This is a genomic window from Pseudomonas rhizoryzae (assembly GCF_005250615.1).
GTDB classification, from domain to species: Bacteria; Pseudomonadota; Gammaproteobacteria; order Pseudomonadales; family Pseudomonadaceae; genus Chryseomonas; species Chryseomonas rhizoryzae.
Window position 1 is genome coordinate 230,687 of sequence record NZ_SULM01000007.1, and the last position, 110,996, is coordinate 341,682.

Below are 110,996 nucleotides of genomic sequence, written 5' to 3' on the forward strand. Positions count from 1 at the left end.
TGGCCATGGGGCTTGAGGTGTGCCCCACTGGCCTCGGCTTCGGCCTCGCCGACGTCCTGCAGGATGCGTCGGCAGCGTTCGAGGTAGCGTTCACCTGCCTCGGTCAGCGCCAGCCGCCGTGTGGTGCGGTGCAGCAGGCGGGTCTGCAGATGGCTTTCCAGCTCGGCGAGCAGGCGCGACACCTGGGCAGTGGACAGGTCGAGGGTATGGGCAGCAGCCGTGAGACTGCCCAGATCCACCACCCGGACGAAGATGCGCATGCCTTGGAAAATATCCATTATTGCCTTTTTCGCAATGGAGTTTCGTCAAGCCGTCACTTTATTGAAAAAGTTGGACGCCCGATAGTGGTGCAGTGAGCTGCTGTGGATTCGACGTGCTGACCGCGCGAATCCTTCCCTCCGGCAGTGGCTCCTTGGATAGCTCCTTGCGGCCTCCTGGCAGATGTCTTCAGCGAAGACCTCCGCCAGGAGGTCGTTTTTTTTGCCTGCGCCTCAGCCCTCACGCCCTGGCTCGCGGATGCGATAGCTGGCGATGTACAGCGCCGGCAGGAACAACAGGGTGAGCAGCGTCGCCGCGACGATACCGCCGATCATGGCGTAGGCCATGGGTCCCCAGAACACCTCGCGGGCGATGGGGATCATGCCGAGGCTCGCCGCCGCGGCGGTCAGCAGGATCGGCCGACGCCGGTGCCGGGTGGCTTCCACCACGGCGTCCCAGGGCGCGCGACCGGCCTGTTCGAAGGCATCGATCTGGGTCACCAGGATCACCGAGTTGCGGATGATGATGCCGATCAGCGCCAGCACCCCGAGGATGGCGACAAAGCCCAGTGGCTGGCCGAAGGGGATCAGCCCCAGCACCACCCCGATCAGCCCGAGGGGCGCCACGCTCGCCACCAGGAACAGCTTGCGGATGCTGTGCAGCTGGATCATCAGGAAGGTGGCCATGAGGAACAGCATCAGCGGCACCACCGCGGCGATGGGGCCCTGGGCCTTGCTGCTTTCTTCCACCGTGCCCCCTACCGCCACGTGATAGCGCGGCGGCAGCTTGGCGACGAAGGCATCGACGTCCGGCTGTAGCTGCTTGACCAGGTCCGGCGCCAGGATGTCTCCGAGAATCGAAGCCTTGAGCGTGATGGTGGGCAAGCGATCACGGCGCCACACCAGCGGCTGCTCCAGGGCGTAGTCGATGCGGGCGAAAGCCTTGAGCGGCACGGCGACGCCCTGGGGCGTCATGATCTGCAGATTTTCCAGGGTCTCCACCGAGCGCCGCTCGGCCTCGCTGGCGCGCGCCACCACGTTGACCAGATAGATGTCGTCGCGCACCTGGGTCACCGGGGTGCCGGTCACCACGCCATTGAGGATCTGCGCCACGTCCTGGGAGGAGAAGCCCAGTTGCCGTGCCTTGTCCTGGTTGACCTCCACCTTGAGCATCCGCGCCGGCTCGTTCCAGTCGTAGAGGAAGTCGCCCAGTTGCGGACTCTTGCCCAGCACGCTGGCCAGCGCCAGGGCCTGGCGGCGTACCTCGGCGACGTCCGGGCCGCTGATGCGGTACTGGATCGGCCGACCCACCGGCGGGCCCATCTCCAGCGGCTGGACGTAGCCGGACAGCCCAACGAAGTCCTGGCGCAGCCGCTGCTTGAGCTTGGGCAGCAGGCGGTTGCGCGCCTCCAGGTCCTTGGCCACCAGGATCACCTGGCCATAGAAGGGATTCTCCAATTGCTGGTCCAGCGGCAGGTAGAAGCGCACCGCGCCCTGGCCGACATAGGAACTCCAGTGGGCCACGTCCGGGTCATTGGCGAGGGTCTGCTCGAATCTGTCCATCTGCGCGCGGGTGGCGTCGAGGGAGGCGTTCTGCGGCAGGTTGAAATCGATCAGCAACTCGGGCCGATCCGAGGACGGGAAGAACTGGTTCTGCACGAACTTCATGGCGAACAGCGCCGCGGCGAACAGCAGCACCGTGAGCAGGATGGTCAGCCAGCGATGGCGCATGGCGCCCAGCAGCAGGCCATCGGACCAACGCGCCAGGCGGCCGGGCTGGTCGTGATCCTTTTTCTTCACCTGCTTGGGCAGGATGTGCACGCCGATCACCGGCGAAAAGAACACCGCGACGATCCAGGACAGCAACAGGGCCACCGCGATCACCGCGAACAGAGTGAAGGTGTACTGGCCAGCGCTGCTGGAGTTGAGACCGATGGGCACGAAGCCGGCCACCGTCACCAGGGTGCCGGTGAGCATGGGAAAGGCGGTAGATTCGTAGGCGAAGGTCGCCGAGCGGTGCAGCGACTCGCCCTCCTCGCGCTTGGTCACCATCATCTCCACGGTGATCATGGCGTCGTCCACCAGCAGGCCCAGGGCGATGATCAGCGCGCCCAGGGAGATCCGCTGCATGGTGATGCCGCTGTACTCCATGAAGACGAACACCAGCGCCAGGGTCAGCGGAATCGACAGCGCCACCACCAGCCCGGCACGCACGCCGAGGCTGATGAAGCTCACCACCAGCACGATAATGACCGCCTCGAACAGCGCCCGGGTAAAGCCGCCCACGGCCTTCTCCACCACCTGCGCCTGGTTGGAGACCACGTGCACGCCGATACCCACCGGCAGGTCGGCGGTCAATTCCTGCATCTTCTCGGTGAGCGCCGCGCCGAAGGTCTGGATGTTGCCGCCACTGCTCATGGCGATGGCCAGGCCAATGGCCGGCTGGCCGTTGTAGCGGAACAACGAACTGGGCGGATCGGCATAGCCGCTGCGGATGTCGGCGAGATCGGTGAGGCGGTAGAAGCGGTCGTCGATGCGCAGGTTGACCGCGGCGAGGTCGGCGGTGGAGCGGAATTCGCCGCTGGTTCTCACGCTGATGCGCTCGGCCCCGGACTCGATGGTGCCCGAGGGGGTCACCGCGTTCTGCTGCTGCAGGCTCTGCATCACCTGGCGCTGGTCGATGCCCAGGGCAGCGAGCTTGCGGGTGGAGAAGTCCAGGTAGATGACCTGGTTCTCCGCGCCGAGCACCTGCACCTTGCCGATGCCCGGCACGCTGCGGATCTCGCGGCGCACCTGCTCTACCTGGTCGCGCAGCTGGCGCATGCTGAAGCCGTCGCCGGTGAAGGCATAGATGCTGCCGAAGACGTCGCCGAATTCGTCGTTGAAGGCCGGGCCCTGGATACCCTGGGGGAATTCGCCCTGGATGTCCGCGATCTTCTTGCGTACCTGGTACCAGATGTCGGGAATCGCCTTGGCCGGCGTGGTGTCGCGCAGATAGACGAACACCGTGGATTGCCCCGGCCGGGTGAAGCTCTTGGTGTAGTCGAGGGAATCCAGCTCTTCGAGTTTCTTCTCCACCCGCTCGGTGACCTGGCGCAGGGTTTCCTCGGTGGTCGCCCCCGGCCAGCGGGTCTGGATGACCATGGTCTTGATGGCGAAGGACGGATCTTCCTCACGCCCCAGCTTCATGTAGGAGAAGACGCCCATCAGCAGGGCAACGAACATCAGGTACCAGACGAAGGATTGGTGGCGCAGCGCCCAGTCCGACAGGTTGAAGCCCTTCATGGCCGCGCGCCCTCGCTATCCTTCACCTGCTGCCCTTCCTCGATACTGTTGACGCCGGCGACCACCACCCGCTCGCCGGCCTGCAGACCACTGCCGATCCACGCCTGGCCGTCGGCCTCGCGCAGGACCTGGACCGGGCGCTGGCGGACGCGGGCCTGTTGGCCCTGACCCTCCACTACCCAGACCGACGTCTGCTCGCCCTGGCGGCGTAAGGCCTGGACCGGCAGCGCCAAGCCCTCGGCGGCGGGCAGTTCCAGCTCGCCCTGTACCAGGGTGCCGATGCGCAGGGCGTCCGGCGGATCGAGCAGGGTCAGACGCACGCGCCGGGTGCGGGTGGTGGCATCGGCCTGGGGTTCGATCTCGCGGACCTTGCCCACCACCGCCACCTCCGGATCCAGCGCCATGCGGACGGTCATCTGGCGCTCCGGCGCCAGTTGGCCGATGGCCTGGGCCGGCAGATCCAGCACCGCTTCGCGGATGTCCGGCCGGGCCACCCGGACCACCGGCTGGCCGGCGGACACCACCTGGCCGACCTCGGCCTGCCAGGCGGTGATCACCCCGTCGAAATCGCTGTAGAGCTCGGCATAGTCGCGCTGATCGCGGGCCTGGCGCTCGGCGCTCAACGCCTGCTCGCGCGAGGCTTCCAGCGTATGCAACCGGGTCAGGGCCTGATCCAGCTGGGAGCGCGAACCGACGCCCTGATCGAAGAGTTGCTGCTGGCGCCGCGCATCGGCCTTGGCATCACGCCATTGGGCCTCGGCATCGGCGGTCTGGCCCTCGCGGCTGCGCAGGGCGTTGTCCTGGTCGGTGGGGTCCAGCGCGGCCAGCAATTGGCCCCGGCGTACGGTTGCACCCACGTCGAGCGGACGGCGGGTCATGCGCCCACCGACGCGAAAGGCCAGCACGCTTTCGTAGCGCGCCTGGATGCTGCCGGCGAAGACTTCCCGCTGCGGCGCTGGCGCCTTCAGGGTCAGGGTCGCCACGGGCCGCACCGGTGGCGGCGGGGCCTCGTCGTCGGAGCAGCCACCGAGCGCCAGCAGCAGCGAGAGCGTCAGCAAGCGCTTCATGGGCGCACCTCGGCGAAGGTCGAGCGCTCGGCGACTTCGACACGCTGCCCGGGACTCAGGGACTGCCCCCCGGCGATCACGATACGGTCGCCGGCCTTGAGGCCATCGCTGACGATGATGCTGTCGCGGGTGTAACGCTCGATGTGCAAGGGTTGCAGACTCACCCGTCCATCGTCGTCCAGACGCCACACCGCCGGCTGGTCGGTGGTGCCGTTCAGCGCCGTCCAGGGCAAGGCGAAGCCCTGCGCCGCCGTACTCGGCACCTGGGCGTTGACCACCGCGCCCAGCGTCATGGCGGGTGGTGGCTGATCGAGTTGCACCTTGATGCGTACCGTGCCGGTCGCCGCCACCGTCGGGGCGATCTCGCGCAGGGTGCCCTGGGTGGTCACCGTAGGTTGCCCCTGCAGGGCAACGGGCAGGGTCTGGCCGAGTTTCAATTCGCGGGACAGGGATTCGTAGAGTTCGAAGACCGCATCCCGCTCGCCGCTCACCGCCAGGTCGAAGATCGCCGCACCGGCCTGCACCACCTGCCCCGCCTCGGCATGGCGAGCGGTCAGCACCCCGGCGGCACTGGCGCGCAATTCGGCGTAACCCAGTTGCTTGCGCGCATCGTCGCGCTGGGCCACGGCGGCCTGCAGGGCGCTACGGGCGCCGTCGAGCGTCGCCTGGGCCTGATCGTACTGGCTGCGACTGGTATAGCCCTTGGGCAACAGCGCGGCCTGGCGCTCGAAGTCCACCCGCGCCAGCCGCGTGCGGGCTTCCTGGGCGTCCACCTGGGCCTGGGCGGCCGCCAGGTTATTACGCAGATCCTGGGGGTCCAGTCGCGCCAGCACCTGGCCTTCGCGCACCCGGTTGCCGACGTCCGCCAAGCGCTCGCTGATCTTGCCGCTCACCCGGAAACCGAGGGGCGTCTGGACCCGCGCCTGGATATCGCCGGTGAAGGCGATGGGTTGGGTATCGCTCACGGGACTCACCTGGGTCACCACCACCCGTGCCAGTTCCTGGGCAGGCGGCTGCTCCTGCGAGCAGCCCGTTGACAGGGCGACCAACCCCCACAGGGCGATGACCGGACTGCAGGTGACGAAGCGGGAAGCCCTCATGATTGTCCTTATCGGTGGAAGAGGAGCGCTCGCGAACTGACCACACCTGATGCAGAGGGTTCGCCTGGGCAATTGTCAGACGCATGGCCGAACTTGGGAAGCGCCGCGGCCGATTCCGCTACGCAATCGCCCCCGCGTCGCTCAATCTGCCGACAAATGTTCACAAATACCCTGGAACCCCGCATTCCAGGCGACAGTCAACTAAGACGTGCACTACAGAGCTATGTGTCTGTAGCTGAGGCCCGCCGCCGAGCGGAGCGGGCCAGAAACGAATTCACGGGTTCCTAGCCAAGAGGCCGATATTCATGAAAAAGCTGCTGATTACCTCTACCGCTGTTGTAATGCTGTCTATGGCCACGGGTGTCTTCGCGGCCGACACCTCCAAGAGCGACACCGCCGTCAGCGGTTCGGCCACTGCGCCGGTGCCGGGCAAGACCACCGTCGAGGGTGGTGCGGATGGTGGCGCCAAGGTGCCCTTCAAGAGCGACAAGCCCAACAAGGTCGACGCGCGCAATCAGAACAACATGCAGTAACGGCCTGCCCCAGGCAGGCGGTAACAAAAAGCCCCGGCATGCCGGGGCTTTTTGCTGTCTGGCGGCCAGGCCGCAGACAAAACAAACCCCGCCGGAGCGGGGTTCGTGGAAGCTGTGTAGCCGCCGGGCTTAGCGCCAGAAAGGCTTGTGCATTTCCTGGTAACGCTGGGCCTCGGTGATGCCGGCGTCGGCCAGCATGCGGGTGTCGAGACGAGCCAGTTCGTTACGGCTGGCAATGCGACGCTGCCAGGTGGCCAGCGTGGAGAGCACGCGCAGAACGAAGGGGACGCGGGTGCTGGGTTCGGCTTGGTACAGCGAGGAACTGAAGGTGCGTTCCATGGTGGCTTTCCTTCCCGCTTATGACGGGTACTGGTCATCGAATGGCGCCATTGTCTCGCCAGGCGAGTGCTACCACCAGTAACAGTCCAGGGAAAGGTTCGCGGGTCACTCAGCACACAATTGCAACTGTACTGCTGCAATATGGGTCATTCTGTAACGCCAAGCACCATTGCAGTGCATTTTTCGGTTACCAGAGGGAACAGACGAGGGAATTTGGCCTGTACAGTTCCGCCAAAGCCCTGCAAACAGAGGTGCTGTTCTACCTCTTACCGCGCTTGCTGTCCAGCAAAACGCCCACTTTTGCCCCACGAGAGGGCGACCCCGGCACAGTCATTGCCGGGATCGCCTAGGCATCAACGCACAGCCGCCGCCAGCGCGGGAGCCTGGGGCTGACGCCGCCCCACCCAGGTGCCGACCGCCACGACCGCCAGGGCCAGCAGCCCCGTGGCGAGGATCTCGAAGCGGTGGGCTTCGCTGAACAGCATCACGGTGAGGGCAGCGACGATGAACAGGATCACCGCCCAGGTCAGCCAGGGGAACAGCCACATGCGGAATTCCAACTGTTCACCCCGGGCGATCAGCTTGCGTCTCAGCCGCAGCTGGGTCACCGCGATCACCAGATAGACCAGCAGGGCCACGGCGCCGGAGGTGGACAGCAGGAAGCTGAACACCGCCTCGGGCATGGTGTAGTTGGCGATGGTGGTGAGGAAACCCACGGCGGTACTGGCCAGCACGGCAGCGCGTGGTACACCGGCGCTGGAGGCACGGCCCAGCTTGGCCGGGGCATCGCCACGGCGGGCCAGGGAATAGAGCATCCGCGAGGCGGTGTAGAGCGCCGAGTTGAGGCAGCTGGCCACGGCGACCAGTACCACGCAGTCGACGACCAGCTTGGCGTGGGGAATCGACAGCACCTCCAGCGCGCGCTGGTAGGAACCGACGATCGGCAGCTGGGCATCGTTCCAGGGCACCATGGACACCACCAGGAAGATGGACACCAGGTAGAACAGCGCGATCCGCCAGATCACCGAGTTGGTGGCCTTGCTGATCTGCCGCGACGGGTCCTTGGACTCGGCCGCGGCGATGGTGACGATCTCGGTGCCCATGAAGCTGAACATGGTGGTCAGCAAGGCACCCATGACCGCGCCGAAGCCGTTAGGCATGAAGCCACCGGTGTGGGCCATGAGATTGCTCAGGCCACTGACTTCGCGACCCGGCAGCGCACCGACCAGGGCGGCCGCGCCCAGGGCGATGAAGGCGACGATGGCGATCACCTTGAGCAGGGCGAACCAGAATTCGAACTCGCCGTACTTGGCGACGCTGAACAGGTTGGTCACGGTCAGGATGCCGGTGATCACCAGGGCGAATTGCCAGGTGGCGACGGCCGGGAACCAGGCATTGAGGATGGCGGCGGCGGCTACCGCCTCAAGAGGGATCACCAGCACCCAGAACCACCAGTACAGCCAACCGATGGTGAAGCCGGCCCAGCGACCGATGCCCTGCTGGGCATAGGAAGAAAAGGAGCCGGTATCCGGCGAGGCGACGGCCATCTCACCCAGCATGCGCATGACCAGCACCACCAGGGTACCGGCCAGGGCGTAGGCCAGCAGCACGGCAGGACCGGCCGCGGCGATGGCATGCCCGGAGCCGACGAACAGACCGGCACCGATCACGCCGGCGATGGACAACATGGTCACATGGCGCGGTTTGAGCGCCGGGGAAAGGTTGCATTCTACGTTGGACATAAGGTGTTACCTGACAACGGAAAGCCTCCCAAGTGCAACATGCGCGCCAGTCCTGCTGAAATCGGCACAACACGAACTCAAATGGTGCAAGAAGTCGCGGAAAAGGGCGAAAACACAGCACTTATTTTCCATATCGCACTAAACATTTGACTAATAAGTACATTTTTTATCGACGCAGCCAGACCCCAATCCTGCTTCATTAGGTATCACTTGGTGCAACTTGCACCAACATGACGCACCAATAGGTGAAACCTTAGGTAACCCAAGGGCCTGTCGCGCGCTTGGCGGCTTGGCTGGCAGTGACCAACCGGGCTAGTGACTGGACAGCAGCTGCCCTGGGTGTCCCCGCGCGCCAGGGTGCTCCCCTGCGCCGCCTCGGTAAGCGCTCTGGCATGGGTCTTAGTCGCGAGGTCGGGAACTTGGCGTGATACCAGGCCTCTGCACCTCTGCGACAAAATGTAACCGGCGCCCGGAGATGTTGGTAATATTCCAACATATTAGCTAGCTAACCATAAGCCCTGCGGTTCCACGTCGGGCCCCTGATGAGACCCCGAGCATGTCCGCAGACGACTCTGTCCCGGCCCGTCGCGACTTCCTGCGCAAGTCCCTGAGCCTGATTCCCATGGTGGCCTTGGCCGGCAGTACCGCGCCGAGCCTGGCCCTCGCCGCCCCGACGCCGGTGGACAAGCCCGGCAGCAGCCCGCGCGCGGATCACTACCAGCCGGTGTTCTTCACCGCCGAGGAATGGGCCTTCGTGCAGGCGGCGGTGGCCCGGCTGATTCCGGCGGACGAGCTGGGGCCGGGGGCGCTGGAAGCCGGCGCCCCTGAGTTCATCGACCGCCAGATGCAGACCGCCTATGCCCGCGGTGGCCTCTGGTACATGCAGGGCCCCTTCGCCGCCGACGCCGCGCCGGAAATGGGCTACCAGAGTCGGCTTGTGCCTCAGGACCTCTATCGCCTGGGCATCGCCGCGGTGGATCGCTGGACGGCTCAGCAACACGGCAAGCCCTTCGCCGAGCTCGCACCCACCCAGCAGGACGAGGCGCTCAAGGCCCTGGAAAGCGGTGACGCCCCGCTGGACGGCGTGCCGGCCAAGCTGTTCTTCGCCCAACTGCTGCAGAACACCAAGGAAGGCTTCTATTGCGATCCGCTGCATGGCGGCAACAAGGAACTGGTCGGCTGGAAACTGGTGAATTTCCCCGGTGCCCGCGCCGACTTCATGGACTGGGTGGAGCGCGACGAACGCTATCCACTGCCGCCAGTATCCATTCGCGGGGAGCGCGGCTGATGGCCAAGGTATTGCCCAGCAAGAACGTGGTGATCGTCGGCTTCGGCTGGACCGGCGCCATCATGGCCAAGGAACTGACCGAGGCCGGGCTGGACGTGGTGGCCCTGGAGCGCGGCAGCTATCGGGACACCTATCCCGACGGCTCCTATCCCCAGGTGATCGACGAACTCACCTACAGCATCCGCAAGAAGCTGTTCGTCGATGTGTCCAAGGAAACCGTCACCATCCGCCACAGCGTGAATGACGTCGCCCTGCCCAACCGGCAGCTCGGCGTCTTCCTGCCCGGCGATGGCGTCGGCGGCGCCGGCCTGCACTGGTCCGGCGTGCACTTCCGCGTCGACCCGGTGGAACTGCGCCTGCGCAGCCACTACGAGGAACGTTACGGCAAGAAATTCATTCCCGAGGGCATGACCATCCAGGACTTCGGCGTCAGCTACGCCGAGCTGGAGCCCTATTTCGACTTCGCCGAGAAGGTGTTCGGCACCTCGGGCACCGCTTGGAGCATCAAAGGCCAGGTGGTGGGCGACGGCAAGGGCGGCAACCCCTATGCCGCCGATCGCTCCAGCGACTTCCCGCTGCCGGCGCAAAAGAACACCGTCTCGGCGCAACTGTTCGAACAGGCCGCGCGGGAGGTGGGCTATCACCCCTACAACCTGCCCTCGGCCAATACCTCGGGGCCCTACACCAACCCCTACGGCTGCCAGATGGGCCCGTGCAACTTCTGCGGCTATTGCAGCGGCTACGTCTGCTACATGTATTCCAAGGCCTCGCCGAATCTGAACATCCTGCCGGCGCTCAAGCAGGAGCCGCGCTTCGAGCTGCGCAGCCAGGCCCATGTGCTGAAGGTGAACCTGGACAGCACCGGCAAGAAGGCCACCGGGGTGACCTACCTGGACGCCCAGGGCCAGGAGCTGGAACAGCCGGCCGATATCGTCATCCTCGCCGCCTTCCAGTTCAACAACGTGCGCCTGATGCTGCTGTCGGGCATCGGCCAGCCCTATGATCCCAAGACCGGCGAGGGCGTGGTCGGGCGCAACTTCGCCTACCAGAACATGGCCACCATCAAGGCCTTTTTCCGCAAGGATCAGCACCACACCAATCCCTTCATCGGCGCCGGCGGCAATGGCGTGGCGGTGGACGATTTCAACGCCGACAACTTCGACCACGGCCCCCACGGCTTCGTCGGCGGCTCGCCCATGTGGGTCAACCAGGCCGGTACCCGACCCATCGCCGGGGCGGCCAATCCGCCCGGCACGCCGCAGTGGGGCAGCGCCTGGAAGAAGGCCCAGGCCGGCTACTACAACCACCAGCTGTCGATGGACGCCCATGGCGCGCACCAGTCCTATCGCGACAACTACCTGGACCTGGACCCCACCTATCGCGACGCCTACGGCCAGCCGCTGCTGCGCATGACCTTCGACTGGAAGGACAACGACATCCGCATGACCCGCTTCATGGCGGCCAAGATGAAGAAGATCGCCGAGGCCATGAGTCCCGAGCACATCAGCGTCGCGGTCAAGGATTTCGGTGGCCACTTCAACACCGCCAGCTACCAGACCACCCACCTGAACGGTGGCGCCATCATGGGCACCGATCCCAAGACCAGCGCGGTGAATCGCTACCTGCAGAGCTGGGACGTGCACAACGTCTTCGTGCCGGGTGCCTCGGCCTTTCCCCAGGGCCTGGGCTACAACCCCACCGGCCTGGTGGCGGCCCTGACCTACTGGTCGGCGCGGGCCATCCGCGAGCAATACCTGAAGAACCCCGGCCCCCTGGTGCAGGCATGAGAGGCGCGCCCATGATCCTCCGTACCCTCGCGACCCTGCTGCTGGGCGCCGGCCTGACCCTGGGCGTCCAGGCCGCCGAAGACAATGACCCGGCATTGATCAAGAAAGGCGAGTACCTGGCGCGCGCCGGTGACTGCGTGGCCTGCCACACGGCGCCGGGCGGCCAGCCCTTCGCTGGCGGCCTGCCCATGCAGACGCCCATCGGCACCCTCTATTCCACCAACATCACCCCGGATCGGCAGACCGGCATCGGCGACTACAGCTTCGCCGACTTCGACGCCGCCATCCGCCAGGGCATCGCCAAGGAGGGCCATACCCTCTACCCGGCCATGCCCTACCCCTCCTACGCCCGGGTCAGCGAGGGCGACATGCACGCCCTGTACGCCTACTTCATGCACGGCGTGACCCCGGTGGCCCAGGCCAATCGCGACAGCGACATCCCCTGGCCGCTGTCCATGCGCTGGCCACTGGCGATCTGGCGCCAGCTGTTCGCCCCTGAGGTGGTGCAATTCCAGCCGGCCCCGGACCAGGACCCGGTGGTGGCGCGTGGCGCCTACCTGGTGGAAGGCCTGGGCCATTGCGGCGCCTGCCACACCCCGCGCGCCCTGACCATGCAGGAAAAGGCGCTCTCCCCCGCCGATGGCGCGGATTTCCTGGCCGGCAGCGCGCCGCTGGAAGGCTGGATCGCCAAGAACCTGCGCGGCGACCAGCGCGACGGCCTGGGCCGCTGGGACGAGGAGCAACTGGTGCAATTCTTCAAGACCGGTCGCTCCGCCGACAGCGCCGTGTTCGGCGGCATGACCGAGGTGGTGCAACACAGCCTGCAATACCTGAGCGACGCCGATCTGCACGCCATCGCCCGCTATCTCAAGACCTTGCCACCCAAGGACCCGCACGATGCGCCCTTCCAGCCGGATGGCCGCGCCGCTGCCGCCCTCTGGCGCGGCGACGACAGCGCCCGCGGTGCCCAGGTCTATGTCGACAACTGCGCCGCCTGCCACCGCACCGACGGCCAGGGCTACGACCGGGTGTTCCCGGCCCTGGCCGGCAATCCGGTGCTGCGCACGGCCGATGCCAGCTCGCTGATCAATATAGTGCTCAAGGGCGGCACCCTGCCCGGCCTGCACACCGCGCCCTCGATGATCGTCATGCCACCCTTCGGCTGGCGCCTGGACGACGCCCAGGTGGCCGACGTGGTCAGCTTCATCCGCGCCAGCTGGGGCAACGACGCCCCGCCGGTCAGCGCCGCCGATGTGGCCAAGTGGCGCACCGACGACAACCGCACCACGTCCGGTGACGACCTGGGCCAGGCCTTCGGTCATCGGCAACCCGCGCCCGCGACCGCCGGTGGCGATACCCCTGCCGAGGCGCACTGAACCAATGCCCGGTCCTCTATAGGGTCGGGCCGCGGGGCGCCGATACCACCGCACGCTCGGCAGGGGCTTTTTCCAACACCTGACGAGCGGTAGCGGCTGGCGCGGCCCATCCCGATCGATTCTGGCGCACACCCCAGGCCTCCCTCAAGCCGCGCCCTAGGCGCCTAGCCTTCCCCTACCTGATCCGTCAGACAAGACGGCTCCAGCACCCAAGCGCCCGACACCGCCCGAGCGCTCACTGCGCACCTGTCCGTTTCACGCTATGCATTGGGCTTTTGACGCGAGTCCGCCGGACTTTCCCGGTGCTACTTTTCGGGAAACCCGGCCGACTCGAGCTCTCCGCTCGCAGCCGTAGCCCATAACGATGATCGCTGCATCCCTTGCCATCCTGCCCTCACTTCGTCTTGCCCTGACAGGATTGCACCCGATGACCACCAAGCCGCTCATCGCGACCTCGACCCCCGTCCTCTCTTCCACCTCGCGCTGGTTCCAGCTGTGCGCCGGCGTTATCTGCATGATGGCCATCTCCAGCCCGCAGTACGTCTGGACGCTGTTCACCGGCCCGCTGAGCGCCAAGCTCGGTTCCGGGCTGGCCTCGTTGCAGGTCACCTTCTCGCTGCTGATCGTCTTGCAGACCTTCTTCTCGCCGGTCCAGGGCTTCCTGGTGGACCGCTTCGGCATTCGCAAGCTGATCGCCTGTGGCTGCGCCCTCAGCGGCCTGAGCTGGATCCTGGCCAGTCGCGCCGACAGCCTCGCCAGTCTCTACCTGACCTACGGCGTGCTCGGTGGCCTCGGCACCGGCATCGTCTACGTCGGCGTCGTCGGGCTGATGGTGCGCTGGTTTCCCGATCGTCGCGGCCTCGCCGCCGGCGCCGTGGCGGCCGGCTATGGCATGGGCGCCATGGTCACTACCTTTCCCATCGCCAACAGCCTGAAGAGCCTGGGGCTGGAGACCACCCTGGTCACCTTCGGCGTGGTGCTGGGCATCGTCGGCCTGCTCGCCGCCCAGTTCCTGCGCCAGCCGCCGGCGCCGGCCAAAGCCCTGGCAACCGAGGTCGGCACGGCCCCGGACATCGCGCCCAAGGCCATGCTCAAGACGCCGCTGTTCTGGCTGATGTTCCTGATGTTCACCCTGATGTCCACCTCCGGCCTGATGGTCACCTCGCAGATGGCCAGCTTCGCCAAGGATTTCGGCATGACCGAGGTGATGGTGTTCGGCATGGCCGCCCTGCCGCTGGCCATGACCATCGACCGCGTCTGCAACGGCCTGACCCGCCCGCTGTTCGGCTGGATCTCCGATCGCTGGGGCCGCGAGAACACCATGGCCTTCGCCTTCTGCTTCGAAGGCATCGCCATGACACTCTGGCTGCTGACCAGCGACAACCCGGTGCTCTTCGTGCTGCTGTCGGGTGTCGTCTTCCTCGGCTGGGGCGAGATCTTCTCGCTGTTCCCCTCGACCCTCACCGACACCTTCGGCACCCGCCACGCCACCACCAACTATGGTTTCCTGTACATGGCCCAGGGTATCGGCTCGATCTTCGGCGGACCGGTCGCGGCGCTGCTGCACCAATCCAGCGGCAGCTGGCTGCCGGTATTCGCCACCGCCATCGCCTTCGATCTCATCACCGCCGCCCTGGCCCTGCTGGTGCTCAAGCGCCTGCGCCAGCGCTGGCTGGCCCGTCACGCCCGCTAACGAGGAAGCCCCATGCTCAACACCACCGTCGCCGCTCGCGGCATCGCCGTCGCCCCCCACAGCCTGGCGGCGCAGTCCGCCCTGGCGGTCCTGCGCGAAGGCGGCAATGCCGTGGAGGCCATGGTCGCCGCCGCAGCCAGTATCGCCGTGGTCTACCCGCACATGAACGGCCTGGGCGGTGATGGCTTCTGGCTGATCGTGCCGCCCGAGGGCGAGCCCATCGCCCTGGATGCCAGCGGCCCGGCCGGCAGTGGCGCGACCCTGGCCGCCTATGCCGACCTGAGCGCCATCCCCACCCGCGGTCCGCGCGCCGCGCTCACCGTGGCCGGGACCGTGGGCGGCTGGCAGGCGGCCCTGGAGGTGGCCGCGGAATTCGGCGGGCGCCTGCCGTTGCCGCGCCTGCTGGCCGATGCCATCCACTACGCCGAGGCCGGCATCCCGGTGACCGGCTCCCAGCACCTGGCGACCCTGGCCAAGCGCGCCGAACTGGAAGCCCTCCCCGGCTTCGCCGCGACCTTCCTGCCCGACGGCGCCGTCCCCGCCGAAGGCGCCCTGTTCACCCAGCCGCGCCTGGCGGCCACCCTGCGCCAGCTGGCGGAGCGCGGCCTCGATGACTTCTATCGCGGCGACCTGGCCGCCCGCATCGCCGCCGACCTGGCCGCGCTGGGCGCCCCGGTCACCGCCGCCGACCTGGCGGCCTACCGCGCCAGGCGGGTCACGCCGCTGCACCTCGCCCATAGCGCGGGCAGCGTCTACAACCTCGCCCCGCCATCCCAGGGCCTGGTCTCCCAATTGATCCTCGGCCTCGCCGATCACGCCGGCCTCGGCAGCTGCACGGCCGATGGCAGCGCCCACGTCCACACCCTGGTGGAAGCCACCAAGCTGGCGTTCAAGGTGCGCGACGAGCACATCACCGACCCGGCGCACATGACCCTCGATGCCCAGGCCTGCCTGGAGCCCTCCTGGCTCGCCGACCTGGCCGGCCAGATCGATCCGCAGCGGGCCCGCCCCTCGGGCCGTGGCAAGGGGCCGGGCGACACCATCTGGATGGGTGTGATCGACGGCAACGGCTTGGCGGTGTCCTTTATCCAGAGCATCTACCATGAGTTCGGCAGTGGCGTGGTGCTGCCGGACAGCGGCCTCAACTGGCAGAACCGCGGCGCCTCCTTCAGCCTGGACCCCGCGCACATCCTGGCCCTGGCGCCGGGCAAGCAGCCGTTCCATACCCTCAACCCGGCCGCCGCCCGCCTGGCCGATGGCCGCACCCTGGTCTACGGCACCATGGGCGGCGACGGCCAGCCCCAGACCCAGGCGGCGGTGTTCAGCCGCTATGCGGTGTTCGGCCAGCGCCTGCAGGAAGCGATCACCGCGCCACGCTGGCTGCTGGGCCGCACCTGGGGCGAGAGCAGCGACAACCTCAAGCTGGAGAGTCGCTTCCCCGCCACGGTGATCGAGGAATTGCGCGCCCTCGGCCACGAGGTGGAGTTGCTGCCGCCCTTCAGCGAGACCATGGGCCACGCGGGCGCGGCGGTCCGCCATGCCAACGGGCTATTCGAAGGGGCCTTCGATCCGCGCAGCAACGGGGCGGCGGCGGGCTACTAGCTCAACGCCTCAACCAAGCCGGATCGACCGCGGCGAACACCTCATCCAGCCACTCCACCCAGGCCCGCACCCGCGGCGAGGTCTGGCTGGCCAGGGGATAGACCGCCGCCAGTGGTAGGCCCGGTGGGCGCTGGTCGGGCAGCACCTCGCACAATCGCCCCGCAGCCAGGTCCGCCGCCACGTGATAGAGCGGCGCCTGGATCAGGCCCAGGCCGGCCAGGGCGGCGCCGACATAGACATCGGCGCCACTGAGCGCCAGCCGGCCCGGCACTTCCGGGCAGAGCACGTCGCCTTCCTGCACGAATTCGAAGGGGAGCCGCCGACCGCTGCGCTGGGAGCGATAGTGCAACCCTTGGTGCTCGGCCAGGTCCGCGAGGGTCGTCGGCTGGCCATGCCGCTCGAGATAAGCCGGGCTGGCACAGGTCACCTGCACCAGCTCGCCCAACGGCTGGGCGGCCAGGCCGTCGTCGAGCAGTGGTCCGCTGCGCAGCACGCAATCGATACCCTCGCCGATCACGTCCACCGGGCGGTCGTCGGCGCTGATCACCAACTCCAGCTCGGGATAACGCTGGCAGAAATCCGGCAGCGCCGGGATCACCAGCGCCCGTCCCAGAGAGCCGGGCAGATCGACGCGCAGTCGGCCACGGGGTTGCCGACGGCGCTGGCTGAACGCCCCTTCGATATCGTCCAGCTCGGCCAACCAGCGTAGGCAACGCTCGTAGTAGGCCGCGCCATCCAGGGTCGGGCTGACCCGGCGGGTGGTGCGGTGCAGTAGCGTCACCCCCAAGTGGGCTTCCAGCTGTTGCACCAGCAGGGTCGCCATCGCCGGTGACAGGCCCAGATCGGCCGCTGCCCGGGTAAAGGAGCGGCGTTCGACGATACGCACGAAGCCACGCATGGCTGCCAGTCGGTCCAAGATTATTCACCCAGGTTGAATACTGTCTGCCCAGATAAAACCTTTGTTCATTCTCACTCAACACCTAGCCTGATCGGGTCATCTATCGAGAGGAAAAGGCCATGCTGCAACGACGAATGGGCCTTAACGGCCCCCTGGTATCCGCCCTGGGCCTGGGCTGCATGGGTATGAGCGAGTTCTATGGGGCGACGGACGAGACCGAAGCCCTCGCCACCCTGGACCTCGCTCTGGAGGGGGGCGTGACCCTGCTGGATACCGCCGACGCCTATGGTCCGCACCGTAACGAAGAACTGCTCGGCCGAGCCCTGCGTGGGCGCCGCGAACAGGTGTTCCTGGCGACCAAGTTCGGCCTGGTGCGCAGCGCCGACCCCACCAGCCGTGGCGTGAACGGCCGCCCCGACTATGTGCGCCAGGCGGTGGAAGGCAGTCTGCGCCGGCTGGCGGTCGACCATCTCGATCTCTATTACCAGCACCGCGTTGATCCCGAGGTTCCCATCGAGGACACCGTGGGCGCCATGGCCGACCTGATCCAGGCCGGCAAGGTGCGCTACCTGGGGCTGAGCGAGGCGTCCAGCGAGACCCTCACCCGCGCCTACCGGGTCCATCCCATCGCCGCCCTGCAGAGTGAATTCTCGCTATGGTCCCGCGATCCGCTGGAGCACGGCATCCTCGCCACCTGCCGCGAGCTGGGTGTAGCCCTGGTGGCCTACAGCCCACTGGGCCGGGGCTTTCTCACCGGTGCCCTGAAATCGCCGGAGGATTTCGCCGCGGATGACTATCGCCGGCTGAGCCCCCGCTTCCAGGGCGAGAACTTCCAGCGCAACCTGGAGCTGGTGGAACGGGTACGGGCCCTGGCCGAGGCCAAGGGCGTGACGCCTGGCCAGGTGGCGCTGGCTTGGGTCCTGGCCCAGGGTGAGGACATCATCCCCATCCCGGGCACCCGGCGCCGGCACTATCTGCTGGAGAATCTCGGTGCGCTCGAGGTGCGGTTGAGCGTCGGCGAAAAGGCCGAGCTGGATAGCCTTTTCACCGCGGACGCCGTGGCCGGGACGCGTTATCCCACGGCCTGGATGCAGTTGGTCGAGCGCTAGACACCACCAAGCCCGTCGCCGACCGACGGGCTTGCGCTCTTGGCATCGATCCTGCTAGCTTGATCGGGTTAGTACCAAGCTGACCCCAATCGCTGGGCGCCTTTCCGCTCTCAACAAGCCGCGTGAAATCAGCGTCATCCGGATCGCTCCGATCCCTCGATTGCTCAGGATCTGCCGCCGCGGCCTCTGAATCTCGTGCCCGGCCGGTTGCCTGCCTTCCCAAGTACTTACCTGCATGCCTGGGCATTTCGCCCACACGCTGCCTTCCTCCAGCCAGAGATTCAGCCGTCGGCCGTCATGGGCACGAGGTTGCTGGAGTTATTTCACCGCGCCGACTGAGCGTGGATCCCAAGGATAGACGTATGAACATTCAAAACCAGGCCATCGCGGCCATGCAACATCTCCAAGCGGCCTTCGCGCCGTTCCACTGCATCACCACCCCGGCATCGCGCAAGGGCGGCTTCAGCTTCACCGTGGTCGACGAGCGCGGCGTGGCCTGTCGCAGCGAGCGCCTCTACCCCGAGCAGTACAGCGCTGCCGACGGGCTGGAGCGAGTCATCGCCCGTACCCGGCGCGCCCTGGCGGCCTGAGACGCGCTACGAGTGCCGGACGCATCACGGATTCCGTGATGCCCATGCCGGAAACCTCCATCTGCGGTATGTTTGGCACAGCTTCGCGTAGGCGTGAGCCAAACAATGAATCCCAAGATGGAGGTCGCATGTCGCAAGTCGTATTCATCCGCCATGGCCAGTCGGCGTGGAACCTGGAAAACCGCTTCAGTGGCTGGGCGGATGTGGATCTGACCGAACAGGGGATCCGCGAGGCCCACGAGGGCGGCCAGGCGCTCAAGGACGCCGGCTTCCTCTTCGACGTGGCCCATGTCTCGGTGCTCAAGCGCGCCGTCCGTACCCTGTGGCACGTCCAGGAAGGCATGGACCAGATGTGGCTGCCGGTGGTGAGCGACTGGCGCCTCAACGAGCGTCACTATGGCGGCCTGACCGGACTGAACAAGTCCGAGACCGCGGCCAAGTACGGCGAGGAGCAGGTGCTGGTGTGGCGCCGCAGCTACGACGTGCCGCCGCCCGAGCAGAGCGTCGAAGAGCAGAAGGCGCTGGCCGCCGATCCGCGCTATGCCGGTCTGTCGCTGGATCAGGTGCCGCGCACCGAATGCCTGAAGGACTGCGTCGAGCGCGTCCTGCCCTATTGGAACGAAGTCCTGGCCCCGGCCATCCGCAGTGGCCAGCGCGTGCTGGTGGTCGCCCACGGCAACTCCATGCGCGCCCTGATCAAGTACCTGGACAACATCTCCGACAGCGACATCGTCAGCCTCAACATCCCCAACGGCGTGCCGCTGGTGTATGAATTCGACGATAACCTCAAGCCCACCAAGCACTACTACCTGGCCGACCCGGACGAGGTCGCCGCCAAGATGGCGGCGGTGGCCAACCAGGGCAAGGCCAAGTAAGGCAGCTTGCGTCCGTCCTCTGGTGGGACCTTGCCAGGTTTTCCACAGGGAGGACGAGGCGTGAGCGGTGGATAAGGCTGAAGCCGTTATCCACCCTACCAGCGCCGATCGCGCCAGGAGTCGCCGTAGGTTGGGCTGAGCGCAGCGAAGCCCAACAGGTCTCGCCTCAGGGTGCTGGCCATGTGGGCTTCGACGATGAAGCCGTCTCAGCCCAACCTACGATCTAGCGCTTCACCACCCGCGCCTTTCCCAGCACGCCCTCTTCTTCCGCTTGGGCCGCCTGGATTTCCTCGTCGCCTTCCACCCCGCCGTCGCCTGGGGTCTTCTCGCCCTTTTCCTTGCCGTCTTCGCTGTGGTGTTCGATCACCGCATTGATCTCCGCGCCGAACAGCAGCACCGCCGAGGAAATGTAGAAATACAGCAGCAGCACGATGATGGCGCCGATGCTGCCGTAGGTGGCGTTGTAGTTGGCGAAGTTCTGCACGTAGTAGCCGAAGCCCAGGGACGCCAGGATCCAGACCACCACGGCCAGCGCCGAGCCGGGGGTGATGAAGCGGAAGGTCTGCTTCACGTCCGGGGTGACGTAGTAGAGCGCGGCCACGGCGATCATCAGGATGAACACCGCCAGCGGCCAGCGGATCAGCGCCCAGAGGGTCACCATGTAGTCTTCCAGCCCGACGTAGGCGGCCAGCCAGTTCATCACCTGGGGACCGAGCACCATCAAGGCCGCGGCGCTGAGCAGCAGGCCGGCAAGGCCTATGGTGTGCAGCACCGACAGGGGAATGCGCTTCCAGGCGGGGCGGCTCTCCACCACGTCGTAGGCGCTGTTCATGGCGGTCATCAGCGAACGGAAGCCGCCGGAGGCGGACCAGAGCGCGACGATGATACTGAAGGACAGCAGGCCGCCCTTCTGCGTCTGCAACTGGTCGATGATGGGGTTGACGGTGTCCAGCGCGGTGACCGGCAGCAGGTAGGCGGCCTGTTGGCGGAGGAAGGTGAAGAAGTCCGGCAGGTGCAGGAAGCCGATCAGGGCGATGAGGAACAACAGGAAGGGAAACAGCGAGAACAGCATCTGGTAGGCCAGCGCCGCCGCATAGGTGGGCATGTCGTCGGCGACGAATTCCTGGACGGCACGCTTGATGAGGGTGAACGGCGAGACGCCGCGCAGGCTGAAGGCGAACAAGGACATAGCGGCTCCTGACGAACGTTCCTCGAGAGGGATTCCTGGAGGCGGTCTGAAGATGCCTGCGCCCAGCGGCTTTTCAGACCAGCCCTACCTTCAGAGTAGCGTTGGCCGGGTTGGTTGCGCCAAGGCCTCAGAAGCCCGACCCGGAGGCATCCCGGCAGGCGGCGATCTCGGCGGCGTTGGGCGCTCGAATCTCTTCTATGCCGCGGCTTTCATCGAAGTGGATGTAGCCAGCGGCGGCGAAGTCACGCAACCAGCCATCCATGGGCCAGAGTCCCCAGCGCGCCTGGAAACGCCGGGCATTCGCCAGGATGCTGGCGAAGTGATTGAGCGGCGGATGGTAGGTGGGGTGGTATTGGTGGAAGGCCCGAGCATCGGCCTGAAACACGGATACCCCCGCCTCCCGGGCACGAAAGGCGAAGTCGGTGTCCTCGCCACCATAGCCGCAATAGCCCTCGTCGAAGCCGCCGATACGCTGAAAGGTGGCGCGGCGGCAGGCGAAGTTCAGCGACCAGAACAGCGGATGGGGCACCTCGGCGCCGGGCGGACGATCCCGGTGCAGGGGATGAACGACGCCCGTGGCCAACAGCTCATCTGGCGTCCACTCGCCTTCGGCGACGCCGGCCGGCAGGTAGTGGACGAAGCCCTGATGCAGGGCCTCAGGGCGAGCGGCCAGTGCCTGGCGATAGCTGTCGAGTAAGGCAGGCGCGGGGATACAGTCCACGTCGAGAAACACCAGTTCCTCACCTGGCGCGGCCGCCACGGCGGCATTGCGCGCCGCGGCCAGGGGCAGGATGCCGTCGCCCGTGACGCCGAGCACCTGGATGGGAAAGCGCGCGCTGTGCAGCGCACGCGGTGCCTCGTTCATCTGCACCACCACCAGGGCGGTGGGTGGCGTCGGGGCCAGCTCCAGGCCGCGAATGAGGTTGGCCAACTGCCGCTCGCGACCATGAACCAAGGTCAACACGATCATGCTAGCACCTCCCGGGCGACCGCCTGGATGCAGGCGGCGGCGCGGCGCGCGCCTCCGCCGTCGCTCACCTGGGTCCAACGCTCCGGATCAAGCTGGCGCGCCTTGGTCAGCAGCCCCGGCCAATCGTCGTCGGCGGGCCAGGCTTCGCAGGTGATCGCCAGGCCCTGGGCGGCCAGCAGGCGACCGGTGGACAGTTGCTCGTCGAAGGGTCGGGCGTCGGGCAGGCAGACGAAGCGGCAGCGCAGATCCGCCAGTTCGGCCACCAGGCTGTCGCCGGCGGAACCGACCACTATTTCGGACCTGACCAGCCAGGGCGCCGGGTCGGCGACGCTGCCGGCGAAGGTCAGGTTGGCCGGGGCTGGCGTGGCGTCGTCCGCGATCGGGCCCAGCACCGTCCACCGCCAGTCGGGACAGGCCCGGGCAGCGGCGGCCAGGCGCGCGCGGCTGAAGGCAGTACCGCCATGGCCGGCGATGACCGTGATCGTCCAGGGCTCAGGCTGAGGCGTGATCGGCTGCCCGGCATAGCGTGACAGGCTGCCGGCATAGCAGGTCTTGGCGCGCCAGGCGGCCGGTGTGCCAGGTTCTTCGAGGAGTTCTGGATAGGGTGCCAGCAGGCGGCTGGCGGCGGCATAGGCCAGTTCATGGGCAGCATCGAAACGACTGCCACGCTGGCGCAGGTAGATCGTCGGCACGCCGCAGAGTCTGGCCAGCAGGGCTACTTCCACCGAGACGTCCACCACCAGCAGGCAGGGCCAGGCGCGGCGGAACCAGTCCACCAGCAACCCCATACGCTCGCGTAGGCCGTCTACCCCCAACGGTGCATAGTGCAGGCAGGCGAAGGCCTCACCTTCGACACCGGGCGCCACATCGGCCGGCAGCGGGCAGAGTTCGACATGGGGCAGGTCCACGGACGCGGGCAAGCGACTGCCGAACAGGGTCAGAGGACGGTCGCAGGCCGCGGCGATGGCCAGGGCGCGGGTCACGTGGCCGGCGCCGTGGTGGTGGGCGTAGTAACCGATGTTCAGCTCAGCCATGGGCGGTCTAGCCACGGGCCACCCGGCCGGCGGCGACGTCGGCGAGCAGGCGCTCGTAGCGATCGATCATCAGCTGTTGGCTCCACTGGGCCTCGGCGCGTGCCCGGCAGGCCTCGCGGGACAGCGACAGGGCCTCGCGCAGGGCCACCGCCAGGGCGGGGACGTCGCCGGGTGGGGCCAGGGCGCCGGTTTCGGCGGTGAGCAGTTCGGGTAAGGCGCCGCGGGCGAAGGCCGCCACCGGCGTGCCACAGGCCAGGGCTTCGGCGACGATCAGGCCGAAGGGTTCATCCCAACAGGGCGTGACCAGGCAGGCCCGCGCCTGGGCCACCTCGGCCGCCAGGGCGGTACGGCCCAGGTGGCCGAGATAGACGGCCTGCTCGCCCAGCCGCGGCTCGATCTCCTGGCGGAAATAACGCTCATCGGTGGCCTGACCGGCCAGCCGCAGGGGGACGCCCGCTTCCCGCGCGGCATCCAGCGCCAGATGCGGGCCCTTGTCCGGCACCAGGCGGCCAAACCAGAGGGCATGGTCGCCGATCGGCGTATCGCGCGGGCGCCAGGCGTCGAGGTCGATGCCATTGGGAATCACGTGACAGGCCGGCGCCAGGTGCGCCCAGTTGTCGGCATTGGCCTGGGACACGGTGCAGTAATGGCCCCCACCGCGCCGATGCAACTCGCCGATGGCGTTGGTCAGCTCGAAGAACGGCGGGGTGTGCAGCACGGTGAGCATGGGCGTGCGGATCAGCCCGGACATGGTCACCGGCACGTAATGCAGGGAGTTGTTGAAGATGACGTCGAATTCGTAGCCATCGATCCGCTGCAGGCAGTCGAGATAGCCGTGGTGCTCGTCGAGGTACTCGGAGCTGAGCACGTTGCGCTTGCGCCGACAGCCATCGGCGCCGTAGTTGCCATCGTCGAGGATGGGCACCACGTTAAGCTCGGGCGCCGAGGCCGAGCTGGCGAACAGCGTCACCTCATGGCCGCGCTCACGCAACTGTAGAGTGATGTCGTAGGTGAAGGCTTCGAGGCCGCCAGCGAAAGGCTGGCGAACCGGATGTTTCACGTGGGTGAGAATGCCAATGCGCATGGAACCGTCCGCCCGCTGTTGCCCTGTCATCCCACCGTCCTCATGCCTAGCCGCTGGTTGATAGGAGTCTCACGGATGGGAATTGGTTGTGCGCTTCGTCGCCAAAGGCAGGTGGCGGGCAAACCTTCGAACCGACCAAGAGGTCACGACTCCTGGATCGGTCAATCTGGCAGACGACGGAGGTGCCCATGCGTTACGAACTGCACTACTGGCCCAGCATCCAGGGTCGCGGCGAATTCGTCCGGCTGGCGCTCGAAGAGGCTGGCGCGGACTATCTCGATGTCGGCAACGCCCCGGAGGGCGAGGGTCTAGGCGTACCAGCCATGGCGGCCTACCTGGAAGGCCAGACGACTCGCCGCCCACCCTTCGCCCCGCCCTTTCTCAAGGCAGGCGACGAGGTCATCTCCCATGTCGCCAACATCCTGCAGTTCCTCGGACCGCGGCTGGATCTGGTCCCCGCCGACGAAGAAGCGCAGTTCTGGGTGCATGGCCTGCAACTGACCATCACCGATCTCACCGCCGAAGCCCACGACGTCCATCACCCGGTGGCGATCTCTCTGACCTACGAAGAGCAGCAGGCAGAGGCACGACGCCGTGCCAAGGCCTTCGCCGGAGAGCGCATCCGCACCTACCTGAGCTATTTCGAGCGCGTGCTCGGCTACAACCCGGCGGGCGATACCTGGCTGGTGGGCGACCGCCGCTCCTATGTCGACCTGTCGCTGTTCCAGGTGGTGGCCGGCTTGACCTACGCCTTTCCCAACGCCATGCGACGCTTGGCCCCGGAGATTCCCCGGGTACTGGCCGTGGCCGAACGGGTGGCAACCCTGCCCAATATCGCCGCTTACCTCAGTTCACCCCGGCGCCTGCCGTTCAGCGAGAAGGGGATCTTCCGTCACTATCCGGAGCTGGATCCGGCCTGACCGGCAAAAGAAAAGGCCGCCCTGGGGCGGCCTTTTCCGTAAAACCTTGGCTTAGGCGCGATCGACGGTGTTCTTGATCGCTTCTTTGCCTTTACCGACGTTCTTTTGCAGTTTGCCTTCGGCTTCCTGGGCACGACCCTCGCCTTTCATGCGCGAATTGTCGGTGGCTTCGCCGATGCCTTGCTTGACCTTGCCGGCCACTTCTTTGGCGGTACCCTTGATTTTGTCGCTGGTGCTGCTCATATCAAGTCTCCTTCGATTCGCACAGGCAGTGTGCTTGTAAAATCCGACTCCTGCTCTAGCGTCGCGGTTTCGACCATTCGTCGCAGAGCGCAGCGGCAAGAGATGTCAAGGTGTGTTTGGGTACCGGCTCCCGGAGCCTTTAGACTTTCCGCCTTTCTTCGTGAGCGACCGCATCAGGCGCCGCTTCCCGCGGGAACGTTGCGCAGGGTCGTCTCTCCAATTGCCACACCCTCACAGGAGAATCCTGATGTCGCTGAGCCCATTCGATAACCTGCCGGGCGTCACCGCCCAGCCCGACGCCGCCACCCGAGAGTTCGTCTTCAACCACACCATGCTGCGGGTCAAGAACCTGGAGACCTCGCTGGACTTCTATACCCGCGTGCTGGGTTTCACCGTGGTCGACCACAAGGACTTCCCGGATGCCAAGTTCAGCCTGACCTTCCTCGCCCTGGTCGACCGTGACCAGATACCGACCGATCCGACAGCCCGCCAGCACTGGCGCAGGTCCACCCCGGGCATCCTCGAGCTGACTCACAACCACGGCACCGAGAATGACGCCTCGTTCAGCTACCACAACGGCAACAGCGATCCGCGCGGCTTCGGCCACACCTGCGTGGCGGTGCCGGACATCCGCGCCGCTTGCGAGCGCTTCGAGCAACTGGGCGTGGCCTTCCAGAAGCGCCTGACCGACGGCAGCATGAAGGAAATCGCCTTCATCAAGGACCCGGACGGCTACTGGGTCGAGGTCATCCAGTTCACCCCGCTGTCCTGATCCCTCCGGGCCCGGCGTCGCCGGGCCCCGCCTCCCCGCAAGACATCAGACAACTTCTCAGCGCTTAACCTATACCGACCAGCTCCTTGCTATCGACGACAGCCGCTGCCTTTGGCGTACTGCCGCCAAAAAGCTATACAAAAAGGCGTACTGCCCCCCCCTGCCGTATGCCGTCATAAGGAAGCTGGCAATGCCTAAAACAACAAGAATCCGTACCGGGATGTATAGTGTGCTCAGCGTATTCGTCGCCTGCCTTTTGCTGGCGTGTGTCTATGGCTGGATCAGCGCTCGCACCAGTGCCCAACAGCTTCGTGAGCTGGATAGTCTGACCATGGGGCAGCTCGACAAGGTCAACAACGCCGCCACCTGGATCAGCCGGGCGAGCGCCAATTCCCACACCGCCATGCTCGACCGGGTCAACGGCGATGCGGCCAAGGCGGAGAAAGGCACCGCGCTGTCGCTGGAGCGCCTGGGCATCGCCCGCACCCTGATCACCGAGATGCTGGCGAGCGCCCACGAGCCCAAGTTGCGCGGCCAGATCGAAGCCATGCTCAAGGCCTTCGATGCCTACAAGGTCATCGTCGAAGGCCAGATCAAGGCCTGTCGTGCCGGTGACCTGGCGGGCTACATCCGCATCAGCGATGGCGCCAAGGATGCCAGCACCGCCTTCGCCGATACGCGCAAGGTCTTCACCGACGAGATCAACGCCCGTATCGACGCGACCCTCGCCGCGTCCGAAAGCCGGGTGCTGCAGGCAGAATTCGGCACCCTGGTGCTGATGGGCCTGACCCTGCTGCTGGCCCTGCTCGCCGGCTGGTTCATCGCCCGCCGGGTGCTGGCGCCCCTGTACCAGGCCGGCGAGCACTTCGCCGCCATGAGCGAGGGCGATCTGACCCAGCGCATCGAGGTCCGTAGCCACGACGAGATCGGCCAACTGTTCGCCGGCCTCGCCACCTTGCAGACCCGTCAGCGCGATACCCTGGCCCAGCTCAACCGCACCGCCGAACAACTCGATAGCGCCGCCCAGGAACTGGGACAGGTCACCGCCCAGAGCAACCGCACCCTCAACCAGCAACAGCAGGAACTGGAGCAGGCGGTGACGGCGGTGACCGAGATGACCACCGCCGTGGAAGAGGTGGCGCGCAACGCCGCCTCTACCTCGGATACCGCCCGCGAATCGGATCTGTTGGCCAATGGCAGCCGCAGCCAGGTGGCCCAGGTGCTCAGCGAGCTGCACAACATGCAGACCACGGTCCACGAAGGGGAAGCCGTCATCGCCAGCCTGGCGCAACAGGCCTCCCAGATCGGCAAGGTGCTGGACGTGATCCGCGCGGTATCCGAGCAGACCAACCTGCTGGCACTCAACGCCGCCATCGAGGCCGCGCGGGCCGGCGACGCCGGACGCGGCTTCGCCGTGGTGGCCGACGAGGTGCGCAGCCTGGCCCAGCGTACCCGCGAGTCGACCCTGGAAATCGAGAAGATGATCGGCAATATCCAGACCGGTACCGATTCGGCGGTGGCGGCCATCCAGCGCAGCAACGCCCTGGCCAGCACCACCCTGACGACCACCGAGCGCACCGGCCAGAGCCTCGAACGCATCTTCGTCGCCATCAGTGACATCAACGAGCGCAATCTGGTGATCGCCAGTGCCGCCGAGGAACAGGCGCAGGTGGCCCGCGAGGTGGATCGCAACCTGATCAACATTCGCGAGCTGGCCGGCGTCTCCAAGCAGGGTGCCGATCAGATCGAGGTCTCCAGTCGCCAACTGGCCGGACTGACTCGTGAGATTCACAGCCTGGCGGCGCGCTTCCGGGTCTGACGGGCGTCGCCAGCTGCGACCTTTTATCACGCTGCGCTTTACGCACCTTTGCGCTTTCTTGACATGACGCTGGGCCTCCGCTGGGCGACAATTCCTCCTGCGGAGCCCTGTGGCTCCCGACTCCTTCCCGAGCTTGAGAGAACCGTCATGCCGACCACTCTGCGTCCCGGCGCCGGCAAGGCGCTGTCCCTGTTGCTTTCCGCGGTGCTCACGCCGTTCGGCCTGCTCTTGGCGCTGACCGCGGTGCTGCAACTGCTGTCCCCCAACTGAAGCCGTGATCCGGCGGCGGCGCTCCAAGCGCCGCCGCCGCGACTTACAGCTGGAAGCGCGTCACCAACCCATTGAGATCGATGGCCAGCCGCGACAATTCGGCGCTGGCGGCATTGGACTGCTCGGCACCTGCCGCGGTCTGGATCGACAGTTCGCGGATGTTCACCAGGTTGCGATCCACCTCGCGGGCCACCTGGGCCTGTTCTTCGGCGGCGCTGGCGATCACCAGGTTGCGTTCGTTGATGCCGCCGATGGCGCCATGGATACGTTCCAGGGCGCTACCGGCGCCACGTGCCACCTCCAGGGTGGCCTGGGCGCGCTCGGTGCTGCTGCGCATCGCCGCCACGGCCTGACCGGTGCCCTGCTGGATGGTGCCGATGGACGTCTCGATCTCGCGGGTCGATTCCTGGGTGCGGTGCGCCAAGGCCCTTACCTCGTCCGCCACCACGGCGAAGCCACGACCGGCCTCACCGGCGCGGGCGGCTTCGATGGCGGCATTGAGCGCCAGCAGGTTGGTCTGCTCGGCCACGCTGCGGATCACGTCCAACACCTTGCCGATATCGTTGACCTGCAGCGCTAGATCACCCACCAAGGTGGCGCCCTGCTGGACGTCATCGCTCATGGTGGCGATGGCGCCCACGGTTTCCTGCACCAGATCGCGGCCGTCACGGGCCACGCCGGCAGATTCCTGGGAGGCCTGAGAGGTGTTGACGGCATTGCGCGCCACCTCCTCCACCGCCGATGACATCTGATTCACCGCCGTGGCGGCCTGTTCGATCTCGGCGTTCTGGCGCTGCAGGCCGCGGCTCGATTCCTCGGTCACGGCATTGAGTTCTTCCGCCGCCGAGGCGAGCTGGGTAGCGGAGCCGAGGATGCCCTGCAAGGTATGGCGCAACTGGCCCTGCATGGTCTTCATGGCCTGCAGCAGGCGCGCGGCCTCGTCGCGGCCTTCGCTGTGGATCTCTTCGGTGAGGTCGCCGGTGGCGATCACTTCGGCCGCCCGCACGGCACGGGCAATGGGCTGGGTGATGCTGCGGATCAGCAGCCAGGCGAAGACCACGGTCAGCACCGCGGTGGCGGCCAGCAACAGCACCAGCCACTGGATGGCGTGGCGATAGTCCGTGGCCGCCAGGGCGTTGGCGGCGGCGGTCTGCTGGTCGACCAGCTCGGTGAGCTGCTTGAGCACGGCGTTGACCGCATCGGAGTTGGCCAGCAGGTCTTCGTTGAGCAACTGCCGCAAGGGCTCCAACTGATTGGCCGCGGAAAACGCCAGCATGCGCTGCTGCAGGCCGTCGTACTGGGCGATCAGTTGCCCGTAGCGGCCGTAGGCGGTGCGTTCCTCGCTCGACTGGATCAAGGCCTCATAACGCTGCTGGGCGGCGCGCATCTGGCCGTTGCGCTGCTGGAACAGTGCCTGGGTCTTGGCGATGATGTCGGGTTCGCGATTGAGCAACAGCCGATAGGAGAGCACCCGCAGACGCAGGGTCAGGGCGGTCAGTTCGTCGAGCGCGGCGACGCGGGGCATGGCGCGGTCTTCGATGGCGAGACCCGAGGCGCGGATGTCGTTCATCTTGACCAGGGCGGTGCCGCCGAGCAGCAACAACAACAGGCCGATGAAAGCGAAGCCGAGTGTGGCACGGCGGGCGATGGAAAGGTTACGAAGGAACATGGGGTGTTTCCGTTAAGCCAGGAAAGCTTCCCTATCGACCAAGAACGACCAATCCTGAGGCCGGATATCGGACTGCCGTCGCGCCAGCCCGCGCCAGGTGATGCAGCAAAAGCGACCAACCCCTGTCCTATAGGGCATCGGCACTATTGAAAGCGTGGCGAAAGGTCTAACCTGCGGCACTGTGCCACAGCTCACTGCACATGCCGGCAGCTCGGCCATCTCCGCCAGCAGCACGGTGTTCACATTTTCGTACATCCACTGCAAGCCACTGATCGCCAAGGAAATCTATTCGGGTATCGCGCTTCACGTTTTTTTCACGGTGAAAGGCGTGAATCAGCGGCGAACTGCCAGGTTCGTGCTGATAAAAGGGCTAAATGCTTTGATCGTGTCGCGATAATGGCGGGATGATCTCAGTATAAGTTTGAAATATCTTCCGCGTTGCCGGTCACGAGAGATTCTTCCAGCGTGGATTAAGGTTGTGATCACCAAGCTGGAAAACGGGGCGTGAGGATGCCGCCCGACGCCGCGATGGAGTGCCCGATAACCAAGCCACCTGAGCCCGACGAGGGCCGGGGCGTATCGAAGCGATGCCTGGGGGCGTCTAGCCACTAACCAGCGCTTGCCGCTGCCATTGCGTATTTGAGAAGAGGTCAGAACTGATGAGCGATAACACGGACACCACTTTCGGCGCGCCCGACGAGGCGCTCCTGCAGTTGGTCGATGGTTTCAAGCGTTTCCGCCAAGAGGTCTTTCCCGAGCAGGAAGCGCTGTTCAAGAAACTCGCCAGTGCGCAATCCCCCAAGGCCATGTTCATCACCTGCGCCGACTCGCGCATCGTGCCCGAGCTGATCACCCAGAGCTCGCCGGGCGATTTGTTCGTGACCCGTAACGTCGGCAATGTGGTGCCGCCCTACGGCCAGATGAACGGTGGCGTCTCCACCGCCATCGAATACGCGGTGGTGGCCCTGGGCGTGAAGCACATCATCATCTGCGGCCATTCCGACTGCGGCGCCATGAAGGCGGTACTCAATCCCGATCCGCTGGAAAAGATGCCCACCGTAAAGGTCTGGCTGCGCCATGCCGAGGTCGCCCGCACCGTGGTCGAGGACCACAGCCACTGCGATTGCGGCCACGGCGGCACTCTGGGCTTCCTGACCGAAGAGAACGTGGTTGCCCAATTGGTCCACCTGCGTACCCATCCGTCGGTGGCCTCGCGCCTGGCCAGCGGCCAGTTGCAGATCCACGGCTGGGTCTATTCCATCGAGACCAGCGAGATCAAGGCCTACGATGCCCAGCAGGAACGCTTCCTGCCGCTGGACGGCGAGAACATGCCGGTCGCCACTCCGCGCCCGCGCCTGCAACAGGCTTGATCCGGCGCCTCTGCCCGGTGCAGCGCTGCTGCCCGGGCGGCGGCCCAAACGGCAGGTCTTCGGCTTGCCGACATAACTAAAGCGCACCGCGCAGGGCGCCTCCGCTTGGGGCTCCACGGGGCTCGCCCATCGACCTGATAACTGCCTGAAACCGCAGGGTGTCATATGACGTGATATGACACCAAGTTCTGTATGAAAAGTCGCCGAGCGATGGTCAGGCGAGGCGAAAAGCGCTGAGGAAGCGGAGTTTACGAAGGGTAAATGAGCATTCCGAAGCGTTTTTCAACGAAGCATCACCGAGCGCAGGCACTTTTCGTACAGAACCTAGGCACCGTTTTATCCCGAGTCGCTGGAGGACTAGGACCATGCTTGCCAAACAACAGACCCCGGGGCGCAGCCTGTCGCGCGATGCCCTGGCCTCACTCGTGGTGTTTCTGGTCGCCTTGCCGCTGTGCATGGGGATCGCCATCGCCTCCGGCATGCCGCCGGCGAAAGGCATCATCACCGGCATCATCGGCGGCCTGGTGGTGGGCTTTCTCGCCGGCTCGCCGCTGCAGGTCAGCGGTCCGGCCGCCGGCCTGGTGGTGCTGGTATTCGATCTGATCAACCGCCATGGTATCGAGGCCCTGGGGCCGGTACTGCTGCTTGCCGGCCTCTTGCAGCTCATCGCCGGCTTCACCCGGCTGGGCGCCTGGTTCCGCGTTACCTCGCCGGCAGTGGTGTACGGCATGCTGGCCGGTATCGGCATCCTCATCGTGCTCTCGCAGTTGCATGTGATGCTCGATGCCAAGCCCGCGGCCTCGGGGCTGTCCAACCTGCTGGCCTTCCCCGGTGCCGCCATTGCCGCCGCTAGTGAAGGGAACGCCAGCGGCAGCGGCGCCCAGGCGGCGCTGATCGGCCTGCTGACCATCGCCAGCATGTGGCTGTGGGAGAAATTCCGCCCGCAGACGCTACGCTTCCTGCCCGGCGCCCTGATCGGCGTGACCCTGGCGACCCTGGCCAGTCTCTGGCTGGCGCTGGACATCCGCCGCGTGGAGGTCCCCAACAACCTGGCCGATGCCATCGACTGGGTGACCTTCGCCGACCTCGGCATGCTGGCCAATGCCGAGCTGGTGGTGGCCGCCCTGGCCCTGGCCTTCATCGCCAGCGCCGAGACCCTGCTCTCCGCCGCCGCGGTGGACCGCATGCACAATGGTCCGCGTTCGCACTTCGACCGCGAGCTGGGTGCCCAGGGCGTGGGTAACCTGCTGTGCGGTGCGGTCGGGGCACTGCCGATGACCGGCGTCATCGTGCGTAGCTCGGCCAACGTCCAGGCCGGCGCCACCAGCCGCGCCTCCACCATCTTCCATGGCCTCTGGCTGCTGGCCTTCGTCGCGGCCCTGCCCTTCGTGCTCAAGTTGGTACCGGTGGCGAGTCTGGCGGGCGTGCTGGTCTTCACCGGCGTCAAGCTGGCCGATCCCAAGTCGCTGTCCGGCCTCAAGCGCTATGGCCGGTCTCCCATGATCATCTATGCGCTGACCGCGCTGATGATCGTCGCCACCGATCTACTGACCGGCGTGCTGGTGGGCTTCGGACTGTCCATCGCCTTCCTCGCCGTCAAGGCGGCGCAACTCAAAATCAGCCTCAACTACCGCGAAGACGATCCGCAGCAGGCCGAACTGCGCCTGGTGGGCGCTGCCACCTTCCTGCGCGTACCGCAGTTGACCAAGGTACTGGAGCAGGTCAAGCCGGGCACCACCCTGCACGTGCCGCTGGATCGCGTGTCCTACATCGATCATGCCTGCATGGAATTGCTGGAGGACTGGGGTCGCACCCAGGCCAGCAATGGCATGCGGCTGGTGATCGAACCCAAGGCGCTGGAGCGACGCCTGGAAGGCCAGGCGCCCGCGAGCCAGCCGGTGATGCCGGTCCAGGCTCCCGCCTGACCCGCGCCGCGGCCGGAGTCCAGGCTCCGGTCGCGCTCTAGCTCAGGCCTCGGCCCGCGTCCGTTGCGCTGATCGACAAGGTCTGGTTGCGCTGAAACGCCGTGCGGGCCTTCGCAGGCAGCGACATGGCGTCGCAGCCGACCCCAGGTCTGCGCGCTTTCTCGTCCTCTTGCGGCCCCGCCTTCGCCTGACGAGAAGGATAGGTCGGACTATCGCGCACCGCGCCTGCAGCTCGCTCCATCCAGGCCACCACGTCGGAAGTCATTCACAGCAGCTAGCTAGAGCCTTTCGCGAACCCCGCTGGAAACCCGGCTTCCGCCAAACGGTGGACAGTTCGTCCACAAAGGGCGGTTAAAATGATGCGCAGTTGGCGAAGTCGGGGTCAGTCATCCTACCTACGGCTAATAGTCTGCTAATTAACTTTCGCTCGTGCGTACTTTGCCTTATAACGGCATCTGGTTCGACTTTTGTCGCACCAACGCTCTTTGTGTCGGGCCGCCCTCTAACGCGAGGGAATCGTTTTGCCAGGAAAGCCATGCGAGGCCCGCACCGCTAAAAATGACTCCACGAGAGGTAGCTATGCGCAAGCCTGAATTGGCGAATGTAATCGCTGAAAAAGTCGGACTTCCTAAGGAACAGGCCAACGCCGTGCTCAACACGCTGTTGGACGAGATCGCGAATGCGCTGCACCGCAAGGACAGCGTGACGTTGGTCGGCTTTGGTACCTTCCTGCCGCGTCACCGCGGTGCCCGCATGGGGAAGAACCCCCAGACCGGCGAACCGGTCAAGATCCGTGCGAGCAACACGGTGGCGTTCAAGCCCGGCAAGGCACTGAAGGACAGCATCGAAGGCTGAGTATCAGCTGGCAAGGATGGCCGCTGCAGTCAAAAGGCATCGCTCGTGCGATGCCTTTTTTTATTGCCACCTATTTATCGAAAGTAGGCAGTCGGCGATCAGCCGATCTCGATCATCTCGAAGTCGCCCTTGCCCACACCGCAATCCGGGCATAGCCAATCCTCGGGCACATCTTCCCAGCGCGTCCCCGGGGCAATGCCGTCATCGGGCCAGCCCAGGGCTTCATCGTAGATATAGCCGCACACGATGCACTGCCATTTCCGCATTGCTTATCTCTCTCACCAGCTTCAGGTAAGGCGCACGCTACGCGAAAGCCTGCCAAAGGCCAACCGCACCGGAGCCCGGCGTGACAGCCGTCGCGCCCTGCACCGAGCGCCTCGCCAGCGATCCTGATCCGCCGTCTTCAGGTAAGCTTGGGCCGATGAATGCCTCCTCCTCGCCCATGCCCTGGGCCACCTATTTCGCCGTGCTGGGCAGCGTCATCAGTGTGGGACTGGCCATCGGTCTGTCGATGCCGCTGGTCTCGCTACGCCTGGAAAGCTGGGGCTACGGCAGTTTCGCCATTGGCGTCATGGCCGCCTCTCCCGCGCTCGGTATCCTGACCGGTGCCAGTCTGGCCGGGCGCCTGGCCACCTGGATCGGTACGCCGCGGCTGATGCGGCTGTGCCTGGTGGGTGGCGCCGGCTCGCTGATCCTGCTGTCGCTGCTGCCCAGCTATCCGCTGTGGTTGCTTCTGCGCCTGGCCCTGGGCGCCATCCTCACCCTGATCTTCGTGCTCGGTGAAAGCTGGATGAACCAGATCATCACCGATCGGTGGCGCGGGCGCCTGGTGGCCCTCTACGGTAGCGCCTACGCTCTCAGCCAACTGGCCGGGCCACTGCTCCTGGGCGCGCTCGGCACCGAGAGCGATCAGGGCTTCTGGCTAGGCGCCCTGCTCATGCTCGGCGGTGCGCTCCTGCTACTGGGCCGCCAGGGTGCTCCAGCGGCCGGTGGCCATACCGCGGCCTGGCGTGCCTTGCTGGACTTTTGCCGCAGTGCCCCAGCCATCGCCTGGGCGGTGGCGCTGTTCGCCTGCTTCGAGTCGATGATCCTCACCCTCATGCCGGTCTATGCCCTCAACGAGGGCTTCGACCAGCAGTTGGCGCTGTACATGGTCAGCGCCGTGGTGGTGGGTGACGCCCTGCTGCAGCTGCCCCTGGGCCTGCTCGCCGACCGTCTCTCGCGCCAGGGCCTGTTCCTCGGCTGCACCCTGGGGCTGCTGGCGGTCAGTCTGGCCCTGCCGCCGTTGCTCCATACCCTGGGCGTCTGGCCGCTGCTGGTGCTGTTCGGCGCCACCGCCGGCGGTCTCTTCACCCTGGGCCTGATCCTGGTGGGCGAGCGCTACCGTGACGCCGAACTGGTCCGCGCCAACGCCTGCATCGCCCAACTCTGGGGCCTCGGCTGCCTGGTCGGCCCACTGGTCACCGGCGCCGCCAGCCAATGGCTCACCGGCCATGCCCTGCCGCTGCTGATGGCGGCGGGAGCGGCGGTATTGCTGGTGATCGTCGGGCGTCGGGGGAGCCTGCCAGCCGCGGCGGGCTGACGGAATTTTCAATCTGCTGACGCTGCCCTGACGACCTCGTCTGTTAACCTGTTCACAGTCAGGATAGGCGCAGAGGGAAATGGACGATCCTTAAATCCCCCTTCCTTTCCCGCTTGTCCCCGGACGAATCGTCACGCCGGAACCTCGGATTCCGGCGCTCTGCCTGGCTCTCATAAGGAAATGCTCATGCCGTACAAAGGATGGGGGATCACGGGCCTTGCCCTGGTGCTGGCAGGTCTGAGCGGCTGCCAGACCCCGAATGCCGACAACTATGCGTCCAATGTCTACACCGTGAATCAGGTGAATGCCCGGCAGTTGGCGAGAACGGTCAACATCCTGGCCATCTTGCCGGCGAAGATCGAAGTCAACGACACCAGCTCCCAGCAAAACACGCAACTGATCGGCGCCCTGCTAGGGGTGGTGACGGGTGCCGTGCTGGGTAACAGCCTGGGCGGTGCGGGTGGCGGGATGCTGGGCGGTATAGGGGGCGGAGCACTCGGCGCAGCCGGCGGTTCGGTGCTGCCCCACACCCGCCTGGTCGATGGCGTCTCCATCACCTATGCCGACGCGGGCGAGACCTTCAACTCGGCCCAGGTCGGCGCGCCCTGCCAGTTCGCGCCGGGCGCGGCGATCATGGTGGCTTCATCGCCCACGGAAACGCGGATCCAGCCCAATGCCACCTGTCCTGTCGCCAGGTAGGAGTAAGACATGCGTGTATTCCTCTTGATCACGGGCCTGCTGCTGGGGACTACCGCCGCAGCCGCCGACTTGCAGAGCCAGATCAATGCCGTGCAGCAAGCCGAGCTGGGCCAGCAAGCCGAACGCCGCGCCGAGTGGGAATACCGGATGCGCGAGCAGCAGGCTGCCTGGCAGTGGGAGTACGACCACTGGCTGGCCGAAAAGCGGCGCATTGAAGCCGCACGCGCCGCCCGTGAAGCCGAGCGCCGCGCCGACAAGCGCCGCGACCAAGTCTACGAAGACGAGCTGCGCCGCCTGGAGATCGAGGAGCGCAAGCTTCGCCTCACCCAGCTCAAGGCCCGCACCGACCGCAGCGGCGAGTTCATCGATCAGGAGCTGCACGGCGAAGCGGCGCGCACCGATGAGATCCAGTCCAGGGCTGACGCCAACCGTAATCTGTCCGAAGGTGGCAAGGCGCTGATGCAGAGCGAAGGTGTCGCGCGGGAGAAAGAGGCGAGTAGCTGGTTCAAATGAACCTGCCACGCCTTCTCGCCATGAAAAACGCCGGCCACTGGGCCGGCGTTTTTCATTCACGCGTAGAGATCAGAACGCCGGCACCACGGCGCCCTGGTACTTCTCTTCGATGAATTGCTTCACCGCCGGAGTGTTCAGCGCCTTGGCCAGCTTCTGCACGGCGTCGCTGTCCTTGTTGTCCGGACGGGCGACCAGGATGTTGGCGTAGGGCGATTCCTTGCCTTCCAGCAGCAGGGCGTCCTGGGTCGGATTGAGCTTGGCTTCCAGGGCGTAGTTGGTGTTGATCAGCGCCAGGTCGACCTGATTGAGCACGCGCGGCAGGGTCGCGGCTTCCAGTTCCTTGAATTTCAGGTGCTTGGGATTCTCGGCGATGTCCTTGGGCGTGGCGAGGATGTTGGCGCTGTCCTTGAGCTTGATCAGGCCAGCCTTTTCCAACAGCAGCAGGGCACGGCCGCCGTTGGTGGCATCGCTGGGAATGGCCACGACCGCACCGTCGCGTAGCTCGTCGAGTTTCTTGATCTTCTGCGAATAGATGCCGAAGGGCTCGACGTGCACCTGGGCGACGGTCACCAGGTCGGTACCGCGGCTCTTGTTGAATTCGTCCAGGTAGGGCTGGTGCTGGAAGAAGTTGGCGTCCAGGCGCTTCTGGGCCACCTGCAGGTTGGGCTGCACGTAGTCGGTGAAGACCTTGATCTGCAGGTCCACCCCTTCCTTGGCCAGCTGGGGTTTGACGAATTCGAGGATCTCGGCGTGGGGCACCGGGGTGGCGGCGACCGTCAGGGTCTCGGCGGCGTGGGCGGTCAGGCTGGCGGCCAGCAGGGCAGCGGTGGCGAGCAATTTCTTCATGGCAGTTTCCTAAGACGGGGTGGAACCGTCGGCGCCTCTGCGGACGCCGGCGGCGGGTGGAGCTAAGGCGTAGAAGCTGTTCACGGTCTCGCGAGCTAGAGACAAACAAGGCGAAAAGGCCTGAGGAAGCGGAGTTTACGAGTGGTAAATGAGCATTCCGAAGGCATTTTCAACGCCGTTTGGCCGACGCGCAGCAGATCGTGAACAGATTCTTAGAAGGCGGGAACGACGGCGCCCTGGTACTTCTGCTCGATGAATTGCTTCACCTCAGGCGTAGTCAGAGCCTTGGCCAGCTTCTGGATGGCCGGGTCGTTGGCCTTGTCGGCACGGGTATACAGCAGGTTGGCGTAGGGCGACTCGCCGCTCTCGATGAACAGGGCGTCCTTGGTCGGATTGAGCTTGGCTTCCAAGGCGTAGTTGGCGTTGATCAGCGCCAGGTCGACCTGGTTCAGCACGCGCGGCAGGGTCGCGGCTTCCAGTTCCTTGAACTTCAGGTGCTTGGGATTCGCGACGATGTCACGCGGGGTGGCAGTGACATTGCTCGGGTCCTTGAGGGTGATCAGGCCCTGCTTGGCGAGCAGCAGCAGCGCCCGACCGGAGTTGCTCGGGTCGTTGGGGATGGCCACGATAGCGCCGTCCTTGAGGTCCTTGATGTCCTTGATCTTCTGCGAATAGGCACCGAAAGGCTCGACGTGCACCGCCACCACCGGCACCTGGTCGCTGCTCGGATTGCTCTTCTGGTAGCTGGCGTAATAGGGCTTGGTCTGGAAGTAGTTGGCATCCACCTGCTTTTGATCGGTCTGGCGATCGGGCTGGATGTAGTCGGTGAAGACCTTGATCTTCAGGTCTACCCCTTCCTTGGCCAGTTGCGGCTTGATGAATTCCAGGATCTCCGCGTGGGGAACCGGATTGACCGCGACGGTCAGGGTCTCGGCCTGGGCAGCGGTGGCGATACCGAGGCCGAAGGCCAGGGACAGCAGGGTACGTTTCAGCGACATCTGGATTTTCCTTATGCAAACCTTCGGGTGGGATCAGCGACGACTGAAATGGGCGACGAGTCTATCGCCGACCATCTGCAGCACCTGGACCAGCACCAGCAGCAAGAGCACCGTGACCACCATGACGTCGGTCTGGAAGCGCTGGTAGCCGAAACGAATGGCCAGGTCGCCCAGGCCGCCGCCGCCGATCACTCCGGCCATGGCGGTGTAGGACACCAGGGCGATGGCGGTGACGGTGGTGGCCGCGATCAGCCCGGGCAGGGCCTCGGGCAACAGGGTGCGGGTGACGATCTGCCAGAGGCTGGCGCCCATGGCCTGGGTGGCCTCGATGATGCCGCGGTCGACCTCGCGCAAGGCGGTCTCCACCAGCCGGGCGAAGAAGGGCGCGGCGCCCACCACCAGCGGCGGGATGGCGCCTTCGACGCCCAGGGAGGTGCCGATCAGCCAGACCGTGACGGGAATCATCAGGATCAACAGGATAATGAAGGGCACCGAGCGCAGCACATTGACCACGAAGGAGAGGATGCCGTAGACCAGCGGCTGCTCCAGCAGTTGGCGGCGGCTGGTGAGGAACAGCAGCACGCCCAGCGGCAAGCCGAGGATGAGGGTGAAGAGCATCGACCAGCCGAGCATGGACAGGGTGTCCAGTGTGGCCTGGCCGATCTCGGCCCAGTCGATGTTGGTGAAGAGTTCGTCCATCAGCGCAGGACCTCCACGGTGACGTCGGCGGCGTGGAAGCGGGCCAGGGCGGCGTCCAGGTCACCGCCCACCAGGGCGATGGTGAGCTGGCCGTAGGGCTCCTCCCGGATGCGGTCGATACGGCCGCCGAGAATGCTGTAGTCCACACCGGTCTCCCGGGCGACGTGGCCCAACAGCGGTGCATAGGTGGCCTGGCCGCGGAAGGTCAGGCGCAGGATGCGGCCTTCGACATGAGCATAGGCGTCGGCCAGGTCGCTCTCGTCCTGGTGCTCGGCCTCGAAGACGAAGCGGCGGGTGGTGGGGTGCTGCGGATGCAGGAAGACATCGGCGACGGTGCCCTGCTCCACCACGGCGCCGCCATCGAGCACGGCGACGCGATCGCAGACGCGGCGGATCACGTCCATCTCGTGGGTGATCAGCACGATGGTCAGGCCCAGCTCACGATTGAGTTCGGCGAGCAGTTGCAGCACCTGGGCAGTGGTCTGGGGATCGAGAGCACTGGTGGCCTCGTCGCAGAGCAGGATCTTCGGCTCGGTGGCCAGGGCGCGGGCGATGCCGACGCGCTGCTTCTGGCCGCCGGAGAGTTGCGCCGGGTACTTGCGCGCCTGGTCGGACAGCCCGACCCGCGCCAGCAATTCCTCGACGCGCTGGGCGATCTGCGCCCGCGAACGCCCGCCGGCCAGTTCCAGCGGCAGGGCCACGTTGGCCGCCACGGTCTTGGACGAGAGCAGGTTGAAGTGCTGGAAGATCATGCCGATGCGGCGGCGAAAATCACGCAACTCGGTCGCGCCCAGGGTGGTGACCTCGGCGCCGTCGACCAGCAGGCGGCCGCCACTGGGGGCTTCTAGCCGGTTGATCAGGCGCAGCAGGGTGCTCTTGCCGGCGCCGGAGTGGCCGATCAGGCCGAAGATCTCGCCGGCTTCGATCCTCAGGTCGACCGGCTGGAGCGCCGCGACCTCGCGACCGCGCGTGCGGTACGTCTTGTGGACAGCATGGAATTCGATCAATTAGAGAACCTTGTGGGTATCGTCAGACAACAGGAGGGTGATCCCGGCGCGCAGTTTAACGTGCGCGCTTATATCTGCTTAGCACTTGTTATCGGATGTTAAGCCGATAAAGGCATATGGCCAGTGCCGGAGCGAAGCCGACGTTCAAGGCACAGCCCGTCGCTTCGCATTAGCCAGACGGAACACCGGCGCGCGCCGGCGAGTCACTACAGGACTGCCTGAATTCGCCCCACATTCCGTAGGGGACGCAAAGAGCGCCCTCGAGGCGCCTGATGAGGACTTTCCATGGCTACGCCCCCCAAGAGTGAACTCGCCGGTACCGACACCCTGGATCGCCAGAACACCTCGAAGAAAATCGAGCAACTGGAACAATTCCGCTCTGATGCCACCGGCCAGGCACTGCGCACCAATCACGGCGTGAAGATTTCCGACAACCAGAACTCCCTGCGCGCCGGCACCCGCGGCCCTTCCCTGCTCGAAGACTTCATCATGCGGGAGAAGATCACCCACTTCGACCACGAACGTATTCCGGAGCGGATCGTCCACGCCCGCGGCACCGGCGCCTACGGCTACTTCCAGCCCTATAAGGACTGGTCCGACCTGACCAAGGCCGCCCTCTTCCGCGATCCCAACCACCAGACTCCGGTGTTCGTGCGTTTCTCCACCGTGCAGGGTCCGCGCGGCTCCGGCGATACCGTGCGCGACGTGCGTGGCTTCGCCATCAAGTTCTACACCGAGGAAGGCAACTGGGACATGGTCGGCAACAACATGCCGGTCTTCTTCATCCAGGACGCCATCAAGTTCCCCGACTTCGTCCATGCGGTGAAGCCCGAGCCGCACAACGAGATCCCCACCGGCGGCAGCGCCCACGACACCTTCTGGGACTTCGTCTCCCTGGTGCCCGAGTCGGCGCACATGGTGCTCTGGACCATGACCGACCGCGCCATCCCGGTTAACCTGCGCAGCATGCAGGGCTTCGGCATCCACACCTTCCGTATGATCAACACCGCCGGCAAGGGCGTCTTCGTCAAGATCCACCTAAAGCCCGCGGGTGGCGTGCGCTCCCTGGTGTGGGACGAAGCCCAGAAGCTGGCCGGCAAGGACACCGATGCCCACCGTCGCGACCTCTGGGAAGCCATCGAGGCCGGCGACTATCCCGAGTGGGAATTCGGCGTGCAGATCATTCCCGAGGAAGACGAGCACAAGTTCGACTGGGACATCCTCGACGCCACCAAGATCATCCCCGAGGAACTGGTGCCCATCACCCCGCTGGGCAAGCTGGTGCTCAATCGCAATCCGGATAACTACTTCGCCGAGACCGAGCAGGTAGCCTTCTGCCCCGGCCATGTCGTCCCCGGTATCGACTTCAGCAACGACCCGCTGCTGCAGGGCCGGCTGTTCTCCTACACCGACACCCAGATCAGCCGTCTCGGTGGACCGAACTTCCACGAACTGCCGGTCAACCGTCCGGTGGTGCCGAACCATAACGGCCAGCGCGACGCCAAGTACCGCATGACCATCGACAAGGGTCGCGCCTCCTACGAGCCTAACTCCATCGATGGCGGCTGGCCCAAGGAAACCCCGCCGGCGCCCCAGGACGGAGGCTTCGAGAGCTACTACGAGCGCATCGACGGCTACAAGGTACGCGAGCGCAGCGAGTCCTTTGGCGACCACTTCTCCCAGGCCACGCTGTTCTACAACAGCCTGTCGGAGGCCGAGCAAGCCCACGTCGCCGATGCCTACAGCTTCGAGCTGGGCAAGGTCGAGCGGATGTGGATCCGTGAGCGCCAGGTCAACGAGATCCTCGCCAACATCGATCTGGAGTTGGCGCAGAAGGTGGCCAAGAAGATCGGTGTGACCCCGCCCACCGCCCCCACCGTACAACCGCGCAAGATCTCCATCGACAAGTCGCCGGCGCTGAGCCAGCTGAACCTGCTGTCCGGCAACATCAAGGGCTTCAAGGTGGCGGTACTGGTGGGTGACGGCGTCATCGCCAGCGAGGTGGACGCCATCAAGCAGGCGCTCAAGGCCGAAGGTGCTCACGTCAAGGTGCTCGGCCCCACCGCCGGCCCGGTCAAGGCCGCCGACGGTAGCGAAGTCGCCGTGGACGGCTCGGCCGAGGGCATGCCTTCGGTGGCGCTGGATGCGGTCTATGTGCCGGGCGGCGCCGAGAGCGTCAAGGCCATGCTCGACGACGGCGTGATCAAGCACTACCTGCTGGAAGCCTACAAGCACCTCAAGGCCATCGCCCTCACTGGCGAAGCCGAGCAGTTGCTCAAGGCAGTCTACCTGGACACCGACGAGGCGCTACTCACCGGCAGCGACTTCAAGGCGGTGCAGCAGGACTTCTTCGCCGCCATCGCCAAGCACCGTTGCTGGGCGCGGATGCCGAAGATCAAGTCCATCCCGGCCTGATCCAAGCAGGCATGAAAAAGCCGACCGTTGCGAGACGGTCGGCTTTTTTCGTTTAGAGCAGGATCGGAGCCGTAGGTTGGGTTGAGACGGCTCCACCGTCGAAGCCCAACAAGACGGAGCTGACCGCGTGCACTGTTGTTGGGCTTCGCTGCGCTCAACCCAACCTACGATTCCTGTGCCGGGATCAACCCAGCACCAACACCCCGTCCATTTCCACCTGCGAGCCTTTCGGCAGCGCGGCCACGCCAATGGCGGCGCGGGCGGGATAGGGCTGCTGGAAGTAGCGGCCCATGATCTCGTTGACGGTGGCGAAGTGCGCCAGGTCGATCAGGAAGATGTTCAGCTTGACGATATCGGCCAGCGAACCACCGGCGGCTTCGGCGACGGATTTCAGGTTCTCGAACACCTGCACCACCTGGGCTTCGAAGCCGTCCACCAGCTCCATGCTGGTCGGATTGAGCGGGATCTGCCCGGAGAGATAGACGGTGTCACCGACCTTGATCGCCTGGGAATAGGTGCCAATGGCGGCCGGCGCCTTGTCGGTGTGGATCACTTGCTTGCTCATGAATCACTCCTGTGCGGGAAAGGCCCGATTCTGCAAGCCGGTGGTGACCCACTGCAACCTCAGAACCTGTTCACGATCTCGCGAGCTAGAGACAAACAAGGCGCAACGACCAACGGGAGTAACAGCCAAAGGCTGGCCCGAAGGGTGAGCGCCAGCGAATCAAAGGCCTGAGGAAGCGGATCGGACCCGCGCTCGGGTTTACGATTGGTAAATGAGCAGTCCGACCGGGCTGGCGATCCAGAGCTTTTCAACGCCGTTTGGCCGACGCACAGCAGATCGTGAGGAGGTTCTCAGCTGCGAACCCGAGTGATACCCGCCACGCCCTTGAGCGTCCGCAGCTTCTTGATCACCCGCGCCAGGTGGACCCGGTCGCGTACGCTGACCACCAGCTGGACCACGCTGACCCGGCCATCGCGCTCGTTCATGCCGATCTTCTCGACGTTGGCGTCCACCGCGGTGACATTGTTAGCCAGCATGGCGATGAGACCGCGCTGGTGCTCCAGCTGGACGCGCAACTCGACGCTGAATTCGCCGGTGACGTCCTTGGCCCAGTTGAGCACGATGCACTTTTCGCTGTTGTGCCGGAATTCGGCGATGTTCCGGCAATTTTCCAGGTGGATGACCATGCCCTTGCCCGCCGAGAGGTGGCCGACGATGGGATCGCCTGGAATCGGCGTGCAGCACTTGGCGTAGCTGATCACCAGGCCTTCGGTGCCACGGATCGCCAGCGGGCCCTGGGGCGTGGTGCTGGCCTGGGGTTCCAGCGGCTCTTCCTGCTCGCTGCCGGACACCAGGCGCCGAGCCACCACATAGGCCATGCGATTGCCCAGGCCGATCTCTTCGAGCAGGTCTTCCAGCACCACGCCCTTGTACTCGCCGAGCACCGAGAGGATGCGCATCGGCGAGATCTTGGAGAGCTGGGTGCCGAAGCCGGACAGCGCCTTGTTCAGCAGGCGCTCGCCGAGGCTGATGGACTCGGAGCGGCGCTGCTGCTTGAGCGCGTGACGGATGTTGGTGCGCGCCTTGCCGGTGACCACGAAGTTGAGCCAGGCCGGATTGGGCCGGGCGCCGGGTGCGGTGACGATCTCCACCGTCTCGCCGCTGCCCAGCGGCTGTGACAGCGGCGCCAGGCGGCGATTGATGCGGCAGGCGATGCAGCTGTTGCCGACGTCGGTATGCACCGCGTAGGCGAAGTCCACGGCCGTGGAGCCCTTGGGCAGCTCCATGATACGGCCCTTGGGGGTGAAGATGTAGACCTCGTCGGGGAAGAGGTCGATCTTCACGTTCTCGATGAATTCCAGGGAGTTGCCCGCGCGTTGCTGCAACTCGAGGATGCCCTTCACCCACTGGCGCGCCCGCAGGTGGCTAGCGCGCGGCTCGTCGCCACCGGCCTTGTACAGGCCATGGGCGGCGATGCCGTTGTTGGCCATCTCTTCCATCTCGCGGGTGCGGATCTGGATCTCGATGGGCACGCCGTGCATGCCGAACAGGGTGGTATGCAGCGACTGGTAGCCGTTGGCCTTGGGGATGGCGATGTAATCCTTGAAGCGCCCCGGAAACGGCTTGTAGAGATTGTGCACCGCGCCGAGCACCCGGTAGCAGGTGTCGACCTTATCGACGATGATGCGGAAGCCGTAGACGTCCATGATCTCGTTGAACGACTTCCGCTTGCCGCGCATCTTCTGGTAGATGCTGTGCAGGTGTTTCTCGCGGCCGACCACCTCGCCGTCGAGGCCGTCGCGGGCCAGGCAATTGGCCAGGGATTCCTGGATCTTGCCGAGGATCTCGCGGCGATTGCCACGGGCCGTCTTGACCGCCCTCTGGATGCGCTCGGCGCGCATCGGGTGCATGGCGCGGAAACCCAGGTCCTCAAATTCCACGTAGAAATCGTGCATGCCCAGGCGATTGGCGATGGGCGCGTAGATTTCCAGGGTTTCCTTGGCGATGCGCCGGCTCTTGTCCGGCGGCATGGCGTCCAGGGTGCGCATGTTGTGCAGCCGGTCGGCCAGCTTGACCAGGATGACGCGGATGTCCTTGGACATCGCCATGGTCATCTTCTGGAAGTTCTCCGCCTGGGCCTCGGCCTTGGTTTCGAACTTCATCTGGGTCAGCTTGCTGACCCCGTCCACCAGCTCCGCCACCGTCTCGCCGAACTGGCCGGCGAGGGCTTCCTTGGCGATGCCGGTGTCCTCGATCACGTCGTGCAGCATGGCCGCCATCAGGCTCTGATGGTCCATGTGCATGTCGGCGAGGATGTTGGCCACCGCCAACGGATGGGTGACGTAGGGCTCGCCGCTGCGGCGGCGTTGCCCGTCGTGAGCCTGCTCGGCGTAGTAGTAGGCCCGCCGCACCAGATTGACCTGGTCGGGGGTCAGGTAGTCCGCCAGACGCTCGGCCAGGAGGTCGATGCCGGTCGGGCGGACGTCGCTCTGCGCAGGCTCGGCGGCCATGGCTTAGAGAGCCTCGCCGTCCGCTTCGTCGTTGACTTCGAAGGCGGCGAACAGGGGCTCTTCCTCGACGATGTCTTCCTGACGGATGACTTCCTCGTCGACCAGGCCTTCAGCGATTTCACGCAGGGCGACGACGGTGGGCTTGTCGTTGTCCCACGGTACCTTGGGCTCTTTGCCGCCGGTGGCCAGCTGACGCGAGCGCTTGGTGGCGAGCATGACCAGCTCGAATCGGTTGTCTACGTTATCCAGGCAGTCTTCGACAGTAACGCGGGCCATGGTCTTCCTCGTGGCGATGATGATCCCGGGAACGGGGGACCCGATAGTATAAAAATTCGCCAGTGGCAAGGGAAGGGGCGGTGGTCAGCTACTGGGGCCGTCCAGCGTCTATCCAGTGCTGAGTCTGGCTGATCGTCAGCCGATAGCGGGCGCAGTTGTGCACGCCCAGGGTGCGCAGCTCCTCGACCAGCATTTGCCGAAAGATTACGGCATCGGCCTGCGCTAGCTGCACGGCGGCCACAGCCTGCTCGAGCGAGCGACGCTCACGCACCACCATCCCCACCACATCGCCAAGTGCGCTGCGCAGCCGCAAGCGCACAGGGTCAGGAATGCCCACGGCCGCCAGTTGCACGCCATACTTGGTGATCGAGCGCCGATAGACGCTTTCGAACAATTCGACCGCCAAGGCGACGTTGCGGTGTTCATAAACATCCATCATCGCGTAGGCGTAGTCCTGCGCCTCGATATCCAGGAAGGAGAGGGGCGCGCAGTTGTAGAGCATCAGCGGAATGTTTGCGGCGAGCCGACTGGTCCGCTTGTTGCCATCTTCGAAGGGTTGCAGGTAAGCCAGGTTTACCCAGAGAAAAAAGGCGGCCTCAACGGGGTTGTTGATCTGTCGCGCCTTGCCGAGGATGAGTTCGAACATCTCCCGCAGTTGGGTAGGCACGTGGCAGGGGTAGTAGGTGGTCCCCGAGATACTGACGATCTTGTGCCGGATGACTCCCAGGCCAGCGCTGTCCGTCAGCAGATCCTGCATCAGCAGCGCATGCAGATTGTGGATCACGCCAGAGGTCAGACCGTACTCGGGCACTGCATCGATCAGGAATTCGATGGCCGCCTTGTGGTTGAGCAGCATCACCGCATCCAGATCCCCGTCTGCCGTACCCTTCCTGAACAACGCCTCGGTCGCGAGCAGGGAGAAGGGGTTGCCCTCAAGACGCGATGAAGACCAGGACAGGTCGATCAACAACGGCTCGAGGACGCGCCGGGCATAGGTACCCGCTGGTTGTTGCCCCTTCATGCCGCCTTCGGCGGCCAGGGCGTGCGCGAGCGTTTCTGGGAGCAGAAAGCTTTGATTCGGGACATAGTCGACCACGAAGTCGGCTTGATAGGTTACCGGTTGACGGCTCGCCAGCGGCTGCAGGAGCTGGCTTTTCAACGCCTGCGCTGCCGACAGTACCGAAGGTGGTGCCTCAGCAGCAGGATCGACGTGCGCTTCCAAATTCAGCCTGTAGCGCGTACCCCGGCGCTGTCCTGCCCGTAGCACGTCACCTGATCGAACCAGAGCATCCAGGTGTCGCTTCACGGTCGCCAAGCTTGTCGTACCAAGGCGTAGGGCCAACTCGGTGGAACTCATCCAGGGACGCTCGGTATCCACCCGTTCGCATAGTACCTGGAGAAGCTCCTCTTTCACTGCCATTGCGCGATTTCCGTCGACCCTTGGCCTTTTTTAAGCTCATTGGAGCTCATTGGAGCTCATTGGAGCTCATTGGAGCTCATTGGAGCTCATTGGAGCTCATTGGACAAGGTTTGGCCAACGTTCACGAAATCCGAAATATCGGTGGTGTCGACGGATAACTAACTCCGCAGGTGCCCATCCACGATCAGCCTGGGCACCTGCCGTCTCCAGGCTTAGACCCCTGCCTTCTTCTTCAATCGCCAGGCGTGCAGCAGCGGCTCGGTGTAGCCGCTGGGCTGCTCGCGGCCCTTGAAGATGAGGTCGCGGGCGGCGCGGTAGGCGTAGGACGTGTCGAAGTGACCGGCCATGGGCTCGTAGAGCGCATCGCCGGCGTTCTGGCCGTCCACTACCTTGGCCATGCGCTGCAGCGTCTCGTCCACCTGCTCGGCGCTGACAACGCCGTGGTGCAGCCAGTTGGCGATGTGTTGGCTGGAGATGCGCAGGGTGGCGCGGTCCTCCATCAAGCCGACGTCATGGATGTCGGGCACCTTGGAGCAGCCCACGCCCTGGTCGACCCAGCGCACCACGTAGCCGAGGATGCCCTGGCAGTTGTTGTCCAGCTCCTGCTGGATGGCCTCGGCGGACCAGTCCGGCGACTCGGCCACCGGCACGCTGAGCAGCCCGGCGAGCAATTCGCCGCGGGCGGCGTCGACATCGCTGCGTTCCAGTTCCTGCTGCACCTGCTGGACGTTGACCTGGTGGTAATGCAGGGCGTGCAGCACGGCGGCGGTGGGCGACGGTACCCAGGCGGTGTTGGCGCCGGCCTTGGGATGGCCGATCTTCTGCTCCAGCATGGCGGCCATCAGATCGGGCATGGCCCACATGCCCTTGCCGATCTGCGCCTTGCCGCGCAGGCCACAAGCCAGGCCCACCAGCACGTTATTGCGCTCGTAGGCGGTGATCCACTTGGAGGTCTTCATGTCGCCCTTGCGCAGCATGGGCCCGGCCAGCATGGCGGTGTGCATCTCGTCGCCGGTGCGATCGAGGAAGCCGGTGTTGATGAAGGCCACCCGCGCGGCGGCGGCGGCGATGCAGGCCTTGAGATTGACGCTGGTGCGGCGCTCCTCGTCCATGATGCCCAGCTTGACGGTGTTGGCCGGCAACCCCAGCAGGGCCTCGACGCGGTCGAACAGCTGAACGGCGAAGGCCACCTCGGCCGGACCGTGCATCTTGGGTTTGACGATGTACACCGAGCCGCTGCGGGAATTGCCCTGGCGCTTGAGGTCGTGCATCGCGATGGTCACGGTGACCACGGCGTCGAGGATGCCTTCGGGGATCTCGCGGCCGTCGTCCAGCAGCACCGCCGGGTTGGTCATCAGGTGGCCGACATTGCGGATGAACAGCAGCGAGCGACCGTGCAGGGTCAGCGGCTGGCCATTGGCGCCCTGGTATTCGCGGTCGGGGTTCAGCCGACGGGTAAAGGTCTCGCCGCCCTTGCTGACCTCCTCGGCCAGATCGCCCTTCATTAGGCCCAGCCAGTTGCGATAGGCCAGCACCTTGTCGGCGGCATCCACTGCGGCGATGGAGTCTTCCAGGTCCATGATGGTGCTGACCGCGGCTTCCATCAGCAGATCCTTGACCCCGGCGGCGTCGGTCTTGCCGATGCTGCTGTCGCGGTCGATCTGGATCTCCAGGTGCAGGCCGTTGTGGCGCAGCAGCACGGCCGAGGGTGCGGCGGCATCGCCCTGATAGCCGACGAAGGCGGCCGGATCGGCCAATTCGCTGGTGCCGCTCTTGAGGTCCACCACCAGACGGCCGTCCTGAATACGGTAGGCGGTGGCGTCCCGGTGCGAACCGCTGGCCAGGGGCGCCACGCCATCCAGCACCTGGCGGGCGAAGGCCACCACCTTGGCGCCGCGGGCGGGGTTGTAGCCCTTGCCGCGCTCGGCGCCGTCGGTCTCGGGCAGGGCATCAGTGCCATAGAGGGCATCGTACAGCGAACCCCAGCGGGCATTGGCGGCGTTCAGGGCGTAGCGGGCGTTGAGCACCGGCACCACCAGCTGCGGACCGGCCTGCTCGGCGATCTCGCGGTCGACGCCGGAGGTCGAGGCCTGTACCTGGCCGGGAACCGGCTGCAGATAGCCGATGCTTTCCAGGAAGCCCTGGTAGGCGGCCAGGTCGGTGACCGGGCCGGGATGGGCGCTGTACCAGTTGTCCAGCTCCACCTGCAGACGATCACGCTCGGCCAGCAGCTCGCGATTGCGCGGCGCCAGCTCGTGCACCAGTTGGTCCACGCCCGACCAGAAGGCGGCGGTGTCGAGACCGGTGCCGGGCAGCACTTCCTCGTCGATGAAGCGCTGCAGCTCGGTGGCCACCTGCAGGCGGCCCAGGGTAGTACGGTCGGTCATGATGGCTTTCCTTGATATGAAGCGGTGAATTCAGTTGAGGGCGGCGATAGCGGCTTTCGCGACCTGGGCATCTTCCGGGGCCTTGACGCCCGAGACGCCGACGGCGCCCACCACCTGGCCGTCCACCAGGATGGGCACCCCGCCTTCGAGCATGCCCTGCATCAGCGGCGCGCTGAGAAAGGCAGTGCGGCCGTTGTTGATCATCTCTTCCAGCACCTTGGACTCCTTGCGCGCCAGGGCGGCGCTACGGGCCTTCTCCGGGGCGATGTAGGCGCTGTTGGGCGCGGCGCCGTCGAGGCGCAGCAGGGCCAGCGGATGACCGCCGTCGTCGGCCACGGCGATGCACACGGCCCAGCCCTGGCGCTCGGCTTCGGCGCGGCCGGCGGCCAGCAGGGTGTCGATCTCGGCGAGGGTGAGCACGGCTTTGGTCTTCATGGGGCCTCCAGGGTCAGGCGGGGGTCGGGGCGGCCAGGGCCGCGTCGAGGATTTCGATCCAGTGGCGCACCGGGGTGCGCCCGGCGCCGTCGAGATGGCTCTGGCAGCCGATGTTGGCGGTGGCGATCACCTCCGGCCGGCCGCTCTCCAGGGCTTCGAGCTTGGCGTCGCGCAGCCGGCGCGACAAGTCCGGCTGGGTCAGCGAATAGGTGCCGGCCGAGCCGCAGCAGAGGTGGCCGTCCGGTACCGGCGCCAGGGGGAAGCCAAGGCGCTGCAGCACGCTCTCCACAGCGCCACCCAGGCGCTGGGCGTGCTGCAGGGTGCAGGGGCAATGGAAGGCCAGCCGCGGGGTGTTGGCCAGACGCAATTCTTCCAGCGGCAGCTCGCGCAGCACCTCCACCAGGTCGCGGGTGCGCGCCGAGACTTCCCGCGCCTTGGCGGCATAGGCCGGATCGTCCTTGAGCAGGCTGGCGTATTCCTTGACGAAGGCGCCGCAGCCGCTGGCGGTCTGGATGATGGCCTCGGCACCGGCCTGCAGCGCCGGCCACCAGGCGTCGATGTTACGCCGGGCGCGGTCGAGACCGGCCTCCTGGGCGTTGAGGTGGTAGTCCACCGCGCCACAGCAGCCGGCGCGGGGCGCGGCTTCCAGGCTGATGCCGAGGCGATCCAGCACCCGTGCGGTGGCGGCATTGGTATTGGGCGACAGCCCCGGCTGCACGCAGCCTTCGAGGATCAGCATGCGCCGGGCATGGCGCGGCGCGGGTCGTACGCCGGCGGCGGCGATGCGCGCCGGCAACTTGGCCTGGACGCTGGCCGGCAGCAGCGGCTTCAGCACCTGGCCACTTTTCAGCAGCGCGCCGAACAGCCGCGGCTGCGGCAGCACCTGGCGCAGGCCGGCGCGCAGTAGGCGCTGGCCCAGCGGCCGCGGCACCCGGCGCTCTACCTCGGCGCGGCCGACATCGAGCAATTCGTGGTAGGACACGCCCGAGGGACAGGTGGTCTCGCAATTGCGGCAGGTCAGGCAGCGGTCGAGGTGCTCGCGGGTCTTTTCGCTGACCTCGCCGCCTTCGAGCATGCCCTTGATCAGGTAGATACGGCCACGCGGACCGTCCAGCTCGTCGCCGAGCAATTGGTAGGTCGGACAGGTGGCATTGCAGAAGCCGCAGTGCACGCAGCTGCGCAGCACCCGCTCGGCATCGGCGGCGCGGGGCAGTTCGCGGGCGGCGGGACTCAGATTGGTTTGCATGACGTCTTCCCCTTACAGCCCGGCGTACAGCCGACCTGGATTGAAGATCCCCTGGGGGTCCAGGCGCGCCTTGAGGCGGCGGTGATAGTCCAGCAGCGCGGCCGGCAGCGGATGCTGGGCCTCGCGCTCGGCATCGGGCGTGTAGCAGAGCGCATGGCCACCGGCCCGCTCGGCGATCTCACGCACGACCGTGGCCGGGGCATCGCTCTTGAGCCAGTACTGGGCGCCGCCCCAATCCAGCAGGCGGGTGCCGGGCAGGTCGAGCAAAGGGGTGTTGACCGGCACCGACAGGCGCCACAGCGGTGCTGGGCCCTGGAAGAAGGCCAGGCGCTGCTCGTTGAGATCGTCCCAGAAGGCATCGGCCAAGGTTTCACCGCCCAGGCGATCAGTGGCCGAGCGCACCGACCCCTCGCCGCCTTCCAGGCGCAGGTGCAGGTGCTGGCCGTCATGGCAGGCGGCGGAAATCGGCAGGGCTTCGCGGCCCCAGACGGCGAGGCGCTGCAGGGCACGCTCGGCGTCCAGCTCCAGACTCAGGCTCTGGGTGCAACGCGGCTTGGGCAGCACCTTGAAGGACACCTCGGTGATCACCCCCAGGCAACCCTGGCTACCGGCCAGCAGCCGGGAGACATCGTAGCCGGCGACGTTCTTCATCACCTCGCCGCCGAATCTCAGGTGTTCGCCGGTGCCGGTGATCAACCGGGTGCCCAGCACGAAATCGCGCAGGCTGCCGGACCAGGGCCGCCGCGGCCCGGAAAGACCACAGGCCAGGGTGCCGCCGACGGTGGCGCCCTCCCCTAGCCGCGGCGGTTCGCAGGGCAGCATCTGGCCGTGTTCGGCCAGGGCGGCGTTGAGTTCGGCCAGCGGCGTACCGGTACGCACCGTGGCCACCAGTTCGGTGGGATCGTAGTGCACCAGGCCGCGATGGCCGCTGACGTCCAGCGCTTCGCCATCGACCTTACGGCCCAGATGGGCCTTGGTGTCACCACCCCGGATGCGTAGCGGCTGGCGACGGACCAGGGCCTCGCGGACCTGGTCGAGGAGCAATTCCAAGCTATCCATCAGAAACGCTCCAGTTCGGGGTGGGGCAACTGGCCGTGGTGCACGTGCAAGCCGCCGAATTCGGCGCAGCGGTGCAGGGTCGGCACGTTCTTGCCGGGGTTGAGCAGGCCGGGGGCGTCGAAGGCCGCCTTCACCGCATGGAAGAAGGTCAGCTCGCCCGGCTGGAACTGGGTGCACATGGCATTGATCTTCTCGCGGCCCACACCGTGTTCGCCGGTGATGGTGCCGCCCACCGCCACGCAGAGGTCGAGGATGCGCCCACCCAGGGCCTCGGCCTGTTCCAGCTCGCCGGGCCGATTGGCATCGAAGAGAATCAGCGGGTGCAGGTTGCCGTCGCCGGCGTGGAAGACGTTGCCCACCGCCAGGCCGAATTCCGCCGACAGCGCCTCGATGCCGCGCAGGACCTCGGGCAGGGCGCGACGTGGGATGGTGCCGTCCATGCAGTAGTAGTCGGGCGACAACCGCCCCACGGCGGGAAAGGCGTTCTTGCGCCCGGCCCAGAATTTCTGCCGCTCGGCCTCGTCGCGGGCCAGGCGGATCTCGGTGGCGCCGGCCGCGGCCAGCAGGGCGCTGACCCGCTCGATGTCGGCGGCCACGTCGGCCTCCACCCCGTCCAGTTCGCAGAGCAGGATGGCGGCGGCATCCACCGGGTAGCCGGCGTGGATGAAGTCCTCGGCGGCGCGCAAAGTCAGGTTGTCCATCATCTCCAGGCCACCGGGGATGATGCCGGCGGCGATGATGTCCGCCACCGCCGCGCCGGCGCGCTCGATGTCGGCGAAGCTGGCCATGACTACCCGGGCGCAGGGCGGCTTGGGCAGGAGTTTGACGGTCACCTCCACCACCACCCCGAGCAGGCCCTCGGAACCGGTGAACAGCGCCAGCAGGTCGAAGCCGGGGCTATCCAGCGCCGCGCTGCCCAGGGTCAGGCGCTCGCCTTCCAGGGTGACGATCTCCACCGCCAGCACGTTGTGCACGGTCAGACCGTATTTCAGGCAGTGCACGCCGCCGGCGTTCTCGGCCACGTTGCCACCGATGGAGCAGGCGATCTGCGACGAGGGGTCGGGGGCGTAATAGAGGTCGTGGGGCGCGGCGGCCTGGGAGATGGCCAGATTGCGCACTCCGGGCTGCACCCGGGCGCGGCGGCCGTCGGGGTCCACCTCGAGAATGCGGTTGAAGCGCGCCATCACCAGCAGTACGCCCTGCTCCAGCGGCAGGGCGCCACCGGACAGCCCGGTACCGGCGCCGCGCGCTACGAGGGGCACCTTGAGTTCGTGGCAGAGGCGCAGGGTCGCCTGGACCTGCTCCACCGTCTCCGGCAGGACCACCAGCAAGGGGGTGGTGCGGTAGGCCGCCAGGCCGTCGCATTCGTAGGGTTTGAGGTCTTCCCTGTCGTGCAGCAGACAGTGCTCGGGTAGCTCGGCGCGCAAGCGCTGCAGCAGTTGCGCCTTGTCCGGGCGGGGCAAGGCGCCGTCGAGACGTTCATCGTAGACCAGGCTCATCAGGTAACCGCCATTGTTGTTGTTCTGGCTGAAGAGACCTCGTTGTACCCCGAGACTTGCCGGCGCGTCCATGGCCCAGACCACTGGTCATACCAGTTTTTGCAGCCTCTTCGACCAAAGGACCAGGCCGTTTCAGCAGGCTTGACGCCGCCTGCAGCCGATGGCTCACTAGCGTGAACCCTCGTGGTCATACCAGCAGGAAACCAGCATGTCCGCGCCCGTCGCCCGCCTCCCCGTCGCCGAGAACGTCAGCCAGCAGATCGAACGCCTGGTGGTGGACGGGGTGCTCAAGGTCGGCCAGCCGCTGCCCTCCGAACGCCGCCTGTGCGACAAACTCGGCGTCTCCCGCACCGCCCTACGCGAGGGCCTGGGCCTGCTGCGCGCCCGCGGCATCATCGAAACGCGCCACGGCCAGGGCAGCTTCGTCGCCCGGCTGGCGGCGCCGGCGGCGGAGAATCCGCTGCTGCACCTGTTCAGCAGCCAGCCACGCACCCTCTATGACCTGCTGGAGGTGCGCGCCCTGCTGGAAGGCGAAGCGGCGCGCCTGGCCGCGCTGCGCGCCACCACCGCCGACCTGGTGCTGATCGGCCGGCGCTATGAGGAGCTCTGCGCCGCCGCCCAGGACCTCGCCACTCTGTCCGCCGAAGCCCACGCCCGCCTCGACCACGCCTTCCACCTGGCGATCAGCGAGGCCTCGCACAACCCGGTGCTGGTGCACACCCTGCAATCACTCAACGAGCTCTTGCTGGGTTCGGTGTTCGCCTGCATCGCCAACCTCTATCACCGCCCGCCGCAGCGCCAGGAGATCGATGCCCAGCACGCCCGCCTCTATGCGGCGGTGAGCCAGCGCCTGCCCGACGAGGCCCATGCCGCCGCGCGCGAGCACATCCACAGCGTGAGAGACAGCCTGCGCGAGATCGAGCAGGAAGAGCAGCGCCTGGTGCGGGCGACCATGCGTCTGGAGGGTTGGACCTGATCGCCGCCCGGAGCCCCTGCCAGAGGGCCTGCCACATCCCAGGTACGACCACCCGACCATCCGTCGGGCGCAATATCTTGCAACTGCCCTGCCCCGCCCCCATGCTTAGGCGACCTTTTTCCAGCTCTCGGCCCTAATGGACCCTTCCACTAGTCTTTCCTCGACGTTGTTCGCCGATCTCGGCCTCGTGTTCTTCGCTTTTTTCCTCGTGCTGCTCAACGGCTTCTTCGTTGCCGCCGAGTTCGCCATGGTCAAACTGCGCGCCACCCGCGTGGAGGCCATCGCCAAGAAGCACGGCTGGCGCGGGCGCATCCTCAAGAAGGTGCACCACCAGCTGGACGCCTACCTCTCCGCCTGCCAGCTCGGCATCACCCTGGCCTCCCTGGGCCTGGGCTGGGTCGGTGAGCCGGCCTTCGCCGAGCTGCTGCAGCCGTTGCTGGCCGCCGCCGGGGTCGAAAGCGCCGAGGTGATCCACGGCATCGCCTTCTTCACCGCCTTCTTCATCATCTCCTACCTGCACATCGTGGTCGGCGAGCTGGCGCCCAAGTCCTGGGCCATCCGCAAGCCCGACCTGCTGTCGCTGTGGACGGCGGTGCCGCTGTATCTCTTCTACTGGCTGATGTACCCGGCCATCTGGCTGCTCAACGCCAGCGCCAACGGCATCCTGCGCATCGCCGGCCAGGGCGAGCCGGGCGCGCACCACGAGCATCACTACAGCCGCGACGAACTCAAGCTGATCCTGCACTCCAACCGTGCCACCGACCCGGACAGCCGGGTGTTGGCCTCGGCCGTGGAACTCGGCGAGCTGGAGGTGGTGGACTGGGCCAACTCCCGTGAAGACCTCATCTACCTGGACAGCAAGGCCAGCCTGGACGAGATCCTCACCCAGATTCGCCGCTCCAAGTACAGCCGCTACCCGGTCTACGACGAAGAGAGCGAGACCTTCACCGGGGTGCTGCACATCAAGGATCTGCTTCTGGCCATCGCCGGCCTGGACAGCGAAGCCGCCTCCTTCGACCTCGACGATCTGGTGCATCCGCTGGAGCGGGTGACCAAGCACATGCCGCTATCCGAGCTGCTGGAGCAATTCCGCCGCGGCGGGGCGCACTTCGTGCTGGTGGAGGAAGCCGACCACAAGGTCATCGGCTTCCTGACCATGGAGGACGTGCTCGAGGTGCTGGTGGGCGATATCCAGGACGAACACCGCAAGACCGAGCGTGGCGTGGTCGCCTACCAGCCGGGCAAGCTGCTGGTGCGCGGCGATACCCCGCTGTTCAAGGTCGAGCGGCTACTCGGCATCGACCTGGACCACGTCGAGGCCGAGACCCTCGCTGGCCTGATCTACGACAGCCTGAAGCGCGTCCCCGAAGAGGAGACGGTGCTGGAAGCCGAGGGCCTGCGCATCATCGTCAAGAAGATGAAGGGCCCCAAGATCGTGCTGGCCAAGGTCATCAAGCTGGACCCCCAGGACAAGCGCCGACGCCAGCCGGAGCAACGCTGACGGCGCCGGGCATGCAGTGCTTAAGCCTGTTCAAAGTCTTGCGAGCTAGAGCCAAGCAAGGCGAAAACGCCTGAGGAAGCGGAGTTTACATAAGGTAAATGAGCATTCCGAAGGTGTTTTCAACGCCGTTTGGCCGACGCGCAGCAGACTTTGAGCAGGCTTTCAGCGCCGGCTGCTCCACAGCTCGGGCAAACCATCGCTCAGGCAGACGCGATTGCGCCCGCTGCGCTTGGCCGTGTAGAGCGCCCGGTCGGCATCCTCCAGCAAGCCCAGGCCGTGATCGAGATTGCTCGGCACGGCTACCGCGACGCCGATACTGACCGAGGGACGCAGCACCCCGTACTCGCTGCGCAACTCCACCGCCGCCACATCCTGCCGAATACGCTCCGCCACCCCGTAAGCCGACAACGGATCGCTACCCGGCAAGGCGATGACGAATTCTTCGCCGCCATGACGCGCCGCCGCCTCCCCCGCCCGCTGGGTATGCTGGCGCAGCACCTCGGCCACGCATCTCAGGCATTCGTCGCCCAGGGTATGGCCATGGGTGTCGTTGACCGCCTTGAAGTGGTCGATGTCCACCAGCAGTACCGCCAGCGGCGCCTCAGAGCGGATGGCCCGGCGAATCTCCTGCTGGAAGACCCGTTCGAAATGCCGGCGATTGCTGAGTCCGGTCAGCGGGTCGGTCTGGCTTTGGTGCAGCAGCTCCCGGTTCAGGCGCTCCAGGGCGGCCTTGGCCTGTTGCAACTCCACGGTGCGCAGGGCCACCCGCAACTCCAACTCGACGAACGAAGCCTCGCGCTCGCGCGCCAGCGCCGCGGAGGCTTCCAGCGCCTGGCGCTGCGCCTCGATCCGCTCGCGGCGTTGCAGGCTGAGCCCCTCGGTGAGTCCCAGCGAGAGCATCACGAAGCCCAGGGCGAAGCCGATCAGTTGGCCGTGGTGCGCCATGCCTGCCGCCGCCAGTACTCCGGTCAGCGCCAGCAATTGCGCCAGGCTACCCAGCAACAGCAATCCCCAGGCGGCGCTGAACCACAGCGCCATGCGGCTGCCGCGTAGCGCCAGGTGCGTGGTGCTGCCGAGCAGGATCAGGCAACTCAGCGCCATCATGCCGAGCAAGCCCTGGAAGCTCAGCAGACTCGGCCAGCCCAGGGCGATGACCAGGCCCAGCGACCAGTAACCGATCAGCAGGCGGTTACCGATATCGATCCAGCGTTCGCTGCGATAGAGACTCAGCAGATAACGGACGAACAGGCCGGCGCTCAGGAAGCACAGGGCGGCAAAGGCCAGATGGGCGCGCAGGGCGAAGGCCGGGCTATCCGGCCAGAGCAGCCAGGCGCCGTAGCCGGTGGTCACCGCCTGGTAGCCGATGACACTGAGCAGATAGAGGGCATACCAGCCAAAGCCCGAGCGGCGCCCGAAGCTCCACAGCGTGAGGGTCAGCAGCAGGATGGTGAACAGGCAGCCGAAGAAGCCACCGATCAGCCAGGCATCCCGCTGCGCCTCGGTCAGGTAGGCGGCGGGCGTCACCAGGCGCAGCGGCAGCACGAAGGTTTCCCGCGAATCCAACCGCAGGTAGACCTCCTCCACGGCGCCAGCGGTGGGCGCCAGGGCGAACATCGCCTGGCGCCCTGGCAGCGCGCGCTCGCCGGCCGGCAGGGCGAGGCCGCTCTGCTGCGGCGCGCTCCAGAGACCGGCGGCGCTGCGGGTACGCAACTCGAGACGATCCAGTACCGGCCAACTGGGAATCAACCACCAGGCCCGGTCATCGCGATTCTGCACGCGAAAGCGCAGCCAGAGTCCTTGACGGCCATCGTAGAGCAGGGTTTCGAGCAGCCCGGGCGTATGCCAGCCCTGCGCCGAGTCGCTCGGCCGGGCGGCCGCTTCGGCGAAGCTCAGGCTGGCCGGGGCCTTGAGGATCTCCAGCACGGCGCGTGGATCGTACGAGCGCGACGGATCGTCGAGCATCAGTACCTGGGCGCCACAGGGGCTGGCGACGAGCAGGGCCAACCACAAGAGACCGCTGCGCCCGCAGGCACAGAGGACGGCTAAGAATCCATTCATGGGCATCGTCCACAGCTGATACGGCGGGAAAACAGCGGGTGATACAGCAGGGGCCAGGGCCAGAAAAAACAGGTGATAGCATAACGCCACCCACCTCATTGCTGGCAATGAATTTCTGACCAGAACGACGCTTTCAGTCCCAGATTAGAGCCTGAGCGGATAAAAGGACAAAAATTATCCGCAAGAAGACCTAGCGGTCGCCCAATGCCATATTGGGTAGCGCCGCCAAAGGTCGGACGAAACGGAAGGGAATGGAGACCAAGTCGCCACCTTCATGGGCCTGCACCACGAAGTGCAGGTGCGGTCCGGTGCTGCGCCCGGTATTGCCCGATTCCGCCAGCAGCGTACCCACCTCGACCCGCTCACCGGTGCGTACCTTGACCGAACCCCGGCGCAGGTGCAGATAGGCGCTCTGGCTGCCGTCCTCGTGGGCGATGCGCACGAAGTTGCCGGACGGATTGGGACCATGACCGAATTGCCCGTTCTCCACATCGATTACCGTGCCGGCGCGGGCAGCGGCAATGGGCGTGCCCTCGGGCATGGCGATGTCCACCGCATAGCGCCCCTTGGGCGTGTTGTGGCTGAAATCGCCGCCGGCGCCTTGGGTCACGTAGTAGACGCCCTGGCGCCAGGGCCAGGCATAACCGTAGCCGATGCCGCCACCCGCCGCGCCCAGCGCGGTTTCAGCCCCCGCCGGCAAGGTCCCGACCGGGAGCTGCGGGCTGTAGCTGAACGCCTGGTCGAAGTGCATGGGAAAGCCCTGCTGCCGCTTGCGGATCACCGCCAGCTGCACCGTGGAACGCGGCTCCACCACCTGGCGGATCGGCCGCTCGGCGCCGGCCACGTTGACGGTTCGCTGCAGGCGCAGCTCCACGCGCACCGGGACATCGAAATCGTTGCGTACCTCGAAGATGCGGCCTTCACTGGCCGTGCGCACCTTGAGCTTGACCTGCCCTTTGCGGGCAGTGCTCTTGGCGGCCTTGGTGAGGGTAGCGCTCTCGGCGGCCTGGGTGGCGACGGGCGCAGCCAGGGCGAGGGTCAGGCAGGTGATCAGGGCGGTCAGGTGTCGGTCCATGGCATAGGGCCACCATGATGGGCAAGGACCGAACCTAACAAAGCCCCGGCTGGGCGGCGATGAGCAAAGCGCGGCTTTGTGAAGCCGCTGGCAAAGCATCGTCCCGAATAAAAAAGCGTGGTACTAAATCCCTGTGCCACGCTGCCACCGATCGGACGGTAGTTCAAATGCAATACCGGCTCTGCAGGCTTGGCAGCCAAGCGGCAGAGGTCTATGCGACACTCTTGCGAGAGACAGGTCTGCGACGTGCGCGAAGCCGTTCTCTCGAGCGTACGCGATGCTCCGGCCATAGTGCTGCAGGTTAGGCCCTTGCGCCTCGTCGATGCCCAACCGAAACGGACAGCCGTTATGCAGGAACAGACAATCGACCGGTACCGCAACCCGGTAGCGGGTCCGCCCGCCGCGTCAGCGTCCACCCCGCTGGTGTCCGCGCTCAATACCTTCGCCCATGGCCAGGTCTGGCCGCCGCATGCCCACGCTCAGGCGCACCTGATGTACACCGTCAACGGCGTGCTGGAGGTCATCACCCAGGAAGGCGCCTGGTTCGTCCCGCCCAAGCAGGCGATCTGGATTCCGCCGGGGGTCGAGCATCAGGGGCGCGCCAACGGTGAAGCCACCTTGCAGGTGGTGATGATCGAACTGCCACGCGGCCTGCCGTCACCGCAGTCGGCCACCCGCATGGTGCTCATCTCGCCGCTGCTGCGTGAATTGCTGCGCTGCCTGCGCCGGGGCAACCATGCCTATGGCGAGGCGGAGCTGGGCAGCCATGTCCGCGCCCTGATGCTCGCGGAGCTGGTCTTCCACGAGGAGAGCGCGCTGCACCTGCCGGCGCTGGCCGACCGTCGACTGCGCACCATCCAGACCAGCTTGCATGCCGATCCCGCCGACGACACGGCCCTGGCGACCTGGGCGCAGCAATTGCACCTCTGCTCGCGCAGCCTGGCCCGGCTGTTTCTCAAGGAAACCGGCACCAGCTTCTCCACCTGGCGCCAGCACACCCGGCTGATGCTGGCGCTGCCACGCCTGGCCGCCGGCGAGCCGGTGATGCGGGTGGCCCTGGATCTGGGCTACGCCTCGCCCTCGGCCTTCACCCGGATGTTCCGCCGGGTGCTGGGGGTGTCACCCAGCGAGTACCTCGACGCCCAGGGCTGAGGCCAGGCGCTCAGGGTCCGCCGACGGCGAAGTTGGGCAGGCTGTCCACCGCCTGGGCGAAGCGGAAGGGAATGGATTCGACGGCCTCGCCGGTATTGCGCTGGACCACGAAGTGCAGGTGCGGACCGGTGCTGCGTCCGGTGTTGCCCGAGGCGGCCAGGGCCTGGCCGGTACGGACCCACTGGCCTTCGCTGACCTTGATCGAGCCGCGTTGCAGGTGCAGGTAGACGCTCATGGTGCCGTCGTCGTGGAGGATGCGCACGAAGTTGCCGGAGGGGTGATTGCCGCGCCCATCCTGGTCGTTTTCCACCTCCACCACCTGGCCGCTGCGGGAGACCACGATGGGCGTGCCCTCGGGCATGGCGATGTCCACCGCGTAGCGGCTCTTGGGCGTGTTGTGGCTGAAGCCGCCGTTCGCGCCCTGGCTGACGCTGAAGGGCCCGCCCAGCCAGGGCAGCGGATAGGCGAAACCGGACGCGAAGACCGGCGTGGCACTGCCCATCAGGGTGGTGAGCTGGGGCGTATAGCGCTGCGGCTGGCTCGGATCGGGCGCGATCAGGGTGGCCAGGCGCGTCAGGCTGCGCGCCGGTAGCACCTTGCGGATGGGCGCAGCGCCCACGCCGCTGACGTTCTGCAAGGCGGAGAGCCGCAGGGTGACGGTCACCGGCAGGAAGCTGTCGTTGCGTACCTCCAGCACCGTGCCGCCGGCATAGTGCCGCGGCTGCAGCTTGACCCGCTGGTCCAGCCGCTCGATGGGATCGTCGCTGAAGGTCATCACCTTGGCGCCCTTGCGCGCCTTGTCGGTGTAGGTGACCACGCCATTGGCATCGACGTACTTGTAGATGGGCGCCGCCCCGACGGGACCCGCCAGGGCGAGCGAAAGGACCAGCAGGTGACGAGCGAAGGGCATGGGCAGGGCGTCAGAAATCCGCGGTGGGGCGGATCCAAGCAGGCGGCGTGCCAGTCCCCTCATGGCCGTGCCCTAGGCGCCTGGCACGTAGTGCCGCTGGGCGGTGCCCTTGGCGATCAGCCGCGACAGGTAGTCGAGCTTGGCCGGGTCGCGGTCGATGAAGCGGAAATTGACCTGCAGCCATTCGCTCGCCGGGGTGGGCTCCACCGCCGTGAGCGAATGCAGATAGCCATTGAGACGGGCCACCTCGCTGCCCGCCTCGCCCTGCTCCAGATCGAGCACGGCGGTTTCCAGCACCTGGGGCAAGGGATCGCCCCGGCGCACCACCAGCAGCGCTTCCTTGATGCTGATGGCCTTGATCAGGCAGGCCATGCTGGCCTCGGGCAGGCGCAGCTGGCCCTGGCCGAAGTTGGCGGCGGACTTGCCCCGCGCCGTGGTGGGCGGTGGCGCCGAGCCGGTCAGCAGCGCGGCACTGGAGGCGGCCGCGGGTGCCGGAGCCGCCGCTGGCGTCGGCTGGACCACGTCGCTGCGGTTACCGGTGAGGGCGCCGAGGGAATCGTTGGCGAAGCCGGTCGCCGGACGCGGCTGGGCGTTGGCCTGCAATTCGGCCAGTTTGCCGGTGCGTTGCAGGGCCTTCTTCACCTTGGCGGCGAGCTGCTCGTTGGAGAACGGCTTGCCCATGTAGTCGGACACCCCGGCCTGGATGGCCTGGACGACGTTTTCCTTGTCGCCCCGGCTGGTGACCATGATGAAGGGCACGCCCTGGTGGTCTGGCTGGGAGCGAAACCAGCTCAGCAATTCCAGACCGGTCATGCCGGGCATTTCCCAGTCGCAGAGGACGAGGTCGAAGCGCTGCTTGCCGAGCAACGTCTGGGCGCGCCGGCCATCGGCCGCCTCGTCCACCGTCAGCCCGGGAAACAGGTTGCGCAGGCCCTTCTTGATCAAATCGCGGATGAAGGGCGCATCGTCCACTACCAGTACGTTCAGCTTGCTCATCGGTCACTCCATGCCAAGTCTTGCAGCATAGCAGGAGGCCCCGGGACACCACCCGGGGAGTGACCGGATGGATCATTCGCGCGACCGATTGACCTCTTCGGCCATGCGCTTCAGGCCCAGATGGCGGACATCGGTGCCCTGGACCAGGTAGATGACCAGCTCGGCGATGTTGCGCGCGTGGTCGCCGACCCGCTCCAGGGAGCGCAGCACCCAGATGATGCTCAGCACCCGGGAGATGGAGCGCGGGTCTTCCATCATGTAGGTGGCCAGCTCGCGCAGGGCGGACTTGTACTCGCGATCGATCAGCTTGTCGTACTGGGCCACCGACAGGGCCAGCTCGGCATCGAAGCGGGCGAAGGCATCCAGCGCCTGGTGCACCATCTTGCGCACCTGCTCGCCGATGTGGCGCACCTCGACGTAGCCGCGCGGGGCCTCGCCGTCCTCGGTCAGCTCGATGGCGCGGCGGGCGATCTTGGAGGCTTCGTCGCCGATGCGCTCGAGGTCGATCACCGACTTGGAGATGCTGATGATCAGGCGCAGGTCGGAGGCCGCCGGCTGGCGGCGGGCGAGGATGCGCAGGCATTCCTCGTCGATGCCGCGCTCCATGACGTCGATCTGGTCGTCGATGGCGCGTACCTGGCGGGCCAGGCCGGCATCGGCGTCGATCACCGCGCGCACGGCGTCGCTGACCTGCTTTTCCACCAGACCGCCCATGGCCAGCAGGTGACTGCGGACCTCCTCCAGTTCGACGTTGTATTGCTGGGAGATGTGCTGCGTGTGACCGTCTTTGTTGATCATGCTGTCAGTCCTGCCTGAGAGGATCGAGTCGCCGGGTGGGGCACCGGCCTGCCTGGAGCTAGCCGTAACGGCCGGTGATGTAGTCTTCGGTCTGCCGCTTCGCCGGGTTGGTGAAGAGGGTATCGGTATCGCCATGCTCGACGAGTTGGCCCAGGTACATGAAGGCGGTGTAGTCGGAGACCCGCGCCGCCTGCTGCATGTTGTGGGTGACGATAACGATGGTGTAGCGCTGTTTCAGTTCGTGGATCAGCTCTTCCACCTTGAGGGTGGAGATGGGGTCCAGCGCCGAGCAGGGTTCATCGAGCAAGAGCACATCGGGCTGCACGGCGATGGTGCGGGCGATCACCAGGCGCTGCTGCTGGCCGCCCGACAGGCCCAGGGCCGATTCGTGCAGGCGGTCCTTGACCTCGTCCCACAGCGCCGCGGCCTGCAGTGCCCATTCCACCGCCTCGTCGAGCACCCGCTTCTGCTTGATGCCCTGGATGCGCAGGCCGTAGACCACGTTTTCGTAGATGCTCTTGGGAAAGGGATTGGGCTTCTGGAACACCATGCCCACCCGCCGGCGCAATTCGGCGATCTCGGTGCCACGGGCGTAGATGTTCTGGCCGTCGAGCAGGATCTCGCCGTCGATGCGGCAGTCTTCCACCAGGTCGTTCAGGCGGTTGAAGCAGCGCAGCAGGGTCGACTTGCCGCAGCCGCTGGGACCGATGAAGGCGGTGACGCGCTGGCGCGGGATTTCCAGGGCGATGTCCTGCAACACCTGCTTCTTGCCGTAGAACAGATTGAGCCGCGGCACCGACAACGCCACGCCACCTTCGCTCGCCGCAGGGGGGGCGCTGGCCGCATAGGCGGCGGCGGTTCTGAAGATGGAGGAATCGGAAGGCATGGGTTCTCCTCGGCGCTAGTCTTCCAGCAGCCGGTACTTTTCGCGCAGCCGGTTACGCAGGAACACGGCGGACAGGTTCAGCCCGGCGATCACCAGCACCAGCAGCAGCGCGGTGGCGTAGACCAGCGGGCGGGCGGCTTCCACGTTGGGACTCTGGAAGCCGACGTCGTAGATGTGGAAGCCCAGGTGCATGATCTTCTGGTCCAGATGCAGATAGGGATAGTTGCCATCCAGCGGCAGCGCCGGCGCCAGCTTGACCACCCCAACCAGCATCAACGGCGCCACCTCGCCCGCGGCGCGGGCCACGGCGAGGATCAGCCCGGTCATCATCGCCGGGCTGGCCAGCGGCAGCACCACCTTCCACAGGGTCTCGGCCTGGGTCGCGCCCAATGCCAGGGAGCCTTCGCGGATGCTGCGGGGAATCCGCGCCAGGCCCTCTTCGGTGGCGACGATCACCACCGGCATGGCGAGGATCGCCAGGGTCAGCGAGGCCCACAGCAGGCCCGGAGTGCCGAAGGTGGGCGTAGGCAGGCTGGCGCGGAAGAACAGCTGGTCCAGGGAGCCGCCCAGCACATAGACGAAGAAACCGAGGCCGAAGACGCCGTAGACGATGGCCGGCACCCCGGCGAGGTTGTTGACCGCGATGCGGATGATGCGGGTCAACAGGCCTTGCCGGGCATATTCGCGCAGGTAGATGGCGGCGATGACGCCGAAGGGGGTGACGATCACCGCCATCAGCAAGGTCATCATCACGGTGCCGAAGATGGCCGGGAACACGCCGCCCTCGGTGTTGGCCTCGCGCGGATCGGCGCTGAGGAATTCCCACAGCTTGGTGCCGTAGAAACCGAGCTTGGCGCCCAGGCCCATGGCATTGGGCTGGTAGGCGCGCACGATGCGATCCAGGTTCAGCTCCAGGGTGCGACCCTCGACGTCGCGCACCACCACGCTGTCGCGGCGCCACTCCTGGCGCAGGCTGGCGAGTTGGGCTTCCAGCTCGCCGTAGCGCGCGTCCAGCTCGGCGCGACGGCTGGCGAGATCGGCCTGGGCAGCGGCATCGAGGCGGCCGTCCAGTTGCAGGGCGCGGCCCTCCAGACGCAGGCGCTCCAAGGCATGGTTGACGCTGCCGATGTCCTGCTTTTCCAGCCGTTCCAGGCGCTCGCTCAGCACCTGGGTGCGTTGCAGCCGACGCTGGAGTTCGGGCAGGGCCGCAGCGCCCTTGGCGATCTGCCGTCCGTCTTCGCGCAGCTCCACGACATAGCCGTAGAAGTTGCCCCAGCCACGGCGCTCCAGCACCAGCACCTCGGCCGGGGTACGGCGATCCTGCAGCCAGTTGCCGATCAACCAGACGAAGTCGCTGCCATACAGGTCGCGGTTGCCCACCTTGAACAGTTCGCGGGTCAGGGTCTCGCCAGCGTTCGTCGGCAGCGGCAGCCCGGCGCTGCGCAGCCGTTCCACGGGTACCGTTTCCGTTTGCACCACCTCACCCAGCACCAGCCGCGCCGGCAGGCCCGGCGGGGCATAGCGCGCCTGCACCACCTCGGCCGGCCAGAAGTGCGCCAGGCCGCGCACGGCGATGATGCCGATCAGCCCCAGGGTCATGAGCACGGCGAGGGTCACGGCGCCGGCGCTGAGCCAGATGCCGGGCGCGCCGCCCTGCAGCCAACGGCCCAGGGAGCGCCGCGGGGCGGCAGCCTGCCCTTGCGGCGCCCGCGCCTCAGAGCGCTGCATACTTTTTCCTCAGCCGCTGGCGGATCAACTCGGCCAGGGTATTCATCAGGAAGGTGAAGCTGAGCAGCACCAGGGCGGCCAGGAACAGCAGCCGGTAATGGGTGCCGCCCACCTCGGACTCGGGCATCTCCACGGCGATGTTGGCCGCCAGGGTGCGCATGCCTTCGAACAGATTGGCGTCCATGATCGGGGTGTTGCCGGTGGCCATGAGCACGATCATGGTTTCGCCCACGGCACGCCCCAGGCCGATCATCAGCGCCGAGAAGATGCCGGGGCTGGCGGTGAGCAGCACCACCCGCGTCAGCGTCTGCCAGGGCGTGGCGCCGAGCGCCAGCGAACCCAGGGTCAGGCTGCGCGGCACGCTGTAGAGGGCGTCCTCGGCGATGGAGAAGATGTTGGGGATGACGGCGAAGCCCATGGCCATGCCGACGATCAGGGCATTGCGCTGGTCGTAGGCGATACCCAGTTCCTGGTTCAGCCAGAGCCGCAGGTCGCCGGCGAACAGCAGGCTCTCCAGCCAGGGGCTAAAGGTAAGGGCCAGGGCGCTGGTCAGCAGGATCACTGGCAGCAGGAGCAGGCTTTCCCAGCCCTCCGGCACCCGCTCGCGCCACGCCAGGGGCAGGCGCGACCAGCCGAAACCGGCCGCTAGGATGGCCAGCGGCAAGAGCAGCAACAGGCTGAACAGACCTGGCAGGTGATTTTCCACGAAGGGCGCGAGGAACAACCCGGCGAAGAAGCCGAGGATCACCGTGGGCAGCGCCTCCATCAGCTCGATCACCGGCTTGACCGTGCGTCTCATGCGCGGCGCCATGAAGTAGGCGGTATAGATGGCCGCGGCCACGGCCAGGGGCGCGGCGAACAGCATGGAGTAGAAGGCTGCCTTGAGGGTGCCGAAGGTCAGCGGGGCCAGGCTCAGCTTGGGTTCGAAATCGGTGGTCGTCGCGCTGGATTGCCAGACCCGCGCCGGCGCCTCGTAATTTTCGTACCAGACCTTGTCCCACAGCGCCGACCAGGAAATCTCCGGGTGCGGATTGGTCAGGATGAAACCCTGCAGCTGCCCGCCCTGCTCCAGCAGCAGGCGATCGGCCCGCGGCGACAGGGCCAGTAGGCTGGCGGTGGGGGCGATCCGTTCGCGCAACAGGGTGCGCCCCGCGGTGCTGTGGAAGACGCCGAGCCAACCTTGGCTGTCCAGCGCCAGGAAGCCCTTGCGGCGCTGCTCGGGGACGATCTGCACGATGGGCGCGGTGCCGAGCTGGAAGCTGCGGATGTGTCGCAACACGGGCTCGCCGTCCTGGCCGCGGACCAGGAACCACTGGGCGATGCCGCCCTTGGCGGTGCCCACCAGCAGGGAGACGCCGCCGAGCAACTGGGCGCTGGCGGTGACCTCGTCGTCGGCCGCGTCGAGCAACTTGTAGTGACCGTTGAGGCTGCCATCGTGCAGGTTGAAGACATCCGCCTGGGCACGGCCATTGAGGACGTAGAGCCACTGGCCACGGGGATCGAGGTAGAGCGCCTTGGCCGCGGCGTTGAGCGGCGCGAGCGCGGTGACGATGCGCACCTTGGAAGCCGCGTCACCGCCCAGTGGCGCGGTGGGACGCGCCAGGCGCAGGGCCGTCACCCGCTTGCCATGGGCGCCCGCCAGCACCAGCAGGTCATCGGTGCCGGCGATGGCTACCTGGTCCAGGGCGGTCGCGGGGGCGCCCAGGTCGAGGGGTTCGCGCCCATAGGGAAAATCGAGTTCGGGCGTGATCACCCGGCTGCCCTGGGGATAGCTGGACACATAACGCTTGTGCACCACCAGCACCCGGCCATCGGACAGGCCCAGGGCGATCAGGCCGCGCGGAGCGTCCTGGGCCTGGCTGGTGATCGATACCCCAGGCGGCAAGGGCAGTTGCTCACGCAGCACGGGTTGGCCGTCGGCCAGGGTGAAGAAGGTCGCCTGGCCGCTGTCGGCCAGGTGCAGGGCGATGCGATTCTGCTCGTCGAGCCCCAGCAGCAGCGGCGCTCCGGCGCCGGCCAGCCAATCCGGCTGCGGCAGCGGCTGGGCCTGCAGGCTGGCGCCACGGAACAGGGGCGCTACCACGTAGGCCAGATAGAAGAAGATCAAGGTGATGGTGGCCAGCACGGCGAGCCCGCCCACCAGCACGGCGCCGCGCAAGAGCCGATCCTGCAGGGCCCGCCACCGGCGCCGCCGGCGCAATGCGGGCGTGTTGAAGTCCAGCCGGGCGGGGCCGCGAGGGTCGGGCATGGACGGGGGTACCGGGGATTTCATGGCGCAGAGCCTAATCACGTCTTATGACAGAAAGGTTACAGCGAATGGACAGCCGCGCGCGCCACGCCCGGAACGGGCGACGGACACGCGCCGATCAGTAGCCGAGGCTCTTGAGCGCCTGCTGCACCACTGGCGCCGGCAGGGGCAGGTAGCCGTCCTTGACCACGGCTTCCTGGCCGGTGCGGGACAGGATCAACCGCAGGAACTCACCTTCCAGCGGATTGAGCGGACGATTGGGTGCCTTGTTCACATAGACATAGAGATAGCGCGCCAGGGGATAGCGCCCGGACAGGGTGTTCTCCTGGTTGTCGTCGACATAGTCGGTGGTGCCCGGCTTGGCCAGGGCCACGGTATGGACGCTGGCGGTCTGGTAGCCGATGCCGGAATAGCCGATGCCGCCCAGCGACTGGCTGATGGCCTGGACCACCGAGGCCGAGCCGGGCTGCTCGTTGACGTTGGCGCGGAAATCGCCGCGGCACAGCGCCGCTTCCTTGAAGTAGCCGTAGGTACCCGACACCGAATTGCGGCCGAACAGTTGGATCGGCCGCTTGGCCCAGTCGCCGGTCAGCCCCAGGTCGCCCCAGGTCTTGAGTTCATGCGGACCGCCGCAGAGGCGGGTGCTGGAGAAGAGCGCATCGACCTGCTCCAGGGTGAGCCGCTGGATGGGGTTGTCCTTGTTCACGAAGATCGCCAGGGCATCGATGGCCACCGGCACCGCCACGGGGCGATAGCCGAAGCGCTGCTCGAAGGCCTGCACCTCGGCATCCTTCATCTTGCGGCTCATGGGACCGATGCTGGCGGTGCCCTCGGTGAGCGCGGGCGGTGCCGTGGACGAGCCGGCTGCCTGGATCTGGATGTTGATATTGGGGTATTCGCGCTTGAAGCTCTCGGCCCACAGGGTGACCAGGTTGGCCAGGGTGTCGGACCCCACGCTCGACAGGTTGCCAGAGATCCCGCTCACCTTCTGGTAGACGGGAATGGCCGGGTCGACGTCCGCCGCGCGAGCGGTCGTGCCCCCCAGTGCCAGGACGAGCGCCACCGCGGTCAGCGGGCCTTTGAGATGCATGCCGGATTCCTCGCGGGATGGAAAAGACGGGCCTGGGCCGGCGACGCGCAGGCGCGAGCTGGCACTCTAGGCGGGCATTGTGACGGATTTATGAAGGCTCGCCAGCCGCGGGAAGGCGTTCAGTCAGGCGGCAGACAGCAGCGCCGTGCACTAGGCTGGCGCAAGGACCCTCCGCTCGTTACCTCCCAACGCCTCTGGCACAGGGGCTGGCCGAGCCGGACCACTACTTGCATAGCTAAGCATTCACCTGAACCAGAGGAACGCATCATGGCCCAGGCCCTTCCGACGTCCTCCGTCCCGACGACTGCCCAATCCGTCGCCGGCCCCTCACGCGCCAAGCTGATCGCCGCGGCCAGCCTCGGCAACGGCCTGGAGATGTTCGACTTCACCGTGTTCAGCTTTTTCGCCGCCATCATCGGCCAGCTCTACTTCCCCTCGGATACGCCCTACGGCTCCCTGCTGATGGCGGTCGGGGTGTTTGGCGTCGGCTTCGTCATGCGCCCGCTGGGCAGCATGGTGCTGGGCGCCTATGCCGACCGTCACGGCCGCAAGCAGGCGATGCTGCTGACCATCTCGTTGATGGGCCTGGGTAGCGCCCTGATCGCCTTCACCCCGACCCACGCCCAGATCGGTCTCGCCGCGCCGCTGATCCTGCTGCTGGGTCGCCTGCTGCAGGGCTTTTCGGCGGGCGGCGAGATCGGCGCCGCCACCACCCTGCTGCTGGAATCGGCCAGCCCCGGCCGGCGCGGCTTCCATGTCAGCTGGCAGGTGATCAGCCAGGGCGGCAGTGCCCTGCTCGGCGCCGGTCTGGGCGCCCTGCTCACCCGCAGCCTGTCCGAGGCGGACCTGCACGCCTGGGGCTGGCGCATTCCCTTCCTGGTCGGGCTGCTGATCATCCCGGTCGGCCTCTATATCCGCCGCCAGGTGGACGAGACCTGGAGCGGCGCCGGCGCGACCGAGGGCGGCCCGGTGCGCGCCTTCCTGCGCGAACACCCGCGGCGCTTCGGCCTGGGCCTGTTGATCGTGATGTCGGCCACCCTGCTGACCTACCTGATGCAGTTCTACATGCCCACCTACATGACCCGCATCGTCGGCCTGCCGGCCACCAGCGCCTATCTCGCCGGGGTGGCCTCCAGCGCGGTGCAGATGGCCGCTGCCCTGGCCGCCGGGCTGCTGCTGGATCGCTATGGGCGCTACAAGCCGGTGGCCCTGGTCAGCCTGGCGGTGGCCGTGCTGGGCATCTATCCGGCCTTCGTCTGGCTGAACGACCCCACCACCCAGGGCCTGGCCTTCGCCGCCCGCTTCGTGGTGATCACCGCCATGAGCGTCAACATGACCGCTGGTCTGCTGCTGATCCTCGCCGGGCTACCGCGCCCGGTGCGCGCCACCGGCCTGGCCATGACCTATGCCCTGGCGGTGACGCTGTTCGGCGGCACCGCCCAGTTCATCGCCACCTGGCTGATCCAGGCCAGCGGCAATCCACTCGCCCCGGCCTGGTACCTGATCGCCATGCTGCTGATAGGATGGCTGGCACTGCTGAGCTATCCCGAACGTCACCTGGATTGAGAGAGATCGCCATGAGCTTTGCCACCGCTGCGGATCAAGACGCCACCGCCCGTCATATCGCCGGCTACCTGCCGGAGATGGTCGCCCTGCGCCGCGACATCCATCGCCATCCCGAGCTGGGTTACCAGGAACAGCGCACCAGCGACCTGGTGGCCGCCGCCCTCGCGGGCTGGGGCTACGAGGTCCACCGTGGCCTGGGCGGTACCGGGGTGGTCGGTACCCTGCGCGCCGGCAGCGGCAGCAAGGTGCTGGGCATCCGCGCCGACATGGACGCCCTGCCGATCCTGGAGACCACCGGCCTCGACTATGCCAGCCAGCATCCGGGGCGCATGCACGCCTGCGGTCACGACGGCCACACCACCACCCTGCTCACCGCCGCCCGCTGCCTGGCCGAGACCCGCGCCTTCGACGGCACCCTGCACCTGATCTTCCAGCCGGCCGAGGAAGGCCTGGGCGGCGCCCTGAAGATGATGCAGGACGGCCTCTTCGAGCTGTTCCCCTGCGACCAGGTGTTCGGTCTGCACAACATGCCCGGCGTACCCACCGGCAAGTTCTGCTTCGTCGACGGCGCCGCCATGGCCTCGTCCGACACCGCCCTCCTGCGCATCCGCGGCCAGGGCGGTCATGGCGCGGTGCCGGACAAGGCGGTCGATCCCATCGTCGCCAGCGCCGCCACCGTGCTGGCGCTGCAGACCGTGGTCTCGCGCAACGTGGCGCCGCTGGACACCGCGGTGGTCACCGTGGGCAGCATCCACGGCGGCGAGGCCTCCAACGTCATCCCCGATGCGGTGGAGATGAAACTCACCATCCGCGCCTTCCAGGACAGCACCCGTGACCTGCTGGAGCAGCGCATCAGTGCCCTGGTACGTGCCCAGGCGGAAAGCTTCGGCGCCACCGCCGAGCTGGACTACCAGCGTGGCTATCCGGTGCTGGTCAACCACGACGGCCCCACCGCCTTCGCCCGCCAGGTGGCCATCGACCACTTCGGCGCCGACGCCCTGCATCCCTTCGCCCCCATCCCGGCCAGCGAGGACTTCGCCTACATGCTGCAACAGGTACCGGGCTGCTACCTCTTCGTCGGCAACGGCCCCAGCGCCAACCTGCACAACCCGGCCTATGACTTCAACGACGCCCTGCTGCCGGTCGGTGCGCGTTACTGGGTCAAGCTGACCGAGGCCTTCCTCGCCGCCTGAGGCGCCTGCTGTTCCCCGCCGGCCGCCCGGGCCGGCGACGGAATCTTCACGTACCGGCCGCTAAGCTGAGGAGTCTTTCCACCGCTTAGCGAGGTCGCCATGCGACGTTTTTCACGCCGGGATTGGGGCAAGGGTCTGGCGCTGGGCGTCGCCGTGGTGGCGCTCGGCTTCGCCTATCCGGCCTGGCGGCATTTTCATCCGGTCAGCGCCGCCGCGGGCTGGGGCTACCGCGAATTCGCCACGGACATCCCCATGGTCAGTGCCCTGGCCCTGGCGGCCGATGGCAGCCTGTTCGTCACCGAGGAATTCTCCAATCGCCGGGGCAGCTTGCTGCGCCTGCTACCCAGCGGTGAGCGCCAGCCGGTGCTGGGCGAACTGTCCAAGCCCGATGGCCTGGTGCTGTTCCAGGGTGGCCTGGTGGTCAGCCAGGAAGGTGGCCCCCTGCCGGTGTTCCTGTTGCGCGACGGCCACCCCGAGCCGCTGTTCGACGGCACTGACGTCGAGGGTGTCGCCACCGACGGCCAGACCCTCTATGCCATCGAGGACCTGCCCCACGGCCGCCTGCTCAGCTATCAGCCGGAGCGCCGGGAACTCAAGGTGCTGCGCGAGGGACTGGAGGAAGGCGAAGGGGTGGCGCGCTGCCCCGATGGTCGGCTGTTCTATACCGAGAAGGCCAAGGGCTGGGTCAAGCAATGGCAGCCGCAGGGCGCGGACACCCTGGTCGCCACGGGACTCAACGCCCCCGGCTTCGTGCAGTGCTCGGCCGATGGCCTGTGGATCACCGAGGACGCCACCCACGGCGCCCGCGTCCTGCTGCTGCGACCCGACGGCAGCCTGGTCACGGTGCTGTCGCACCTGCGCTCGGCGCAGACCCTGATCGCCCGGGGTGAGGGCCACTATCTGGTCGCCGAACAGGGGCGCCAGCGGATTCTCGAGCTGTATAGGGAAACGGGGGCCAGTCGCTAACGCGATCAGCCCCAGGGTCGTCACGGCAGCCGGTACACCAGGCAGGGATTGCCGTTGAGGCGGCGTTCCACCACGGGTTGCTGATTAGCCAGGGGCGTGCCGCTCAGCAGGTCGCGGTCGGCGCGGGCCAGGATGACCCAGGCGCCGGACGGCAGATGAGCGAGATCGGCGACCTGGGTCCGGGCGACGAAGATCGGCTGCTCGTCGTAGTCCAGGTTCATGATGTAGCGGATCGCCCAGCTGTCCTGGCCGAGACCGAAGAACACCAGTGGCCCCGGATGCTCCTGGCGCAGGCCTTCCACCTGTTGCACGAAGCCGCGGCTGTCGTACTCCAGATCCTGGGCCGGCTCCACCACCGCGACCAGCATCAACCACTGGGCGGCCAGCGCCAGGGCGCTCAGGGCGAGCAGCCGGCGCGTACCGGTCAGGCGCCGCCAGCCGACCAGGGCGGCGAGCTGCAGCATGACGAAGGCCGCGACCAACAGGGGTAGGGAGACATCCGGCCAGTAGCCGTGGCGTTGCCAGAGATGCCGGCAGACCAGCAGCGCCACCAGGGCCAGCCCCGGTAGCGCCAGCACCAGGACCAGGTAGACGGGGACGACCCGGCGGAACCAGCCTTCCGCACGCAGGAGGCCGTGGGCAGCGAGGGCGGCCAGGAAGGGCACCATGGGCACCACGTAGTAGGCCCGCTTGAAATGGGGAATGGACAGGCCGATCAGGATCAGCAGACCACTGCCCGCCAGGCCCAGCAGCAGCCGGCGCTGGGCGGTATCCGGCCAGGTGCGCAGGCTGCGGTGCTGGGCAGCCAGCAGCAACAGCGCCAGCGGCAGCACCGGCAGATAGCGATACAGCCCCAGTTGCAGATAGAACCAGAACGGCTTGCCGCTCTCGTCCAGGCGACCACTGACCTGCATGTGCCAGACCTCGGCGGCGAAGTCCGCGCCGCCTTCGTGGTGGGCCAGCTGGATCAGCGTCCACCAGCAGAGGACGAGCAACGCCAGGCCGACCAGGCCGTAGCCGAACAGCCGCTGCAGGGCGAAGCGGCGCCACGCCGGCTCACCCCAGGCCACCACTAGCCAATAGAGACAGACCACGCCGCAGGGCTCGATCAGCCCCAGCGGCCCGCGGATGGCGAAGCCCAGGGCGAATAGCGGCAAGACCAGCAGGCGACGCAGCGGGCGACCGTCGCGGTCGGCGCTGTAGAGCAGATAGAAGCAGAGCACCACGACCAGGGCGACCAGTTGATCCAGGCAGACCGCGCGGGCCTTTTCCAGCCACTGCGGGGTCAGGGCCACCAGCAGTACCGTGAGCAGCGCCCAGGCCCGGCGGGTGTCGGCCAAGAGCCGGTAGGTCAGCGCCAGCACCCCGGCCGAGGCCAGGGCGGTGGGCAGCACGTTGGCGAGGTGGTTGGGCGCCCCTATCACCCGCGCGGCCAACCAGCTCAGCCAGGTGGCGGTAGCGGGATAGTCCGGATAGGGCTGGCCGTAGGTGGTGGGGAAAAAGGCCGGGCCGTGGCGGAACATCTCCTCCAGGAACACCGCCCAGCGTCCATCGAAGCCCTGGGGCGCCTGGTTCCAGATGCCGAGGGTGAACAGCAGTGCGGCGACCACACCGACCAGCAGGCTTTCCCGCCGCAACCTATTGGCCGCCGGCAGGGCGGCCAGGTGCCCGCCCTGCGGGGTCAGGGACAGGGGTGCTGCCATCAAGCGGCATCCACGCGGCGAGTGACCTGGGGACCGCTCAGGGCGGCGCCACGACCGATGGCGAAGTACTCGAAGCCACGTCGTTCCATGCGCTCCGGATCGAACAGGTTACGACCATCGAAGATCAGCGGCTGGTTGAGCTGCTGGGCGATGAGGTCGAAGTCCGGGGCCTTGAACTGCTGCCACTCGGTGCAGATGACCAGCGCATCGGCACCGGCCAGGGCGGCTTCGGGGGTGCCCATCAGCGCCAGGCGCTCGTCGTGGCCATAGAGGCGCTGAGCCTCGGCCATGGCCACCGGATCGAAGGCGCGCACCTTGGCACCGGCTTCCCACAGGGCCTCCATCAGCACCCGGCTGGGCGCATCGCGCATGTCGTCGGTATTGGGCTTGAAGGCCAGGCCCCAGAGGGCGAAGGTGCGGCCCTTGAGATCGCCATCGAAGTAGGTGTTGATGCGCTCGAACAGCTTGGTCTTCTGCCGCACGTTGATCGCTTCCACGGCGCGCAGCAGATCCAGCTCCACCTGGTTTTCCTCGCCGGTGCGGATCAGCGCCTGCAGATCCTTGGGGAAGCAGGAGCCGCCGTAGCCACAACCGGGATAGATGAAGTGGTGGCCGATGCGCGGATCGGCGCCGATGGCCTGGCGCACCGCCTCGATGTCGGCGCCGACGCGCTCGGCCAGCTCGGCGATCTGGTTGATGAAGCTGATCTTGACCGCCAAGAGGCTGTTAGCGGCGTACTTGGCCAGCTCGGCGCTGCGCAGGTCCATGCACTGGATGCGGTCATGGTTGCGGTTGAAGGGCGCATAGAGTTCGCGCATCACGTCGCGGGCCACCGGCGAGTCGGTGCCCACCACGATGCGATCGGGTTTCTTGCAGTCGGCGATGGCGGCGCCTTCCTTGAGGAATTCCGGGTTGGAGACCACCTCCACGTGCAGGGTACGGCCCTCCTCGGCCAGCACCTCGTGGATCAGGGTACGGACGCGGTCGCCGGTGCCCACCGGCACGGTGGACTTGTTCACCACCAACAGCGGATCGCGCGACACCGGCTGGCCGACCAGCGGTTCGCGGCGCAGCCGGGCGATGGTCTCGGCGACGGCGAAGACGGCGGTGAGATCGGCCGAGCCATCGGCGGCCGGCGGGGTGCCTACGGCGATGAATTGCACGGCGCCATGGGCGACGGCCTCGGCGGCATCATGGGTGAACACCAGGCGGCCGGCGGCCAGGTTATTGCGCACCAGGTCTTCGAGGCCGGGTTCGTAGAGGGTCACCTCGCCGCGCTTGAGCTTGTCGATCTTGGCGCGGTCGATGTCCATGCACACCACCTGGTGACCGACCTCCGCCAGCACGGCGGCTTGCACCAGGCCCACGTAGCCGATGCCGAAAACGCTGATGTTCATAGGGTATTCCTCAGGGTGGGAGCGGCGGTGGGCCGCGGCCCGCCGACGAGGGCGACGCCGGCCACGACCAGCACGATGCCCAGGGTTTTCCAGGGGGTGAAGGACTCGGCGGCGCCGGGAAGCCAGGCCGCGCCGAGATGGACGAAGACGTAGGAAAGGCCGAGCGCCGCATAGGCGCGCCCCAGCGGCAGCTGCGCCAGGGCAGCCAGCCAGGCCAGCAGCGACAGCCCATAGCAGAGGATGCCCAGGACCAGCAGCAGGCCGGCCAGGCCGAACAGCGCCTCGGGGGCACTCAGCCAGTTGGTCATCGCGGGCAACCGCACCAGGGCCGCGCGCAGCAGCAGTTGCGCCAGGGTGGTGAGCAGGATGCTCAGGCCGAGTGGGAAGAGCCCCTTCATAGCTGGCCTCCCAGCAGGGCGGCGCCGACGACGATGCACAGGCAGCCGCACCAGGCGCGGGCATCCACCGCCTCGCCGAACACCAGGCGGGCCACCAGGGTCACCGCCAGGGTGTTGAGCGACAGCAAGGGATAGGCGACGCCCACCGGCATCCGCTGCAGCACCGCGCACCACAGCAGCAGGGCCAGGCCCAGGCAGACCAGCGCGCCCCACAGCCAGGGCGAGCGCAATCGCTCGACCAGGGCGCCGCCATCCGCTACCGCGCGCTTCTGGCCCAATTGGCCCAGGCAGGTGAGCAGGATCACCAGGGCGATCAACAGCATGTTCACGGCGTTCATTTCGCCACCCGCGGATAGATCAGCAGCACCAGCCGCTCGCTGGCGATGCTCTCGCCGGGTTCGGGCAGGCTGTCGAGCAACTGGCGGTCACTGGGGCCGTCCACCCGCAGCAGGATGTCCACCGGTCCCTGATCGCGATGGGCGGCAAGCCAGGCGGCCAGTTCATGCTCGGGGATCAGCCGGCCGCTGTCGGGCTCGCGGGCGAAGCCGTACTTGAGTTCACCCGGCCCACCCACCACCACCACATCCTGGCGATCGGTGGCCCAGGCCAGGCTGGCGGCCACGCCGAGGTCGTTGCTCACCAGCAGGCCGGCATGCTGCAGATGGCCGATCTGGGACTCGATGAAGGTGCTCGGTAGCTTGTTGTCGACCACGCTGATCGGCAGTGCCACCGACAGCAGCGGCAGGATCAGCCAGAGCGCCAGGCTCGGGGCCAGCACGGTGCGCCGCGGCCAGAGCAGCGCGCCGAGACCGGCCAGCGCCAGGCCCAGGGGGGCCAGCAGGGCCAGGGCATGGGTCAGGCCCTCGCCGGGGTGATAGAGCTGGTTGCCAAACAGCAGCAGCGCCACCAATCCGGCTACACCCAGCACCAGGTTGCACAGGCCGTTCAGGCGCAGGGCGCCGAAGTCGCCACGGCGATAGCCGTCCAGCAGGCTGCGCGCCAGCAGCGGCACCAGCGCCGCCAGGCTCGGCAGCAGATAGGTGGGCAACTTGCCGCGGCTCAGGCTGAAGAACACCAGTTGGGTCGCGAAGGCCAGGCCGAGGAAGGCCGTGCCGACCTGCCGTCGCTCGCGCCAGGTGGCGCCCAGGGTACGCGGCAACAAACCGGCCCAGGGCAGGATGGCCACCAGCAGGATGGGCGCATAGAACCAGAAGGGCCGCTCGTGCTGGGCATCCTGGCCGGCGAATCTCTGGATGTGCTCGTGCCAGAAGAAGAAATTCCAGAAGTCCGGATCGCGGTGGGCCACCAGCAGCGCCCAGGGCGCCACTACCAGTGCCGCCACCAGCACCGCCAGCGGACCGCGCCAGAGCAGCTCGCCGAAACGCCGCTGCCAGAGGAAGAAGGGCACCGCCACCAGCACCGGCAATACCAGGGCGAGAAAGCCCTTGGTCAAGAGACCGCAGCCGCAGGCGAACCCCAACAGCGCCCACTGGCCAAGGGCCGCGGTACGGCTCTCGGCGGCCTGGGCCTGCCAGAGCGCGAGCAGCGCCAGGGTCATCCAGAAGGCGAACTGGGAATCCAGGGTGACATAGGTGGCCAGGCCCGCCACGGCCAGGCAGGACAGGTAGAACACCCCGGCCAGCAGGCTCAGCAGGCGGTCCTGCCAGATCAGCCGGGTCAGGCGCGCGACCAGGGCCGCCGTGGCCAGACTCGCCAGCAACGGCACCAGGCGGATGCTCAGCAGCGAATCGCCCAGCCAGGCCTGGGCCAGCGCCTGGGTCCAGTAGCCGCCGATGGGTTTCTCGAAATAGGGCAGACCGAGGAAATGCGGCACCACCCAGTCGCCGTTGTGCCAGAGTTCCTGGGCGATCTGCGCATAGCGCGACTCGTCCGGGATCCACAGGCCCCGCCATTCCAGCGGCAGCGCATAGGCCAGCAAGGCCAGCGGTAGCAGCGCCAGCAGACAACGCCGGGTCATGCCTGCACTCCGAGCCAGCCCTGGCGCCCGGCCAGACTGCCCCGTATCAGATTGCCCGCGGGCAGTTGGCGCGCATCGCTCGGCAGGCGGTCGCCCAGGGTCAGGAAGAGGACGCCCTGCTCCCGCGCGGCCTTGAGCAGGGCGCGGAAGTCCTCGGCGAAGGCGATGCCTTCCACCTCGGCGTGCAGGGTGTAGACGTTGAGCGCGCCGGGGCGGAACAACTTGAGCAGATAGTCGTTCCAGTCGCTGGCGGCGAGGTCGGGGCCGACCACCTCGTCGAAGGTCGGCATGTCCACCGGGATCTGCGGCGTGCCGTGGCCGCCATTGCCCAGGCGCGGACGGAACAGGGCGCTGCCGCGGCAGTCGCTGTTGTACCTGAGGCCGAAGGCCTCCTTGGCCTGCACCACGCGGGGATCGGCGCGCCAGCCAGCGGCGGCGGAGCAGTCGACCCTGGCGCCGAGGATGTCTTCCAGGGCCTGCAGGCCACGGCCGAATTCCTCGCCCAGGCGCTCCACGTTCCAGTGCCCGGTATGGGCCTGCCAGGCGTGGTGGTCCCAAGCGTGCAACCCGACCTCATGGCCCCGCGCGCGGGTCTCGCGCATCAGGTGGCCGAGGTCGCGGCCGATGGGCCGGCCCGGCCAGGCGGTGCCGGCCAGCAGGATGTCCCAGCCATAGAGGCTGGCGGCCTTGGAACGGAGCATCTTCCACAGGAAGGTGGGCTTCACCAGGCGCCACAGGTGGCGCCCCATGTTGTCCGGACCGACGCTGAAGAAGAAGGTCGCCTTGACCCCGGCTTCATCCAGCAGGTCGAGCAGCCGCGGCACCCCTTCGCGGGTGCCGCGATAGGTGTCCACGTCGATGCGCAGGCTGGCCGGGATCACGGAGCTCATCACGCCTCCCGCTGGGCCAGGGCTTCGCGCAGGAAGAAGTCCAGCGTCTTGCCGACGGTGGCGGCCATGGCGGTGGTCGGCTGCCAGTCGATCAGACGACGGGCGTTCTCCACGCTGGGCTTGCGGTGGGCCACGTCCTGGTAGCCGTCGCCGTAGAAGCTCTTGCTCTCCACCTCGCGGAAGCCGGCGAAGGGCGGGAACTCATGGCGCAGCGGATGGGCCTCGAACTGGGCCAGGAGCTCTTCGGCCAGCTCGCGGATGCTCGCTTCGTTGTCCGGGTTGCCGATGTTGACGATCTGGCCGTCGCAGCGTCCGCCCTGGTTTTCGATGATGCGGAACAGCGCCTCGATGCCGTCGTCGACGTCGGTGAAGCAACGCTTCTGGGCGCCGCCGTCGACCAGCTTGATCGGGGTGCCTTCCACCAGGTTGAGGATCAGCTGGGTGATGGCGCGGGAGCTGCCGATGCGCGCGGAGTCCAGGCGATCCAGGCGCGGGCCCATCCAGTTGAACGGACGGAACAGGGTGAATTTCAGACCCTTGCTGCCGTAGGCCCAGATGACGCGGTCGAGCAACTGCTTGGAGACCGAGTAGATCCAGCGCTGCTTGTTGATCGGGCCGACCACCAGGTTGGAGCGGTCTTCGTCGAAGCGCTCGTCCTGGCACATGCCGTACACCTCGGAGGTGGACGGGAAGATCACGCGCTTTCCGTACTTCACGCAGTGGCGAACGATCTTGAGGTTTTCCTCGAAATCCAGCTCGAACACGCGCAACGGGTTGCGGGTGTATTCGATGGGGGTGGCGATGGCCACCAGCGGCAGGATCACGTCGCACTTCTTGATGTGGTATTCCAGCCACTCGGTGTGGATGGAGATGTCGCCTTCCACGTAATGGAAGTGCGGATTGGTCTTGAGGCGCTCGATGGCGTCGGAGCCGATGTCCAGGCCATAGACGTCGTAGTTGCCGTCGGCCAGCAGGCGCTCGGACAGGTGGTTGCCGATGAAGCCGTTGACGCCGAGGATCAGCACCCGGGTGCGGCGCTTGGCGCGGCGATCCTGGCGGTGCAGACGGGCACCGGCCACCAGGCCGGCTTCGCGGGCCAGTTGCGGGCCGGAGAGATACAGCCCGGCATCGCCCAGCTGGCCGGCACGCACTTCCAGGGCACCTTCGCCGCAGGCGATGCGCAGGGGCTCCAGGCTCAGCACGGTACCGGGGGCCTGGCCGTGGTGTTCGGCCTGGGCCTGAGCGTTCCAGACGATCAGCTTGCGCTCGCCGATCCAGCCGAAGGCGCCCGGATAGGGTTGGGTCACGGCGCGGACCAGGTTGGCAAGCTCGGTGGCCGAACGACTCCACTCCAGCTCGCCGTCGGCGGCGCTGCGGCGACCGTAGGTGCTGGCCTGGCTTTCGTCCTGCTCACGCTCTTCCAGAGTCCCGGCGGCCAGCCCCGGCAGGGCATCGCGCAGGAGCTCCTGGCTGGCTTCGCGCAGCTTGCCGTGCAGCGTCAGGGCGGTGTCGTCCGGGGCGATGGCGACGCGCTGCTGGGCGACGATGGCGCCGGCATCGGCACGCTTGACCATGCGGTGCAGGGTCACGCCGGTCTCGGTCTCGCCATTGACCAGCACCCAGTTGGCCGGAGCGCGACCGCGATAGCGCGGCAGCAGCGAGCCGTGCAGGTTGTAGGCGCCGCGGCTGGCGCAGGCCAGCACCTCTTCGGAGAGCAGGTTGCGGTAATAGAAGGAGAAGATGAAATCCGGCTCCAAGGCGCGGATGCGCTCGACCCAGATCGGGTGGTTGACGTCTTCCGGCGCATGCACCGGGATGCCGTGGCGGGCACAGAGCTGGGCGACCGAGGCGAAGAAGCGGTTCTCGCCCGGATCGTCCGGATGGGTGAAGACGGCAGCGATGGGATAGCCGGCCTGGATCAGCGCGGCGAGGCCGGCGCAGCCGATGTCGTGGTAAGCGAAGACGATAGCGGTTTTCATCAGGGGCATTCCTGTCACTGGACTTTTCTAATTACTGAACTTGGCGCAGCGGCGCTGGCGAAGGGGAAAGGGTGGAGGCGCGGATCACTTGTTCCACGTGGAACCGGGGCCGGGCGCGGACATCGTGGTACACCCGGCCGAGGTACTCGCCGAGCAGACCGAGGCCGACGAACTGGGCGCCGGTGAAGATGAACAGGATGGCGAACAGCGAGAACACGCCGTCGGCCGCCCACTCGGCGCCGTGGGTCAGGCGCAGGACCAGCAGCAGCGCGGCGAAGGCGAAGCCGAACAGCGCAAGGCCACCGCCGAACAGGCTGAGCAGCCGCAGCGGAGTGGTGGTCATGCAGGTCAGCAGATCGAACATCAGGTTGATCAGCTTGAGGAAGCTGTACTTGGAATCCCCGTGTTCGCGCTCGGCGTGGGCCACCTCGATCTCGGTGGTGTGGCGGGCGAAGCTGTTGGCCAGGATCGGAATGAAGGTGCTGCGCTCGTGGCAGGCGAGCATGGACTGCACCACCTGGCGGCGATAGGCGCGCAGCATGCAGCCGTAGTCACGCATGGCGACGCCGGTGGAGCGCTGCACGGCGCGGTTGATCAGCCGCGACGGCAGGGTGCGCAGGTAGGAATCCTGGCGCTGCTGGCGCACGGTGCCGACCACGTCGTAACCCTGGGCGGCGGTATGCACCAGGCGCGGGATCTCCTCCGGCGGATTCTGCAGATCGGCGTCCAGGGTGATGATCAGATCGCCCCGCGCCTGCTCGAAGCCGGCGAGGATGGCCGAGTGCTGGCCGTAGTTGCGATTGAGCAGCACCGCCACCACCGGGCTGTCCGGCTCGCTGGCGGCCTGCTGCAGGAGCTCGGCGCTGCGGTCGCGACTGCCGTCGTCGACCAGGATGATCTCCACCTGGCAATCCAGCAGGCGGCAGGCGGCGCGGGTGCGGCGCAAGAGTTCCGGCAGGCTGGCTTCTTCGTTGTAGACGGGGATCACCACGGATACGCGGTCGATGGCATAGGGCTTCATGCGCCTTGCTCCAGCAGGTCTTCGATGGCGCCGACCACGCGGTCGACGTCGGCGAGGGTCATGTCGGGGAACAGCGGGATGGAGCACAGCCGTGCGGAGTTCCATTCGCTGTTGGGGAGGGCCAGCTCGGGCCAGCGCTCGCGGTACCAGGGGTGCAGATGGGTGGCGGTGAAATGGATGCCGGTGCCGATGCCGCGCGCCTTGAGGCCGGCCATGAAGGCTTCGCGGTCCAGCCCGCAGCGCTCGGGGCAGATGCGCAGGATGTAGAGGTGCCAGGCGTGGGTTTGGGCGTAGTCCGGCAGCGCCAGCGGCGCGACCGGCAGGTGCGCCAGGCGCTGGCTATAGGCCTGGGCCAGCAGCTGGCGGCGGCTGTTGATGTCACCCAGGCGATCCAGCTGGACCAGTGCCAGGGCGGCGTGGATGTCCGAGAGGTTGTACTTGAAACCGGGTTCCTGGACCTGGGCCTGGGGCTTGCGGCCCAGGGCGTGGCGGTCGAAGGCATCCACCGCCAGGCCGTGGAATTTCAGCCGGCGCACCCGCTCGGCCAGGGTGGCGTCGTCGGTCACCAGCATGCCGCCTTCGGCGCAGGTCAGATTCTTGATGGCATGGAAGCTGAAGATGGCGGTGCCGCGCATCCCTATGGGCTCGCCCTGGTAGCGGGTGCCGGCGGCGTGGGCGGCGTCTTCGATCAGGGCGATGCCATGCTGTTGGGCCAGGGCCCGCAGCGGCGCCAGATCACAACTGGCGCCGGCGTAGTGCACCGGAATGATGGCCTTGGTGCGCGGGGTGATGGCGGCGGCCACCTGCTCGGCGGAGACCATCAGGGTGTCGCGGTCGACGTCGACGAACACCGGGGTGGCGCCGATCAGGGTGATCATGTTGGCGGTGGAGACCCAGGTCAGCGAGGGGGTGATCACCTCGTCGCCCGGGCCGATGTCCAGTGCCAGCAGGGTCACGTGCATGGCGGCGGTGGCCGAGCACAGGGCCACCGCATGGGCGGCGCCGACCGAGGCGGCGAAACGCTCTTCCAGCAGGTTGGCCTGGGGCCCGGTGGTGATCCAGCCCGAGGTGAGCACCTGGCTCACCGCGGCCACTTCCTCGGCGCCGATGCTGGGGCGGGAGAACGGCAGGAAAGGCTCATCCAGCACGCGCGGGGTAGAGCTCTGGGACAGATCGGTCATGGCGGCTCATCCAGAAAGGGGGCGCCGGCACAGAGGTACCGGACACGATGAGCGCAGGCTAAAGCGAGACGCCTTACGGCCCCCTTAGCGCAACCTGACAACTGCCTGACAGCCGGTCGGCTCGTCGAGCACCCCCGTGAACCCCTTGGCAAAACAAGGGGTTAGCGTGCGACGAAGGGGGTGCCGGTGGTCGCCTGGAAGCCTAGAATGCAGCCCCTGCCGCTCCCGGCAGCTTCGAACCTGACACGAGAGACGACCGCGCCCATGCTGGACAACACCCTGAGCGAACTGGAAACCGCGATCCGCGACCTGCTGCAGCGCAACCAACGCCTGACCGCCCGGACCCAGGAACTGGAGCAGGCCCTGGCGGCCGCGCGCGAGGAAAACGACACCCTGCAGCTGAGCCTGCTGGAGCAGGAAGAAGCCGGCGCCAGCACCCGTCAGCGCGTGGAAGGCCTGCTGGCCTTGCTGGCCGCTGGCACGCCGGTCGCACAGGCCATCGCTGAACAGCCCGTCCCGGCTGACGTCGAGTGAAACACTCGGACGCGATCGCCAGCGCCCACGACGAGGTGGAGGTGCTCGGGCGTCGCTATCGCTTCAAGGTGGCCGAAGGCGATCGCGCCGCGCTGCAACAGGCCGCCGCCCGCCTGCGCGACGAACTGGTCGCCATCCAGGGCGACCGCCGCCGCGGCGACGCCACCGAATTGCTGGTGCTGGCCGCCCTGCGCCTGAGCCTGGACACCGCCGCCGACGCCGGCGCCCTGAGCGCCCTCGACGCCCGCCTCCAGGCGCTGACCGCCGAGGTCCGCGCGGCGCAGGAGGCGTAGCCCCTCTGCCCCGAGAGAGGGTTGGAGCGAGGGAACCGCGTCGCTCGAAGCTACCGACCTGCGCTGGACTCCGTAGGGTGGATGACGGCGCAGCCTCATCCACGGAGGCACGGTACCTGCGTGGAAAACGCTCTGCGGTTTTCCACCCTACGCCGGACTTGCGCCCCTCACCCCAACCGCCCCCTCCCACCCAGCTTGACCACCCCGCCGCCCCGTGCGAGCTTCGGTGCCCTTTCCCCTTCCCCGGAGGTCGTCATGCCTGGCATTCGTTGGCTCGCCATCCCGCTCCTGAGCGTCGCCCTAGGCGCCCAGGCCGCGCCCTCGCCCCTGCCGGCGCTGCTGGACGCCATGGCGCAGCGCTTGACGGTGGCCGACCAGGTCGCCCGCAGCAAGCATGACACCGGCAAACCGGTGCTGGACGAGACCCGCGAGCGCCAGGTGCTGGACAGCGTCGCCCAGGCCGCCCCGGCTGCCAACGTCAACCCAGCCACCGCCCAGACCTTCTTTGCCGCCCAGATGGAAGCCAACAAGCTGGTGCAATACGGTCTGCTCGACGCCTGGCGCCGCGGCGCGCAACCGCTGCCCGCCACGAGCCCGGACCTGGCCGGACTCAGGACCCGCCTCGACACCCTGCAGACCCGCCTGCTCGCCGGGCTCGCTGCCACCGGCGAGCTGCGCGCGGCCGCGGACTGTCCGGCGCAGCTGGACAAGGCCCTGACCGCCCACCTCGCCACGGCCCAGCCCGACGACCTCCACCGCCTGGCGCTGTTGCGTGCGCTCGGTGACTTCTGCGCCCTGCCCCGCTGAGCGCCTGTTCAAAATCCGCCGCGCGTCGGCCAAACTGCAGTGACAATGCCCTGGATCGCCAAGCGTTAAGGACTCTCCCCATGCACATCCTGCTCGTCGAGGACGATGCCACCCTGGCCGACGGCATCCGCCGCGTCCTGGAGGGCCATGGCATGCAGGTGGACCTCTTGCGCAATGGCGCCGAGGCCGACGCCTGGCTGCGCACCACCCGTTTCGCCGTGGTGGTGCTGGACATCGGCCTGCCCGGTGGCCTGGACGGCTTCGAGGTGGTCCGCCGCCTGCGCCAGCGCGGTAGCGACCAGCCGGTGCTGCTGCTCACCGCCCGCGATGCCATCGACGATCGGGTGCACGGCTTCGAGGTGGGCGCCGACGACTACCTGGTCAAACCCTTCGCCGTGCCCGAACTGGTCGCCCGGATCAAGGCCCTGGCCCGCCGCGCCGGTGGCCAGAGCTGCGCCGACCTCACCCTGGGCACGCTGCGCCTGGACACCGCCGCCCACCAGGCACGCCTCGGCGAGACACCGCTGGATCTTTCGGCCCGTGAGTGGGCGGTGCTCGAACACCTCTTGCGCCAGGCCGGCAAGGTGGTCTCCAAGCAGCAGATCATCGACGCCCTGGCGCCCTGGAGCAGCGAGGACCTGACCCACAACGCCGTGGAAGTCTACGTCTCGCGCCTGCGCCTGAAGCTGACCGACTCCGGCGTCGGCATCCGCACCGTGCGTGGCTTCGGCTATCGCCTGGAGGAGGCCAGCGGCCTATGAGCACGCCCGGCAGCAGCCTGCGCCGGCGCCTGCTGAAATGGCTGGTGCTACCGGTGCTGCTGGTCAACCTCGGCGGCGCGCTAGTCAGCTATCAGTTCGCCCGCAAGCCCGCGTTCAGTGCCCTCGACAGCGACCTCACCGACTCCGCGACCCTGCTGCTGGAGCAATTGCGGGTGGATGGCGCCGGACGGCTGTGGTTGCCCACCGAGGTGGAGTACCTGCTGCGCCACAACAGCCATGACCACGTCTGGCTGGCGGTCCGCGCCCTCGACGGTCGGCTGCTGTTCGGCGACGGCGCCATGCCGGTCCAGGCGGTTACCGACGAGATGCGCGACGGGCACACCACGGCGCGGCGCGCCCGCATCAACGAGCGCTCGGTGTTCATGGTCGGCCAACTGGGCAACATCGCCGGCCAGCCCGTGGTGGTCAGCGTCGCCCAGACCCTCAGTCGCCACACCGCCGCCCTGCAACGCATGGTGCTGACCCTGGTGGCGGTGCAACTGATCGTCGCCCTGCTCATCGCCGCCCAGTTGCTCTGGGCCGTGCGCCGCGGCCTGCGTCCGCTGGAGCGCCTGGAACGCCAGCTCGACAGCCGCCACTACGACGACCTCGCCCCGCTACGCGAAGAGGGGGCTCCGCGCGAGCTGAGCACCTTCGTCGCCGCGCTCAACGGCCTGCTGCTGCGGGTTCGCGAGGGCGCGCGCAACCAGCGCGCCTTTCTCGACGACATGGCGCACCAGCTGCGTACGCCCCTGGCCGGCATCAGCACCCTGACCCAGTGGCTGCGCCAGCGCCATGCCGATGATGCCGAGAGCGCCGCCGCTCTGGCGCAACTCGAAGCCGCCACCGAACGCATGACCCGCCAGACCAACCAGCTGCTCACCCTGGCCCGCGCCGCCACCGCGCGGCTGGAGAGTCCGCCGCGCGCGCCCCTGCGCCTGGACGAACTGGTCGGCGAGGCCATTCCCAGCCAGTTGGCCCAGGCCGATCGCCACGGCATCGACCTGGGCTTCGAACTGGAGCCGCAGACGGTACTAGGCAATGTCTTCCAACTGCGCGACCTGCTCGACAACCTGGTGGACAACGCCCTCAGATACACCCCGCGCGGCGGTCAGGTCACGGTGCGGCTGCACAGCCAGGCGGGGGCGACCGTCCTGGAAGTGGAAGACAATGGCCCCGGCATCCCCGAGGCCGAGCGTGCGCGCATCTTCGAACGCTTCTATCGCATCGACCGAGGCATTCACGGCACCGGCCTGGGCCTGGCCATCGTCCGCGACATCGCCACCGCCCACAACGCCGGCATCGAACTCGCCACCCCGGCCAGCGGCCAGGGGCTGCGGGTGGCGATCCACTTCCCACCGCTGGTCACGCCGCCGGTGGAAGTGCCCGCGTAGGTTGGGTTGAGCGCTAGCGAAGCCCAACAAAGTGTCGCCATCCTGCCGCCTAAAGAATCATCGCGGCCATGGGCCGCGATCAGGTCCGTAGGTTGGCGCTGAGCGAAGCGAAGCGCAACACGCCCAAGCAAGCCCCTACCGCCCGCGCCACCCCGGATTCTCCAACAACACCGCCATGCCCTGGCCGCCGCCGATGCAGACCGCCGCCACGCCATAGCGCAGCCCCCCGGCGCGCAGTTGCCGGGCCAGGGTGATGGCCAGGCGCAGGCCGGTAGCCGCCAGCGGATGACCGAGGGCGATGGCGCCGCCATGTACATTGAGGCGCGCCGGGTCCAGTTCCAGAGATCGCTGTACCGCCAGCAGTTGGGCGCCCTGGGCCTCGTTGATCTCCAGGCGGTCAATGGCAGCCAGCGGCAGACCGGCGCGCTCCAGCAGACCCTGGATCGCCGGGACCGGCCCACTGCCCATGAATTCGGGCGGCACCCCCACCACGCAGCTGCCCCGTACCCAGGCCAACGCCCGCTCCGGTACGGTATCCGCACCCCGCGCCAGCAGCACGGCGGCCGCACCGTCGGCCACCGCGCAGCTGTTGCCGGCGGTCTGGACGCCACCCTCATGCACCGGCGCCAACCGCGCCAGGGCCTCCCGCGAGGTCTCCCGCGGATGGCTGTCCTGCTCGACCACCGCGCAGCCCCGCGGCAGGCGCAACTCCCGTGGCGCCAGGCCAGCGGATTCGAAGCGCGCCGCCACCACCGGCACGATCTCTTCGCGAAACCAGCCCTGGCGCTGGGCCGCCAGGGCGCGCTCGAAACTCCGTAGCGCCCAGGCATCCACCGCCTCGCGGGCGATGCCGTGGCGCTCCGCCAGGCGCTCCGCGGTAGCCATCATGTCCAGTCCGGCCGCCGGGTCCTTGAGCGCCTCCCAGAGAAAATCGTGAAACTCCACCGGCGCGCCCAGGCGAAAGCCGCTGCGGTGGGTGTAGGCCGCGATGGGATTGCGGGTCATGGATTCAGCCGCCACACAGAGCACCCGGTTGGCCTGGCCGCTCTGCAGCTGATCGCCGGCCTGGCGCAGGAGCTCGAGGCCCGTGCCGCAGACGCGCTGCACCTGCAGCGCCGGCACCGCCTCGGGCACCCCGGCATAGAGGCCGATATGGCGCGGCAGCAGATAGGCGTCGAAGCTGGCCTGGGCCACACAGCCGGCCAGTACGGAGTCCACCGCCCCGGCGTCGTGCCCCCGCGCCAGTAGCGCCCGGGCCACGGCGATGCCGAGGTCGGTGGGCGACACCTGGCCCAGGGCGCCACCCAGGTCGGTCCAGGGCGTGCGTACGCCATCCAGCAACAGGACATCGTCGTACAGGGTGCCCTGGCCGTCACGCATGGCCGGCTGCCTCAGCCGTGGCGGCAGCCGGAGCTGACGCCCGCCGTTGCAGCAGGGCCAGCACCGCGCCCGCCGCCACCAGCACCGCCGGGGTGGTGGCCACCACCAGGGTCGCCGCGCCACCGCCGAGGGTCAGCACCTGGCCGGCCAGCAGGGGGCCGGCCATGGCACCCAGCCGCCCCACGGCCACCGCGGCACCGGTCCCGGTCGCCCTGACCGCCGCCGGATAGAGTTGCGGCGCCAGGGCATAGAGCACCAGTTGGCCACCGACCACGAACAGCCCGGCGGCGAAGCCGGCCAGGGCCACCAGCGGATAGGCCTTGGCCAGTCCCAGTCCGGCGAGGCCGAGCAGGATGCCCAGGTAGATGGCCAGCACCGTCAGCCGCGGCCGCCAGCGGTCCATGAGCAGACCGAACAGCACCGAGCCGATACCGCCGCCGAGGTTGAACAGAATTTGCACCCCTACCGCCTGGCCCCGGCTGAAGCCCTGCCCCACCAGCAGCGAGGGCAGCCAATTGAGCAGCATGTACATCACCGTGAGGGTGAAGAAGTAGCCCAGCCACAGCAGCAGGGTAGTCGACAGCGGTACCGCGCCCAGCCAGGCCCTGCCCGCCCCGCTCGCCTGCACGGCGCCACGGCCACGGAGAAAGCCGGCGGTCTCCACCAGGTAGCGACCGAGCAACGGCGCCACCAGCAGGGGTGCCAGGCCGCCGACATAGAACACCGTCTGCCAGCGCCCGACGTCCAGCAGCCCCACCACCGCCGCCAGGGCACCGCCCAGGGGCACGCCGCAGTACATCAGGCTGACCGCCGTGGCCCGCGCGCGCTCGTCCACCGATTCGGCGGATAGCGCGATCAGGTTCGGCAGGGCGCCACCCAGGCCGATGCCGGTGAGCAGCCGCACCAGCAGCAGGCTTTCCAGACTCCAGACATGGGCGGTGGCCACCGAGAAGACACCGAAGATCAGCACGCAGGCGATCAGCACCCGCTTGCGGCCGATACGGTCGGCGCACCAGCCGCCGATGAAGGCGCCGGGCAAGAGGCCAAGTATGCTGGCGCTGAATACCAGCCCCATCTGCCCCGGCTGGAAGCCGAAGGCCTTGGCCATGGCCGGGGCGGCGATGCCCATGGCCTGGAGGTCCATGCCTTCCAGCAGGGCGACGATGAAGCACAGCACGAGGGTCAGGCGAGCCCCGGACGGGGCGTTCGAGAACAGACGCATGGCGGACTCCTTAGAAACGGAAGGTGGTGGCGGCCGATAGATAGCTCGTGCTGTCGCCCTTGGCCTGGCGTACCGCCGGGCCTGCCTGGAAGTAGCTGTATTCCAGGTCCAGGGTCAGGTAAGGCAGGGGTCGCCAGCGCAGGTTGTTGCGCCAGAGATTGCCGGTCTTGCGTGCGCTGCTGGCAGCGGTGCCAGGCACCGTCACCATGCCCGGCAGGTAGACGCCGTCGTTGGTGCTCTGCCGCCAGACGGCGAACAGACCGCTTTCCAGCTGCAGGGTCGGCTGGGGCGTCAGGGTCAACAAGGGGCCGGCCAGATAGAGGTTGGCCAGGGTGGTGAGCCCCGAGTTGCCGTAGACGCCGTTCTTCGGATAGAGCGGATCGAAGGTGCCGGCCCGGCCATCGCCAAGCCGATCGTCACCACTGGCGGCATCCAGGCGCATGGCCAGACGCGGCTTCCAAGGGGCATCCAGGCGATAGCCGGTCTCGCTGCTCACCGCCCAGGCGCGGATCTGGGCACCGCCGAGCTGACCGCCCTGGCCGATCAGATCCCAGCTCCAGTCCCAGCCCGCCGCCTTGCCGAACAGCCGGACTCCACCGGTATAGCGCTGCTCCGCGCCGCTCAGGCCGTCCAGACTGCGCTGGTCCTTCTCCTGGCCGAAACCATAGATATCCAGTTGCAGCGGTCCGGCCACCGGCAGGGTGCCGTAGAGACCATAGAACTTGACCTCGTTATTGGAACCGTCGTCGAAGCTGTCCTCGCCGGTCACCACCGGTCGCACGGCGAAGGCATCCAGCCGATAGCCACCCGGCCGCTTCCAGGACAGGCGCAGCCCGTCGAAGTTGATGCGGATGTTGGGGCCGTCGCGGTAGGTGACCAGCACCTGGTCGCCATAGCCCAGCTCCTGGCGCCCCACCCGGGTCATCAGGCTGCCACCGGCCAGCGGCGTATTGAGGTCGACGAAGGCCTGGTGCAGCTCGGTGCGGCTCTGGTCGAAGGGTCCATAGATCGCCTTGTTCCAGGTGCGGGTGTTCTCCAATTGGACGAAGGTGCGCAAGGCATCGTCGAACAGGTGCAGGTCGGCATGCAGTTGCAGGCGTTGCTGGATGTAGTGATCGGTGTTCACCCCGCGCCGGCCGAAGACCGGCGCGTGGAAGGTATCGAAGCGATAGCGCGCTTCGCCACCGGTCTGCAGCCAGGCCGACTCGCCGAGGCGGTGGTAACGCAGTTCATCGAAGGGGTCGGTACGTTTGGCCGGATCGTCGAGGAAGCGATAGTCCTCGATCCAGCGCGGCGGGCCGGGTGGCAACGGACGCTCCACTTCCAGATTGTTGAGGGGTTTGGGCGCCCGCTCCAGATTGAGCGAGGGCGCGGCGGCGGCGCCCTCGCTGACCAGTAGAGCGGCGAAGGAGACAAAAGCGAGGCACGAGCGAGCCCGTGCGCAAGCCCGAGGCGAGCGCGAAGTAGACATGAGATGACCGTCCTGACAGTGAAGGCGGAAGGCGCCGCAAAGGCGCGTGATCAGGGCCTAGCGGGCGCGGATCGGGCGATCGTCAGGAGGGAAGGCGAACGGATAGCGTGCTGACATGGCGGGTGTCCCTTTGTTGTTGTTGTCGTCACCGTGGGGGCCGGGCGGCCCTGGGTCGATGATGGGCGATGCCAAAAATGGATCAAGCCGTCCGAGCCGAATTTGGCCGATTACCGAACGTTATATTTATTAACTTTATTGTCGTCGGAGGACCGATCTCATCCCATCGCCAGGGTCGGCTGACTCGCGATTTGTAACAATGCCCACCCCAGCGGGGTCCATGCACAGGCCCGTACGGGTTAAGGTTCCTTCTCTCACGATCGAAAAGGCGAACTCATGAGCTCCAAAACCTCTCTCCTGCTGGCCGGTGCCGCCCTCTTCACCCTGCTGGCCGGTTGCGGCTCGCATGAAACGCAAGGCAGTCCAGCGGCCGCCACGCCGACCGCGAGCACCACCACCAGCAGCAATGGCCGCTGCAACTCCGATGCGGTCCAGGATCTGGTCGGCAAGGCCCTTTCCCCGGCCCTGGCCGAGGAAAGCCGCCAACGCGCCGGTGCCCAGGTGGTCCGTGTGGTGCGTCCGCAGGACCCCATGACCATGGACTTCAACTCCCAGCGCCTGACCATCACCACCAGCGACAGCCTGGTGGTGCAGACCGCGACCTGCGGCTGATCGCACCAATGACCGTCGACCGGCCGGCCACCGCCACGCCGGTCGCGGCGTCTCGCTAGAAGCCGAAGCCCTGGCGCAACGCTGGCCAATCCGTACTGCGTGAACAATTGATCGGCAAGAGCGCCGGGTATCAACTGACGGATAATCTCTTGCCAAACCTCAGTTGAAACGCCTAACGTTAGGCGTTAATATTTTTAACGAGCCTCGTCAAGGAGCTGCAATGATCCGCAGCTTTCGCTGTAGCGATACCGAAGAGCTATTTACGACTGGACAGAACCGGCAATGGAGCCAAATAGCTGCCGTGGCGACGCGGAAGCTGGCGATGTTGAACGAGGCCATTGAGCTGCGAGACCTCAGGTCTCCTCCCGGTAACCGCCTGGAGCAACTGGAGCGGGATCGTAAAGGCCAGCACAGCATTCGCATAAACGACCAGTGGCGCATCTGTTTCGAGTGGACCGCACACGGGCCAGTCAATGTAGAGATCGTCGACTATCACTAAGAGGGTCGGCTAGACGCCACCGGCGCGGTAACTGGCTTCGAACGTAATACCCCGTCCCACCAGCCCTAGATGATAGTGAAAGAGGTAACGCCATGCTGACCAACGGAATGCGCCCGGTTCATCCCGGCGAGATCCTGCGGGAAGAGTATCTGGTACCCATGGGCATAAGCGCTTCCGCGCTGGCCCGCGCCCTGGGCGTCTCGGCCCCTACCGTAAACGATGTCGTTCTGGAGCGTCGCGGAGTGACGGCCGATATGGCGCTACGCCTCGCCGCTGCGTTCGATACTACCCCTGGTTTCTGGGTAGGCCTGCAGGCTGCCTATGAACTGAGAAAGGCAGAGATAGCGAAAGGTGAACAGATCCGTGCGCAGGTAAAACCTCTGCAGGTCGCCTGATCTTTAGGCTCTGTATGAAAAGTACTGGCGTAGACAGCGCAGCGTGCAAGCGAGCGTGACCATCGCAGCGAAACGTTTTGCCAGCTTGTCGTAGCGAGTGCCAATCCTGCGACTCTCCTTCAGCCAGCCGAACATCCGCTCGATGATGTTGCGCTGCCGGTATTTCGGACTGTCGAATAGCCTTGGCAGTCCCGGCTTGGGCTTGCGTTTCATCGTTCGCAGCGGAATCACAGGCCTCATCCGGTAACGGTCGCAGTACTGGCGCAAGTGCTCGGCATCGCAGCCCTTGTCTGCCAGCAACCAGCGGTAGCGCTTGCGGGGTCGGCCTGACTTGCCAGGGAGGCGTACTTGATCCAGAAGAGCCTCGGCATTTGTCACTGGCCTGACCCGGCGACAATACAAAGCGTAGGGGGACGCCGTTGGCGTCGCAAATCATGTAGATCTTGGTGGTCAGGCTACCTCTGCTGCGCCCCAGCGCATGGTCTACCTGCTCTTCTGGCCCCCTTTTTTCCCAGCGCCAGAAGAGGCTCGGGTTGCGCGTACGGCGGTGGAGTCAATCACCCAGGTGTCCAGGTCAATCAGCCCTTCCTGATTCAGGCGAACGTGTAAACGCTCGAGAATCTGATCGCAGGGGCCGCCATCTCGCCAGTCACGAAACCGCTGATACACCGGCGACCAGGGGCCGAATCGCTCTGGCAGGTCGCGTCAGGCAGCACCTGAACACAGGATCCAGAAGATGCCATTGAGCATCAGTCGGTCATCACTGCGTGGGCGCCCCCTCTTCTGTTCGAGAGAAACACTATCTGCGATCAGCTCCCACGCTTCTTCCGGGAGTTCGTAACGCCTTGCCATTCGGCCCTCCAGCCTGTCATGGCGACGATTCTACTCGCTCGGATTTTTCGTACAGAGCCTAGAGCCCAAAGCCCTGGCGCAACGCCGCCACGCTATGGAAATGAAAGGCCGGACGCTGTCGCTCCAGCTCTTCCCGACTGCCGAAGCCATAGCCCAAGGCCACCGCCGCCACGCCGTTCTCCCGCGCGGCGATCAAGTCGTGCTCGCGATCACCGAGCATCAGGCAGGTCTCCGGCGCCAAGGCCTCGGTCGCCAGCACATGGCGGAGCAATTCGGTCTTGTCGCCACGGGTACCGTCCAGCTCGCTGCCGTACAGGGCGGTGAAGTAGTCGGTCAGCGCGAAGTGCCGCAAGATCTCCTGGGCGAATACCCAGGGCTTGGCGGTCACCAAATAGAGCCGCCGTCCCGCTGCGTGCAGGCCAGCCAGCAGTTCGCGGATGCCCGCATAGACCTCGTTTTCATAGAGGCCGGTGGTACGGAAGTACACCCGGTAGGCCTCCACCGCCCGCCAGGCCCGCGCCTCGTCGAAGCCGTAGTGGGCCATGAAACTCTGCAGCAGCGGCGGGCCGATGAAGACCTCCAGCGCACGCAGGTCGGGTTCGTCGATCCCCTCGGCGCGCAGCGCCACCTGGATCGCCCGGGTAATGCCCAGGCGCGAATCGGTAAGGGTGCCATCTAGATCGAACAGCAGGTTGGGGTGATGCATGAAGCCTCCTGGGCGGCGAAGACACCTGGCCAGTATGGCGACCGCGAGTGCAGCACGGTAGGCTGCCTGGCTTTACTGAAAATGAGTCTTGTTCGCCGATGCCCCTGTTGCCGCTCTCGCTTCGCCTCACACCGCTGCGTGCCTGGTTGGTCCTGCCGCTGCTGCTGGCTCTGGCTGTTCCAGGCCAGGCCCGCCCCATCGATCAACCGATGGACGCCAGCGTCCTCGCCCAGCCCGGCCAGGGCTATTCCTTCAGCGAAGTGCAGCTGGATTCCGTCGACGGCGCCCGTCACTACCAAGTCTGGATCGCCCGCCCCGCCGCCCCGGCGCCCGCGGCGGGCTATCCGGTGCTCTACCTGCTCGATGGCAACGCTGCCCTGGGCGGGCTGAACGCTGAGCTGCTCGACGAGTTGGCCCGCCGTCCGCAGCCACCGGTACTGGTGGCGGTAGGCTATGCCGGCGGCAAGCGTATCTATGGTCCGGGACGTGTCCTCGACTACACGGCCTCGCAGCCCACCAGCGAACGCTTTCGTGAGATGCCCACCGGCGGCGCCGATGTCTTTCTCGCCTGGCTGCTCGACCGCCTGGAACCGGCGGTGGCGCAGCAGGTGCCCCTCGATCGCGATCGGCGCGCGCTATGGGGCCATTCCCTGGGCGGTCTGTTCGTGCTCCACGCCCTGCTCACCCGCCCGGACGCCTTCGCCCGCGGCTACGCCGTCAGCCCCTCGCTGTGGTGGAGTCCCGACGCCCTGCCGCAGGATGACCAAGCCCTGGCGCAGCGCCTGCAAGGACACCCCGCCGAACTCATCCTGCTGCAAGGCGGTGCCGAGCACGACCTGCCCGCGCAGTTCCAGAGTGCGGTCCCGGCTGACGCCACCCCGCGCCTGGCTGAACGTCTCGCCCGCATTCCGGGCCTGACGGTGCACTTCACAACCCTGCCGGATCTCGGCCACGGCCCCATGTTGCCGGCTTCGCTGCGCTGGGTGGTGCAGCACGGGCCCCTCTAACGCCCGTTTATCACAGCATTACGCATCTTTATCCAGCGCAGCGGCAAAGCTTGGCAGTATCCCTGAACAGGGGCGCCACTTCCGGCCCCCTCCTTCAGGAGCAGCACCATGCCGCAACGCCGGACCAAGGCGCGCCTCAGCTGGCTCGCCATCGCCCTTTCCACCACCCTGGGTCTGCTCGACCTGCAGAGTGCTGCCGCCGCCCGCGCCCTGCGCCTGGCCCACGCCTCCAGCAGCGACAGCCTGATCAACCAGGCGGTGCAGCGCTTCGCCGAGGAGCTCAAGACCGAGTCCAAGGGCGAGTTGACCGTCAAGGTCTTCCCCGATGGCCAGCTCGGTGACGAAGGCCCCATCGCCGAAGGCGTTGGCAACGGCTCCATCGACATCGGCCTGGGCGGCGCGGTAGACGCCATCGATCCACGCCTCAACGTGGTCTCCCTGCCCTTCCTGTTCCGCGACGCGGCCAACGTCCACGCCTTCCTCGACGGTCCCCAGGGCAAGGCCCTGCTGGGCCTCGGCCAGGACCACGGCTACATGCTGCTCGGCGCCCTGGATTCGGGTTTCCGCCAGTTCGCCAACAGCAAGCACCCCATCGTCGCCCCGGCCGACCTCGGTGGCCTGAAGATCCGCACGCCGCCGAATCCGGTGATCCTCGCCACCCTCAAGCAACTTGGCGCCCTGGCCCAGTCGATTCCCTTCGGCGAGGTCTACAGCGCCCTGCAATCCGGCGTGGTGGATGGCGTCGAGCCGGAAATGCGCGATTTCTACGATCAGAAGTGGTTCGAGGTGGCCAAGTACCTGTCGCTGTCCAACTACATCTGGTCGGCCAACTACTGGTTCATGAACAAGGATACCTACGACAGCCTGAGCGAGCCCCAGCGTGAGGCGCTGCGCAAGGCGGCGCAGGACACCGTGACCTGGTACCGCGGCCAGCTGGACGCCACCTACGCCAAGGTCCTCGCCGAACTCAAGGCCAAGGGTGTGCAGGTCAACAGCGTCGACACCGCGCCCTTCCAGGCCCTGGTCGATCCGGTCTACACCCGCTTCGCCGGTGAATGGGGCCAGGCCTTCGTCGACCAGACCCGCAGCGCCGCGCGCGAGGCCCACTGAGCCATGAGCGATCCGACCCACGTCCCGCAGCGTCCCTCGGGCGCCGAGCGCCTGTTGCAGGGCGTGGGCGTCCTCTTGTTCCTCGCCACCTTCGGCGCCATCACCGGCGGGGTGGTGGCGCGCTACTTCCACCTGCCCGGTTTCGAGTGGTCCTTCGAGATCGCCGCCCTGAGCTTCGTCTGGGTCACCTTCATCGGCTGCGTGCTGGCCGAGCTGCGTGGCGAGAACGTGCGCTTCGTCGGCGTCCTGCTGCTGCTGCCGCCCGCCGGCCAACGCGCCCTGCAGGTATTCGGCTGCCTGGTGCTGCTGGGCGTCAGCCTCTGGCTGCTGACCAGCGGCTGGGCGGTGCTGGAACGCTCCGGGCGGGTGCCCACCCCGGTGCTGCGCTGGCCCTCCGGCCTGATGACCCTGGCGCTGGTCAGCGCGGCGGCCCTGCTCGTCGTCATCGCCCTGCTGCGGCTGTGGCGCCTCTGTATCCGCCGGGAGCCCCAGGCATGACCGTCCTCGCGCTGTTCCTCGCCTTCATCGTCCTGCTGCTGGCCGGCATCCCCATCGTCTGGGCCATGGCCGGCGCCAGCATCGTCGCCCTGCTGGTGGGCGACCTGAGCATGCCCCTGGCCTGGCTCGCCCAGCAGACCATCCGCGGCGCCGACTCCGCCACCCTGAGTTCCATCCCGCTGTTCCTGCTGGCCGGCGAGCTGATGAACCGCGGCGGCCTGACCAGGCGCCTCATGCGTATCGCCGAGCACTTCCTCGGCCGCTTCCGCGGCGGCCTGGGCCTGGTCAATGTGGCCACCGCCTTCGTCTACGGCGGCCTGACCGGCTCCGCCACCGCCGACACCGGCGCGGTGGCCAAGGTGATGATCCCGGCCATGGAAGAGCGCGGCTATCCGCGCGCCTTCGCCGCCGCGGTCACCGCCGCCTCCGGCACCCTGGGCATCATCGTGCCGCCCAGCGTCATCCTCATCCTCTATGGCGTGCTGACCAATACCTCCATCGGTGGCCTGTTCGTCGCCGGTCTCATCCCCGGCGTGCTGCTGGCGCTGACCTTCATGGTCACCGCCTATGTGGTCGGGGTGCGCGAGAACTTCCCCAAGGTCGACGAACGCCTGCCGCTGCGCGAGCTGCTGCGTGACCTGGGCTATGCCCTGCCGGCGCTGCTGATGCCGCTGCTGGTGCTGGGCACCATCGTCAGCGGCTTCGCCACCGCCACCGAGGCCGCCGCCGTCTCGGTGCTCTATGCCCTGGTCGCCGGCATGCTGGTCTATCGCGAACTGCGCTGGCGCGACCTACTGCCGGCGATCCACGAGGCAGTCGTCACTACCGGCTCGGTAATGATCATCATGGCGGTGGCCATGCCCTTCGGCTGGATCCTCACCGTGGAGCAGGTACCCCACACCGTGGCCGGCTGGATCGTCAACCTGCACACCGGCCCGCTGCTGACCATGCTGCTGATCGTGCTGACGCTCAAGGTGGTGGGCTTCTGGCTCGACCTCGGCCCGGCCATGATCATCCTCGCGCCCATCCTGGTACCTATCGCCAAGGCCGCCGGCTTCGAGCCCTACCAGATCGGCCTGATCTTCACCGTGACCCTCGGCTGGGGGCTGTTCACGCCCCCCATAGGCACCAACATCTTCGTGGTCTGTAACGTCGCCCGGCTGTCCATCGGCGAGGTGTCCTGGCGCCTGGTGCCCTTCTGGCTGGCCACCGCCGTGGCCGTCGCCCTGCTCGTGCTCTTCCCTTCCCTGAGCGGCTGGTTACCCCGCCTGCTCGGTTACTGATCAACCCCGCAATCCGAGTACCTCCGTCATGACCTTTCTCGTGGGTGGAATCTCCAGCGCAGGACGCGCCCTTCCCAATGTCCAGGGCCACGCCTTGCGGGTCACCCGCTCCGCGGGCGCCTACCTCTGGGACGACCGCGGCCAGCGCTATCTCGACACCGCCATGGGCTTTGGCGCCACCCTGCTCGGCCATGCCCCGCCCGCGGTGCTAGAGGCGGTGGCCCAGGCCCAGGCCGAAGGCCCCATGCCCTCCTTCGCCCACGCCCGTGAAGAAGCCGCCGCCGCCGCCCTGGCCGCCCGTTGCGGTGACCTATCGCAGGTGATCTTCCTCAACACCGGCAGCGAGGCGGTGCACCTGGCCTGCCGTACCGCGCGTATCGCCACCGGCCGCGGCCGCATCGTCAAATTCGCCGCGGCCTACGACGGCTGGTACGACCCGGTGGCCTTCGGCAACGCCCAGTCACCGGCCGCGCGCATGACCGGCGCCCGTCCCGAACGCGACGGCATGCTACTGCTGCGCTACAACGACTTCGCCGACGTGGAGCAGCTGTTCGCCGAATACGACGACATCGCCGCCATCCTCATGGAACCGGTGCTGGCCAACGCCGGCTGCCTGGAACCCGCCCCCGGCTACCTGCAGTACGTTACCGACCGTGCCCATCGCAACGGCGCCCTGGTGATCCTCGACGAGGTACTGATGGGTTTTCGCCTGCACGCCGGCCTTACCGGGCACTATCTAGGCGTGGACGCTGACCTCGCGGCGGTGGGCAAGGCCATCGGCAGCGGTATCCCGGTCGCCGCGCTGCTCGGCAAGCCGGCCATCATGGAGTTGTTCGAGCGCGGCCAGGTGGTTCGTGCCGGCACCTACAGCGGCAATCCCCCGGCCTGCGCGGCGGTGCTCGCCACCCTCGAACTGCTGGTCAAAAAGGACTACTTCGCCCTGCTAGCCCGCGGCGACGCCCTGCGCACCCGCCTGGCCGCCACCTTCGCCGCTCAGGGCCTGCCCTTTTCCAGCAGCGGCTACGGCAGCGTCTTCACCCCCTGGAACCACGCCCAGGCCCCCAGCGACTACGCCCAGGCCGAAGCCAGCGTCCACGCCGAATGGACCCGCGCCCTGCACTTCGCCCTGCGCGCTCGCGGCGTGCTGATGATGCCCGTCGCCTATGGCCGCCTGTACCTGACCTTCGCCCACACCGACGCGGTCCTCGCGGAACTGGAAGCGGCCTTCACCGACGTGGCCCAGACCTGGGCGTAGAGATCAGGCAGTCGCGGCGCGCTGCCGCTCTTGATAGCGATCACGGATGAAATTGGCCAGCCGCCGGGTGCTCAAGCGAGCCCCGGCCGGCACCAGCAGCGCCAGCTCCAGGTGCGGCAATTGCGGCAAGCCCTCGGCTGCGCCCAGCACGCGCCAGCCCTCGGGTACCACCGAGGCCGGCAGTACCGTCACCGCGGCACCCAGACGCACCGCCGCGAGGATGCCAGGCAGATGCGACGAAGACGATACGATGCGCCAGGGCCGCCCGGCCTCGTCCAGCGTCGCGAGGATGCCCGGCCGGGCCCGACAATTGTCGGCGAACAGCGACAGCGGTAACACCTGCTCCCGTTCCGGACGTTTCCCCACCACACTGCACCATACTTGAGCTTCCTCGCAGAGCAGCTCACCGATGGGCCGCCCGCTCTCGCGGGTGACGATGGCCAGGTCCAGATCCCCCATCTGGACCTGGGGTTCCAGCCGTTTGGAAAAGTCACAGAGGATCTCTACCTGGATCTCCGGATGCTGCGCCGAGAAGGTCTGCAGTAGCCAGGCGCCGAGGCTGTCCAGGTAGTCGTCGGGCATGCCGATGCGCACCCGCGTCGCCTCCAGCTTGCACTCCAGGGCGCACAGCGCCTCGTCTTCCAGGATCAGCATGCGCCGCGCATAGCCCATCAGGATCTCGCCGTGGGCGGTCAGGCTCACCCCCTTGCGACTGCGTTCCAGCAGTCGTTTGCCCACCCGCTCCTCCAGCCGACTGACGATCAGACTCACCGCCGCCTGGGTCTTGCCGATCCGCTCGGCCGCCGCCGTGAAGCCGCCGTGATCGATCACCGCGATGAAGGTAGCGAGGGCATCGGTATCGAAATGGCGCATGGCGGACTCGTTACGGCGGGAGGCGATGGGTTCCAGCACGCAAATAGCGTTCCGTTGTGGGCAGGCCTTTCCTTGGCTACCTTCAAGACAGGCAGCATCATGCCTGATCGCCTCACAGTTTCTGACTCAGCTCCGTACCAAGCGAGCTCACCTTTGAAACCCTGTGCCTCAACTTCCAGGCTTGAGGAACACTCCGTCCTCCCAGTATCCATGCCCAATCACGAGCCAAGCCGTCGCCACAGCCGAGTCGACTCGAATGCTGCAGGCGTGGCACCAACGACCGCAACCCTTGGCTCCGTCCAGACCAGCAAAGCCAAACCAAGACTGGCCTCCTGGAATTAGCCCGCTTGAGCTTTCCAGCACTTCCGCCCCTTTACGAAAATGCGTATTGCGTCACGCATTTTCGCTACAATCACCTGGTGACCTACAAGCAGGACGCTCACCGAAGCCGAGGAAAGGCCAGTCACCCTCCTGCTGCTCCTCATCTCTTCAACTCAGGCGCATAACCTCGTGTACCGAGGTCATGCCTCCGCCTCGATACATTAGGCCATAGGCCAGCCGCGATACGGAAAGCGGCCCTGTAATGACCTGACCGGAGAAGAAAGTGACTGGTGAAAAGCTTGTGCATGCTCGTACGGCCAACAGGCAATCCATTCGTGCCAAGAAAGGTGGTTGGTCTTGCAGCCTGCCAAGCGATCCGTTACCCACTTATCAAGCGTAAGAGACCATGGGCAGCCGTATACATAATAGTCGCTTATCGAAATTGCTGGCCGACACCTCCACGGCAGTGGCCGCAGCCACTACAAAGGATGAGCTTCTTTCGGCCACCCAAGGCCTACGTGACTTCGAGGGGCCGCTCAGATTCTACAATTCTAGGCTGTGGGTCTTATCGGTAGCCCTGATAATGGCGGCGCTGGGATGTTGCGGGGTAACGCCAGAGTCGAAGCTTTGGCTTAGCCAATGGATAACGTGGGACCCGAGCTTGCTCTTGCTAGGTCTTTTCATGGTTTTCGTCGTCGCTGGATGGGCATGTATCGCCTTCATACGAAGGCGTAACAAATTGGTGCCGAAACTTGCAGAGGAAATCACCTGGCGCGCTGCTGCACTCACCAATGGACTTGAGCCGGCCGCCGCTTCCCTCGATTATCTATTTAGCCAATTCGGAGATTATCATCGAGGTAATTACAGCCGTGAAATCAACTATGCATTGGAGGGCACTTCACTGGGCCGAATGCATGAGCTGAAATATCACTACTACCAGTTACACTATGTTGACGTGCAGACCGTATACACTAGAGTTTCAGATGGCAAGGGTGGTAGCAAGACGCAAAAGAGAAAAGTCTATCACCACTATTATCGCTATAGCCTAGTGATGGATTTTCCCTGGATCGCCAACATAGCGGTACGCGCCGGCAGCCATAAAGCGGTCGATCTGTCACAGGTCTTCGAGCCCACTTCCAGCGATTTCAACCGTGCCTTCACGCTGACGGGCACCGAAACCTTGGCTTGCGCCAAATTCGCCAAGCCAATCACCCTACTGACTTTACTACGTCTGAACGAAAGATTAGTTGAGCCCAACCTGGAATTTTCAGCCGAAGGCCTGCTGTGCCTTAGCTTTGATAATAAGAACTTGCTTGAGCCGGATATGCCCTATGACCTGGCCACACCAGAAGAGTTTTTCAAAGCTATAGAAGCTGGAATCCGCCTACCCAAGCTAACCGCCATCTTGTCCATCGTGCATGAACTCGCGGAGCAGCATGATGACAACTTCAGTCCTGTCACCCCATCCGCGGCTCTTCAAGGAGATTGAAAAATGGACCCCATCGTTATCTTTGGCTTGATCCTGGTCGCCGTAGTGATCAGCCTGATCGTGCTCTACAACGGCATCATCGGCGCGCACAACCGCGCGCAGCGGGCCTGGGCAGACGTGCTGACCTATGAGCGCCAGAAAACGAAGGTGCTCGATGCGCTTCAGCCACAGGTCGGCAATTACCAGGACTACGAGCAGAAGCTGCTGACCGACATCACCCAGCTGCGGAGCGCCATTGCGGGTCTCCCTGCCGAGGCAGATGGTCGGGCGCTCGTCACTACCGAGAAAGCCACCCTGGCGCTGCTGGATAGTCTGCGAGTGACCTATGAAGCCTATCCAGACCTCAAAGCCGCCGAGATCGCGACCTATTTCATGCGCGAAATCACCGAGCAGCAAGAGAACATCGGCGCGGCTGTCACGGTTTTCAACCGGGAAGTAGAGCTGTTCAACAATAAGATCCAGATGTTCCCTGGCTCGTTCGTCAATGGAACATTCAACAAGAAGAGCCCGATCACCCCCTTTTCCGACTCCGAAGCGCAAAGAGGTTTTGAATACAAACCAAACTTCTGAAGGCTTACGACTGAACAGGTTCGAAGCATGAGTTTCGCTATCTTGTGACACGCCGAGCTGAAGTCGCCCTCAGCTCCGGTCCCCTGCTTCGACCCTGCTACAGGTCATTGTTGGAATCATCCAGCTGGCTGCGTTTGCACGCAACAGCCACGAAGAGGCTTATTCAAAGCTGAACAAGCCCGTGGCTGGGTCTTAGCAAAAGCCCTCACCTATCGATCCAGCCTCACAACCACCGATACATCACATAGCAATCCACCAACCCCAGGCTCCCATGCCGATAAGCCTTGGGCAGGGTGCCGACGATCTGGAAGCCGTGTTTCTGCCACAGCCGTACCGCCACGCTGTTGCTCGCCACCACCGAGTTGAATTGCATCGCCAGGAAGCCCAGCTCACGCGCCACCTGCAGCGAGTGCTCGCAGAGGGCACCGGCCACGCCCTGGCCGCGGGCGGCGGGGGCGACCATGTAGCCGCAGTTGCAGACGTGGTCGCCCGGGCCCATGGCGTTGGCCTTGAGGTAGTAGCTGCCGAGGATCTGCCCCTCGCGCTCGGCGACGTAGGTCGCTCGCGGCACCTCTACCCAAAGGCGCCAAGCCTCCTCGCGGGTCATGTCGGGGGCGTAGGCATAGGTCTCCTGCGCCTGGACGACTTGCTGGATGAGCGGCCAGACCTGGTCGAAATCGGCGGCTTCGAGCGGACGGATAAGCATGGGTTACCTCGGCGGACAGGGGGGACGCCAGTGTCCCCTAGCCGGCCGAGCCTGCCAAATCCTCGTCCTCGGCCAGGAGCGCCTGACCGCTCTGGCGGCAGGCCGCCAAGAGCTCCTCGGCAAGATCCTCCTCATCCAGCGCCCGCGCCAGGGCCACGCCGCCGATCAGGGTGGTGGCCAGTTGCAGCGCCCGGCGGCGGCGTTGCGCCGCTGGCCCTGGCAGATCGTGCTCCAGCCGCCGCCGAGGTCAGCGCGACCCTGGCGGTGCTCGACCGCCAACTGGGCGATGACGCCTTTCTCTGCACGCCCAACTTCGGGCTGGCCGATGCCCTGCTGGCGCCCATGCTGGACTACCTGGAACGACTGCCGGAGCCACGCTGGCTGGCCACCTGGCCGCGCCTGGATGCCTACCTCGCTCGCCTGCGGCAGCGGCCGTCCGGCCAGGCGATCCTGGTCGCCCCGGACTTCACCCTGCGTTAAGCCAGCCTTAACCCGCCTTTGCTGGAATCACCGAGCGCGCCACGCGGTCCTTTGGCGCGTGCTTGAGCGGTGCCAGGCTATCGCGCCTAATCGATTCCGCCCCTCGTTCCCTATCCCGCGCCAGATAGCCCTGCCTGGCCGCCTGGCTCACCAGGCGGTCGCCCCGCGCGCCGCAGCCTGTTCAGCGTGGTCTCGGCCACCGGGAGTCGCCATGCTCAGCAAGCTCTTCACCCAACCCTTGCTGGCCTTTTTCAGCCAGCGCCTCGACCGGCGACTGTTCCGCCGTCCGGCACTCTGGCAGCACCTGCCCGCCAGCCAGGGCCAGCGCGAGCCCAATGCCGATTTCAGTCGTCGCCTGCACGAAGCCGCCGGTTCCGCCGAAGGCGAATTGCTCAGGCGCTACCGCAGCAGTCCGCTGGGCCTGTCCGCCGCCGAGGCAGCCGAACGCCGTCGCCTCCACGGCTACAACGAGGTGGAACAGGGCCAGACGCTCAGTGCCTGGCGCCACCTCTGGCTGAGCTATCGCAATCCCTTCAACCTGCTGCTGACCCTGCTGGCGCTGGTCTCGGCGTTCACCGCCGACCTGCCCGGCGCCGTCGTGATCGGCACCATGGTGCTGGTGTCCACGGTCCTGCGCTTCGTCCAGGAATCACGCTCCAACCGCGCCGCCGAGCGTCTCAAGGCGCTGGTCAGCACCACCGCCACGGTGCTGCGTCCGGAGGCCAGCAATCCCTTTGGGGTCGAGGTGCCGATCCGCGATCTGGTGCCCGGCGACGTGGTACGCCTGGCCGCCGGCGACATGATTCCCGCCGACCTGCGTCTGCTCAGCACCCGCGACCTCTTCGTCAGCCAGGCGGCCCTCACCGGCGAATCCCTGCCGATGGAAAAACGTGCCCTTACCCTGACCGACAGCGGCAGCGCCCTGGAATGGGATAACCTCTGCTTCATGGGCACCAACGTGGTCAGCGGCGCCGCCACCGCCGTGGTCATAGGCACCGGCCTCGACACCTACTTCGGCAGCCTGGCGCAGCACGTCACCCGTGGCGGCGAGGAGCCCAATGCCTTCCAGCAGGGGGTCAACAAGGTCAGTTGGCTGCTGATCCGCTTCATGCTGGTGATGGCCCCGCTGGTGCTGCTGATCAACGGCCTGACCAAGGGCAACTGGCTGGACGCGACGCTGTTCGCCCTCTCGGTAGCGGTCGGCCTGACCCCCGAGATGCTGCCGATGATCGTCACCGCCACCCTAGCCAGGGGCGCCGTGGTGCTGGCGCGGCAGAAGGTGGTGGTCAAGCGTCTCGACGCCATCCAGAACTTCGGTGCCATGCAGGTGCTGTGCACCGACAAGACCGGCACCCTGACCCAGGACCGCATTCTCCTCGAACGCCACACCGATGCCCGCGGCCAGCCCAGCGATGCCGTGCTGGAGTACGCCTATCTCAACAGCCATTACCAGACCGGCCTGAAGAACCTGCTCGATGTCGCCGTGCTGAAGCGTGGCGAACTCCGCGGCCTGACCCTGACCTATCGCAAGGTGGACGAACTGCCCTTCGACTTCGAGCGGCGCCGCATGTCAGTGGTGGTGGCCGACGGTCGGCGCCATCTGCTGGTGTGCAAGGGCGCCCTGGAAGAGATGCTCGCCGCCTGCAGCCTGGTCCGCGAAGACGGCGCCGATCTGCCGCTCACTGCCGAGCGCCTGGCGCACATCCGGGCCCTCACCGCCGGGTTCAACGACGAGGGCCTGCGCGTGGTGGCCGTCGGGATCCGCGAGCTGCCCGGCGACAACCTGGATTACAGCGTCGCCGATGAACGCGACCTGGTGCTGATCGGCTACATCGCCTTCCTCGATCCGCCCAAGGAGACCGCGGTCGGCGCCCTGCGCGCCCTCGCCGACCAGGGCGTCACCGTCAAGGTCCTGACCGGCGACAACGAACGCGTCACCCGCCGCATCTGTCAGGACGTCGGCCTGGACGTGGAGGGCCTGCTCACCGGTACCGAGATCGAGTCACTGGACGATCCCGCCCTGAGCGCCCTGCTCGATTCCACCACGGTGTTCGCCCGCCTCACCCCCGCCCACAAGGAACGCCTGGTACGGCTGCTGCGCGACCAGGGGCTGGTGGTGGGCTTCCTCGGCGACGGCATCAACGACGCCCCGGCGCTACGTACCGCCGACATCGGCATCTCGGTGGACTCGGCGGTGGACATCGCCAAGGAAGCCGCCGACATCATCCTGCTGGAGAAGAGCCTGCTGGTGCTGGAGGAAGGCGTACGGCAGGGACGCAAGACCTTCGCCAACATGCTCAAGTACATCAAGATCACCGCCAGCTCCAACTTCGGCAACGTCTTCAGCGTCCTGGTGGCCAGTGCCTTCCTGCCCTTCCTGCCGATGCTGCCGCTGCAACTGCTGGTGCAGAACCTGCTGTACGACCTGGCGCAGACCGCCGTCCCCTTCGATCACGTCGACGCCGACCTGCTGGCCCGGCCACAGCAGTGGAATGTGGAGGGCCTCGGCCGCTTCATGCTGTTCTTCGGCCCGCTGAGCTCTCTCTTCGACCTCCTCACCTTCCTGCTCCTGTGGCAGGTCTTCGATGCCAACACCGTGGCTCACCAGACGCTGTTCCAGACCGGCTGGTTCGTCGAGGGCCTGCTGTCCCAAACCCTGGTGGTACACCTGATCCGCACCCGCCGCCTACCCTTCGTCCAGAGCTGCGCCGCCACGCCGCTACTGGTCATGACCGGCCTCATCGTCGCCATCGGCCTGCTGCTGCCCTTCTCGCCCCTGGCCGGCTACTTCCGCCTGCAACCGCTGCCGCTGGGCTACTTCGCCTATCTGGCCGCGCTGCTGGTGGGCTACGCCCTGGTGGTCCAGAGCATGAAAGGCTGGTTCATTAGGCGTTACGGCTGGCAGTGAGGGAGCGATGAAGGAGTCATCCCCTCTCCCTATACGCACCCACCGGCTGACAACAAAACCTCCCCAGCACACCTAACCGTCCCCTCTCTCTGGGAGAGGGCGAGGGTGAGGGCCGCCCAGCTCCGCACCCATCGGCTGACTACAAACATTCCCCAGCACACCCAATCGTCCCCTCTCCCTACGGGAGAGGGCTAGGGTGAGGGCCGCCCAACGCACTAGGCGACTGTCTGTATCACCACGACCTGCTAGCCTTGGCAGCATCTTCGCCAGCCCAAGGACCACCCATGACCACCGCTCGCCCCATTGCCCTCGTCACCGGTGCCTCCCAAGGTATCGGCCGCGCCGTCGCCCTCGGTCTGCTGCAGGACGGCTTCCGCGTGGTCCTCGCCGCCCGCCGCCTCGAGCCCCTGGAAGCCTTGGTGGAAGAAGCCCGCCAGCAGGGCGGCGAAGCCCTGGCGATCCCCTGCGATGTCACCGATGCCGCCAGCGTCGCGGCGCTCTTCGACCACATCCGCGCCACCTACGGCCGCCTCGACCTGCTGTTCAACAACGCTGGCGTCGGCGCCCCGGCGGTGCCCATCGACGAACTGGAGCTGGATGCCTGGCACCGGGCGGTCAACACCAATCTCACCGGCGTCTTTCTCTGCAGTCGCGCGGCCTTCGCCCTGATGCGCGAGCAATCGCCCCGCGGCGGTCGCATCATCAACAACGGCTCCATCTCGGCCCATACGCCAAGACCCTTCAGCGCGCCCTACACCGCCACCAAGCACGCCGTCGCCGGCCTGACCAAGGCCCTGGCCCTGGACGGCCGCGCCTTCGACATCGCCTGCGGCCAGATCGACATCGGCAACGCCGCCACTGAGATGACCGAGCGCATGGCCAACGGCGTCCTCCAGGCCGATGGCAGCACCGCGGTGGAGCCGCGCATGGATGTCAAACACGTGGCCGATGCCGTCCGCTACATGGCCAGCCTGCCGCTGGACGCCAATGTCCAGACCCTGACGGTAATGGCGACCAAGATGCCCTATGTGGGGCGGGGGTAGGTTTCACGTGGAACGGTCGGGGCCGTGGTATTACAGGACAGTCGGTAAAGATGACCGACTCGCAAGTGGAGTATTCGAACTGCCTATACGGCAGTGCATGCCCTCAGCCACCCAGCCCGCTGTTGGTAAGCCTTCCTCAGCTGCCTACTCTGCAGTGAACTCGCGCAGCTCGACGCAATCAGGCTGATCGATTTTCTAAGCTGCCTACACGGCGGTGAACCAGGAAATCGTGGTCGTTCTCGCCGTGCCGGTTTTCTAAGCTGCCTACACGGCAGCTTAGAAAATCTTGCGCGGGTCCAGGCCCTCGGGCGGGTCGTTCACTGCCGTGTAGGCAGCTTAGAAACAGCGGGCTTGAAAGCGGTGCCCGGCCAGGGCGTTCACTGCCGTGCAGGTAGCTTAGAAACGCATGCCATCTGGCGTACCGACCGAGTACCGATTCACTGCCGCACAGTCAGCCTAGAAGCGAGCACTACGGCGGCTAAGCCTCCAACGCCGCCAGCACATGCACGGGATCGTTCTTGAGCGCCATCAACAGGGCCTTCGCCGGGCCGGTGGGTTCGCGGCGGCTTTGCTCCCAGTTACGCAACGTACCGACGTCGATATTGAGCTTCCTGGCGAACTGCGCCTGGCTAAGTCCGGTGCTCTTGCGGATCTCCTTGATCTGCAAGGCATCGACGTGAAACTCACGGGAAGGTTGCCGCTCACCCCGGACGATCTCGTCCATTTGGGTAACGCTTTCCATGAGGTCATCTAGGAACTTGGTCATGCTGTCTATCTCCACTTTTCGATCATGGCCTTCAAGGCTTTCCGGTCCTCGACTGAGAGGTTGTCCTTCTCGCTCTTGGGATAGATCAGTAGCAGGGCAATGCGAGCATCGGCAGCGAAGTGATAGTAGATCACCCGAGAGCCGCCACGCTTGCCATGGCCACCGCTGGCGACACGGATCTTGCGTAGGCCACCGGTATCCTTGATGACATCGCCTGCTGTCGGGTTTTGCGCCAGCTCACGCTGGAAAGCAGCGTAGGCATCATCCTCAAGCAACTCTTTGACGAGCCGGGTGAAGACCGGAGTTTCAATAAAGATCATGTCGCGATCCATGCGTCATTGGCGTACCACGATCATACCGCGGTCGCTATGTAAGTCAATGACGCACTGCTCACTCTGGTGCAGCCGTACATAGATAGCTATGGTCGTTGGCCGTAAGTCTCCAGGCTATTCTTGTTGGTGGAGCCAACGCCCAGGCGAGCCGGAATCGATCGGAGGAAGACAGCATGCAACCACGGGAGGTCGTAACCTTCTGGCACGCTGCCGGCCGGCGAAAATGGTTCAAGGGCGCTCCCGCCTTCGACGCCGAATGCCGCATCCGCTTCGAAGCCGCACATTTCGCCGCCAGTCGCCGCGAATTCGATAGCTGGGCAGACAATGCCGAAGGCGCCCTGGCCCTCTGCCTGCTGCTCGACCAGATCCCGCGCAACATCTTCCGCCACAGCGGCCACGCCTTCGCCACTGACGCCCTGGCCCTGCATTACGCCCGGCAGGCGATCGATGCCGGCCTGGATCTACAGATCGAACCCGAGCTGCGCGCCTTCTTCTATCTGCCATTCGAGCATTCCGAAGCCCTGGCCGATCAGCACCGCTCTCTCGAATTGTTCGAAGCCCTGGGCATCGAGCACTACCGCAGCTATGCCCAGGCGCATCTGGACGTGATCGTCCGCTTCGGGCGCTTTCCACACCGTAACCGGGCGTTGGGCCGGATCAATACAGCGGAAGAACAAACATGGCTGGATGCAGGCGGCGGATTCTAAGCAGGCAGGGCTCAGGCTAGCATATGTCCAGTCTTGGTGAATGACGCTGCATTCACACCCTCTTTTTATACACCCGCCTTACAACTATAAAAATCAATAACTTGGAAAAGGGCGCGAAAAAAAGGGTTTTGCGAGGAAAATCCGGTTAGTCTTCGATATATCAAGGTGTTATGTAGAAAACGCTCTAGTTCACTGCCGTATAGGCAGCTTAGAAATATCGGTGACGGCTCGGCACTGATTCCTATGCGTTCACTGCCGTATAGGCAGCTTAGAAATCCGCAGCGGCCAGGGCGAAGGCCATACGGCGGTTCACTGCCGTATAGGTAGCTTAGAAATTCTGGTCATCTCCAACGATGGCGTCCTGGGCGTTCACTGCCGTATAGGCAGCTTAGAAAATAGAACGGCGGGCACCAGCGACCGAAGACTTGTTCACTGCCGTATAGGCAGCTTAGAAATTGGGGAAGGCTAGCTCCAGCCAGGTGAATAGGTTCACTGCCGTATAGGCAGCAAACCCCCGTATCTCTCTCGGCCTACCCGTTCCCCGCCCCATCCCGCCATTCCACCACCAGATCCGCCCGCGCCCGATCCCCGTCGATCAGCCGTGCATTGGGCTCGTCGGTGCTTGCCACCCAGGCCTCGGCGGCTTCCCGGCTACGGCCGAAATGCATATGGCGGGCGACCAAGCGTTCGCGGCGTTCCTCGGGGTCGACGCGCACGTACCAGCATTCGTCGAACACCTCGGCCACATCGCTCCAAGGCGCCTGGGTCAGCAGCAGGTAGTTGCCCTCGCTGATCACTAACTGGGTGTCGGCAGGCACCGGAATGGCATTGGCGATGGGCTCTTCGATCTCGCGATTGAACAGCGGGGCATAGACGGTCTCTCCCGCTACCGGGTCTTTCAGGCGCTGCAGCAGGGCGCGATAGCCGCGGGCGTCGAAGGTGTCCGGCGCGCCCTTGCGCTGGGCGCGGCCCAGGCGGGCCAGTTCGCGGTTGGCCAAGTGGTAGCCGTCCATGGGCACCACCACGGCGCGCTCGCCCAGGGCCGCCGCCAAGAGTTCGGCCACCGTCGACTTGCCTGCGCCAGGCGTGCCGGCGATGCCCAACAGGCGCCGCCCGCCCCGGGCCAGCAGCGCCTCGGCGCGGGCCAGCAGCTCAGCC

101 protein-coding genes, 1 pseudogene and 1 CRISPR repeat array (2 of these 103 running past the window's edge) are annotated in these 110,996 nt (G+C 66.5%); of the genes and pseudogenes, 46 read left to right on the forward strand and 56 right to left on the reverse strand.

Features of this window, described 5'->3' with window-relative positions; translation table 11 throughout:
• The 4 genes from FAZ11_RS13390 to FAZ11_RS13405 form a co-directional block, all read right to left on the reverse strand.
• A protein-coding gene (locus FAZ11_RS13390; RefSeq protein ID WP_058766051.1) for a LysR family transcriptional regulator crosses the window boundary here: on the reverse strand, positions 1-278 show its beginning. 664 nt of this gene lie to the left of the window's left edge; 278 of the gene's 942 nt are visible here — the first part of the coding sequence; it begins with the start codon at positions 276-278; its stop codon lies beyond the left edge, outside the window.
• Positions 279-491: 213 nt separating this feature from the next.
• Complete coding sequence (locus FAZ11_RS13395) at positions 492-3,542, reverse strand: efflux RND transporter permease subunit (RefSeq protein WP_058772309.1); 3,051 nt, start codon at positions 3,540-3,542, stop codon at positions 492-494.
• Positions 3,539-4,609 carry an efflux RND transporter periplasmic adaptor subunit gene (locus FAZ11_RS13400; RefSeq protein WP_058772310.1) on the reverse strand — a complete coding sequence of 357 codons (1,071 nt, stop codon included), beginning with the start codon at positions 4,607-4,609 and terminating at the stop codon, positions 3,539-3,541. Before FAZ11_RS13400 ends, FAZ11_RS13395 begins: the two co-directional genes overlap by 4 nt.
• Positions 4,606-5,709, reverse strand: coding sequence for an efflux RND transporter periplasmic adaptor subunit (locus FAZ11_RS13405; RefSeq protein ID WP_137279290.1), 1,104 nt, complete (start codon positions 5,707-5,709; stop codon positions 4,606-4,608). The genes FAZ11_RS13400 and FAZ11_RS13405 overlap by 4 nt, the downstream gene beginning before the upstream one ends.
• 305 nt (positions 5,710-6,014) lie before the next feature.
• Between FAZ11_RS13405 and FAZ11_RS13410 the strand changes: the two genes are divergently transcribed.
• The gene (locus tag FAZ11_RS13410) at positions 6,015-6,242 is read left to right on the forward strand and encodes a hypothetical protein (protein ID WP_058794052.1); all 228 of its coding nucleotides are present in this window, start codon (positions 6,015-6,017) and stop codon (positions 6,240-6,242) included.
• Between the two features lie 129 nt (positions 6,243-6,371).
• Here the strand turns inward: FAZ11_RS13410 and FAZ11_RS13415 are convergent, their stop codons facing one another.
• Together FAZ11_RS13415 and gabP are read right to left on the reverse strand one after the other, a co-directional pair.
• Positions 6,372-6,581 carry a DUF1127 domain-containing protein gene (locus FAZ11_RS13415; protein WP_058760394.1) on the reverse strand — a complete coding sequence of 70 codons (210 nt, stop codon included), beginning with the start codon at positions 6,579-6,581 and terminating at the stop codon, positions 6,372-6,374.
• A gap of 353 nt (positions 6,582-6,934) precedes the next feature.
• Positions 6,935-8,323, reverse strand: a complete 1,389-nt coding sequence (gene gabP, locus FAZ11_RS13420) for a GABA permease (RefSeq protein ID WP_058772311.1) — start codon at positions 8,321-8,323, stop codon at positions 6,935-6,937.
• A 556-nt stretch (positions 8,324-8,879) separates the two neighbouring features.
• Here gabP and FAZ11_RS13425 point away from each other — a divergent pair.
• From FAZ11_RS13425 to FAZ11_RS13445, 5 genes are all read left to right on the forward strand, one after another.
• A complete protein-coding gene (locus FAZ11_RS13425) occupies positions 8,880-9,611 on the forward strand; it encodes a gluconate 2-dehydrogenase subunit 3 family protein (RefSeq protein ID WP_058772312.1) in 732 nt (243 codons plus the stop codon).
• A complete protein-coding gene (locus tag FAZ11_RS13430) occupies positions 9,611-11,398 on the forward strand; it encodes a GMC family oxidoreductase (RefSeq protein WP_058772313.1) in 1,788 nt (595 codons plus the stop codon). The genes FAZ11_RS13425 and FAZ11_RS13430 overlap by 1 nt, the downstream gene beginning before the upstream one ends.
• A gap of 11 nt (positions 11,399-11,409) precedes the next feature.
• Positions 11,410-12,774: a c-type cytochrome gene (locus FAZ11_RS13435; protein WP_058772314.1), complete on the forward strand. Its 1,365-nt coding sequence runs from the start codon at positions 11,410-11,412 to the stop codon at positions 12,772-12,774.
• Positions 12,775-13,201: 427 nt separating this feature from the next.
• Complete coding sequence (oxlT, locus tag FAZ11_RS13440; RefSeq protein WP_058772315.1) at positions 13,202-14,467, forward strand: oxalate/formate MFS antiporter; 1,266 nt, start codon at positions 13,202-13,204, stop codon at positions 14,465-14,467.
• A gap of 12 nt (positions 14,468-14,479) precedes the next feature.
• Positions 14,480-16,069, forward strand: coding sequence for a gamma-glutamyltransferase family protein (locus FAZ11_RS13445; RefSeq protein ID WP_058772316.1), 1,590 nt, complete (start codon positions 14,480-14,482; stop codon positions 16,067-16,069).
• Position 16,070: 1 nt separating this feature from the next.
• Here the strand turns inward: FAZ11_RS13445 and FAZ11_RS13450 are convergent, their stop codons facing one another.
• A complete protein-coding gene (locus FAZ11_RS13450; protein ID WP_058772317.1) occupies positions 16,071-16,985 on the reverse strand; it encodes a LysR family transcriptional regulator in 915 nt (304 codons plus the stop codon).
• 101 nt (positions 16,986-17,086) lie between these two features.
• On the opposite strand from FAZ11_RS13450, the gene FAZ11_RS13455 reads away from it, so the two are divergent.
• The 3 genes from FAZ11_RS13455 to gpmA all read left to right on the forward strand — a co-directional run bounded on the left by FAZ11_RS13455 (position 17,087) and on the right by gpmA (position 19,541).
• A complete protein-coding gene (locus FAZ11_RS13455) occupies positions 17,087-18,076 on the forward strand; it encodes an aldo/keto reductase (RefSeq protein WP_058772318.1) in 990 nt (329 codons plus the stop codon).
• 362 nt (positions 18,077-18,438) lie between these two features.
• Positions 18,439-18,666 carry a hypothetical protein gene (locus FAZ11_RS13460; protein WP_027598119.1) on the forward strand — a complete coding sequence of 76 codons (228 nt, stop codon included), beginning with the start codon at positions 18,439-18,441 and terminating at the stop codon, positions 18,664-18,666.
• Positions 18,667-18,794: 128 nt separating this feature from the next.
• A complete protein-coding gene (gpmA, locus tag FAZ11_RS13465) occupies positions 18,795-19,541 on the forward strand; it encodes a 2,3-diphosphoglycerate-dependent phosphoglycerate mutase (protein WP_058772319.1) in 747 nt (248 codons plus the stop codon).
• A gap of 223 nt (positions 19,542-19,764) precedes the next feature.
• Here gpmA and FAZ11_RS13470 read toward each other — a convergent pair whose 3' ends face one another.
• The 4 genes from FAZ11_RS13470 to FAZ11_RS13485 all read right to left on the reverse strand — a co-directional run bounded on the left by FAZ11_RS13470 (position 19,765) and on the right by FAZ11_RS13485 (position 23,818).
• On the reverse strand, positions 19,765-20,730 hold the full coding sequence (locus tag FAZ11_RS13470; protein WP_058760404.1) for a YihY/virulence factor BrkB family protein: 966 nt from the start codon (positions 20,728-20,730) through the stop codon (positions 19,765-19,767).
• A 127-nt stretch (positions 20,731-20,857) separates the two neighbouring features.
• On the reverse strand, positions 20,858-21,700 hold the full coding sequence (locus FAZ11_RS13475; protein WP_058772320.1) for a glycosyltransferase family 2 protein: 843 nt from the start codon (positions 21,698-21,700) through the stop codon (positions 20,858-20,860).
• On the reverse strand, positions 21,697-22,734 hold the full coding sequence (locus tag FAZ11_RS13480; RefSeq protein ID WP_058772321.1) for a hypothetical protein: 1,038 nt from the start codon (positions 22,732-22,734) through the stop codon (positions 21,697-21,699). Before FAZ11_RS13480 ends, FAZ11_RS13475 begins: the two co-directional genes overlap by 4 nt.
• A 7-nt stretch (positions 22,735-22,741) precedes the next feature.
• Positions 22,742-23,818, reverse strand: coding sequence for a glycosyltransferase family 4 protein (locus FAZ11_RS13485; RefSeq protein WP_058772322.1), 1,077 nt, complete (start codon positions 23,816-23,818; stop codon positions 22,742-22,744).
• A gap of 188 nt (positions 23,819-24,006) precedes the next feature.
• Between FAZ11_RS13485 and FAZ11_RS13490 the strand changes: the two genes are divergently transcribed.
• The gene (locus tag FAZ11_RS13490) at positions 24,007-24,738 is read left to right on the forward strand and encodes a glutathione S-transferase (protein WP_058772323.1); all 732 of its coding nucleotides are present in this window, start codon (positions 24,007-24,009) and stop codon (positions 24,736-24,738) included.
• Positions 24,739-24,789: 51 nt separating this feature from the next.
• Here the strand turns inward: FAZ11_RS13490 and FAZ11_RS13495 are convergent, their stop codons facing one another.
• Entirely contained in the window at positions 24,790-24,981 is a 192-nt protein-coding gene (locus FAZ11_RS13495; protein WP_058760409.1) for a CsbD family protein, read from the reverse strand.
• A gap of 247 nt (positions 24,982-25,228) precedes the next feature.
• On the opposite strand from FAZ11_RS13495, the gene gloA reads away from it, so the two are divergent.
• From gloA to FAZ11_RS25190, 4 genes and pseudogenes are all read left to right on the forward strand, one after another.
• Positions 25,229-25,753 carry a lactoylglutathione lyase gene (gloA, locus tag FAZ11_RS13500; RefSeq protein WP_058772324.1) on the forward strand — a complete coding sequence of 175 codons (525 nt, stop codon included), beginning with the start codon at positions 25,229-25,231 and terminating at the stop codon, positions 25,751-25,753.
• 190 nt (positions 25,754-25,943) lie between these two features.
• Positions 25,944-26,708 (forward strand): annotated as a pseudogene (locus FAZ11_RS25505) (HAMP domain-containing protein); the annotation flags it as partial.
• A gap of 141 nt (positions 26,709-26,849) precedes the next feature.
• Positions 26,850-27,572 (forward strand): methyl-accepting chemotaxis protein, encoded by a 723-nt coding sequence (locus FAZ11_RS25510; RefSeq protein WP_420849649.1) that lies wholly within the window; start codon positions 26,850-26,852, stop codon positions 27,570-27,572.
• A 147-nt stretch (positions 27,573-27,719) separates the two neighbouring features.
• A complete protein-coding gene (locus tag FAZ11_RS25190; protein ID WP_257787163.1) occupies positions 27,720-27,842 on the forward strand; it encodes a hypothetical protein in 123 nt (40 codons plus the stop codon).
• A gap of 43 nt (positions 27,843-27,885) precedes the next feature.
• On the opposite strand, the gene FAZ11_RS13510 is transcribed toward FAZ11_RS25190, so the two are convergent.
• Complete coding sequence (locus tag FAZ11_RS13510; RefSeq protein WP_058766065.1) at positions 27,886-29,511, reverse strand: methyl-accepting chemotaxis protein; 1,626 nt, start codon at positions 29,509-29,511, stop codon at positions 27,886-27,888.
• A gap of 659 nt (positions 29,512-30,170) precedes the next feature.
• Here FAZ11_RS13510 and FAZ11_RS13515 point away from each other — a divergent pair.
• From FAZ11_RS13515 to FAZ11_RS13525, 3 genes are all read left to right on the forward strand, one after another.
• Entirely contained in the window at positions 30,171-30,881 is a 711-nt protein-coding gene (locus FAZ11_RS13515) for a carbonic anhydrase (RefSeq protein WP_058760413.1), read from the forward strand.
• A 365-nt stretch (positions 30,882-31,246) separates the two neighbouring features.
• On the forward strand, positions 31,247-32,806 hold the full coding sequence (locus FAZ11_RS13520; RefSeq protein WP_058772326.1) for a SulP family inorganic anion transporter: 1,560 nt from the start codon (positions 31,247-31,249) through the stop codon (positions 32,804-32,806).
• A gap of 579 nt (positions 32,807-33,385) precedes the next feature.
• Positions 33,386-33,661, forward strand: coding sequence for an HU family DNA-binding protein (locus FAZ11_RS13525; protein WP_058760416.1), 276 nt, complete (start codon positions 33,386-33,388; stop codon positions 33,659-33,661).
• A gap of 98 nt (positions 33,662-33,759) precedes the next feature.
• On the opposite strand, the gene FAZ11_RS13530 is transcribed toward FAZ11_RS13525, so the two are convergent.
• Positions 33,760-33,927 (reverse strand): rubredoxin, encoded by a 168-nt coding sequence (locus FAZ11_RS13530; RefSeq protein ID WP_058760417.1) that lies wholly within the window; start codon positions 33,925-33,927, stop codon positions 33,760-33,762.
• A gap of 176 nt (positions 33,928-34,103) precedes the next feature.
• Here FAZ11_RS13530 and FAZ11_RS13535 point away from each other — a divergent pair, with 176 nt between their 5' ends.
• From FAZ11_RS13535 to FAZ11_RS13545, 3 genes are all read left to right on the forward strand, one after another.
• Positions 34,104-35,243 (forward strand): MFS transporter, encoded by a 1,140-nt coding sequence (locus FAZ11_RS13535; protein WP_058772355.1) that lies wholly within the window; start codon positions 34,104-34,106, stop codon positions 35,241-35,243.
• 186 nt (positions 35,244-35,429) lie between these two features.
• Entirely contained in the window at positions 35,430-35,942 is a 513-nt protein-coding gene (locus tag FAZ11_RS13540; protein ID WP_058766068.1) for a hypothetical protein, read from the forward strand.
• A gap of 9 nt (positions 35,943-35,951) precedes the next feature.
• A complete protein-coding gene (locus FAZ11_RS13545) occupies positions 35,952-36,455 on the forward strand; it encodes a DUF5384 family protein (protein WP_058772327.1) in 504 nt (167 codons plus the stop codon).
• Between the two features lie 69 nt (positions 36,456-36,524).
• On the opposite strand, the gene FAZ11_RS13550 is transcribed toward FAZ11_RS13545, so the two are convergent.
• The 4 genes from FAZ11_RS13550 to FAZ11_RS13565 all read right to left on the reverse strand — a co-directional run bounded on the left by FAZ11_RS13550 (position 36,525) and on the right by FAZ11_RS13565 (position 40,005).
• On the reverse strand, positions 36,525-37,301 hold the full coding sequence (locus tag FAZ11_RS13550; RefSeq protein WP_058772328.1) for a MetQ/NlpA family ABC transporter substrate-binding protein: 777 nt from the start codon (positions 37,299-37,301) through the stop codon (positions 36,525-36,527).
• Positions 37,302-37,513: 212 nt separating this feature from the next.
• Positions 37,514-38,299 carry a MetQ/NlpA family ABC transporter substrate-binding protein gene (locus FAZ11_RS13555; protein ID WP_058772329.1) on the reverse strand — a complete coding sequence of 262 codons (786 nt, stop codon included), beginning with the start codon at positions 38,297-38,299 and terminating at the stop codon, positions 37,514-37,516.
• A 33-nt stretch (positions 38,300-38,332) separates the two neighbouring features.
• A complete protein-coding gene (locus FAZ11_RS13560) occupies positions 38,333-38,998 on the reverse strand; it encodes a methionine ABC transporter permease (protein ID WP_058760422.1) in 666 nt (221 codons plus the stop codon).
• On the reverse strand, positions 38,998-40,005 hold the full coding sequence (locus FAZ11_RS13565; protein WP_058772330.1) for a methionine ABC transporter ATP-binding protein: 1,008 nt from the start codon (positions 40,003-40,005) through the stop codon (positions 38,998-39,000). The genes FAZ11_RS13560 and FAZ11_RS13565 overlap by 1 nt, the downstream gene beginning before the upstream one ends.
• A 285-nt stretch (positions 40,006-40,290) precedes the next feature.
• Here FAZ11_RS13565 and katE point away from each other — a divergent pair, with 285 nt between their 5' ends.
• On the forward strand, positions 40,291-42,420 hold the full coding sequence (gene katE / locus FAZ11_RS13570) for a catalase HPII (RefSeq protein WP_058772331.1): 2,130 nt from the start codon (positions 40,291-40,293) through the stop codon (positions 42,418-42,420).
• Positions 42,421-42,604: 184 nt separating this feature from the next.
• Here katE and FAZ11_RS13575 read toward each other — a convergent pair whose 3' ends face one another.
• The 9 genes from FAZ11_RS13575 to glcD form a co-directional block, all read right to left on the reverse strand.
• Positions 42,605-42,985 carry a RidA family protein gene (locus FAZ11_RS13575; protein WP_007161463.1) on the reverse strand — a complete coding sequence of 127 codons (381 nt, stop codon included), beginning with the start codon at positions 42,983-42,985 and terminating at the stop codon, positions 42,605-42,607.
• Between the two features lie 290 nt (positions 42,986-43,275).
• On the reverse strand, positions 43,276-45,435 hold the full coding sequence (gene spoT, locus FAZ11_RS13580; protein WP_058772332.1) for a bifunctional GTP diphosphokinase/guanosine-3',5'-bis pyrophosphate 3'-pyrophosphohydrolase: 2,160 nt from the start codon (positions 45,433-45,435) through the stop codon (positions 43,276-43,278).
• A 3-nt stretch (positions 45,436-45,438) separates the two neighbouring features.
• Complete coding sequence (rpoZ, locus tag FAZ11_RS13585; protein ID WP_058760426.1) at positions 45,439-45,711, reverse strand: DNA-directed RNA polymerase subunit omega; 273 nt, start codon at positions 45,709-45,711, stop codon at positions 45,439-45,441.
• Between the two features lie 88 nt (positions 45,712-45,799).
• Positions 45,800-47,131, reverse strand: coding sequence for a Fic family protein (locus FAZ11_RS13590; RefSeq protein ID WP_058772333.1), 1,332 nt, complete (start codon positions 47,129-47,131; stop codon positions 45,800-45,802).
• 212 nt (positions 47,132-47,343) lie between these two features.
• Positions 47,344-49,518: a malate synthase G gene (locus FAZ11_RS13595; RefSeq protein ID WP_058772334.1), complete on the reverse strand. Its 2,175-nt coding sequence runs from the start codon at positions 49,516-49,518 to the stop codon at positions 47,344-47,346.
• Positions 49,519-49,548: 30 nt separating this feature from the next.
• Positions 49,549-49,953, reverse strand: coding sequence for a heme-binding protein (locus FAZ11_RS13600; protein ID WP_027598097.1), 405 nt, complete (start codon positions 49,951-49,953; stop codon positions 49,549-49,551).
• Positions 49,954-49,966: 13 nt separating this feature from the next.
• Positions 49,967-51,199 (reverse strand): glycolate oxidase subunit GlcF, encoded by a 1,233-nt coding sequence (gene glcF / locus FAZ11_RS13605; protein WP_058772335.1) that lies wholly within the window; start codon positions 51,197-51,199, stop codon positions 49,967-49,969.
• A gap of 12 nt (positions 51,200-51,211) precedes the next feature.
• On the reverse strand, positions 51,212-52,258 hold the full coding sequence (gene glcE, locus FAZ11_RS13610) for a glycolate oxidase subunit GlcE (protein WP_058772336.1): 1,047 nt from the start codon (positions 52,256-52,258) through the stop codon (positions 51,212-51,214).
• On the reverse strand, positions 52,258-53,757 hold the full coding sequence (glcD, locus tag FAZ11_RS13615; RefSeq protein ID WP_058772356.1) for a glycolate oxidase subunit GlcD: 1,500 nt from the start codon (positions 53,755-53,757) through the stop codon (positions 52,258-52,260). Before glcD ends, glcE begins: the two co-directional genes overlap by 1 nt.
• 208 nt (positions 53,758-53,965) lie before the next feature.
• Between glcD and glcC the strand changes: the two genes are divergently transcribed.
• Positions 53,966-54,733 carry a transcriptional regulator GlcC gene (gene glcC, locus FAZ11_RS13620; RefSeq protein ID WP_058772337.1) on the forward strand — a complete coding sequence of 256 codons (768 nt, stop codon included), beginning with the start codon at positions 53,966-53,968 and terminating at the stop codon, positions 54,731-54,733.
• 136 nt (positions 54,734-54,869) lie between these two features.
• The gene (locus tag FAZ11_RS13625) at positions 54,870-56,234 is read left to right on the forward strand and encodes a hemolysin family protein (protein WP_058772338.1); all 1,365 of its coding nucleotides are present in this window, start codon (positions 54,870-54,872) and stop codon (positions 56,232-56,234) included.
• Between the two features lie 162 nt (positions 56,235-56,396).
• Here the strand turns inward: FAZ11_RS13625 and FAZ11_RS13630 are convergent, their stop codons facing one another.
• On the reverse strand, positions 56,397-58,292 hold the full coding sequence (locus tag FAZ11_RS13630) for a sensor domain-containing diguanylate cyclase (RefSeq protein ID WP_058772339.1): 1,896 nt from the start codon (positions 58,290-58,292) through the stop codon (positions 56,397-56,399).
• Positions 58,293-58,482: 190 nt separating this feature from the next.
• Positions 58,483-59,367, reverse strand: a complete 885-nt coding sequence (locus FAZ11_RS13635; protein WP_058760435.1) for a M23 family metallopeptidase — start codon at positions 59,365-59,367, stop codon at positions 58,483-58,485.
• Between the two features lie 348 nt (positions 59,368-59,715).
• Here FAZ11_RS13635 and FAZ11_RS13640 point away from each other — a divergent pair, with 348 nt between their 5' ends.
• On the forward strand, positions 59,716-60,519 hold the full coding sequence (locus FAZ11_RS13640; protein ID WP_058772340.1) for an AraC family transcriptional regulator: 804 nt from the start codon (positions 59,716-59,718) through the stop codon (positions 60,517-60,519).
• Between the two features lie 10 nt (positions 60,520-60,529).
• On the opposite strand, the gene FAZ11_RS13645 is transcribed toward FAZ11_RS13640, so the two are convergent.
• From FAZ11_RS13645 to FAZ11_RS13675, 7 genes are all read right to left on the reverse strand, one after another.
• Positions 60,530-61,429 (reverse strand): peptidoglycan DD-metalloendopeptidase family protein, encoded by a 900-nt coding sequence (locus tag FAZ11_RS13645; RefSeq protein ID WP_058760437.1) that lies wholly within the window; start codon positions 61,427-61,429, stop codon positions 60,530-60,532.
• Positions 61,430-61,501: 72 nt separating this feature from the next.
• Positions 61,502-62,425, reverse strand: coding sequence for a response regulator (locus FAZ11_RS13650; RefSeq protein ID WP_058760438.1), 924 nt, complete (start codon positions 62,423-62,425; stop codon positions 61,502-61,504).
• A gap of 72 nt (positions 62,426-62,497) precedes the next feature.
• Positions 62,498-63,223: a phosphate signaling complex protein PhoU gene (gene phoU / locus FAZ11_RS13655; protein ID WP_058760439.1), complete on the reverse strand. Its 726-nt coding sequence runs from the start codon at positions 63,221-63,223 to the stop codon at positions 62,498-62,500.
• Between the two features lie 58 nt (positions 63,224-63,281).
• The gene (gene pstB / locus FAZ11_RS13660) at positions 63,282-64,109 is read right to left on the reverse strand and encodes a phosphate ABC transporter ATP-binding protein PstB (RefSeq protein WP_099049430.1); all 828 of its coding nucleotides are present in this window, start codon (positions 64,107-64,109) and stop codon (positions 63,282-63,284) included.
• A gap of 15 nt (positions 64,110-64,124) precedes the next feature.
• Positions 64,125-65,837 carry a phosphate ABC transporter permease PstA gene (pstA, locus tag FAZ11_RS13665; RefSeq protein WP_058772341.1) on the reverse strand — a complete coding sequence of 571 codons (1,713 nt, stop codon included), beginning with the start codon at positions 65,835-65,837 and terminating at the stop codon, positions 64,125-64,127.
• On the reverse strand, positions 65,824-68,109 hold the full coding sequence (locus tag FAZ11_RS13670; RefSeq protein ID WP_058772342.1) for an ABC transporter permease subunit: 2,286 nt from the start codon (positions 68,107-68,109) through the stop codon (positions 65,824-65,826). The genes pstA and FAZ11_RS13670 overlap by 14 nt, the downstream gene beginning before the upstream one ends.
• Before the next feature lie 94 nt (positions 68,110-68,203).
• Positions 68,204-69,175, reverse strand: a complete 972-nt coding sequence (locus FAZ11_RS13675; protein WP_058772343.1) for a phosphate ABC transporter substrate-binding protein PstS family protein — start codon at positions 69,173-69,175, stop codon at positions 68,204-68,206.
• A 267-nt stretch (positions 69,176-69,442) separates the two neighbouring features.
• Here FAZ11_RS13675 and FAZ11_RS13680 point away from each other — a divergent pair, with 267 nt between their 5' ends.
• The 3 genes from FAZ11_RS13680 (at position 69,443) to FAZ11_RS13690 (ending at position 72,900) form a co-directional block, all read left to right on the forward strand.
• Positions 69,443-70,741 carry an MFS transporter gene (locus FAZ11_RS13680; RefSeq protein ID WP_137279292.1) on the forward strand — a complete coding sequence of 433 codons (1,299 nt, stop codon included), beginning with the start codon at positions 69,443-69,445 and terminating at the stop codon, positions 70,739-70,741.
• An 11-nt stretch (positions 70,742-70,752) separates the two neighbouring features.
• Positions 70,753-71,934, forward strand: coding sequence for a M20 aminoacylase family protein (locus FAZ11_RS13685; protein WP_193557154.1), 1,182 nt, complete (start codon positions 70,753-70,755; stop codon positions 71,932-71,934).
• Between the two features lie 99 nt (positions 71,935-72,033).
• Positions 72,034-72,900, forward strand: coding sequence for an SMP-30/gluconolactonase/LRE family protein (locus FAZ11_RS13690; protein ID WP_058772345.1), 867 nt, complete (start codon positions 72,034-72,036; stop codon positions 72,898-72,900).
• Between the two features lie 20 nt (positions 72,901-72,920).
• On the opposite strand, the gene FAZ11_RS13695 is transcribed toward FAZ11_RS13690, so the two are convergent.
• The 9 genes from FAZ11_RS13695 to arnB are packed head-to-tail and all read right to left on the reverse strand — an operon-like array spanning position 72,921 to position 83,411.
• Positions 72,921-74,603, reverse strand: coding sequence for an ArnT family glycosyltransferase (locus FAZ11_RS13695; RefSeq protein ID WP_058772346.1), 1,683 nt, complete (start codon positions 74,601-74,603; stop codon positions 72,921-72,923).
• Positions 74,603-76,000: a UDP-glucose dehydrogenase family protein gene (locus tag FAZ11_RS13700; protein ID WP_058760446.1), complete on the reverse strand. Its 1,398-nt coding sequence runs from the start codon at positions 75,998-76,000 to the stop codon at positions 74,603-74,605. The genes FAZ11_RS13695 and FAZ11_RS13700 overlap by 1 nt, the downstream gene beginning before the upstream one ends.
• Complete coding sequence (gene arnF, locus FAZ11_RS13705; protein WP_058772347.1) at positions 75,997-76,398, reverse strand: 4-amino-4-deoxy-L-arabinose-phosphoundecaprenol flippase subunit ArnF; 402 nt, start codon at positions 76,396-76,398, stop codon at positions 75,997-75,999. The genes FAZ11_RS13700 and arnF overlap by 4 nt, the downstream gene beginning before the upstream one ends.
• Positions 76,395-76,736: an EamA family transporter gene (locus tag FAZ11_RS13710; protein WP_058760448.1), complete on the reverse strand. Its 342-nt coding sequence runs from the start codon at positions 76,734-76,736 to the stop codon at positions 76,395-76,397. Before FAZ11_RS13710 ends, arnF begins: the two co-directional genes overlap by 4 nt.
• Entirely contained in the window at positions 76,733-78,376 is a 1,644-nt protein-coding gene (gene arnT, locus FAZ11_RS13715) for a lipid IV(A) 4-amino-4-deoxy-L-arabinosyltransferase (RefSeq protein WP_058772348.1), read from the reverse strand. Before arnT ends, FAZ11_RS13710 begins: the two co-directional genes overlap by 4 nt.
• Positions 78,373-79,254 (reverse strand): 4-deoxy-4-formamido-L-arabinose-phosphoundecaprenol deformylase, encoded by an 882-nt coding sequence (arnD, locus tag FAZ11_RS13720; RefSeq protein ID WP_058760466.1) that lies wholly within the window; start codon positions 79,252-79,254, stop codon positions 78,373-78,375. The genes arnT and arnD overlap by 4 nt, the downstream gene beginning before the upstream one ends.
• Positions 79,255-79,265: 11 nt before the next feature.
• Positions 79,266-81,245, reverse strand: coding sequence for a bifunctional UDP-4-amino-4-deoxy-L-arabinose formyltransferase/UDP-glucuronic acid oxidase ArnA (gene arnA / locus FAZ11_RS13725; RefSeq protein ID WP_058784690.1), 1,980 nt, complete (start codon positions 81,243-81,245; stop codon positions 79,266-79,268).
• 31 nt (positions 81,246-81,276) lie between these two features.
• Positions 81,277-82,266: an undecaprenyl-phosphate 4-deoxy-4-formamido-L-arabinose transferase gene (gene arnC, locus FAZ11_RS13730; protein WP_058760451.1), complete on the reverse strand. Its 990-nt coding sequence runs from the start codon at positions 82,264-82,266 to the stop codon at positions 81,277-81,279.
• Positions 82,263-83,411, reverse strand: coding sequence for a UDP-4-amino-4-deoxy-L-arabinose aminotransferase (gene arnB, locus FAZ11_RS13735; RefSeq protein ID WP_137279299.1), 1,149 nt, complete (start codon positions 83,409-83,411; stop codon positions 82,263-82,265). Before arnB ends, arnC begins: the two co-directional genes overlap by 4 nt.
• A gap of 243 nt (positions 83,412-83,654) precedes the next feature.
• Here arnB and FAZ11_RS13740 point away from each other — a divergent pair, with 243 nt between their 5' ends.
• The 5 genes from FAZ11_RS13740 (at position 83,655) to FAZ11_RS13760 (ending at position 87,236) form a co-directional block, all read left to right on the forward strand.
• The gene (locus FAZ11_RS13740; RefSeq protein ID WP_420849647.1) at positions 83,655-83,981 is read left to right on the forward strand and encodes a CDK-activating kinase assembly factor MAT1; all 327 of its coding nucleotides are present in this window, start codon (positions 83,655-83,657) and stop codon (positions 83,979-83,981) included.
• Complete coding sequence (gene zapA, locus FAZ11_RS13745; RefSeq protein WP_058772352.1) at positions 83,978-84,274, forward strand: cell division protein ZapA; 297 nt, start codon at positions 83,978-83,980, stop codon at positions 84,272-84,274. The genes FAZ11_RS13740 and zapA overlap by 4 nt, the downstream gene beginning before the upstream one ends.
• 255 nt (positions 84,275-84,529) lie before the next feature.
• Positions 84,530-85,081 carry a chorismate mutase gene (locus tag FAZ11_RS13750; protein WP_137279293.1) on the forward strand — a complete coding sequence of 184 codons (552 nt, stop codon included), beginning with the start codon at positions 84,530-84,532 and terminating at the stop codon, positions 85,079-85,081.
• 80 nt (positions 85,082-85,161) lie between these two features.
• The gene (locus FAZ11_RS13755; RefSeq protein ID WP_058773751.1) at positions 85,162-85,842 is read left to right on the forward strand and encodes a response regulator transcription factor; all 681 of its coding nucleotides are present in this window, start codon (positions 85,162-85,164) and stop codon (positions 85,840-85,842) included.
• A complete protein-coding gene (locus FAZ11_RS13760) occupies positions 85,839-87,236 on the forward strand; it encodes a sensor histidine kinase (protein WP_058773752.1) in 1,398 nt (465 codons plus the stop codon). The genes FAZ11_RS13755 and FAZ11_RS13760 overlap by 4 nt, the downstream gene beginning before the upstream one ends.
• Before the next feature lie 135 nt (positions 87,237-87,371).
• Here FAZ11_RS13760 and FAZ11_RS13765 read toward each other — a convergent pair whose 3' ends face one another.
• From FAZ11_RS13765 to FAZ11_RS13775, 3 genes are read right to left on the reverse strand one after another with little or no spacing between them, the layout of a single operon-like run.
• On the reverse strand, positions 87,372-88,616 hold the full coding sequence (locus tag FAZ11_RS13765; protein ID WP_058773753.1) for a thiolase family protein: 1,245 nt from the start codon (positions 88,614-88,616) through the stop codon (positions 87,372-87,374).
• Positions 88,609-89,838 (reverse strand): 3-(3-hydroxy-phenyl)propionate transporter MhpT, encoded by a 1,230-nt coding sequence (gene mhpT, locus FAZ11_RS13770; RefSeq protein ID WP_058768374.1) that lies wholly within the window; start codon positions 89,836-89,838, stop codon positions 88,609-88,611. The genes FAZ11_RS13765 and mhpT overlap by 8 nt, the downstream gene beginning before the upstream one ends.
• A 10-nt stretch (positions 89,839-89,848) precedes the next feature.
• The gene (locus FAZ11_RS13775) at positions 89,849-91,309 is read right to left on the reverse strand and encodes an alginate export family protein (RefSeq protein WP_081320054.1); all 1,461 of its coding nucleotides are present in this window, start codon (positions 91,307-91,309) and stop codon (positions 89,849-89,851) included.
• 393 nt (positions 91,310-91,702) lie between these two features.
• Between FAZ11_RS13775 and FAZ11_RS13780 the strand changes: the two genes are divergently transcribed.
• The 3 genes from FAZ11_RS13780 to FAZ11_RS13790 all read left to right on the forward strand — a co-directional run bounded on the left by FAZ11_RS13780 (position 91,703) and on the right by FAZ11_RS13790 (position 92,932).
• Positions 91,703-92,038, forward strand: coding sequence for an I78 family peptidase inhibitor (locus tag FAZ11_RS13780; protein ID WP_058760162.1), 336 nt, complete (start codon positions 91,703-91,705; stop codon positions 92,036-92,038).
• Positions 92,039-92,258: 220 nt separating this feature from the next.
• Entirely contained in the window at positions 92,259-92,537 is a 279-nt protein-coding gene (locus tag FAZ11_RS13785; protein WP_058760161.1) for a type II toxin-antitoxin system RelE/ParE family toxin, read from the forward strand.
• A 92-nt stretch (positions 92,538-92,629) separates the two neighbouring features.
• Positions 92,630-92,932, forward strand: a complete 303-nt coding sequence (locus FAZ11_RS13790; RefSeq protein WP_058768376.1) for a HigA family addiction module antitoxin — start codon at positions 92,630-92,632, stop codon at positions 92,930-92,932.
• 3 nt (positions 92,933-92,935) lie between these two features.
• On the opposite strand, the gene FAZ11_RS25195 is transcribed toward FAZ11_RS13790, so the two are convergent.
• The 3 genes from FAZ11_RS25195 to FAZ11_RS13800 all read right to left on the reverse strand — a co-directional run bounded on the left by FAZ11_RS25195 (position 92,936) and on the right by FAZ11_RS13800 (position 94,490).
• Positions 92,936-93,310 (reverse strand): transposase, encoded by a 375-nt coding sequence (locus tag FAZ11_RS25195; RefSeq protein ID WP_275045097.1) that lies wholly within the window; start codon positions 93,308-93,310, stop codon positions 92,936-92,938.
• 327 nt (positions 93,311-93,637) lie between these two features.
• The gene (locus FAZ11_RS25200; RefSeq protein ID WP_275078147.1) at positions 93,638-93,784 is read right to left on the reverse strand and encodes a transposase; all 147 of its coding nucleotides are present in this window, start codon (positions 93,782-93,784) and stop codon (positions 93,638-93,640) included.
• 58 nt (positions 93,785-93,842) lie between these two features.
• Positions 93,843-94,490: an HAD-IA family hydrolase gene (locus FAZ11_RS13800; RefSeq protein WP_058768377.1), complete on the reverse strand. Its 648-nt coding sequence runs from the start codon at positions 94,488-94,490 to the stop codon at positions 93,843-93,845.
• Positions 94,491-94,588: 98 nt separating this feature from the next.
• Here FAZ11_RS13800 and FAZ11_RS13805 point away from each other — a divergent pair, with 98 nt between their 5' ends.
• From FAZ11_RS13805 to FAZ11_RS13825, 5 genes are all read left to right on the forward strand, one after another.
• On the forward strand, positions 94,589-95,497 hold the full coding sequence (locus FAZ11_RS13805; RefSeq protein ID WP_081320055.1) for an alpha/beta hydrolase: 909 nt from the start codon (positions 94,589-94,591) through the stop codon (positions 95,495-95,497).
• 108 nt (positions 95,498-95,605) lie between these two features.
• A complete protein-coding gene (locus FAZ11_RS13810) occupies positions 95,606-96,607 on the forward strand; it encodes a TRAP transporter substrate-binding protein (protein ID WP_058773754.1) in 1,002 nt (333 codons plus the stop codon).
• A 3-nt stretch (positions 96,608-96,610) separates the two neighbouring features.
• Positions 96,611-97,105: a TRAP transporter small permease gene (locus tag FAZ11_RS13815; protein WP_058760157.1), complete on the forward strand. Its 495-nt coding sequence runs from the start codon at positions 96,611-96,613 to the stop codon at positions 97,103-97,105.
• A complete protein-coding gene (locus tag FAZ11_RS13820) occupies positions 97,102-98,388 on the forward strand; it encodes a TRAP transporter large permease (protein WP_058773755.1) in 1,287 nt (428 codons plus the stop codon). The genes FAZ11_RS13815 and FAZ11_RS13820 overlap by 4 nt, the downstream gene beginning before the upstream one ends.
• A gap of 28 nt (positions 98,389-98,416) precedes the next feature.
• A complete protein-coding gene (locus tag FAZ11_RS13825) occupies positions 98,417-99,643 on the forward strand; it encodes an aspartate aminotransferase family protein (RefSeq protein WP_058760155.1) in 1,227 nt (408 codons plus the stop codon).
• A gap of 3 nt (positions 99,644-99,646) precedes the next feature.
• Here the strand turns inward: FAZ11_RS13825 and FAZ11_RS13830 are convergent, their stop codons facing one another.
• Entirely contained in the window at positions 99,647-100,516 is an 870-nt protein-coding gene (locus FAZ11_RS13830; RefSeq protein ID WP_058760167.1) for a LysR substrate-binding domain-containing protein, read from the reverse strand.
• 1,003 nt (positions 100,517-101,519) lie between these two features.
• Between FAZ11_RS13830 and FAZ11_RS13835 the strand changes: the two genes are divergently transcribed.
• Together FAZ11_RS13835 and FAZ11_RS13840 are read left to right on the forward strand one after the other, a co-directional pair.
• Positions 101,520-102,326 carry a hypothetical protein gene (locus FAZ11_RS13835; RefSeq protein ID WP_137279294.1) on the forward strand — a complete coding sequence of 269 codons (807 nt, stop codon included), beginning with the start codon at positions 101,520-101,522 and terminating at the stop codon, positions 102,324-102,326.
• 3 nt (positions 102,327-102,329) lie between these two features.
• Complete coding sequence (locus tag FAZ11_RS13840) at positions 102,330-102,896, forward strand: LemA family protein (RefSeq protein ID WP_058773757.1); 567 nt, start codon at positions 102,330-102,332, stop codon at positions 102,894-102,896.
• Between the two features lie 223 nt (positions 102,897-103,119).
• On the opposite strand, the gene FAZ11_RS13845 is transcribed toward FAZ11_RS13840, so the two are convergent.
• Positions 103,120-103,602 carry a GNAT family N-acetyltransferase gene (locus tag FAZ11_RS13845; protein WP_058773758.1) on the reverse strand — a complete coding sequence of 161 codons (483 nt, stop codon included), beginning with the start codon at positions 103,600-103,602 and terminating at the stop codon, positions 103,120-103,122.
• 264 nt (positions 103,603-103,866) lie between these two features.
• On the opposite strand from FAZ11_RS13845, the gene FAZ11_RS24865 reads away from it, so the two are divergent.
• From FAZ11_RS24865 to FAZ11_RS13860, 3 genes are all read left to right on the forward strand, one after another.
• Positions 103,867-104,082, forward strand: a complete 216-nt coding sequence (locus FAZ11_RS24865; RefSeq protein WP_193557155.1) for a glutathione S-transferase C-terminal domain-containing protein — start codon at positions 103,867-103,869, stop codon at positions 104,080-104,082.
• A gap of 211 nt (positions 104,083-104,293) precedes the next feature.
• Positions 104,294-106,990, forward strand: a complete 2,697-nt coding sequence (mgtA, locus tag FAZ11_RS13855; RefSeq protein ID WP_058773759.1) for a magnesium-translocating P-type ATPase — start codon at positions 104,294-104,296, stop codon at positions 106,988-106,990.
• 284 nt (positions 106,991-107,274) lie between these two features.
• Positions 107,275-108,033, forward strand: coding sequence for an SDR family oxidoreductase (locus FAZ11_RS13860; RefSeq protein WP_058773760.1), 759 nt, complete (start codon positions 107,275-107,277; stop codon positions 108,031-108,033).
• A 478-nt stretch (positions 108,034-108,511) separates the two neighbouring features.
• Here FAZ11_RS13860 and FAZ11_RS13865 read toward each other — a convergent pair whose 3' ends face one another.
• Positions 108,512-108,799, reverse strand: a complete 288-nt coding sequence (locus FAZ11_RS13865; RefSeq protein WP_058773761.1) for a helix-turn-helix domain-containing protein — start codon at positions 108,797-108,799, stop codon at positions 108,512-108,514.
• 5 nt (positions 108,800-108,804) lie between these two features.
• Positions 108,805-109,119 carry a type II toxin-antitoxin system RelE/ParE family toxin gene (locus FAZ11_RS13870; protein WP_058773762.1) on the reverse strand — a complete coding sequence of 105 codons (315 nt, stop codon included), beginning with the start codon at positions 109,117-109,119 and terminating at the stop codon, positions 108,805-108,807.
• A 185-nt stretch (positions 109,120-109,304) separates the two neighbouring features.
• Here FAZ11_RS13870 and FAZ11_RS13875 point away from each other — a divergent pair, with 185 nt between their 5' ends.
• The gene (locus tag FAZ11_RS13875; RefSeq protein WP_137279295.1) at positions 109,305-109,838 is read left to right on the forward strand and encodes a DUF924 family protein; all 534 of its coding nucleotides are present in this window, start codon (positions 109,305-109,307) and stop codon (positions 109,836-109,838) included.
• A 187-nt stretch (positions 109,839-110,025) separates the two neighbouring features.
• Positions 110,026-110,293: a CRISPR direct-repeat array (repeat unit 28 nt; unit sequence GTTCACTGCCGTATAGGCAGCTTAGAAA).
• A gap of 75 nt (positions 110,294-110,368) precedes the next feature.
• Here the strand turns inward: FAZ11_RS13875 and FAZ11_RS13880 are convergent.
• Positions 110,369-110,996: the 3' portion of a nucleoside/nucleotide kinase family protein gene (locus tag FAZ11_RS13880; RefSeq protein WP_058773764.1), read on the reverse strand. Its footprint extends 38 nt past the window's final position; 628 of the gene's 666 nt are visible here — the last part of the coding sequence; its start codon lies beyond the right edge, outside the window; it ends in the stop codon at positions 110,369-110,371.

What these genes read in the sequence shown, in the direction of transcription:
- FAZ11_RS13805 (WP_081320055.1), top strand. Translation starts at nt 94,589, where the DNA reads ATGCCCCTGTTGCCGCTCTCGCTTCGCCTCACACCGCTGCGTGCCTGG.
- FAZ11_RS13435 (WP_058772314.1), top strand. Translation starts at nt 11,410, where the DNA reads ATGATCCTCCGTACCCTCGCGACCCTGCTGCTGGGCGCCGGCCTGACC.
- FAZ11_RS13695 (WP_058772346.1), bottom strand. Translation starts at nt 74,603, where the DNA reads ATGGCAGCACCCCTGTCCCTGACCCCGCAGGGCGGGCACCTGGCCGCC.
- FAZ11_RS13845 (WP_058773758.1), bottom strand. Translation starts at nt 103,602, where the DNA reads ATGCTTATCCGTCCGCTCGAAGCCGCCGATTTCGACCAGGTCTGGCCG.
- FAZ11_RS13490 (WP_058772323.1), top strand. Translation starts at nt 24,007, where the DNA reads ATGCGTTACGAACTGCACTACTGGCCCAGCATCCAGGGTCGCGGCGAA.
- FAZ11_RS13775 (WP_081320054.1), bottom strand. Translation starts at nt 91,309, where the DNA reads ATGTCTACTTCGCGCTCGCCTCGGGCTTGCGCACGGGCTCGCTCGTGC.
- FAZ11_RS13755 (WP_058773751.1), top strand. Translation starts at nt 85,162, where the DNA reads ATGCACATCCTGCTCGTCGAGGACGATGCCACCCTGGCCGACGGCATC.
- FAZ11_RS13400 (WP_058772310.1), bottom strand. Translation starts at nt 4,609, where the DNA reads ATGAAGCGCTTGCTGACGCTCTCGCTGCTGCTGGCGCTCGGTGGCTGC.
- FAZ11_RS13765 (WP_058773753.1), bottom strand. Translation starts at nt 88,616, where the DNA reads ATGCGTGACGGCCAGGGCACCCTGTACGACGATGTCCTGTTGCTGGAT.
- FAZ11_RS13800 (WP_058768377.1), bottom strand. Translation starts at nt 94,490, where the DNA reads ATGCATCACCCCAACCTGCTGTTCGATCTAGATGGCACCCTTACCGAT.
- FAZ11_RS13575 (WP_007161463.1), bottom strand. Translation starts at nt 42,985, where the DNA reads ATGAGCAAGCAAGTGATCCACACCGACAAGGCGCCGGCCGCCATTGGC.
- FAZ11_RS13830 (WP_058760167.1), bottom strand. Translation starts at nt 100,516, where the DNA reads ATGCGCCATTTCGATACCGATGCCCTCGCTACCTTCATCGCGGTGATC.
- arnA (WP_058784690.1), bottom strand. Translation starts at nt 81,245, where the DNA reads ATGAAAACCGCTATCGTCTTCGCTTACCACGACATCGGCTGCGCCGGC.
- gpmA (WP_058772319.1), top strand. Translation starts at nt 18,795, where the DNA reads ATGTCGCAAGTCGTATTCATCCGCCATGGCCAGTCGGCGTGGAACCTG.
- phoU (WP_058760439.1), bottom strand. Translation starts at nt 63,223, where the DNA reads ATGATCAACAAAGACGGTCACACGCAGCACATCTCCCAGCAATACAAC.
- arnC (WP_058760451.1), bottom strand. Translation starts at nt 82,266, where the DNA reads ATGAAGCCCTATGCCATCGACCGCGTATCCGTGGTGATCCCCGTCTAC.
- FAZ11_RS13790 (WP_058768376.1), top strand. Translation starts at nt 92,630, where the DNA reads ATGCTGACCAACGGAATGCGCCCGGTTCATCCCGGCGAGATCCTGCGG.
- FAZ11_RS13495 (WP_058760409.1), bottom strand. Translation starts at nt 24,981, where the DNA reads ATGAGCAGCACCAGCGACAAAATCAAGGGTACCGCCAAAGAAGTGGCC.
- FAZ11_RS13690 (WP_058772345.1), top strand. Translation starts at nt 72,034, where the DNA reads ATGCGACGTTTTTCACGCCGGGATTGGGGCAAGGGTCTGGCGCTGGGC.
- FAZ11_RS13625 (WP_058772338.1), top strand. Translation starts at nt 54,870, where the DNA reads ATGGACCCTTCCACTAGTCTTTCCTCGACGTTGTTCGCCGATCTCGGC.
- FAZ11_RS13485 (WP_058772322.1), bottom strand. Translation starts at nt 23,818, where the DNA reads ATGCGCATTGGCATTCTCACCCACGTGAAACATCCGGTTCGCCAGCCT.
- FAZ11_RS13535 (WP_058772355.1), top strand. Translation starts at nt 34,104, where the DNA reads ATGCCCTGGGCCACCTATTTCGCCGTGCTGGGCAGCGTCATCAGTGTG.
- katE (WP_058772331.1), top strand. Translation starts at nt 40,291, where the DNA reads ATGGCTACGCCCCCCAAGAGTGAACTCGCCGGTACCGACACCCTGGAT.
- FAZ11_RS13750 (WP_137279293.1), top strand. Translation starts at nt 84,530, where the DNA reads ATGCCTGGCATTCGTTGGCTCGCCATCCCGCTCCTGAGCGTCGCCCTA.
- FAZ11_RS13825 (WP_058760155.1), top strand. Translation starts at nt 98,417, where the DNA reads ATGACCTTTCTCGTGGGTGGAATCTCCAGCGCAGGACGCGCCCTTCCC.
- FAZ11_RS13630 (WP_058772339.1), bottom strand. Translation starts at nt 58,292, where the DNA reads ATGAATGGATTCTTAGCCGTCCTCTGTGCCTGCGGGCGCAGCGGTCTC.
- FAZ11_RS13670 (WP_058772342.1), bottom strand. Translation starts at nt 68,109, where the DNA reads ATGAAATCCCCGGTACCCCCGTCCATGCCCGACCCTCGCGGCCCCGCC.
- FAZ11_RS13645 (WP_058760437.1), bottom strand. Translation starts at nt 61,429, where the DNA reads ATGCCCTTCGCTCGTCACCTGCTGGTCCTTTCGCTCGCCCTGGCGGGT.
- FAZ11_RS13525 (WP_058760416.1), top strand. Translation starts at nt 33,386, where the DNA reads ATGCGCAAGCCTGAATTGGCGAATGTAATCGCTGAAAAAGTCGGACTT.
- FAZ11_RS13480 (WP_058772321.1), bottom strand. Translation starts at nt 22,734, where the DNA reads ATGGCTGAGCTGAACATCGGTTACTACGCCCACCACCACGGCGCCGGC.
- FAZ11_RS13545 (WP_058772327.1), top strand. Translation starts at nt 35,952, where the DNA reads ATGCGTGTATTCCTCTTGATCACGGGCCTGCTGCTGGGGACTACCGCC.
- FAZ11_RS13760 (WP_058773752.1), top strand. Translation starts at nt 85,839, where the DNA reads ATGAGCACGCCCGGCAGCAGCCTGCGCCGGCGCCTGCTGAAATGGCTG.
- glcC (WP_058772337.1), top strand. Translation starts at nt 53,966, where the DNA reads ATGTCCGCGCCCGTCGCCCGCCTCCCCGTCGCCGAGAACGTCAGCCAG.
- FAZ11_RS13555 (WP_058772329.1), bottom strand. Translation starts at nt 38,299, where the DNA reads ATGTCGCTGAAACGTACCCTGCTGTCCCTGGCCTTCGGCCTCGGTATC.
- FAZ11_RS13600 (WP_027598097.1), bottom strand. Translation starts at nt 49,953, where the DNA reads ATGAAGACCAAAGCCGTGCTCACCCTCGCCGAGATCGACACCCTGCTG.
- FAZ11_RS13820 (WP_058773755.1), top strand. Translation starts at nt 97,102, where the DNA reads ATGACCGTCCTCGCGCTGTTCCTCGCCTTCATCGTCCTGCTGCTGGCC.
- FAZ11_RS13840 (WP_058773757.1), top strand. Translation starts at nt 102,330, where the DNA reads ATGGACCCCATCGTTATCTTTGGCTTGATCCTGGTCGCCGTAGTGATC.
- FAZ11_RS13675 (WP_058772343.1), bottom strand. Translation starts at nt 69,175, where the DNA reads ATGCATCTCAAAGGCCCGCTGACCGCGGTGGCGCTCGTCCTGGCACTG.
- FAZ11_RS13740 (WP_420849647.1), top strand. Translation starts at nt 83,655, where the DNA reads ATGCAGCCCCTGCCGCTCCCGGCAGCTTCGAACCTGACACGAGAGACG.
- FAZ11_RS13520 (WP_058772326.1), top strand. Translation starts at nt 31,247, where the DNA reads ATGCTTGCCAAACAACAGACCCCGGGGCGCAGCCTGTCGCGCGATGCC.
- FAZ11_RS13395 (WP_058772309.1), bottom strand. Translation starts at nt 3,542, where the DNA reads ATGAAGGGCTTCAACCTGTCGGACTGGGCGCTGCGCCACCAATCCTTC.
- FAZ11_RS13415 (WP_058760394.1), bottom strand. Translation starts at nt 6,581, where the DNA reads ATGGAACGCACCTTCAGTTCCTCGCTGTACCAAGCCGAACCCAGCACC.
- glcE (WP_058772336.1), bottom strand. Translation starts at nt 52,258, where the DNA reads ATGGATAGCTTGGAATTGCTCCTCGACCAGGTCCGCGAGGCCCTGGTC.
- FAZ11_RS13460 (WP_027598119.1), top strand. Translation starts at nt 18,439, where the DNA reads ATGAACATTCAAAACCAGGCCATCGCGGCCATGCAACATCTCCAAGCG.
- FAZ11_RS13470 (WP_058760404.1), bottom strand. Translation starts at nt 20,730, where the DNA reads ATGTCCTTGTTCGCCTTCAGCCTGCGCGGCGTCTCGCCGTTCACCCTC.
- glcD (WP_058772356.1), bottom strand. Translation starts at nt 53,757, where the DNA reads ATGAGCCTGGTCTACGATGAACGTCTCGACGGCGCCTTGCCCCGCCCG.
- FAZ11_RS13650 (WP_058760438.1), bottom strand. Translation starts at nt 62,425, where the DNA reads ATGAGCAAGCTGAACGTACTGGTAGTGGACGATGCGCCCTTCATCCGC.
- arnT (WP_058772348.1), bottom strand. Translation starts at nt 78,376, where the DNA reads ATGACCCGGCGTTGTCTGCTGGCGCTGCTACCGCTGGCCTTGCTGGCC.
- FAZ11_RS13710 (WP_058760448.1), bottom strand. Translation starts at nt 76,736, where the DNA reads ATGAACGCCGTGAACATGCTGTTGATCGCCCTGGTGATCCTGCTCACC.
- FAZ11_RS13590 (WP_058772333.1), bottom strand. Translation starts at nt 47,131, where the DNA reads ATGGCAGTGAAAGAGGAGCTTCTCCAGGTACTATGCGAACGGGTGGAT.
- FAZ11_RS13410 (WP_058794052.1), top strand. Translation starts at nt 6,015, where the DNA reads ATGAAAAAGCTGCTGATTACCTCTACCGCTGTTGTAATGCTGTCTATG.
- pstB (WP_099049430.1), bottom strand. Translation starts at nt 64,109, where the DNA reads ATGCCTTCCGATTCCTCCATCTTCAGAACCGCCGCCGCCTATGCGGCC.
- FAZ11_RS13700 (WP_058760446.1), bottom strand. Translation starts at nt 76,000, where the DNA reads ATGAACATCAGCGTTTTCGGCATCGGCTACGTGGGCCTGGTGCAAGCC.
- gloA (WP_058772324.1), top strand. Translation starts at nt 25,229, where the DNA reads ATGTCGCTGAGCCCATTCGATAACCTGCCGGGCGTCACCGCCCAGCCC.
- FAZ11_RS13475 (WP_058772320.1), bottom strand. Translation starts at nt 21,700, where the DNA reads ATGATCGTGTTGACCTTGGTTCATGGTCGCGAGCGGCAGTTGGCCAAC.
- FAZ11_RS13595 (WP_058772334.1), bottom strand. Translation starts at nt 49,518, where the DNA reads ATGACCGACCGTACTACCCTGGGCCGCCTGCAGGTGGCCACCGAGCTG.
- FAZ11_RS13810 (WP_058773754.1), top strand. Translation starts at nt 95,606, where the DNA reads ATGCCGCAACGCCGGACCAAGGCGCGCCTCAGCTGGCTCGCCATCGCC.
- FAZ11_RS13865 (WP_058773761.1), bottom strand. Translation starts at nt 108,799, where the DNA reads ATGACCAAGTTCCTAGATGACCTCATGGAAAGCGTTACCCAAATGGAC.
- FAZ11_RS25190 (WP_257787163.1), top strand. Translation starts at nt 27,720, where the DNA reads ATGCCGACCACTCTGCGTCCCGGCGCCGGCAAGGCGCTGTCCCTGTTG.
- rpoZ (WP_058760426.1), bottom strand. Translation starts at nt 45,711, where the DNA reads ATGGCCCGCGTTACTGTCGAAGACTGCCTGGATAACGTAGACAACCGA.
- FAZ11_RS13780 (WP_058760162.1), top strand. Translation starts at nt 91,703, where the DNA reads ATGAGCTCCAAAACCTCTCTCCTGCTGGCCGGTGCCGCCCTCTTCACC.
- gabP (WP_058772311.1), bottom strand. Translation starts at nt 8,323, where the DNA reads ATGTCCAACGTAGAATGCAACCTTTCCCCGGCGCTCAAACCGCGCCAT.
- FAZ11_RS13635 (WP_058760435.1), bottom strand. Translation starts at nt 59,367, where the DNA reads ATGGACCGACACCTGACCGCCCTGATCACCTGCCTGACCCTCGCCCTG.
- FAZ11_RS13875 (WP_137279295.1), top strand. Translation starts at nt 109,305, where the DNA reads ATGCAACCACGGGAGGTCGTAACCTTCTGGCACGCTGCCGGCCGGCGA.
- mgtA (WP_058773759.1), top strand. Translation starts at nt 104,294, where the DNA reads ATGCTCAGCAAGCTCTTCACCCAACCCTTGCTGGCCTTTTTCAGCCAG.
- FAZ11_RS13455 (WP_058772318.1), top strand. Translation starts at nt 17,087, where the DNA reads ATGCTGCAACGACGAATGGGCCTTAACGGCCCCCTGGTATCCGCCCTG.
- mhpT (WP_058768374.1), bottom strand. Translation starts at nt 89,838, where the DNA reads ATGCGTCTGTTCTCGAACGCCCCGTCCGGGGCTCGCCTGACCCTCGTG.
- FAZ11_RS13405 (WP_137279290.1), bottom strand. Translation starts at nt 5,709, where the DNA reads ATGAGGGCTTCCCGCTTCGTCACCTGCAGTCCGGTCATCGCCCTGTGG.
- FAZ11_RS13685 (WP_193557154.1), top strand. Translation starts at nt 70,753, where the DNA reads ATGAGCTTTGCCACCGCTGCGGATCAAGACGCCACCGCCCGTCATATC.
- FAZ11_RS13560 (WP_058760422.1), bottom strand. Translation starts at nt 38,998, where the DNA reads ATGGACGAACTCTTCACCAACATCGACTGGGCCGAGATCGGCCAGGCC.
- FAZ11_RS13515 (WP_058760413.1), top strand. Translation starts at nt 30,171, where the DNA reads ATGAGCGATAACACGGACACCACTTTCGGCGCGCCCGACGAGGCGCTC.
- glcF (WP_058772335.1), bottom strand. Translation starts at nt 51,199, where the DNA reads ATGCAAACCAATCTGAGTCCCGCCGCCCGCGAACTGCCCCGCGCCGCC.
- pstA (WP_058772341.1), bottom strand. Translation starts at nt 65,837, where the DNA reads ATGCAGCGCTCTGAGGCGCGGGCGCCGCAAGGGCAGGCTGCCGCCCCG.
- FAZ11_RS13835 (WP_137279294.1), top strand. Translation starts at nt 101,520, where the DNA reads ATGGTTTTCGTCGTCGCTGGATGGGCATGTATCGCCTTCATACGAAGG.
- spoT (WP_058772332.1), bottom strand. Translation starts at nt 45,435, where the DNA reads ATGGCCGCCGAGCCTGCGCAGAGCGACGTCCGCCCGACCGGCATCGAC.
- FAZ11_RS13510 (WP_058766065.1), bottom strand. Translation starts at nt 29,511, where the DNA reads ATGTTCCTTCGTAACCTTTCCATCGCCCGCCGTGCCACACTCGGCTTC.
- FAZ11_RS13445 (WP_058772316.1), top strand. Translation starts at nt 14,480, where the DNA reads ATGCTCAACACCACCGTCGCCGCTCGCGGCATCGCCGTCGCCCCCCAC.
- FAZ11_RS13640 (WP_058772340.1), top strand. Translation starts at nt 59,716, where the DNA reads ATGCAGGAACAGACAATCGACCGGTACCGCAACCCGGTAGCGGGTCCG.
- FAZ11_RS13680 (WP_137279292.1), top strand. Translation starts at nt 69,443, where the DNA reads ATGGCCCAGGCCCTTCCGACGTCCTCCGTCCCGACGACTGCCCAATCC.
- FAZ11_RS13530 (WP_058760417.1), bottom strand. Translation starts at nt 33,927, where the DNA reads ATGCGGAAATGGCAGTGCATCGTGTGCGGCTATATCTACGATGAAGCC.
- FAZ11_RS13550 (WP_058772328.1), bottom strand. Translation starts at nt 37,301, where the DNA reads ATGAAGAAATTGCTCGCCACCGCTGCCCTGCTGGCCGCCAGCCTGACC.
- FAZ11_RS25200 (WP_275078147.1), bottom strand. Translation starts at nt 93,784, where the DNA reads ATGGCAAGGCGTTACGAACTCCCGGAAGAAGCGTGGGAGCTGATCGCA.
- FAZ11_RS13870 (WP_058773762.1), bottom strand. Translation starts at nt 109,119, where the DNA reads ATGATCTTTATTGAAACTCCGGTCTTCACCCGGCTCGTCAAAGAGTTG.
- FAZ11_RS13860 (WP_058773760.1), top strand. Translation starts at nt 107,275, where the DNA reads ATGACCACCGCTCGCCCCATTGCCCTCGTCACCGGTGCCTCCCAAGGT.
- FAZ11_RS13785 (WP_058760161.1), top strand. Translation starts at nt 92,259, where the DNA reads ATGATCCGCAGCTTTCGCTGTAGCGATACCGAAGAGCTATTTACGACT.
- FAZ11_RS13540 (WP_058766068.1), top strand. Translation starts at nt 35,430, where the DNA reads ATGCCGTACAAAGGATGGGGGATCACGGGCCTTGCCCTGGTGCTGGCA.
- FAZ11_RS13815 (WP_058760157.1), top strand. Translation starts at nt 96,611, where the DNA reads ATGAGCGATCCGACCCACGTCCCGCAGCGTCCCTCGGGCGCCGAGCGC.
- FAZ11_RS13430 (WP_058772313.1), top strand. Translation starts at nt 9,611, where the DNA reads ATGGCCAAGGTATTGCCCAGCAAGAACGTGGTGATCGTCGGCTTCGGC.
- oxlT (WP_058772315.1), top strand. Translation starts at nt 13,202, where the DNA reads ATGACCACCAAGCCGCTCATCGCGACCTCGACCCCCGTCCTCTCTTCC.
- FAZ11_RS13425 (WP_058772312.1), top strand. Translation starts at nt 8,880, where the DNA reads ATGTCCGCAGACGACTCTGTCCCGGCCCGTCGCGACTTCCTGCGCAAG.
- arnF (WP_058772347.1), bottom strand. Translation starts at nt 76,398, where the DNA reads ATGAAGGGGCTCTTCCCACTCGGCCTGAGCATCCTGCTCACCACCCTG.